At 67.8% G+C, this 94272-nt stretch carries 79 protein-coding genes, 1 tRNA gene and 5 pseudogenes (1 of these 85 cut by a window edge); 40 read left to right on the plus strand and 45 right to left on the minus strand.

Annotation, left to right across the window (positions count from 1 at the left end; genetic code table 11):
• From kstD to GOAMI_RS07090, 3 genes are all read left to right on the plus strand, one after another.
• A protein-coding gene (gene kstD / locus GOAMI_RS07080) for a 3-oxosteroid 1-dehydrogenase (protein WP_006435756.1) crosses the window boundary here: on the plus strand, window positions 1-749 show its final stretch. Its footprint begins 982 nt before the window's first position; the window shows 749 of its 1731 coding nt (coding positions 983-1731); its start codon lies beyond the left edge, outside the window; it ends in the stop codon at window positions 747-749.
• 2 nt (window positions 750-751) lie between these two features.
• Window positions 752-1612: an enoyl-CoA hydratase ChsH3 gene (gene chsH3 / locus GOAMI_RS07085; protein WP_006435757.1), complete on the plus strand. Its 861-nt coding sequence runs from the start codon at window positions 752-754 to the stop codon at window positions 1610-1612.
• Between the two features lie 92 nt (window positions 1613-1704).
• Window positions 1705-2136, plus strand: a complete 432-nt coding sequence (locus tag GOAMI_RS07090) for a DUF6918 family protein (RefSeq protein WP_006435758.1) — start codon at window positions 1705-1707, stop codon at window positions 2134-2136.
• Between the two features lie 25 nt (window positions 2137-2161).
• Here GOAMI_RS07090 and GOAMI_RS07095 read toward each other — a convergent pair whose 3' ends face one another.
• Window positions 2162-2359: a hypothetical protein gene (locus GOAMI_RS07095; RefSeq protein ID WP_006435759.1), complete on the minus strand. Its 198-nt coding sequence runs from the start codon at window positions 2357-2359 to the stop codon at window positions 2162-2164.
• 192 nt (window positions 2360-2551) lie between these two features.
• On the opposite strand from GOAMI_RS07095, the gene GOAMI_RS07100 reads away from it, so the two are divergent.
• The 3 genes from GOAMI_RS07100 (at window position 2552) to GOAMI_RS07110 (ending at window position 7135) form a co-directional block, all read left to right on the plus strand.
• A complete protein-coding gene (locus GOAMI_RS07100; protein ID WP_006435760.1) occupies window positions 2552-4222 on the plus strand; it encodes an MFS transporter in 1671 nt (556 codons plus the stop codon).
• A gap of 18 nt (window positions 4223-4240) precedes the next feature.
• The gene (locus GOAMI_RS07105; protein WP_006435761.1) at window positions 4241-5506 is read left to right on the plus strand and encodes an ArsB/NhaD family transporter; all 1266 of its coding nucleotides are present in this window, start codon (window positions 4241-4243) and stop codon (window positions 5504-5506) included.
• Between the two features lie 396 nt (window positions 5507-5902).
• Window positions 5903-7135 carry a DUF6880 family protein gene (locus GOAMI_RS07110; protein ID WP_006435762.1) on the plus strand — a complete coding sequence of 411 codons (1233 nt, stop codon included), beginning with the start codon at window positions 5903-5905 and terminating at the stop codon, window positions 7133-7135.
• Between the two features lie 19 nt (window positions 7136-7154).
• On the opposite strand, the gene GOAMI_RS07115 is transcribed toward GOAMI_RS07110, so the two are convergent.
• The 7 genes from GOAMI_RS07115 to GOAMI_RS07145 form a co-directional block, all read right to left on the minus strand.
• A complete protein-coding gene (locus GOAMI_RS07115; protein ID WP_006435763.1) occupies window positions 7155-8786 on the minus strand; it encodes an acyl-CoA synthetase in 1632 nt (543 codons plus the stop codon).
• Window positions 8787-8839: 53 nt separating this feature from the next.
• Entirely contained in the window at window positions 8840-10012 is a 1173-nt protein-coding gene (locus tag GOAMI_RS07120) for a lipid-transfer protein (RefSeq protein WP_006435764.1), read from the minus strand.
• Window positions 10012-10470 carry a MaoC family dehydratase gene (locus tag GOAMI_RS07125; protein ID WP_006435765.1) on the minus strand — a complete coding sequence of 153 codons (459 nt, stop codon included), beginning with the start codon at window positions 10468-10470 and terminating at the stop codon, window positions 10012-10014. The genes GOAMI_RS07120 and GOAMI_RS07125 overlap by 1 nt, the downstream gene beginning before the upstream one ends.
• Window positions 10467-11489 carry a bifunctional MaoC family dehydratase N-terminal/OB-fold nucleic acid binding domain-containing protein gene (locus GOAMI_RS07130; RefSeq protein ID WP_006435766.1) on the minus strand — a complete coding sequence of 341 codons (1023 nt, stop codon included), beginning with the start codon at window positions 11487-11489 and terminating at the stop codon, window positions 10467-10469. Before GOAMI_RS07130 ends, GOAMI_RS07125 begins: the two co-directional genes overlap by 4 nt.
• A complete protein-coding gene (locus tag GOAMI_RS07135) occupies window positions 11486-12649 on the minus strand; it encodes an acyl-CoA dehydrogenase family protein (RefSeq protein WP_006435767.1) in 1164 nt (387 codons plus the stop codon). The genes GOAMI_RS07130 and GOAMI_RS07135 overlap by 4 nt, the downstream gene beginning before the upstream one ends.
• A gap of 4 nt (window positions 12650-12653) precedes the next feature.
• On the minus strand, window positions 12654-13784 hold the full coding sequence (locus tag GOAMI_RS07140; RefSeq protein ID WP_006435768.1) for an acyl-CoA dehydrogenase family protein: 1131 nt from the start codon (window positions 13782-13784) through the stop codon (window positions 12654-12656).
• A gap of 119 nt (window positions 13785-13903) precedes the next feature.
• Window positions 13904-16090: an acyl-CoA dehydrogenase family protein gene (locus GOAMI_RS07145; RefSeq protein ID WP_006435769.1), complete on the minus strand. Its 2187-nt coding sequence runs from the start codon at window positions 16088-16090 to the stop codon at window positions 13904-13906.
• Between the two features lie 136 nt (window positions 16091-16226).
• Between GOAMI_RS07145 and kstR the strand changes: the two genes are divergently transcribed.
• Window positions 16227-16877: a cholesterol catabolism transcriptional regulator KstR gene (gene kstR / locus GOAMI_RS07150; RefSeq protein WP_006435770.1), complete on the plus strand. Its 651-nt coding sequence runs from the start codon at window positions 16227-16229 to the stop codon at window positions 16875-16877.
• 21 nt (window positions 16878-16898) lie between these two features.
• Here kstR and GOAMI_RS07155 read toward each other — a convergent pair whose 3' ends face one another.
• The 5 genes from GOAMI_RS07155 to GOAMI_RS07175 form a co-directional block, all read right to left on the minus strand.
• Window positions 16899-17360, minus strand: coding sequence for a MaoC/PaaZ C-terminal domain-containing protein (locus GOAMI_RS07155; RefSeq protein WP_006435771.1), 462 nt, complete (start codon window positions 17358-17360; stop codon window positions 16899-16901).
• Window positions 17357-18367, minus strand: a complete 1011-nt coding sequence (locus tag GOAMI_RS07160; protein WP_006435772.1) for an alpha/beta hydrolase — start codon at window positions 18365-18367, stop codon at window positions 17357-17359. Before GOAMI_RS07160 ends, GOAMI_RS07155 begins: the two co-directional genes overlap by 4 nt.
• Before the next feature lie 99 nt (window positions 18368-18466).
• Window positions 18467-19237 carry an SDR family NAD(P)-dependent oxidoreductase gene (locus GOAMI_RS07165; protein WP_006435773.1) on the minus strand — a complete coding sequence of 257 codons (771 nt, stop codon included), beginning with the start codon at window positions 19235-19237 and terminating at the stop codon, window positions 18467-18469.
• Window positions 19238-19298: 61 nt separating this feature from the next.
• Complete coding sequence (locus GOAMI_RS07170) at window positions 19299-20060, minus strand: crotonase/enoyl-CoA hydratase family protein (protein ID WP_006435774.1); 762 nt, start codon at window positions 20058-20060, stop codon at window positions 19299-19301.
• A 258-nt stretch (window positions 20061-20318) separates the two neighbouring features.
• Entirely contained in the window at window positions 20319-21383 is a 1065-nt protein-coding gene (locus tag GOAMI_RS07175; RefSeq protein WP_006435775.1) for an enoyl-CoA hydratase/isomerase family protein, read from the minus strand.
• 47 nt (window positions 21384-21430) lie between these two features.
• Here GOAMI_RS07175 and GOAMI_RS07180 point away from each other — a divergent pair, with 47 nt between their 5' ends.
• Window positions 21431-22672, plus strand: a complete 1242-nt coding sequence (locus tag GOAMI_RS07180) for a CoA transferase (RefSeq protein ID WP_006435776.1) — start codon at window positions 21431-21433, stop codon at window positions 22670-22672.
• Window positions 22669-24084 carry an amidohydrolase family protein gene (locus GOAMI_RS07185; protein ID WP_006435777.1) on the plus strand — a complete coding sequence of 472 codons (1416 nt, stop codon included), beginning with the start codon at window positions 22669-22671 and terminating at the stop codon, window positions 24082-24084. Before GOAMI_RS07180 ends, GOAMI_RS07185 begins: the two co-directional genes overlap by 4 nt.
• Window positions 24085-24092: 8 nt before the next feature.
• Here the strand turns inward: GOAMI_RS07185 and GOAMI_RS07190 are convergent, their stop codons facing one another.
• Window positions 24093-24785 (minus strand): SDR family NAD(P)-dependent oxidoreductase, encoded by a 693-nt coding sequence (locus tag GOAMI_RS07190; protein WP_006435778.1) that lies wholly within the window; start codon window positions 24783-24785, stop codon window positions 24093-24095.
• Between the two features lie 105 nt (window positions 24786-24890).
• Here GOAMI_RS07190 and GOAMI_RS07195 point away from each other — a divergent pair, with 105 nt between their 5' ends.
• Together GOAMI_RS07195 and GOAMI_RS07200 are read left to right on the plus strand one after the other, a co-directional pair.
• Window positions 24891-25787, plus strand: coding sequence for an alpha/beta fold hydrolase (locus tag GOAMI_RS07195; RefSeq protein WP_006435779.1), 897 nt, complete (start codon window positions 24891-24893; stop codon window positions 25785-25787).
• A 25-nt stretch (window positions 25788-25812) separates the two neighbouring features.
• Entirely contained in the window at window positions 25813-27045 is a 1233-nt protein-coding gene (locus GOAMI_RS07200; protein ID WP_006435780.1) for an MFS transporter, read from the plus strand.
• Window positions 27046-27053: 8 nt separating this feature from the next.
• Here GOAMI_RS07200 and GOAMI_RS07205 read toward each other — a convergent pair whose 3' ends face one another.
• Window positions 27054-27305, minus strand: a complete 252-nt coding sequence (locus tag GOAMI_RS07205) for a hypothetical protein (RefSeq protein ID WP_006435781.1) — start codon at window positions 27303-27305, stop codon at window positions 27054-27056.
• Between the two features lie 220 nt (window positions 27306-27525).
• Between GOAMI_RS07205 and GOAMI_RS07210 the strand changes: the two genes are divergently transcribed.
• Complete coding sequence (locus tag GOAMI_RS07210) at window positions 27526-29064, plus strand: LVIVD repeat-containing protein (RefSeq protein ID WP_006435782.1); 1539 nt, start codon at window positions 27526-27528, stop codon at window positions 29062-29064.
• On the plus strand, window positions 29061-29753 hold the full coding sequence (locus tag GOAMI_RS07215; RefSeq protein ID WP_006435783.1) for a DUF305 domain-containing protein: 693 nt from the start codon (window positions 29061-29063) through the stop codon (window positions 29751-29753). Before GOAMI_RS07210 ends, GOAMI_RS07215 begins: the two co-directional genes overlap by 4 nt.
• A gap of 14 nt (window positions 29754-29767) precedes the next feature.
• Here GOAMI_RS07215 and GOAMI_RS07220 read toward each other — a convergent pair whose 3' ends face one another.
• The 4 genes and pseudogenes from GOAMI_RS07220 to GOAMI_RS07235 all read right to left on the minus strand — a co-directional run bounded on the left by GOAMI_RS07220 (window position 29768) and on the right by GOAMI_RS07235 (window position 35145).
• The gene (locus GOAMI_RS07220; protein WP_006435784.1) at window positions 29768-30265 is read right to left on the minus strand and encodes an HNH endonuclease; all 498 of its coding nucleotides are present in this window, start codon (window positions 30263-30265) and stop codon (window positions 29768-29770) included.
• 316 nt (window positions 30266-30581) lie between these two features.
• Window positions 30582-31448 (minus strand): annotated as a pseudogene (locus tag GOAMI_RS07225) (enoyl-CoA hydratase-related protein).
• Window positions 31449-31554: 106 nt separating this feature from the next.
• On the minus strand, window positions 31555-34101 hold the full coding sequence (locus GOAMI_RS07230) for an ATP-dependent Clp protease ATP-binding subunit (protein ID WP_006435788.1): 2547 nt from the start codon (window positions 34099-34101) through the stop codon (window positions 31555-31557).
• 285 nt (window positions 34102-34386) lie between these two features.
• A complete protein-coding gene (locus tag GOAMI_RS07235) occupies window positions 34387-35145 on the minus strand; it encodes a VOC family protein (protein ID WP_006435790.1) in 759 nt (252 codons plus the stop codon).
• A gap of 179 nt (window positions 35146-35324) precedes the next feature.
• Here GOAMI_RS07235 and betT point away from each other — a divergent pair.
• The 3 pseudogenes from betT to GOAMI_RS07250 all read left to right on the plus strand — a co-directional run bounded on the left by betT (window position 35325) and on the right by GOAMI_RS07250 (window position 40534).
• A pseudogene (betT, locus tag GOAMI_RS07240) lies at window positions 35325-37450 on the plus strand (choline BCCT transporter BetT).
• Window positions 37447-38961: pseudogene (locus GOAMI_RS07245) on the plus strand (aldehyde dehydrogenase family protein). Before betT ends, GOAMI_RS07245 begins: the two co-directional pseudogenes overlap by 4 nt.
• Window positions 38958-40534 (plus strand): annotated as a pseudogene (locus tag GOAMI_RS07250) (GMC family oxidoreductase). Before GOAMI_RS07245 ends, GOAMI_RS07250 begins: the two co-directional pseudogenes overlap by 4 nt.
• Here the strand turns inward: GOAMI_RS07250 and GOAMI_RS07255 are convergent.
• The gene (locus tag GOAMI_RS07255; protein WP_006435798.1) at window positions 40531-41133 is read right to left on the minus strand and encodes a TetR/AcrR family transcriptional regulator; all 603 of its coding nucleotides are present in this window, start codon (window positions 41131-41133) and stop codon (window positions 40531-40533) included. The pseudogene GOAMI_RS07250 and the gene GOAMI_RS07255 overlap by 4 nt on opposite strands.
• Before the next feature lie 69 nt (window positions 41134-41202).
• On the opposite strand from GOAMI_RS07255, the gene GOAMI_RS07260 reads away from it, so the two are divergent.
• From GOAMI_RS07260 to GOAMI_RS07275, 4 genes are all read left to right on the plus strand, one after another.
• On the plus strand, window positions 41203-42090 hold the full coding sequence (locus GOAMI_RS07260) for an alpha/beta fold hydrolase (protein ID WP_006435799.1): 888 nt from the start codon (window positions 41203-41205) through the stop codon (window positions 42088-42090).
• 40 nt (window positions 42091-42130) lie between these two features.
• Window positions 42131-42664 carry an RNA polymerase sigma factor gene (locus GOAMI_RS07265; RefSeq protein ID WP_006435800.1) on the plus strand — a complete coding sequence of 178 codons (534 nt, stop codon included), beginning with the start codon at window positions 42131-42133 and terminating at the stop codon, window positions 42662-42664.
• The gene (locus GOAMI_RS07270; RefSeq protein ID WP_006435801.1) at window positions 42661-43986 is read left to right on the plus strand and encodes a VOC family protein; all 1326 of its coding nucleotides are present in this window, start codon (window positions 42661-42663) and stop codon (window positions 43984-43986) included. Before GOAMI_RS07265 ends, GOAMI_RS07270 begins: the two co-directional genes overlap by 4 nt.
• Before the next feature lie 229 nt (window positions 43987-44215).
• Window positions 44216-45781, plus strand: a complete 1566-nt coding sequence (locus GOAMI_RS07275; protein ID WP_006435802.1) for an HNH endonuclease signature motif containing protein — start codon at window positions 44216-44218, stop codon at window positions 45779-45781.
• Window positions 45782-45790: 9 nt separating this feature from the next.
• Here the strand turns inward: GOAMI_RS07275 and GOAMI_RS07280 are convergent, their stop codons facing one another.
• Window positions 45791-46267, minus strand: a complete 477-nt coding sequence (locus GOAMI_RS07280) for an anthrone oxygenase family protein (RefSeq protein ID WP_040004642.1) — start codon at window positions 46265-46267, stop codon at window positions 45791-45793.
• A 52-nt stretch (window positions 46268-46319) separates the two neighbouring features.
• Between GOAMI_RS07280 and GOAMI_RS07285 the strand changes: the two genes are divergently transcribed.
• On the plus strand, window positions 46320-47630 hold the full coding sequence (locus GOAMI_RS07285; RefSeq protein ID WP_006435804.1) for an outer membrane protein assembly factor BamB family protein: 1311 nt from the start codon (window positions 46320-46322) through the stop codon (window positions 47628-47630).
• Window positions 47631-47813: 183 nt separating this feature from the next.
• The gene (locus tag GOAMI_RS07290; RefSeq protein ID WP_006435805.1) at window positions 47814-48581 is read left to right on the plus strand and encodes a lytic transglycosylase domain-containing protein; all 768 of its coding nucleotides are present in this window, start codon (window positions 47814-47816) and stop codon (window positions 48579-48581) included.
• A 27-nt stretch (window positions 48582-48608) separates the two neighbouring features.
• Here the strand turns inward: GOAMI_RS07290 and GOAMI_RS07295 are convergent, their stop codons facing one another.
• The 4 genes from GOAMI_RS07295 to GOAMI_RS07310 form a co-directional block, all read right to left on the minus strand.
• The gene (locus GOAMI_RS07295; protein ID WP_006435806.1) at window positions 48609-49895 is read right to left on the minus strand and encodes a M18 family aminopeptidase; all 1287 of its coding nucleotides are present in this window, start codon (window positions 49893-49895) and stop codon (window positions 48609-48611) included.
• Window positions 49892-50572, minus strand: a complete 681-nt coding sequence (purQ, locus tag GOAMI_RS07300) for a phosphoribosylformylglycinamidine synthase subunit PurQ (RefSeq protein WP_006435807.1) — start codon at window positions 50570-50572, stop codon at window positions 49892-49894. Before purQ ends, GOAMI_RS07295 begins: the two co-directional genes overlap by 4 nt.
• A 5-nt stretch (window positions 50573-50577) precedes the next feature.
• Entirely contained in the window at window positions 50578-50817 is a 240-nt protein-coding gene (gene purS, locus GOAMI_RS07305) for a phosphoribosylformylglycinamidine synthase subunit PurS (RefSeq protein WP_006435808.1), read from the minus strand.
• 67 nt (window positions 50818-50884) lie between these two features.
• Entirely contained in the window at window positions 50885-51367 is a 483-nt protein-coding gene (locus GOAMI_RS07310; protein ID WP_006435809.1) for a glutathione peroxidase, read from the minus strand.
• Window positions 51368-51500: 133 nt separating this feature from the next.
• On the opposite strand from GOAMI_RS07310, the gene GOAMI_RS07315 reads away from it, so the two are divergent.
• Window positions 51501-52025: a MarR family winged helix-turn-helix transcriptional regulator gene (locus GOAMI_RS07315; RefSeq protein WP_006435810.1), complete on the plus strand. Its 525-nt coding sequence runs from the start codon at window positions 51501-51503 to the stop codon at window positions 52023-52025.
• A gap of 141 nt (window positions 52026-52166) precedes the next feature.
• On the plus strand, window positions 52167-53714 hold the full coding sequence (locus tag GOAMI_RS07320; RefSeq protein WP_006435811.1) for a DHA2 family efflux MFS transporter permease subunit: 1548 nt from the start codon (window positions 52167-52169) through the stop codon (window positions 53712-53714).
• Window positions 53715-53891: 177 nt separating this feature from the next.
• On the opposite strand, the gene GOAMI_RS07325 is transcribed toward GOAMI_RS07320, so the two are convergent.
• Both GOAMI_RS07325 and GOAMI_RS07330 read right to left on the minus strand, forming a co-directional pair.
• The gene (locus GOAMI_RS07325; protein WP_006435812.1) at window positions 53892-56039 is read right to left on the minus strand and encodes a S9 family peptidase; all 2148 of its coding nucleotides are present in this window, start codon (window positions 56037-56039) and stop codon (window positions 53892-53894) included.
• A complete protein-coding gene (locus tag GOAMI_RS07330; RefSeq protein ID WP_006435813.1) occupies window positions 56036-56935 on the minus strand; it encodes a phosphoribosylaminoimidazolesuccinocarboxamide synthase in 900 nt (299 codons plus the stop codon). Before GOAMI_RS07330 ends, GOAMI_RS07325 begins: the two co-directional genes overlap by 4 nt.
• Window positions 56936-56996: 61 nt before the next feature.
• On the opposite strand from GOAMI_RS07330, the gene GOAMI_RS07335 reads away from it, so the two are divergent.
• Together GOAMI_RS07335 and GOAMI_RS07340 are read left to right on the plus strand one after the other, a co-directional pair.
• Window positions 56997-57275, plus strand: coding sequence for an Rdx family protein (locus GOAMI_RS07335; RefSeq protein ID WP_006435814.1), 279 nt, complete (start codon window positions 56997-56999; stop codon window positions 57273-57275).
• Between the two features lie 331 nt (window positions 57276-57606).
• Window positions 57607-58515, plus strand: a complete 909-nt coding sequence (locus GOAMI_RS07340; RefSeq protein ID WP_006435815.1) for a hypothetical protein — start codon at window positions 57607-57609, stop codon at window positions 58513-58515.
• 30 nt (window positions 58516-58545) lie between these two features.
• On the opposite strand, the gene purB is transcribed toward GOAMI_RS07340, so the two are convergent.
• From purB to GOAMI_RS07355, 3 genes are read right to left on the minus strand one after another with little or no spacing between them, the layout of a single operon-like run.
• Window positions 58546-59973 carry an adenylosuccinate lyase gene (gene purB, locus GOAMI_RS07345; protein WP_006435816.1) on the minus strand — a complete coding sequence of 476 codons (1428 nt, stop codon included), beginning with the start codon at window positions 59971-59973 and terminating at the stop codon, window positions 58546-58548.
• A 54-nt stretch (window positions 59974-60027) separates the two neighbouring features.
• Window positions 60028-60429 (minus strand): hypothetical protein, encoded by a 402-nt coding sequence (locus tag GOAMI_RS07350; RefSeq protein ID WP_040004643.1) that lies wholly within the window; start codon window positions 60427-60429, stop codon window positions 60028-60030.
• Between the two features lie 41 nt (window positions 60430-60470).
• Window positions 60471-61064: a TetR/AcrR family transcriptional regulator gene (locus tag GOAMI_RS07355; RefSeq protein WP_174324713.1), complete on the minus strand. Its 594-nt coding sequence runs from the start codon at window positions 61062-61064 to the stop codon at window positions 60471-60473.
• Between the two features lie 184 nt (window positions 61065-61248).
• On the opposite strand from GOAMI_RS07355, the gene GOAMI_RS07360 reads away from it, so the two are divergent.
• The 4 genes from GOAMI_RS07360 (at window position 61249) to GOAMI_RS07375 (ending at window position 63813) form a co-directional block, all read left to right on the plus strand.
• Window positions 61249-62007, plus strand: a complete 759-nt coding sequence (locus GOAMI_RS07360) for a DUF6882 domain-containing protein (protein WP_006435819.1) — start codon at window positions 61249-61251, stop codon at window positions 62005-62007.
• A gap of 68 nt (window positions 62008-62075) precedes the next feature.
• The gene (locus GOAMI_RS07365) at window positions 62076-62345 is read left to right on the plus strand and encodes a metal-sensitive transcriptional regulator (protein ID WP_006435820.1); all 270 of its coding nucleotides are present in this window, start codon (window positions 62076-62078) and stop codon (window positions 62343-62345) included.
• 30 nt (window positions 62346-62375) lie between these two features.
• Complete coding sequence (locus tag GOAMI_RS07370) at window positions 62376-62771, plus strand: DUF302 domain-containing protein (protein ID WP_006435821.1); 396 nt, start codon at window positions 62376-62378, stop codon at window positions 62769-62771.
• A gap of 94 nt (window positions 62772-62865) precedes the next feature.
• Entirely contained in the window at window positions 62866-63813 is a 948-nt protein-coding gene (locus GOAMI_RS07375) for an alpha/beta hydrolase (protein ID WP_006435822.1), read from the plus strand.
• Window positions 63814-63889: 76 nt separating this feature from the next.
• On the opposite strand, the gene purD is transcribed toward GOAMI_RS07375, so the two are convergent.
• From purD to GOAMI_RS07395, 4 genes are all read right to left on the minus strand, one after another.
• Window positions 63890-65143: a phosphoribosylamine--glycine ligase gene (purD, locus tag GOAMI_RS07380; protein ID WP_174324711.1), complete on the minus strand. Its 1254-nt coding sequence runs from the start codon at window positions 65141-65143 to the stop codon at window positions 63890-63892.
• Window positions 65144-65209: 66 nt separating this feature from the next.
• Entirely contained in the window at window positions 65210-66409 is a 1200-nt protein-coding gene (locus GOAMI_RS07385; RefSeq protein ID WP_006435824.1) for a low temperature requirement protein A, read from the minus strand.
• 137 nt (window positions 66410-66546) lie between these two features.
• Entirely contained in the window at window positions 66547-68511 is a 1965-nt protein-coding gene (locus tag GOAMI_RS07390) for an ArnT family glycosyltransferase (RefSeq protein WP_006435825.1), read from the minus strand.
• Complete coding sequence (locus GOAMI_RS07395; RefSeq protein ID WP_040004644.1) at window positions 68508-69761, minus strand: bifunctional glycosyltransferase family 2/GtrA family protein; 1254 nt, start codon at window positions 69759-69761, stop codon at window positions 68508-68510. Before GOAMI_RS07395 ends, GOAMI_RS07390 begins: the two co-directional genes overlap by 4 nt.
• 105 nt (window positions 69762-69866) lie before the next feature.
• Between GOAMI_RS07395 and GOAMI_RS07400 the strand changes: the two genes are divergently transcribed.
• Window positions 69867-71978, plus strand: a complete 2112-nt coding sequence (locus GOAMI_RS07400; RefSeq protein WP_006435827.1) for a RecQ family ATP-dependent DNA helicase — start codon at window positions 69867-69869, stop codon at window positions 71976-71978.
• Between the two features lie 24 nt (window positions 71979-72002).
• On the opposite strand, the gene GOAMI_RS07405 is transcribed toward GOAMI_RS07400, so the two are convergent.
• Together GOAMI_RS07405 and GOAMI_RS07410 are read right to left on the minus strand one after the other, a co-directional pair.
• Entirely contained in the window at window positions 72003-73373 is a 1371-nt protein-coding gene (locus tag GOAMI_RS07405; RefSeq protein WP_006435828.1) for a wax ester/triacylglycerol synthase domain-containing protein, read from the minus strand.
• 122 nt (window positions 73374-73495) lie between these two features.
• On the minus strand, window positions 73496-73921 hold the full coding sequence (locus GOAMI_RS07410; protein WP_006435829.1) for an HIT family protein: 426 nt from the start codon (window positions 73919-73921) through the stop codon (window positions 73496-73498).
• Between the two features lie 194 nt (window positions 73922-74115).
• Between GOAMI_RS07410 and GOAMI_RS07415 the strand changes: the two genes are divergently transcribed.
• Together GOAMI_RS07415 and GOAMI_RS07420 are read left to right on the plus strand one after the other, a co-directional pair.
• A complete protein-coding gene (locus GOAMI_RS07415) occupies window positions 74116-75114 on the plus strand; it encodes a DNA adenine methylase (protein WP_006435830.1) in 999 nt (332 codons plus the stop codon).
• A gap of 10 nt (window positions 75115-75124) precedes the next feature.
• Window positions 75125-75964: a hypothetical protein gene (locus GOAMI_RS07420; RefSeq protein WP_006435831.1), complete on the plus strand. Its 840-nt coding sequence runs from the start codon at window positions 75125-75127 to the stop codon at window positions 75962-75964.
• A 48-nt stretch (window positions 75965-76012) separates the two neighbouring features.
• Here GOAMI_RS07420 and GOAMI_RS07425 read toward each other — a convergent pair whose 3' ends face one another.
• The 4 genes and pseudogenes from GOAMI_RS07425 to GOAMI_RS07440 all read right to left on the minus strand — a co-directional run bounded on the left by GOAMI_RS07425 (window position 76013) and on the right by GOAMI_RS07440 (window position 80240).
• A complete protein-coding gene (locus GOAMI_RS07425; RefSeq protein ID WP_006435832.1) occupies window positions 76013-77470 on the minus strand; it encodes a sensor histidine kinase in 1458 nt (485 codons plus the stop codon).
• Window positions 77470-78192 (minus strand): response regulator transcription factor, encoded by a 723-nt coding sequence (locus GOAMI_RS07430; RefSeq protein WP_006435833.1) that lies wholly within the window; start codon window positions 78190-78192, stop codon window positions 77470-77472. The genes GOAMI_RS07425 and GOAMI_RS07430 overlap by 1 nt, the downstream gene beginning before the upstream one ends.
• A 90-nt stretch (window positions 78193-78282) precedes the next feature.
• Window positions 78283-78969, minus strand: coding sequence for a DUF899 domain-containing protein (locus tag GOAMI_RS07435; protein ID WP_024500187.1), 687 nt, complete (start codon window positions 78967-78969; stop codon window positions 78283-78285).
• Window positions 78970-79032: 63 nt separating this feature from the next.
• Window positions 79033-80240: pseudogene (locus GOAMI_RS07440) on the minus strand (winged helix DNA-binding domain-containing protein).
• A 488-nt stretch (window positions 80241-80728) separates the two neighbouring features.
• On the opposite strand from GOAMI_RS07440, the gene GOAMI_RS07445 reads away from it, so the two are divergent.
• Window positions 80729-84481, plus strand: coding sequence for a WD40 repeat domain-containing protein (locus GOAMI_RS07445; RefSeq protein WP_006435839.1), 3753 nt, complete (start codon window positions 80729-80731; stop codon window positions 84479-84481).
• A gap of 5 nt (window positions 84482-84486) precedes the next feature.
• On the opposite strand, the gene GOAMI_RS07450 is transcribed toward GOAMI_RS07445, so the two are convergent.
• A complete protein-coding gene (locus GOAMI_RS07450; RefSeq protein WP_006435841.1) occupies window positions 84487-86112 on the minus strand; it encodes a carboxylesterase/lipase family protein in 1626 nt (541 codons plus the stop codon).
• Window positions 86113-86184: 72 nt separating this feature from the next.
• Here GOAMI_RS07450 and GOAMI_RS07455 point away from each other — a divergent pair, with 72 nt between their 5' ends.
• Window positions 86185-86538 carry a hypothetical protein gene (locus GOAMI_RS07455; RefSeq protein ID WP_006435843.1) on the plus strand — a complete coding sequence of 118 codons (354 nt, stop codon included), beginning with the start codon at window positions 86185-86187 and terminating at the stop codon, window positions 86536-86538.
• A 36-nt stretch (window positions 86539-86574) separates the two neighbouring features.
• On the opposite strand, the gene GOAMI_RS07460 is transcribed toward GOAMI_RS07455, so the two are convergent.
• A tRNA-Thr gene (locus GOAMI_RS07460) sits at window positions 86575-86649 on the minus strand.
• Between the two features lie 51 nt (window positions 86650-86700).
• Window positions 86701-87087: a RidA family protein gene (locus tag GOAMI_RS07465; protein ID WP_006435844.1), complete on the minus strand. Its 387-nt coding sequence runs from the start codon at window positions 87085-87087 to the stop codon at window positions 86701-86703.
• Window positions 87088-87254: 167 nt separating this feature from the next.
• Here GOAMI_RS07465 and GOAMI_RS07470 point away from each other — a divergent pair, with 167 nt between their 5' ends.
• The 4 genes from GOAMI_RS07470 to otsB all read left to right on the plus strand — a co-directional run bounded on the left by GOAMI_RS07470 (window position 87255) and on the right by otsB (window position 91387).
• Entirely contained in the window at window positions 87255-88736 is a 1482-nt protein-coding gene (locus GOAMI_RS07470) for a threonine/serine exporter family protein (protein WP_006435845.1), read from the plus strand.
• Window positions 88737-88849: 113 nt separating this feature from the next.
• Window positions 88850-89011, plus strand: coding sequence for a hypothetical protein (locus tag GOAMI_RS23185; protein ID WP_005200235.1), 162 nt, complete (start codon window positions 88850-88852; stop codon window positions 89009-89011).
• Between the two features lie 4 nt (window positions 89012-89015).
• Window positions 89016-90605: an alpha,alpha-trehalose-phosphate synthase (UDP-forming) gene (locus GOAMI_RS07475; protein ID WP_006435847.1), complete on the plus strand. Its 1590-nt coding sequence runs from the start codon at window positions 89016-89018 to the stop codon at window positions 90603-90605.
• Window positions 90602-91387 (plus strand): trehalose-phosphatase, encoded by a 786-nt coding sequence (gene otsB, locus GOAMI_RS07480; protein ID WP_006435848.1) that lies wholly within the window; start codon window positions 90602-90604, stop codon window positions 91385-91387. Before GOAMI_RS07475 ends, otsB begins: the two co-directional genes overlap by 4 nt.
• A gap of 6 nt (window positions 91388-91393) precedes the next feature.
• On the opposite strand, the gene GOAMI_RS07485 is transcribed toward otsB, so the two are convergent.
• Window positions 91394-92203 (minus strand): transglutaminase-like domain-containing protein, encoded by an 810-nt coding sequence (locus tag GOAMI_RS07485; protein ID WP_040004645.1) that lies wholly within the window; start codon window positions 92201-92203, stop codon window positions 91394-91396.
• Between the two features lie 70 nt (window positions 92204-92273).
• The gene (locus GOAMI_RS07490) at window positions 92274-93401 is read right to left on the minus strand and encodes an ROK family transcriptional regulator (RefSeq protein WP_006435850.1); all 1128 of its coding nucleotides are present in this window, start codon (window positions 93399-93401) and stop codon (window positions 92274-92276) included.
• A gap of 75 nt (window positions 93402-93476) precedes the next feature.
• Here GOAMI_RS07490 and GOAMI_RS07495 point away from each other — a divergent pair, with 75 nt between their 5' ends.
• Window positions 93477-94253, plus strand: a complete 777-nt coding sequence (locus GOAMI_RS07495; protein ID WP_006435851.1) for an SDR family NAD(P)-dependent oxidoreductase — start codon at window positions 93477-93479, stop codon at window positions 94251-94253.
• Window positions 94254-94272: the final 19 nt, after the last annotated feature.

Genomic DNA, 94272 nt, shown 5'->3' on the forward strand with positions numbered 1-94272 from the left:
CGACGATCCCGCTGCCGCGCGGACCGTGGTTCGCACTGTCGGAACGGTCGGTGCCCGGCACCTTCATCGTCAACACCCGCGGCAAGCGCTACATGAACGAGTCGCTTCCGTATGTCGAAGCGGTGCACCAGATGTACGGCGGAGAGTTCGGCCACGGCGAGGGCCCGGGCGAGAACGTGCCGTCGTGGCTGATCTTCGACCAGCGCTGCCGTAACCGCTACCTCTTCGCGGGAATCAATGCGCGCCAGCCGCTTCCGAAGAAGTGGTACGAGTCGGGCGTCGTCGTGAAGGCGGACAGCATCTCGGCCCTCGCGGAGAAGATCGGCGTCCCCGCCGAGTCTCTCGTCGAAACCACCGAACGCTTCAACGGATTCGCGCGATCCGGAGTCGACGAGGACTTCGGCCGTGGCGCAAGCGGTTACGACCACTACTACGGCGACATCACCAACAAACCCAACCCAAGCCTCGGCGAGGTCAGCAAGGGCCCGTTCTATGCGGTCAAGATGGTGCCCGGCGACCTCGGCACCAAGGGCGGGATCAACGCCGACGCCTCGGGTCGCGCACTCCGCGCCGACGGTTCGGTCATCGACGGCCTGTACGCCGCCGGCAACACGAGCGCACCCGTCATGGGCCACACCTACGCCGGTCCCGGTGCCACCATCGGCCCGGCGATCGTCTTCGGCTACCTCGCCGCCAGTGACATCGCGGCCAAGGCGGCCGCCGCCCCCGCACAGCAGACAGGAGCCTGAACATGCCGATCGATCCCGCCGTCGCCGTCGGGGCGGAGCTGCCCGAGGTCTCGTTCGAGTGGTCGGCCTCGGATGTCGTGCTCTATCACCTCGCGGTGGGCGCCGCGACCGACCCGATGAACACCGAGTCGCTGGCGTACGTCCATGATTCGGCGCCCAAGGTGTTGCCGACGTTCGCGACCGTCGCGGCGGGTTTCCACACCACCGAGCCGCCGAAGGTGTCCTTCCCCGGCGTCGACATCGACCTCGCGAAGGTCGTCCACGGGAGCCAGAAGGTCACCGCACATCGCCCGCTGCCGCCGGCCGGGAAGGCGACCACCCGGACGCGGATCGTCGAGGTCCAGGACAAGGGTTCGGCCGCCGTCATCGTCCAGGAGTCGGTGACCACCGACGACGCCGGCCAGACGCTGTGGACCGCGCGGTCGTCGATCTTCGCCAAGGGCGAGGGCGGCTTCGGCGGTGAGCGCGGCCGGTCGGAGAAGGTCGAGTACCCCGACCGCGAACCCGACCACCGCCTGCGCATCCCGACGCTGCCCAACCAGGCGCTGATCTATCGCCTGTGCGGAGACCGCAATCCGCTGCACTCCGACCCCGAGTTCGCCTCGCGTGCCGGTTTTCCGCGCCCGATCCTGCACGGCCTGTGCACCTACGGCACGGTCGCGCGGGCCATCGCCGACGAGCTGCTCGACGGGGACGCCGCGGCCGTCGCGGAGTTCTCGGCGTCGTTCGCCGGCGTGGTCTTCCCCGGCGAAACCCTCGAGGTCGAGGTCTGGGACGACGGCGCCCGTCTCCTGGCCACCGCAAGCGTCGTCGAGCGGGAGGGCGCGAAGGCCCTCGCCAATGTGGTGTGTGCGCGTAACTGAGTCACCGGGCGGTCACCGGTCTTCAGTACGCTCTACACGCGGACCGGGAGTCGGTCCGCGTGTACCACGTCGCATATCCACGAGGAGACCGCATGAGCGATTCGCTGACGCCCCTACTTGCCGACAACCGCAGCGCACTGGTGACCGACCTGGTCGGTGTCATCGATGCCGAGGTGGCCGACCAGTCGGGACTGAGCGGCGCCGCTGTGAAGACCGCCTACGCGGCGGTGCAGAAGGTGAAGCCCGGCGTGGTGCGCAGCGCCACGGATCAGCTGGCCGAGGACTTCCTGACGGCACTCGCGCCGTTCTGGGATACGAAGCCGGCCGGTGTCGCCTTCGGCGATCATCTCTCGGCCCACGGCGACCCTGCCGCCGAGGCACTGCTGGCGGTCACCGACGGCCAGGCCGATTCGGCCCGGCCTGCACTGGCGAAGGCCTACAACTCACTGCGCGGGAAGGCCAAGAATCATGTGGTCGCGGCACTGCCGCGGGTAGGCGCTGCCATCGAGAAGCACGCCGGGTAGTCACCCCGTCACGCGTCGTCGGCGGTCACACCGCCGACGACGCGATGACGACGAGCGTCACGATGACGCCGATGAGCGCCGCCAGCATTGACAGCACACGCCAGACGTGGAGGCGCGCAGGCGAGACATCGGTGGTGTTCGTGGAAGCGATCGGGGTCGCGCCGGTACTGGGTACTGCAGCGGCGGACGCGACGGAGTTCGACGCGATGTGGGGTGAGGCCATGACCTGTCACCACTTTCGATTGTCCGGGGCCAACATCGACCTTTACAGCCTCAGGTACTGCAGTGATAAATGTGTCACAAGTTACCCACGTTGCGGTGGTTCACCCCACGCGTGTCGCGATAACGAAACCGCAACACGGAAATCGGCAACCCTGCAATCCTACGAGCCAGACACTGAAATCGGGGGCGGAACATGAGATTGCCGAACTACATCCGGATGGACGCACGCTCGGCATGGCTCGTGGCCGTCTCCTGCCTGTCGGTGAGCATGGTCGTCGCCGCCATGGCGGCGCTCAACACCGCCCTCCCCGACATCGCCATCGACACCGGTGCCGATTCGGCCGAGATGACCTGGATCATCGACGGTTACACACTCGCCCTCGCCGCGTTGCTGTTGCCGGCCGGAGCGATCGGTGACCGTTTCGGTCGTCGCGAGGTCCTCATCGTCGGGCTGGTGTTCTTCGGGTTGGCATCACTGGCCGCAATCTGGGTCGACGGGCCGACCCAACTGATCATCACGCGCTGCCTCGCCGGTGCGGCCGCCGCCCTGATCATGCCGACGACCTTGTCGCTCATCACCTCCGGGATGCCCGACGGCCAGCGGGCCGTCGGGATCAGCATCTGGTCGGCCGTCGCCGGCGGCGGTGCGATCGCCGGCTTCCTCGTGACCGGTGTGCTCCTCGAGTTCTTCTCCTGGCATTCGATCTTCATCACCTTCGCCGCCTCGTCCGCGGTGGCCGTTCTCCTCTGCTTCACCATCGGATCGTCGAAGGACAGCGATCCCGGACGCTTCGACATCCCCGGCAGCCTGTGCTCGGTCCTGGCGATCGCCGGCGTCGTGTTCGGCCTCCTGGAGGCCCCACACCGCGGGTGGGCCGATCCTCTCGTCCTCATCTGCCTGGTCGGCGGCATCCTCCTCGCCGCACTCTTCGTGTTCGTCGAACTGCGTTCGGCCTCACCGCTCTTCGACGTGCGCCTGCTCGGCAACCGGGCATTCGGATCGGGCTCGCTGTCGGTGGCCGTGCAGTTCCTGGCCTCGTTCGGCATGTTCTACCTGGTCCTGCAGTTACTGCAGTTGGTGTTCGGTTACTCGCCGTTGCAGTCGGCGGTCGCGCTGATGCCGTTCGTCGCCGGCGTCGGTGTGTTCTCACTGCTGTCGAACTGGGTGGCGGTGCGACTGGATTCGCTCAAGTTCGTGATCGCGGCCGGCGCACTGCTGTCGGGTGCCGGCCTGATTGCGCTGGGTCTGATCCCGGTAGACAACTATTGGACGCTGGCCGCGATCCTGGCGGTGATCGCGATCGGGATCGGCCTCGCCACGGCGCCCGCCACCACCGCCATCATGTCCAACACCCCGCTGGACAATCAGGGCGTCGGGTCCGCGATCAACGACACCGCCCGCGAGATCGGAGCGGCCATCGGCATCGCGATCGCCGGGTCCATGGTCGCCGCCGGATACGAGTCGCGGATCGGCCCCACGGCCGATCTCGCCCGCGAGCAGCTGACCGCGGCCGGACAACAGCAGATCGCCGCGGGTGACCCCACGGGTGGGCAGGCCACCATCGCCCAAGCCGAACAGGCCGGCACTCTCATCGAGCGATCTCTCGCCGAGGCCACCATCGTCGTCGACAAGCTCTCCGCACAGTCCGCGGAACTCGCGCAGAAGATCGCCGACGGCAGCAAGGCCGCTTTCGACGCACCGATGGAGCAGGCTTCACTGATCCTCGGCGGCATCATGCTCGTGAGTTCCGCAGTTCTGTTCTGGCTGACGCCACGCCGCGTCGTCGAAGGCCCCGTCATCATCGAGCGCACCGGCGACCGCGGTCCCGATCCGGACGTCGACGACACGTTCGCCCGCGACTGATCGCGTAACCTGTCTGCGGTGCTCACCGTGGACAGCATCGCCGGCTGCCTCACCGGCATCGCTGCCCTCGTGGTGGTGATCATCGCAACCCTTGGCGCGCAGCGTGTCCCGGCGGTCGTGGTGGCCGCTCCGGTGGCGGCACTGCTCATCCTGCTCGGCCTGACGGACCTCAGCGCCGCGGCCGCCGAGGTCACCACCATGGCCCCGACCATCGGCTTCCTCGCCGCGATGCTGGTCGTCGCGGATGTCTGCGCCCGGGAAGGCGTCTTCACCTGGGTCGGGACGGTCCTCGCCGGATGGAGCCGATCCTCACCGCGTCGTCTGCTGCGCATCGTGTTCGTCGCCGCGGCGGTGACCACGGCCATCCTCAGCCTCGATACGACGATCGTGTTGCTGACGCCGGTCGCCGTCGCGACCGCCAGGCACATCGGTGCACGGGTCACGCCGATCGCGTTCTCCAGCGCTCATCTGGCCAACACCGCGTCGACCCTGCTACCGGTCTCCAACCTGACGAACCTGCTGGCGTTCTCGGCCACCGGTCTCGGCTTCCTCGGTTTCACCGGCGTGATGCTGGCCCCGTGGGTCGCGGCGATCGTCGTCGAATACCTGATCTTCCGGTGGTACTTCGCTGATGAGCTGCGAGCGTCCGCACCGGTGGAGACGGACGCCGAGCCCCAGCCGGACGCTCACCGACCGACACTGTTGCTGGTCGCGCTGGCCCTGCTGCTCGTAGCCTTCGTCATCGCCGAGCCGTTCGGTGTACCGCTCGCCGCGGTCGCCGGGGTGGGCGCCGTGTTGTTCACGCTGCCCGCGCTGTTCCGCTCCCCGGTCGCCACGCTGCGCAACACGATCACCGCGGTGAACATCCCGTTCCTGGGGTTCGTCGCCACGCTCGGCGTCGTCATCCTCCCGGTACGCGACGGCCCGCTCGGCGACTGGATCGGCGGACTCATCCCGTCGTCGTCGACGCTGCTCGGCATCCTGCTGGTCGCCGTACTCGCCGCTGTCCTCTCGAACCTGGTCAACAACCTCCCGGCGACGCTGCTGCTGATCCCGCTGGTGGCACACGATCCCGGCCTGGTCCTGGCGATGCTCCTCGGCGTGAACATCGGCCCGAACCTGGCCTACTTCGGATCACTGGCCAACCTGCTGTGGCGAGAGATCATGCATCGTGACGTCGCCGCCCCGACCTCACGGGAGTACCTGCGGCTCGGAGCGATCACCGTCCCGGCGACGCTGGGTGTCGCGGTGGTCGCGCTCTGGGGATCCCTCCAACTCACCTGAACCCCCACAAACCCACCCATTTTCGGCAGAACCACCCCCCGAGCAGGGGGTGGATTTGCCGAAAAAGGGTGGGTTTGCGAGTCCGACCAAGCGGGGTGATCGTGTCGCACCGCCGGCCGCGCATGGGTTGTGGGAGTTGCGGTTTGCCTCCACCGAGGCGGCCGAGGGCTGGGAAACCTGTGTCGCGCCACCGCGCCCAACACTCTGTCTGATCCACAGCGTGTGCCTGGCCTCGTCGACGAGAAACCAGATTCGGCCTGCCGCCGGCACCGCCCACCCCAAACCGACCGACCGACCGACCGCTGAAAGCGAAGTGAGTCGATGACAGCATCGCTCCTGGGCCCCGGGGGAAGACGACGGCTTCGACCCCGTCCGGCCGCGGTGCCACAATGGGGCATGTCCGAGCTCGCCGACAACGTCCTCCCGCTCATCCGCACGCGGGCTGATCTCCACCGACGCGGCTCGACCGCGCACGGCAAGCAGATGTCCGTCGCTGTCGACCGACTGGCGGCGGCCGCCGCCTCCGGCACCGACCCGCAGGACGTGCTGTCGGTGACGCAGAAGGCGATCGCGTCGGCAACGACGCTGATCATGCGCGCCGACGATTCGAGCGGCTACATGGGAGACGCCATCCGGGGGCTGCTGGCGCTGCATCCGCAGGTCGCCGTCGACGCGAAGCCCACGCCGTCGAAACTGGTCAAATGGATGATCGACTTCCAGTTCCACAACGAATGCGACTTCTTCACCATCGACCCGGTCGCCTACGCGCCGGCATTGGGCAAGCGCGGGATCGCCGCCTACCGGGCCGAGCTCGAGGAAATTCGCGAGGCGCTCGGGCCGCCGGTGATCGATCCCGAGCGACCCTGGGCGGCTGAGTTCGGGCGCTCGAGGTTCGCGCTCGCATATAACGACAGGCGACTGGCCGTACTCGATCGTGACGTCGACAAGATCATCGACACCCACGCGCGCCGCCAACCGAACGCCGCATTCCTGCAGGACACGGCCATCGCGCTGGCCGAGATCGGCGAGATCGACCTCGCCATCGAATACGCGCGCAAAGCAAGCGATCTGGGTTCTGGATTCCAATCCCAGGCTGCCGCGGGGTACCTGTCGGAGCTGATATCCGAACACCGACCCACCGAATTGCTGTCCACCCGACTCGACACCTTCGCCCGCTGGCCCTCCTTCGCAACTGCGACAGACCTGCACGAGGCAGCCGGCGACGAGTGGCCCGACCTCGCCGACGACGTCCTCACCAAACTCGCCGACCGACCGGCCGAGCTGATCCTGTTCCTCCTGCGAACGCTCGGCAACGTGGAATGCGCTTGGCAACAAGCCCATTCATCGGAGCTTGGCGACGAGGAGGTCTGGCTGGAGCTGGTCAACGCGTACGAGACGATCGATCCGGTCGCCGCGCTCGGTCCGCTGCAACGCATCGTCGAGGAACGACTGGCGACCGCCCACCCCCGCAACTACCGCCAGGCCAGCCGGGTACTCACCCGCATGCGGCGCATCGCCGCAGGCACCACAGCTGCGAACACCGTGAGCGAACTGATCGACCGTCTGCGCACGGAGAACCGTCACCGTCCGCGACTGCAGGCCGAGTTCGACCAGGCGGGATTAGAGTGAGCTGACGTGAACAGCGGGCCTAGACGGGCGTGCTCTCCTTCGCCGCCTCCGCCTTGGCCCAGCGGTAGTCGGCCTTGCCGGCCGGCGTGCGCTTGACCTCGTCGACGAAGACCACGGTGCGCGGGACCTTGTAGCGGGCGAGGGTTTCCCGGCAGTGATCCTGGATCGCCTCGAGCGACGGTTCGTCGGCGCCCTCGGCGAGCGCGATCACCGCGGCGACCCGCTGGCCGTACTTCTCGTCGGGAACCGGGACCACGAGCGCGTCGGCGATCGCCGGATGCGCGTGCAGCGTGGCCTCGACCTCTTCGGCGTAGACCTTCTCGCCACCGGTGTTGATGCACTGCGAGCCGCGGCCGAGGAAGACGATCGAGCCGTCGGCCTCGACGGTTCCCATGTCCCCCAGGATCGAGATCCGGGTGCCATCCGGCAGTGTCGGGAAAGTCTTCGCGGTCTTCTCCTCGTCCTTGTAGTAGCCGAGGGGCACGTTGCCGATGCGCGCGATGTACCCGACGTCGCCCGACCCCGGCTCGATCTTGTTGAGCCGCTCGTCGACGACCATCATGCGATCGGTCGGCGGCACCTTCAGGTTGCCGTTGTCGTCCATCAGGATCTCGCCGTCGTTGCCCGACTCCGACGCACCGAAGTTGTCGCGCAGCACCAGATCCGGCTTCACGGCGAGCATGCGGTCGCGCACGTGCTGCGACCAGATGGCGCCACCGGAGGTGATGGAGAACATCGACGACAGGTCCACGTCGTCCTTGCGCTTCTCCAGTTCTTCCACGAGCGGCATGCCCATGGCGTCGCCCACGATGAGGACGATGTTGACCTTCTCCTTCTCGACCTCGGTGACGATGGCCGCCGGGTCGAAGTCGCGCTGGATGACCAGGCGACCGCCGAGGGTGAAGAACGTGAACAGTGAGTACGACGCCGCACCGTGCATGAGCGGGGCCGCCAGCAGGAAGGCGATGGACGGGAAATCCTTGATCGCCGTGCCGATCTCCTCGAGGTCCTTGCGGGGATCACCGTAGGGGTTGCCACCGGAGAGCGGCTTGCGGAAGAAGTCGTCGTGCTGCCACATGACGCCCTTGGGGTAGCCCGTGGTGCCACCGGTGTAGAGCAGGTACAGCTCTTCGCCGTTGCGCGGTTCGAAGTCCCGGTTGTCCGGCGTGGACTCCGCGTCGGCGAAGGACACGATCTCCACCGTGCGGCCGTCGGGCAGGTCCGCGGCGGCCGCGGTCAGTTCTTCGAGAACGTCACCGATCACGAACACCGTTCGGACAGTCGGGGTCTCGGCGAGCAGCGCGGCGACGCTGCGCTGATGTTCGGGGAGTTCGACGACGATCGCACGCGAATCGGAGTTGTCGAAGATGTACTGGAGTTCGGCGTTGGTGTACCGGTAGTTGATGTTGACCGGCACGGCGCGGACCTTCAGCAGACCGAGCAGACAGGTCACGTGCTCGACGCTGTTCTTGAGGAACAGGGCCACATTGTCGAAGGCGCCGATCCCGGCGCCGGCGAACAGGTGTGCCACCTGGTTGGAGAGCCGGTCGAGTTCGGCGTAGCTGATCTGGCGACCCTGGTAGCTGAGCGCGATCCGCTCGGGCACCGAATCGGCGACCGTCTCGAAGACATCGGCGAGGTTGAACTTCATCGTGCGCTCTCCTTGTTGCGGAAGTAGTCGTGATTCGGTGCTCGGATCGGCGCTCATGCGGTCAGCACCAATCCACTTGTGGGGACTCCGGTTCCGGCGGTGACGACGACCTTCTCGGCGCCGTCGACCTGATTGACCGAGGTGCCCCGGAGCTGGCGGACGGCTTCGGCGATGCCGTTCATGCCGTGGATGTAGGCCTCGCCGAGCTGGCCGCCGTGGGTGTTGAGCGGCAGCCGGCCACCCACCTCCAGGGCCCCGGGCTCACGAACGAGGTCCTTGGCCTCACCGCGTCCGCAGAAGCCCAGCTCTTCGAGCTGGAGCAGCGTGTACGGCGTGAAGTGGTCGTAGAGGACGGCCATGTCCATGTCCTCGGGACCGAGGCCGGACTGCGACCAGAGCTGGCGTCCGACGAGACCCATCTCGGGCAACGACGCCAGCTCGTCGCGGTAGTAGCTGGTCATGATGTACTGATCCGCCGCGGAGCCGGCGGCCGCCGCGGAGATCACGGCGGGCCGGTTCGGCAGATCCTTGGCACGCTCGGCCGACACGATCACCAGTGCGACACCGCCATCGGACTCCTGGCAGCAGTCGAGCAGATGCAACGGCTCGGCGATGTACCGCGAGTTCTGATGATCCTCGAGAGTGATCGGCTTCTCGTAGAAGAAGGCGTCGGGATTGACCGCGGCGTGTTTGCGGTCGACGACCGCGATCCGGCCGAAATCCGCACTGGTGGCGCCGTAGTCGTGCATGTATCGCTGGGCGATCATCGCGACGAATGCCGCCGGCGTCGACAACCCGTGCGGATAGCTGAAGGCGTTCTCGGTGCCCGAGGAGTTCTCCTGGTTGGCGACCGCCGAATTCACCTGTCCGAACCGCAGTCCCGACCGTTCGTTGAACGCGCGGTAGGCGACGACGACGTCGGCGACTCCGGTCGCGACCGCCATCGCGGCCTGCTGGACGGTCGCGCATGCGGCGCCGCCGCCGTAATGGATTCGGGAGAAGTAGGTCAGCTCGGGGATTCCGACGGCACGGGCCACCGAGATCTCGCTGTTGGTGTCCATGGTGAACGTGACGAGACCGTCGACGTCGGCCGGGGTGAGACCCGCGTCGGCGATCGCCGCCGACACCGCCTCGGCCGCGAGCCGCAGCTCGCTCCGGCCGGAGTCCTTGGAGAACTCGGTGGCCCCGATGCCGGCGATCGCCGCCTGTCCGGACAGCCCGCCCATCAGTGCCCCTCCCCTTGCGTCGTCGCGTGTTGATTCGCCGCCGAGGAGCCCTCGCCGATGGTGAGGGTCACGGTCGAGATGACGTGCTTGCCGAGCGAATTGGTTCCGGTGACGGCGACCGTCAGTAGGCCGTCGTCCGCGATCTCGGTGACCTCACCGGTGAAGGTGACCGAATCGTAGGCGTACCACGGCACACCCAGTTTCAGTGCGATCGAACGGATTCGGGCGGTGGGACCGGCCCAGTCGGTGACGAACCGTTCAACGAGGCCGGTGTCGGTCAGGATGTTGACGAAGATGTCCTTGGACCCCTTGGCCTGCGCCAGATCGCGATCGTGATGGACGTCCTGGAAGTCGCGGGTGGCGAGGGCCGTGGCGACGACGAAGGTCGGGGTCGCGTCGATGACCGACGGCGGCAACGTGGTTCCTCCGCTCACCACCGGAGTGGCAACACTGGTCACGCTTCTCCCCCTTCACTCGCCGGTTCCCACGCGTACAGCGTCCACGCCGGTGTTCCGGCGTCGTCTCGGGCGGGGAAGTCCAGGAACGTCACCCGTACCGGCATCCCGATCGTGACGTCTTCCGGTGCGACGCCGCGCAGTTCACCCAGCATCCGCACCCCCTCGTCGAGTTCGACGAGAGCGACGACGAACGGCAACTGCCGGCCGGGGACCTTCGGCGCCCGGTGGACGACGTAGCTGTAGACGGTTCCGGTTCCCGACGCGACGACGTAGTCGGTCTCCGGCACCGAACCGTCGGCCTCGCGCGGCTTCCAGGTCGCCGGGACCGGTGGATGGCGCAGAACGCCGTCTCCGTCGCGCTGGATGCGCAGTTCGTGCGCAGTCACGCCCTCCCAGAAGAACGCCGTGTCGCGGGAGACGCTCGGCTTGAGCAGCTTCGCCGGGTCGAGGTCATCGGGAGCCGACGACACCGGCTCAGGCGCAGCGGCCTTCGCCGCCGGGCGGAACTTCAGGATGCGGAACCGCATCTCCGCCACGACTTCGTCCTCGACGGACCACACGTTGCGGGTGGTGAAGAACCAGCCCTCGCCGAGTGCGGTGTTCTTGGGTCCGACGACCTCGACGAGTTCGGCGGACAGCGACACCTCTTCGCCCGGTCGGGTGTAGCGGTGATAGACGGTGTCGCAGTTGGTCGCGACCACCGAGGTGAAACCCGCCTCGTCGAAGAGCTGGGTCGCGCGGCCGAGCGGATCGTCGGCGGTGCGAGCTCCGTTGAGTCCGCGCATCGTCCACACCTGGGCCATGGCCGGCGGTGCGACCACGCCCGGATGTCCGGCGGCGCGTGCCGCGGCATCGTCGACGTAGATGGGGTTCTCATCACCCATCGCCTCGACCCAGTTGTTGATCATCGGCTGGTTGATGGGATCGCGTCCACGTACCGGTGCGCTCGCACCCGAGTCCATGATCTGCTGGGCGGCAACACGGACCGCCTCGTCGCCGGCCGGCTCGGGTGCGCTCATCGCTTGGCTCGCGGGAGTCCGAGTCCGGCGGTGGCGATCATGTCGCGCATGACCTCGTTGACCCCGCCGCCGAAGGTGATGACCACGTGGCGCTTCTGCTGGACGTCGAGCCAGTCGACGAACGCCGCGGTCTCCGGATCGGTGAAATCGCCGTAGCGCCCCACGATCTCGTTGGCCATGCGGCACACCGTCTGGATGCGCTCGGTGGAGAACACCTTGGTCGCGGCGGCGTCGGCCATGGAGATCGCCTCGCCGGTGGAGGCGACCTGCCAGTTGAGCAGCTCGTTGATCCGGCCGTAGGCGTCGATGGTGGCCAGCGCCCGACGCACGTCCGGGTGCTTGGCGATGACGGTGCCGTCGGGTCCCGGTCGCTGGGCCCAGGCACGCAGCCGCGCCGCCAGGCCGTCGATGCGTCCGGCCGGGCCGAGCATCACGCGCTCGTGGTTGAGCTGGGTGGTGATCAGCTTCCAGCCGTCGCCCTCCTCGCCCACGCGCATGGAGACCGGGACCTTCACGTCCTGGTAGTACGTGGCGTTCACGTGGTGGGCGCCGTCGGCGGTGATGATCGGGGTCCAGGAGAAGCCGGGATCCCTGGTGTCCACGATGAGGATCGAGATGCCCTTGTGCTTGGGCGCATCTTTGTCGGTCCGCACCGCGAGCCAGATGTAATCGGCGTCGTGCCCACCCGTGGTGAAGATCTTCTGCCCGTTGACCACATAGTGGTCGCCGTCGAGGACCGCGGTCGTGGTGAGCGACGCCAGGTCGGTGCCGGCCTCGGGTTCGGTGTAGCCGATGGCGAAGTGCACGTCGCCGGCGAGGATCGCGGGCAAGAACTTCCGCTTCTGCTCCTCGGTGCCGTGCACCTGGAGGGTCGGGCCGACCGTCTGCAGCGTGACCGAGGGCAGCGGGACATCGGCGCGGACGGCCTCGTTGGTGAAGATCTGCTGTTCGATCTCACCGAACCCCTTGCCGCCGAACTCCTTCGGCCACCCCACGCCGAGCCAGCCGTCCTCGCCCATGCGCTTGATGACCTTGCGGTAGGCCGGTCCGTGCCGCTCGGTCAGCATGATCTCGGCCTCGTCTGGAGTGACGAGATCGGCGAAATACTCCCGGAGTTCTTCGCGCAGCGCGCGCTGTTCGGGCGTCAGATCGATGAACATGTGCTCACCCCTGTGCTCGGTCGGCCGGGGCAGCGCCCTCGGTGATGTCGGCGAGTTCGTCGAGTCGCACGGCGGCGCCACCCACCAGGCGGGCGAGGTCCTTGGCGATGGAGAAGTACCGGTGCAGCGGATAGGTGATGTCCACGCCGATGCCGCCGTGCAGGTGGGTCATCGTCCGCAGCGTCGGCGGGATCTCCTCGGCCAGCCAGTAGGCGGCGATGCCGAGATCGGTTGCGGCGTCGAGCCCTTCGGACAACCGCCACGCCGCTGCGGTGGTCGACAGCTCCATCGACCGTCCGATGACGTAGACGTCGGCGAGTTGCTGTCCGACGGCCTGGAACAACGCGATCGACTTGCCGAACTGTTCGCGTGTCGAGACGTGGTCGGCGGTGAGCCGGGTCGCGCCGGCGACGAGACCGTCGGCGTAGGCACAGAGCGCCAGACGGTAACGGTCCCGCAGGACCGACAGCTCACGGCTGATGACGTCGGCGTCGTCGACCGGGACGTCGTCGAAGGTGACGGTGTATTCGCCCCACCCACTCGACGCCGGAGTGCGCGTGAGCGTGACACCGTCGGAGGTCGGGGAGACGGCCACGACGCCGGCGTCGGATGTGACGAGCAGGACCGAAGCGCCCTCGGCGTGCAGGACCCCGACCTTGGTGCCGTTCAGTCGCCCACCCCGGACGCTGGTCTGGGGAGTCGGTGTCAGCGGGTCGCCGTGTTCGCCGATCGCGATGGCCGCCCACCGGCCACCCGTCAGCGACTCGCCCCATCGCGACCAGACATCGGCAACGTTCTCGGGGGACCCGGCCTTCGCGAAGACGAGGGCTGCGGTCAGGGTTCCCAGTGCCGGGGTCACCGCAGCGGCGCGCCCCATGCGTCGGAACAGCGGGAGGAGTCCCGCCTCGTCGACCTCGTCACCGTCGCGGTCGGCCGGCAGCGGCAACGCGAGCAGCCCGGCGTCGACGAGCGCCCGCCAGGTCTCGGCGTCGAAGCCCCCGACCTGATCGCCTGTACCCGCCTCGCCGGAACCCCGCTTGCCGAAGGTCGACTCCCAGTCGGGTTGTCGTCGTGCGAACACGTCCTCCGCGACGTCGCGGACCGCAACCGCCGTACCTTCCAGGGCAAAGTCCACCCTGCGTCTCCTCACCATGCGCGAACTACAGAACTAGAACTTGTTCTAGTTGTATCAGAGTCCCCGCACCGGAGGGTAGAGATCGCGTTTTATCTGCGGTTTCAGGCCGATGGGACCGGTCAGCCGCGAGGCATACCGAGAATGCGTTCCGCAGCCGCGGTCTTCAGGATCTGCGTGGTCCCACCGGCGATCGACAGGCAACGATTCTGGAGGACGGCGTCCGACGCCTCGGTGGCCGCCAGGCCCTGTACGCCGAGGAGTCGTAGCGCGAGATCGGGCACCGACTGTCGGTGCTGGACGCCGATGAGCTTGCGGACGCTGGACAGCGCGCCCGGGTCGAGTCCGGCGAGCTGCTGCGTCGCGGCCCGGGCGTCGAGGACCCGGCCGACATGGGCATCGGCGCACTGACCGCCGAGGGCCGCACGTTCGGCGTCGGTCAGCTCACGCCTCATGCCCTGCACCTGCCGCAGCAGTGATTCCATCTCCTTGCCGAGACCCGACCCGCCCATCGCCACGCGTTCGTTCGCGAGGGTGGTGCGCGCCAGCCGCCAGCCGTTGTTCACCTCGCCGACCACACAGTCGTCGGGCACGACGACCTCGTCGAGGAAGACCTCGTTGAAGTTGGCGCGACCGGTCAGCTCGCGGAGCGGCCGGATGTCGATACCCGGCGAGGACATGTCGACGAGGAAGTAGGTGATGCCCTTGTTCTTCGGCGCCTCGGCGTCGGTGCGGGCCAGGCAGATCGCCCACTGCGCGTTGTGCGCCTGCGAGGTCCAGATCTTCTGGCCGGACAGTTTCCAGCCGCCCTCGACGCGCTCCGCCTTCGTGCGCAACGCCGCGAGATCCGAACCCGCCTCCGGCTCGCTGAACAGCTGGCACCAGACGATCTCGCCGGCGAGGGTCGGGGCGACGAAGCGTTCACGCTGCGCGTCGGTGCCGTGGGACAGGATCGTCGGGATCGCCCAGGCGCCGATGACGAGATCGGGCCGGACGACGCCGGCCGAGTCGAGTTCGGTGTCGATGAGCAGCTGCAGCGCGGCGTCGGCGCCGAGACCGTACGGCTTCGGCCAGTGCGGGGTCAGATAGCCGGTCTCGGCGAGAACGCGCCGCTGGTCGTCGGCGTCGGCCTCCGCGATGCGGGCGACGGTGGCGCGGACCTCGTCTCGCTGGTCCTCGACCCGCGAGAGGTCGAGCGCGAATCGTCGGCGCGCCCCCGCGAGACCCCGGTCGGCGAGTGTCGTGGCGGCGTGATGGGCGCCGTCCAGAGCGGCCTGGGCCGCAAGCGCGGACCGGAGGTAGAGATGCGCGTCGTGTTCGAAGGTGAACCCGATGCCGCCGAGCACCTGGATGCAGTCCTTGGCCGTGGCCACCGGGGCTTCCGCCACGACGACGTCGGCCGCGAGCCGGCTGATCTCGAGTTGCTCGCGCGCGGAGTCGGTGTCACCGTCGGACGCGGTGAGCACATCGTCGACCGCACTGGCCACGTCCCAGGCGACCGCCGTGACCTCTTCGCTGCGGCAGAGCATCTCGGCGCAGATGTGTTTGATCGCCTGGAAGGAGCCGATCGGCACACCGAACTGCGTACGGACCTTGGCGTAGTCGACGGCGGTGTCGAGGGCCCAGCGGGTGACCCCGCTCTGATACGCCGCGAGCGTCGCCGACAGCAGTCCCTCGACGAGCGGCGCGTCGGGCAGTTCGACGAGGTCGTCCGCCGTGACTCCGGACAGTTGCACGCGGGCCACCGAGGTGGTGCCGTCGAGCGGTGCCTCCGGCGCGATGTCGGCGTGCCCGACTGCCGGCGGGATGACCCACCAGCGGCCGTTCCGCCCCGGGACGTCGAGCGCCGCCAGGACCGCAACCCCTTCGGCGTAGCCCCCGACGAGTCCGAGGTCGAGCGTGTCGGACAGCGGGACGCCGGCCCGAGCGGTGTGGCTCACGATCGGCGTCACCACGGGGACCGCACCCTCGAGTACGCGGTCGAGCAGTTCCTGCGCCCGCGCATCGGAGCTGGTGGAGAGCGCGATCGCGGCGGTCACCGTCGGCGCGATGGGCCCGGGGACCAGCTCGATGCCACACTGTTCGACCATGGCCGCCACGTCGACGAAGCCCGCTCCGAGCCCACCGGCCGCCTCCGGCACCGCGGCCACGAACACTCCGAACTCCGCGAGCCGGCCGAACAGCTGAGTCCACTGATCGCGCGGTTTGTCGATGTCGGCGCGGACGAGTTCGGTCACCTTCACGGCGCGCGCCCAGGACTCGATGCTGTGGCATACCGCGATTTGCTCGGAAGACGTGGCGATTGTCACGAGTGATCCTCTGTATGTCGAGTTGTGAGGAATAATTAGAACCTGTTCTAATATGCCATGGGTGGAGGTGATCGGGTAGCCACCCGTGTTCCTCGCCTACCCGATCGCCGATCACGTGAAGGATGTTCGAAAGCACATGGCCCGCTCTGCACCAGGCAATGCCGCGGTCGAGACCCCAGCCGGGACCTCGACCCCAGCCGCGTCGCCCGAAGCCGGTTCCACCGCGCAGCGCGAACGTCGTCGCCGCATCCTCGACGCGACCCTCGCCCTCGCCTCCAAGGGCGGCTACGACGCCGTCCAGATGCGCACCGTCGCCGACAAGGCCGACGTCGCGGTCGGCACGCTCTACCGCTACTTCCCGTCCAAGGTCCACCTGCTGGTGACCGCGCTGGCGCGTGAATTCGAGCGCGTCGAGTCGAAGGTCGACCGCTCACAATTGCGGGGCGACACCGCAGTCGACCGTCTGCGCCACGTCCTGGACATGATCACGTTCGCGATGCAGCGCGACCCGCTGCTCACCGAGGCGATGACCCGGGCCTTCATGTTCGCCGACGCGTCGGCGACCGCCGAGGTCGATCAGGTCGCCGGCATCATCGACCGGCTCCTCGCCGGCGCCATCGTCGACGAAGGCGAGCCGACCGAAGAGGATCTCGCGATCGCCCGCGTGCTCTCCGATGTGTGGATGTCGAACCTCGTGCAGTGGCTGACCCGACGCGCGTCGGCCACCGACGTCACCAATCGACTCGAACTGACCGTCCGGCTGCTGCTCAAAGACCGCGCCAACTGAGCTGAGTCCGCCACGGACCTCTCAGGGTGCGGCTTTCGGCCGGGCGTGCACATATGCCTCGACGACGGTCCGCATCACCGGCTTGCCGGCCACGTTGACGAGTTCCGAGGTGGACGTGACGAGCGCCCGGTCGCGGTCGTCGAATTCGACGGCGTCGATGGTCAGCGAACCCGTCAACGTGTCGCCGGGACGCACCGGCCGCAGGAAGACGACATCGGCAAGACGCTTGCCCGCGATGACCTTCCAGCGATACAGGACCGAGGTGACGGCGAGCTTCTGGTAGATCGACATCGTGTGCAGTCCGCTCGCGATGAGCCCGCCGTAGGCGCCGGCCTCGGCCGCGTTCTTGTCCGTGTGGAAGTCCTGTGGGTCCCAGGCCCGCGCGAAGTCGAGCAGTTCTTCTTCGGTCACGTGGTGCGTGCCGAACCGGAAGACCTGTCCGGTCTCGAGGTCGTCGGCCCACAGTCGATCGGGTTCGCTCACTTCAGGTCGTTGGCGATCATCGGCCAGGTGGTCTTGAGGTCGCGCTCCCAGTAACCCCAGGAATGCGTGCCGTCGGGACGGAACAGAACCTTGTGCGGGACCTTCAGCGCGCGCATGCGCTGCGCCATCTGCTTGGTGCACTCGTTGACCGCGGCTTCGATGACGCCACCGACGACCACCTGGCTGGCAAGCGTGAACGGATCCCCGGCGACCAGCGGGGCCTCGAGACGGTCGTACCAGCCGGGAAGTCCGGTGCCACTGGTCATGTAGACCTTGGTTCCGCGCAACTTCGCGGCATTGATGTACGGGTCGTTCTTGTGCCAGCCCGCCGAACCGATAGGGCCCCACATGTTGTCGACGTTGCCCATGCCGCGGTCGGCGACGACCATCCGAATGTACGTCTGCCCCAGCGGATCACTGGTGCGGGCGCAACCGCTGTAGGCGGCGACCGACTTGTAGAGCCTGGGCGCGGCGATGGCGAGGTTCAGCACCGATGTACCGGCCATCGAGATGCCGGCGATCGCGTTCTTCCGCGTGGTGTTGAATTCCTTGTCCACCAACGGGGGAAGTTCTCGGGTCAGGAACGTCGTCCACTTGTTGCGACCGAGGACCGGGTCGTCACGCTGCCAGTCCGTGTAGTACGAGAACGCACCGCCGATGGGCGTCACCACGTTGACCTGCTTGTCGCGGAAGAACTTCACGTACTGCGTCTTCGCCGCCCAGGTCGCCGAGTCCTCACCGCCACCGGCCCCGTTGAGGAGGTAGAGCGTCGGACGCGGCTTGGTCCGGTTGTTGGGGCGCAGAACGTTGACCGGCACCAGTCGGCGCATCGCGGCCGAGTAGACGATCAGCGTCGTCTGCTGGGCCGAATCGTGGATGACGGTGTCGATTCGGGCGCGATTCGGGTCCGGCGCCGGTGCGGCAAGCGCCGCCGGTGCCCATCCGGTCGCCGCTATCGCGACGGCACACGCGACGACACTCAGTCGCCTCTTCCACGAGGAACGCACCAGTAGCCCCTTTTGTTAACAGTGTTCTCAGACGTAACAAAGGTAACCGAGATCGGCGGGACGTCCCAAGCGGAGACGGTCGTCGTTAGGCGTTTGTGATCAGCGCGGCTGGAACCGCTGCGCTCCGTCGAGGCGCACGATCTCCCCGTTGATGTAACCGTTCTCCAGCAGATGCTGCGCCAGCGCCGCGAATTCGTCGGGGAGACCGAGTCGTTTGGGGTAGGGCACACCCGCGGCGAACTTGGTGAGCGCCTCCTCCCCCATCGATTCCATGATCGGCGTGCGCATCGTGCCCGGGGCGATGGTGTTCAGGCGCACCGCAACCGAGCCGAGATCGCGCGCACCCGACAGGGTGAGACCCATGACGCCGGCCTTGGCGGCGGCGTAGGCGGTCTGCCCGATCTGACCCTCGTAACCGGCGATCGAACTGGTCATCACGATCGCACCGCGCTCACCGGACTCCTTGGGCTCGCCGGCCGCGAGCTTCGCCGCGGTGAGACGCAGGACGTTGTAGGTTCCGGTGAGATACAGGTTGAGGGTCTTGACGAACCCCTTCATCTCTGCGGGCGAACCGTCTCGATTGACGATCCGCTGTGCCACACCGAAACCGCCGTGCGCGATGACCGCATAACGCAGGACACCGAGTTCGCTCGCCTGCTCGAGCGCGGCGTCCACCGAGCCGTCGTCGAGCACGTCGGTGCGCGCGTAGACCGCCCGCTCGCCCAGTTCTTCCGCGAGTTCCTTCGCCGGCCGGTCGGCCAGGTCGGCGATCACGACCGACGCACCGGCGGCATGCAGACGCCGCACCGTCGCCGCGCCGAGTCCACCGGCACCGCCCGTGACCAGTACGACTTCACCCTCAAACGACATCTGTTCTCCTCAAATCGATCTCATGTGCAGGTTGACAGGAGCAGTTGACTGCGGACGAGGCTCAGGCGCCGGTCCATTCGGGCTTGCGCTTCTCCGCGAACGCGCGGGCACCCTCGATCGCGTCCTTCGAGGTGAATACCGGCGCCAGCAACTCGCCCTGACGGTCCCACTTCTCGTCGTCGCTCCACGATTCCGACTCGGCGATGATCCGCTTGGTGACGGCGACGGCCAGCGGGCCGTTCTCGGTGATGCGCTCGGCAAGGGCGAGAGCACCGTCGAGCGCACCGCCCTCATCGGTGAGGACATTGACGAAGCCCCAGTCCGCGGCCTGCTCGGCGGTGAAGTTGTCGCCGGTGAGCGCCAGTTCGAGAGCCTTCTGGTAGGGAATCTTCCTGGGCAGGCGCAGAAGTCCGCCGGCGCCCGCGACGAGGCCGCGCTTGACCTCCGGAATGCCGAACTTCGCCGACTTCGACGCGACGACGAGGTCGGTGGCGAGAACGAGTTCGGTTCCGCCTGCGAGGGCGAATCCCTCGACGGCCGCGATGACGGGCTTGGCCGGCGGCTTCTGGGTGAAGCCCAGACCACGTCCCGCGATGGCCACCGACTCGCCCGCCGCGAAGGCCTTGAGATCCATTCCGGCACAGAAGTTCCCACCCGCGCCGGTCAGAATGGCGACCGACAGCTCCGGACTGTCGTCGAGTTCGTCCATCGCATCGGCGAGCGACTGACTCACCTCGTGGTTGATCGCGTTCCGCGCCTGCGGCCGGTTGATCGTGATGACGAGGATGCGCCCCCGGCGCTCCACGAGAACTGCGTCGGACATTGTCGCTGACCCCTCACCGATTCAACGATCGCTGCGAACGCGCTCACGCGGATTCGGGCGGCGTCGGCCGCAGCTCACGAGTGATCGTAATCAGAAAGAGGCCGCCCAATGGGCGAAATGAACGAACTGAGTTAGACAAGTGTCGTCGAGGTGGCCTGCCGCCGGTCGAACGAACTCAGCCGCAAATCCACCCTTTTTCGGCATTTCCACCATCCGCGAAAGGGGTGGAAATGCCGAAAAGTGGTGGGTTTGTGGAGCTCAGGAACCGATCTCGTCGACCAACCCCCACGCCAGAGCCTGCGCGGCATCGATCTCGACGCCGGTCACGAACAGGTGCAGGGCGCGCCAGCGTCCGATGCGCCGGGGAACGCTGACGGTGCCGCCGGCTCCCGGGATGAGGCCCATCGACACCTCGGGCAGACGGATACGGGTGTCCGGCGCGGCGACGACGCGGCCTGCGAAGGCGGGAATCTCGATGCCGGCGCCCACACAGTGACCGTGCAGCCGGACCTCGACGCGGTCGGCGAGGGCGGCCACCAGTCGACCTGCTCCCCCGCGGGTGCGGATCAGGTGGGCCGTCGTCGCGTCGGGCATGTGTCCGAACTCGTCGAGGTCGCCGCCCGCACAGAACGAGCTGCCCGCACCGTCGACGAGGACGTGGCCGATCGAGTCGTCGAGTACTGCGAGACGCAGCGCCTCGACGAGTGCGTCGCGAAGCGCGGTGCCGTAGGCGTTGCGGCGTTCGGGCCGGTTGAGGGTGATACGCAGGGTGTCACCGTCGCGGTCGAGCAGCACCGCGTCGACGGCGGGCGGCGGAAGCGGGCGCCCCTTCGCGCGACGCTCCTGCAGCCAGCGGCCGAACTCGTCGCCGCCCTGCAGTGTCGAGTAACCCAGGGATTCGACATCGATGGCAGGGACGGGATCGAGCGGTTCGGCGGCGCGCACCACCTGCGCGGCGACGAGCGAGGCCTGAGGACATCGTGAGACCGCGTCGGTGAAGTTCCGGATTGCCGCCTCGACGTCGTCGACGCCGATCACCGCGCGATGGTCGGCGCCGTGTGGGCCATACGTGAGATCGAGGCCGTCCAGCAGAGGGAACAGTTCGTCGTCGATCATCCTGGTGGACGTCCCCACCAGGATGACGTCCGATGCCGAGGCACGGTCGGCCGCCCGGACCAGGTCGGCGTCGGTCACGCCGTCCACGGTGTCGAGGTCCACCAGCGCGACCGGCGACACGACGGCGGCACCGTCCCCGAGCAGGTCCCCACCTCCGATGACCGGTGCTGCGGCCAGGTCGGCGATCGAGATACGACGAGTCTGCATGGCGGTGAACCTCCTGAGCTTTACGTGCGGACGGTAGCATTTCGCCCGTGTCCAGCCATGCGTCCCATGATCCGGTGCGCGACTGGGCCGCCAGCGGCATCCCGCATCTCACCGGCCGATCCGACGGTCCGCCTCTCATCCCGCCGGGTCGGGCAGCGACACTCGCGCGTGAACTCGGCGACTGGATTCGGGAGGCGAGCAACGGCGCCGCCGACATCGACGGCGCTACCCTGCTCGCCGAGCGCGCCGCACTGACCGGGCACTCTCGGCACGGCGATCTCACCCCGGGCGGATCAGGGCGCCTCCTGCCCGCCGACGACGGTTGGGTCGCGGTGAGTTCCGCCCGCCCCGACGACCCACTACTGCTGGGTGCGCTGATCGGACGCGAGGTGACCGAGGACAGCGTCTGGCCGGCGGTCGCCGAGTGGACATCCCAGCACACCCGAGCGGATTTCGACACACGCGCCACCCTGTTGGGGATCGCCGGCGGCGGTGTCGCTCACGGCGACGAGATCGCCGGCCAGGCACGTGACGCGTTGCGTCCGAATGGTATTCCGCGTTCGGTCGACGGCCTGCTCGTCGTCGACTTCAGTGCCCTGTGGGCCGGCCCGCTGTGCGCACACCTGCTGGGTCTCGCCGGGGCACGAGTGGTGAAGATCGAGACACCGCAACGTCCGGACGGCGCACGGCGCGGAGACCAGGACTTCTACCGGTTGCTGCATGGAGGGCACGCGTCGGTCGTCCTCGATCCGACGCTCCACGTCGAACGCGGCGCGCTGAAACGAATCGTCGCGGCCGCCGACATCGTGATCGAAGCGTCCCGACCACGGGCTTTGCGCGGATTCGGCCTGCGCGCCGAGGATTTCGTCGCCTCCGGAACCACCTGGATCTCCATCACCGCCGCCGGGCGCGACTCCGACCGCATCGGCTTCGGCGACGACGTCGCCGCGTCGGCGGGGCTGGTCACCGAAGACGACGCGGGCCTGATGTTCGTGGGCGACGCGATCGCCGACCCGCTGTCCGGGCTGACCGCCGCCGCGCTCGCGATGTGTGAACCCGGTCCCGGTCGCGGCGCACTGTGGGACCTGTCGATGCGCGCCACGGTCGCGTCGACCCTCGGCGGACCACCGCCGCCACCCGCGTACCGCGACGGCGATCAGTGGGTCGTCGACACCGATTCCGGCACAGTCCCACTCGATCCGCCCCGGGCACGGGCCGGTTCCGCCGACACCGCACCGTCGGGACGGGACACGAACTCGGTGCTCGCCGGACTGGGGATCATCCGGTGAGCGCGACACTGTTCCGCCGTGTGACCCTCTCCGCGGGAGTCCGCGACGTCGCCGTCGACCACGGTGTGATCACGGCGGTCGGCGTGGATCTCGCAGGCGGCGCGACCAGAGGATTCGAGATCATCGACGGCGACGGCGGAGCGCTCATCCCCGGCCTTCACGACCATCACATCCACCTCCACGCGCTCGCGGCGGCCTCCGCGTCGGTGCAGTGCGGTCCGCCGCTGGTGACGAGCTCCGACGATCTCGCCGCCACCTTGGACCGCGCCCCCGATCTCGACCCCGCTGGCTGGGTCCGAGGCGTCGGATACGTGGAAACCGTTGCCGGGCTGCTGGATTGTGCCACCCTCGATCGGCTCCACTCCCGCCGACCGGTCCGCATCCAGCACCGCAGCGGCGCGGTGTGGTTCCTCAACACCGCCGCGGCCGAGGCCGTCGGGTTGCGGACCGCCGAACATCCCGGTGTCGAACGGGACGACTCCGGCGCACCGACCGGACGCGTGTGGCGCGCCGACGACTGGCTTCGTGAGCGGATGGGCCACTCCCGGCCACCCGACCTGTCGCAGGTCGGTTCCGAACTGGCCCGACTCGGCATCACCGGCGTCACCGACGCCACGCCGGAACTGTCGACGGAGTCCCTCGACGCACTGGTCTCATCGCATGTGAACGGGGCTGTGCCACAACGACTTCATCTACTGGGAGTCCCACTCGATACGACACCCGACCTCCCATCGACGGTGACCGTCGGCCCGTTCAAGATCGTTCTGGCCGATTCCGACCTCCCCGACTTCCCAAGCCTGTGCGAGCGGATCCGCGCCGCGCATTCGCGGGGACGCGGGGTCGCCGCGCACTGCGTGACCCGGGAAGCCCTCCTGCTGCTGCTCGCCGCCTTCGACGAGGTCGGCCGTCGGCCGGACGATCGGATCGAACACGGTGCGATCATCGCCGCCGAGACCGTCGACGAGTTGAGCCACACGCAGATCGCCGTCGTCACCCAACCGGGATTCATCGCGGCACGCGGTGACGACTATCTGGATCGCCTCGACGCCTCGGACGTCCCCGACCTCTACCGGTGCGCATCCCTCCTCGAACGCGGTGTGCCGCTTGCGATGTCGAGTGACGCACCGTACGGCCCCGTCGACCCGTGGGAAGTGATCGCCGCGGCCGCAGACCGTCTCGCCCCGGACGGCCGCACGGTCGGTGCCGACGAGAAGCTCGACCGCGTGACGGCGTTGGATCGTTACCTGACGCCGCTGAGCGCCTTGGGCGCAGCGCCACGAACGGTCCGCACCGGCGAACCGGCCGACCTCGTCCTGCTCGACGACACGCTCGAGTCAGCACTGCGGTCCGGCCGGGAGGCGTTGCACTGCACGATGATCCGCGGACGCATCGTCTACCGGCGTGAGGGATGATCCGGCAGTCAGCCGACGCCGGGCACCGGAACCTGTGCGCCCGTCACCGCGGCGGACGCGTCGGACACCAGGAAGGCGACGGTCTCGGCGATCGTCTGCGGCGACACCCAACCCTTGCGCGAGGAGTCCGGCTGGCTATCCCGGTTACCCGGGGTGTCGATCACCGACGGCAGGATCGCGTTGGCCCGGATGGCGTCGTCCTTGTACTCGGCGGCGAGGGCACTGATGAACGCCCAGACGGCGGCCTTGGAGGTGATGTAACCCGCAGCACCGGAGAACGGCGCGAACGCGGCCTTCGCCGACACTCCCACGATCGATCCGCCACCCGCCTCGATCAGCTTCGGGATCGCCGCCGCGGACAGCAGATACAGCGGCCGCAGATTGAGGCGGAGCAGCCGCTCGAACTCCTCGACCGGCGTCGCGTCCACGCGCTCCCCCATCGCGAACCCGCCGACCAGGTTGACCACCGCGGTCACCGGCGCCGAGGACTCCCCCGCCGCGGTCGCGACGACCTCTGCCACCGACGACTCGTCGAACAGATCGGCACGGAGGGTGACGAGCCGATCGGACTCGGGAAGCCGCGACATCTCCTCTTCGACGACCCACGGCACCACCACTCGCCAACCGTCGTCGAGCAGCTTCGTCGTGACGGCGGAACCGAGTCCGCCCGTGCCGCCCGACACGATCACCGTTTGTGCCATCGCCAGTCCGTCCTTGTCTCTCGCACTTCGTTCGACATCGGCGACACTATCGCAGGTGTCTGAATGTGTGCATTCATCTCACCCTATGCGTGAGAGGCTGTGTCGATGAGCACGAACGTCACCTCCGAGGCCCCGGAGTGGTTCCGCGCGGCCGTCGCGACGAAGCCCGAGCACTCGTCGGTCACCGTCCATGGTGCGCGCATCGCCTACCGCTGTTGGGGTGAACCCGGCTCGCCCGGCCTCCTCCTGGTCCACGGCGGTGCGGCTCACGCCGGCTGGTGGGACCACATCGCGCCGCGGTATGCGGGAGAACGTCGCGTCGTCGCCCTCGATCTGTCGGGCCACGGCGACAGCGACTGGCGCGACTCCTACACCCTGGACAACTGGGCCGACGAGGTCACCGCCGTCGCCGAGGCCGCACAGGCGGGCGACCACGCGGTCCTCGTGGGACACAGCCTCGGCGGCCTCGTCGGCATCCGGACGTCGATCGCCCACCCCGACCTGATCACCGACCTCGTGCTCGTCGACTCGCGCGTCCTCGACGCCGAGATGCTGGACGAGATCCAGCGCGACCAGCCCGAGGGAGGCATCCCTCGACGCAGCAAGCACTATCCCTCGCTCGACGCAGCGCTCGAACGGTTCCGCCTCGTGCCCGACCACGCGAGCCTCGACTACGCCAAGGACCATGTCGCCCGGCAGTCCGTCGTCCGCGACGACGACGGGTGGCGGTGGAAGTTCGACCGCGGGTTCGCCGACGATCTGACGGATCTCCCGCCGCGGCCGCCGAGCGCCTGCCGCCTCAGCGTCGTCCACGGCGAGCACGGTGTCGTGACGGCGGCGATGATCGACATCGTCACCTCCGAGCTCGATGAACCGGCGCGCGTGGTCGAGTTCCCCGGCGCCGGTCATCACATCCCCCTCGAACAACCGCTGGCCCTGATGGACGTCATCGACGACGTTCTCCGCGAGCACTCGGCGCGGGTGGGGCTCGGGCCGGGGTGATGCCCCGCGCCTAGCATGGACGTCGATGACCCCGCGCGACAGCGTCTTCGCCTCTCTGCACGTGCCCAACTACCGGATCTTCTTCGCCGGCATGTCCGTGTCGATGACCGGCTCCTGGATGCAGGCGACCGCCCAGGCCTGGCTGGTGCTGACGTTGAGTGGATCGGCGTCGGTCCTCGGCCTGATCGTCGCGCTGCAGGCTCTGCCGGTTCTCCTGATCGGACCCTATGCCGGTGTCATCGCCGACCGCGTCGACCGTCGGCGATTGCTGACGGTCCTCCAGGCGATGATGGGCCTGCTGGCGGCGGTGCTCGCCGCACTCACGCTCGCCGGGGTGGTGGCGGTGTGGCATGTGGCGATCCTCGCCGTGCTACTCGGCCTCGGACACGCCTTCGAACAGCCCGCGCGGCAGGCATTCATTCATCAGATCGTCGGGCAATCGCTGATCCGCAACGCGGTCACGTTGAACTCGGTGATGGTCAACGCCGCTCGCGCGGTCGGTCCGGCCGTCGCCGGCGTCATCCTCACACTCGTCGGTGCGGGTTGGTGTTTCGCGATCAACGCGGTCAGTTTCCTGGCAGTGGTCGTCTCGCTCATCGCGCTCGACGGCACGAAGATCACCCAGGAGCCCCCTGTCCCCCGCGCGAAAGGACAGCTGCGCGAGGGCATCCGCTACGTCCGCGGCATACCGTCACTGTGGATTCCCCTCGCCACCATGGCCCTGGTCGGCACCCTGGCATACAACTTCCCGGTCACCCTGACGGCTGCCGCCGACTTCGTCTTCGACGGTGGGCCACAGGCTCTCGGTTTCATGACCTCGGCCATGGGGGTCGGCGCGGTCGTCGGAGGGCTCGTCGTCGCGGCACGCGGCACCATCGGACTGCGGCCGCTCACGCTGGCCGCGTTCGGATTCGGCATCACGATCGCCGCGGCGGCGCTGGCACCGGACCTGATCACCGCCATCTGCGCACTGTTCCTGGTGGGCTGGCTCAGCGTGACGTTCATGTCGACCGGCAACGCCACTCTCCAGCTCAACTCCGAACCCCGGATGCGAGGACGGGTCATGGCGCTGTGGTCGGTGGCTTTCATGGGGTCGACGCCGATCGGCGGTCCGCTCGTCGGCGCGATCATCGAGGCCACGAATCCGCGTGTGGGGTTGGGTGTCGGCGCGGCCGCATGCCTGGCCGCCGCATTCCTCGCCTTCGCGGCCGACCGGAGGAGCCGATCGCGGGTGGGGCCCGAACCCGCCATCGACTGAGCCCTGGATCAGACGGCGTCGCTTCCGTCGATGCTGCCGAAGTCGCCGACCTCGACGTTGCCCTGATCGTCGACCGCGGTGTCGAAGATGCCATCGCAGTCGGTGTCGGCGACCGCGATGTCGGTGTAGCCGTCATCGTCGCTGTCGGCCTCGATCAGGTCGATCGCGCCGTCGTCGTTGGTGTCGTAGGCGATCGACTCGGCGTAGCCGTCGTCGTCGGTTTCGACCAGGATTCCGTCTGCGGGGATCTGGGTGCTCATGGTGTTCCTTTCGTGGTGCCCGCCGGTGCGGGCTGTCTGCTGCGTTCGTGTACTTGGAGCGGGAGCGGGCCGGGAATGTTCCGCGGCTGTCCCGGAGTCGTTCGGTCGGCCGACGTGCGTCTTTCGACGAATGTGCCCCGTCGTCTCACCACGCCGGGTTAGCGTGACTCAGGTCACGATCGGAGGGGCGATGACGCCAGGTCGATGGGGTATTCACACAATGCGGCGGCGACTGCACACGGTCACCTGCCTCGTCGTCGGGGCGCTGCTCGTGTCGACGATGCTGGTGTCCGCACCGGCGACCGCCGCGAACCACTGGTTCCCGGACATCTTCGAAAGCTCGGTACCGAAGGCCGATTGCGGTCCGGGCTCACGACCGGAGCCCGGCCTGCAGGGCGACGTCAGCGCCGAGGACCGGTTGTCCGGTCGCAGCATGCGTGGCTACCACTGCAACCTGACGAAACTCGGCAACGTGACCGGCGCCGGCGGCGGCATCGTGTCGGCGTCGTTCGAGCACTGCAGCTACACCGGAAGCCTGTTCCCCGGCAACAACTTCATGCCCCAGCCGGGCGTCCAGGTCATCGATGCCTCCGATCCTCGGAAGCCGCGAGTGGTGGGCTCGCTCACCGACACCGCGATGCGCGGCGGCACCTGGGAGACCCTGAAGGTCAACAAGAAGCGCAAGTTGCTCGCCGCGACCGGCGTTCCGCTTCTGTGGGGTGCCGGCTTCTTCGCGGTCTACGACATCTCCGACTGCACCCGTCCCAAGCTGCTCAATGCCCGCGGCGGCGGCATCGCCTACCCCATCCCGTTCACCTCGCACGAGGGTGGCTGGTCGCCCGACGGCCGGACGTACTGGGCCTCGGGGGTCGCTCCGGGGCACCTGAGTGCGATTGACGTCTCCGACCTGCGCAATCCGCGGGTGATCTGGCAGGGTCTGCACAGCTTCCTGGGGCACGGTTTCGGCATCACGCCCGACGGCAACCGCATGTACCTGTCGAACATGGCGGGTGTCACGGTCCTCGACATCAGCGCCGTACAACGGCGTGCACCCTACCCACAGGTCCCACATGTGGCCGCGTATCTGTGGCCCGACGGCCAGATCAACCAGCACTCGATCCCGGTCACCTATCGGGGTACACCGCACGTCATCACCGCCGATGAGGGCGGTTCGGGCGGCGTGAAGATCTTCGACGTCTCCCGGGTCAACACACCGCGGTACGCCGCCCAACTCAAGCTCGAGATCAACCTGCCCGAGCATCAGGACACCCAGTTCCGGTCGTCCATGGGCGGTTCGTTGTTCGGCAGCAACCCGCACTACTGCGCGGTCGACCGTGCGAAGGATCCGACGGCATTGGCCTGCGCGTGGGAGTCATCGGGCATCCGTGTGTTCGACATCCGCGACCTGTCCGCGATCAAGGAGATCGCCTATTACAACCCGCCGGCGCAGAAGGGCGCCACCGCGCTCAGCCGGCCCAATTCCCCACACGTGCTCGGCTCGCTCATCGGCGTACCGGCCATCGAGTTCTTCAGCCTCGGAATGTCTCTCGCGAACGGGCGAGCCAAGCTGAACGAGATGATCGGGCCGCGGATCGGCATGGTCGTGGGCGGTGACATGGCCACCGACTGGTGCTTCTCGCCACCCGAGTTCCGCGGCAACAAGATCTTCACCACCTGCTCCGACGGCGGTTTCTACGCGCTCGAGTTGAGCAGCCGGGTCTACACCCCGCCGCCGGATCAGGATTCGTTCCTCGGATGACCGAACGGCACACCGACAGGCGCACCGGCAGACAGCGACCCGCGTGGCCGCAGATCGCCGGACTGACCTCGCTGGCGGTACTGCTCGTGGCGATCGGAATCGTCGTGGGTTCGGTGTGGTCACCGGGGTCACGGGACGACGTGACGACGATGAGTGCTGCCGACATCGGCTTCGCACAGGACATGTCGGCGCACCACGATCAGGCACTGCTCATGGCCCGGACTATTCTCGCCGCCCCCGATGTGGACCCGACCATCCGCGGACTGGCCGACCAGCTCGTCGTCGCCCAGTCCGCGGAGAGTGCGACCATGCGCGGCTGGCTGCAGTTCTTCGGGCTGCCGCTGACCTCGGACTCGCCGATGTCATGGATGCCCCACGACGATCTGCGTACACACGGCCATCCGTCGGCGGCGACGCCCGGCACCCCACCCATGCCGGGGATGGCGAGCACCGACGAACTCGGCCGGCTCGCCACACTGCGTGGCGACGAGGCCGAGAAACTGTTCCTGCAGTTGATGATCCGGCACCACCGCGGCGGCCTCGACATGGCTCAGGCTGCGTACAACGACGACCGTTCCGGGCCGGCGACAAAGCAACTCGCCCTGAACATGCTCGGCGATCAGGGCAACGAAATCGGTCAGATGTCGATGCTCCTGAAGGAACGCGGCGCTGAACCCCTGCCCACCTGAACCCCTCTGGGCCGTCAGTCGGTCTTGGGATGCAACGTGAACATCTCCCAGACCTCTTTCTGGTCCACGGCCCACGGGTCGTAGACGAAGGGGGCGTGCCGCAACGCCATTCCGGCTTTCCGCGGGGTGCGATTGGCCTTGAAACCGTTGCAGGACTTGCACGCCGCGACCTGGTTGCCGAATGTGCTGGGCCCGCCCTGGGATACCGGCACGATGTGGTCCACCGTGTCAGCCGGACCGTCGCAGTAGGCGCAGATCCACTGGTCACGACGGAGGATCGTTGCATTGGAGGCGTAGGAATCCATCGTCTTGCCTGCGTACGGGCGATAGGCGTCCCGCTTGATCGCCACCACCTTGTGAATGGGCAGTGACACCGTCGGCGAATGGACCACGCGCATCAAGGGGGTGCCCTCGACGTTGCGCGCGACCTCGGTGGTCAGCAAGACGGCAGCGCGCCGCCAGGTGACGCGCGCGAGGATCTGTAATCCCGCATTCGTGACGAAGATGGTCATGGATACTCCTCGATGCGTGGGCGAGTGAGCGCGCCGACCATCGAGGTTCACGACCTCAGGAACTGGTGACGCTGGATGTGATTGGTCCGGACCGGGTTCGGGCTGGTAGCCCGTACCGGCAGCCGAGGTCGGTCATCCGCCACTCGCGAACGAACACCGCCATACCGATCGACATCTGCGCCACCTCCTCTCAGTTCTCTTCTGGCCTGCTGTCCGCCACGATAACCGCGGTCAGCGCAGCCTGCCACCGTTCAAGCCGTGTGTTCGCCGATGTTCACGTGCTGAACACAGTGTGTTCGCGGCTTCCGGGCCGAACTCAGAAGATGTCGGGGAGGTCCTCCGACACCGTGTTCGGGTACGTCGCCGACCGCTTCTCCAGGAACGACATGACGCCCTCGTAGACGTCGCCGGACTGGCCGCGATAGAAGATCGCCTTCGAATCGGCGTGATGGGCGTCGAGCGGGCTGGGCGCCCCGGCCATCCGCCACAACAGCTGGCGGGTCAGCGCGGCCGAGACGGGGGCACTGCCCGCGGTCATCTCACGCGCCACGGCGATCGCGGTCTCGAGGACCTTGTCCTTCGGCACGACCTGCTAAGATCAGTCCGCGCTCGTGCGCCTCGTCGACCTGCACCATCTTGGCGCCGATCGTCCACTGCAGAGCGGTCGGCAGGCCGACGAGTCGCGGGGAACCAGCTCGACGCCGCCTCGGGGACGAGGCCGCGGGCGGCGAAGACGAAGCCGAACTTGGCATCTTCGGAAGCGATCCGGACGTCGGCGGGCAGGGTCATGGTGACGCCGACACCGGCCGACGGACCGTTGATCGCGGCGACGATCGGCTTCAGCGAGGCGAACATGCGCAGCGTCAGTTTGCCGCCCTCGTCTGCCGGGACCTTCGTCGCCGGCGACCTCCGAGGATGCGTCGAAGGTGGACCCGCCTTCCTCCAGGTCGGCGCCGGCGCAGAACGCCCGACCGGTACCGGTGAGCACCACGGCGCGCACGGAGTCGTCGGCGTCGGTCTCGTCGAATGCCGCTCGGAGCTCCTCACCCATCTGCACCGTGAAGGCGTTGAGACGATCGGGGCGGTTGAGCCGGAAGATCGCGATGTCGCCGTCGCGCTCGACGGTGATGGTGGGTTCGGCCTGGGTGGCCTTCCGGCCGGCCTTTGATGTATCGCTCGTCACACGGGTGATGCTATCGAGAGCCGTCACCGACGATGCGGGCGGCCGATACAAAACGGCGGCGCCACCCTTTCGGGTGACGCCGCCGTCTGTGTCAGATCAGCTGAGGTCAGCTCGCGTCCGAACCGCCGTCGCCTGCCTTGGACAGCTCGACCGGTGCATCCGGAACCGCACGCGGCTTCTCCGAACCGGTGAAGGTGAACTTGGCGTCCTCGCCGTCGCCTTCGCCGTCCCAACCCTCGACGTCGACCAGGACGATCTGTCCGGGCGCGATGTCGCCGAACAGGATCTTCTCCGAGAGCTGGTCCTCGATCTCGCGCTGGATGGTGCGACGCAGCGGACGCGCACCGAGCACCGGATCGAAACCGCGCTTGGCCAGCAGCGACTTCGCGCGGTCGGTGACCTCGAGGGCCATGTCCTTGTTCTTCAGCGCAGCTTCCACGCGCGTCAGCATGAGGTCGACCATCTGGATGATCTCGTCACGCGTGAGCTGGTGGAACACGACGATGTCGTCGATACGGTTGAGGAACTCGGGCCGGAAGTGCTTCTTGAGCTCGTCGTTGACCTTCTGCTTCATCCGCTCGTAGCCGGACTTGGTGTCGTCCTTCGACGAGAAGCCCATGCCCACGGCCTTGGAGATGTCGCTCGTACCGAGGTTCGAGGTGAAGATCAGCACGGTGTTCTTGAAGTCGACCGTACGACCCTGACCGTCGGTGAGACGGCCGTCCTCGAGGACCTGCAGCAGGGTGTTGTAGATCTCCGAGTGGGCCTTCTCGATCTCGTCGAACAGCACCACCGAGAACGGCTTGCGGCGCACCTTCTCGGTGAGCTGGCCGCCCTCTTCGTAACCGACGTAGCCGGGAGGGGCACCGAACAGACGCGACGCGGTGAACCGGTCGTGGAACTCGCCCATGTCGATCTGGATGAGCGCGTCGTCCTCGCCGAACAGGAAGTTGGCCAGTGCCTTGGAGAGCTCGGTCTTACCGACACCGGACGGGCCGGCGAAGATGAACGAGCCCGACGGGCGCTTCGGATCCTTCAGGCCGGCGCGGGTGCGGCGGATCGCCTTCGAGACCGCCTTGACGGCGTCCTCCTGGCCGATGATCCGCTTGTGCAGCTCCTCCTCCATGCGGAGCAGACGCGTGGTCTCCTCCTCGGTGAGCTTGAACACCGGGATACCGGTCCAGTTGCCCAGGACCTCGGCGATCTGCTCGTCGTCGACCTCGGCCACGACGTCCATGTCGCCGCTGCGCCACTGCTTCTCCCGCTCGGCACGCTCGGCGACCAGCTGCTTCTCCTTGTCGCGGAGGCTGGCGGCCTTCTCGAAGTCCTGCGCGTCGATCGCGCTCTCCTTCTCCTTGCGTGCGTCGGCGATGCGGTCGTCGAACTCGCGCAGGTCTGGCGGCGCGGTCATCCGGCGGATGCGCATGCGTGCGCCGGCCTCGTCGATGAGGTCGATCGCCTTGTCCGGCAGGAACCGGTCGTTGATGTAGCGATCGGCCAACGTGGCGGCGGCGACGAGCGCACCGTCGGTGATCGAGACGCGGTGATGCGACTCGTAGCGGTCACGCAGACCCTTGAGGATCTCGATGGTGTGCTCGACCGACGGCTCGCCGACCTGGACCGGCTGGAAGCGACGCTCGAGAGCGGCGTCCTTCTCGATGTACTTGCGGTACTCGTCGAGGGTCGTCGCACCGATGGTCTGCAGCTCGCCGCGGGCCAGCTTCGGCTTGAGGATGCTGGCGGCGTCGATCGCGCCCTCGGCGGCACCTGCGCCGACGAGCGTGTGCAGCTCGTCGATGAACAGGATGATGTCGCCGCGGGTGTTGATCTCCTTGAGCACCTTCTTCAGGCGTTCCTCGAAGTCACCGCGGTAGCGGCTGCCCGCGACCAGCGAACCGAGGTCGAGGGTGTAGAGCTGCTTGTCCTTGAGCGTCTCGGGGACCTGGCCGTTGACGATTGCCTGCGCGAGGCCCTCGACGACGGCGGTCTTGCCGACGCCGGGCTCGCCGATGAGAACAGGGTTGTTCTTGGTGCGGCGGCTCAGGACCTGCATGACCCGCTCGATTTCCTTTTCCCGGCCGATGACCGGGTCGAGTTTGCCCTCGGCGGCGGCAGCGGTCAGGTTGCGACCGAACTGGTCGAGGACCAGCGAGGTGGACGGGGTGCCGGACTCGCTGCTGCGACCGCCGGTGCCCGCCTCCTGCGGTTCCTTGCCCTGGTAGCCGCTCAGGAGCTGGATGACCTGCTGGCGGACCCGGTTGAGGTCGGCGCCGAGCTTGACCAGGACCTGCGCGGCGACACCCTCACCCTCGCGGATGAGGCCGAGCAGGATGTGCTCGGTACCGATGTAGTTGTGGCCGAGCTGCAGGGCCTCGCGCAGCGAGAGCTCCAGCACCTTCTTGGCACGCGGGGTGAACGGGATGTGCCCGGACGGCGCCTGCTGGCCCTGGCCGATGATCTCCTCGACCTGACTGCGGACACCTTCCAGAGAGATCCCGAGCGACTCGAGCGCCTTGGCAGCCACGCCCTCGCCCTCGTGGATGAGGCCGAGGAGGATGTGCTCGGTACCGATGTAATTGTGGTTGAGCATCCGCGCTTCTTCTTGGGCCAGAACCACAACCCGTCGCGCGCGGTCGGTGAACCGTTCGAACATTGTTCTCCCTCACATTGCTAGCGCCCCGGCCGCCGCGAGAACCACCTCGTGTGTCCGGTCGGGACAACGCGGTGCGGGTAGGCGACGACCAGCCTGCTTCTACTCTAGAGGTCGTCTTGGGTGTACCTGCAGTTAACGCCCGTGCAGACTGCACGGATTGACCGCGACGGCGGGGATGTGCACTGTACAACTGCGCAGGCCGGGGCGGTGTTCCCGGTCCGCTACGCCGAGAGCGAACGGGCCGCCGGATCACCCGATATCACCCGATATGAGGAAGAACCGGGCTCAGACCGACAACACCGAGAGAATATTGCCCGACGGGTCGGTGAACCAGGCGATGTCCGGCTCCCCGTCACCACCCCGCACGATGCCCCGCTCGTCGTGCTCGAAACCGTCGTAGCGCAAGATCTCGACCCCCTTGCCGACGAGGTCGTCGACCGTCTGCGCGAGGTCGTCCACGACGATGTTCAGCACGGTGAACGTCGCCGGCCGGTGATGGTCCTTCGGGTACACCATCACCGTCGTCCGACGGCTCACCCGGACACCGGCCACCCCCATCGGATAGCGCAGTACCCGCATTCCGAGGACGTCCCGATAGAAGCGCTCGGCCTCGTCGAGGTCGCGGACCGCGAAAGCGCTGCACGTCGACGCGGGCGGCCCCATCGCGATCTCCTCCGCGTCGGAGAGCCAGACGATCTGGATCCAGTTGCCGTCGGGATCGGTGGCCGTCCCGAGGAAGTTGCCGTCGCGTTCCTCGAGCGGACTGATCCACACGGCGCCGAGCGAGTCCAGGCGCGCAGCGGTCGCGCGCGGGTCGTCGACCTCCACGTTCAGGATCGAGCGGGCGCCGTCGCGGTTGGGGCCGGACACATCGTCGCGTTTGTCGAACATGAGGTAGAAGCCGTCGAGTTCGACGACGTCGTAGCCGGGCCCACCGTCGCCGGTGGACTCGACCTTCGCCTCGAACGCCGTCGCGTACCAGTGCGCGAGTCGTGCGGGGTCGTCGCTGGACAGGAGCATCGAGCCGATCGTTGCGGTTGCCATACCAATCCTGACCGGACGAGGGCGCCGAATTCATCGGTCACGACCGAGTCGGGCAATTCACCCGACCGCCCCGATCAGGAGAGGCTAGCGTCACAGGTCATGAGTGCCGGCGAAGACCTGCAGTCCCGTCCACTCCCGCCTCCCCGGACACCGGGGAACGGTCACGACGTCCGAGTTCGATCAACCTGACCGTCTTCGTCGCGTCGGCCGCCATCGTGCTCGCCTTCGCGATCTGGGCGCTGGCCGCACCGGCTGCGGCGGAGACCGTCATCAACGACGTCCGCGATTTCATCACCCGCTGGTTCGGCTGGTGGTACTTCATCCTCGCCACCGCGATCGTCGGTCTCGTCGTCTTCCTCGGCATCAGCAAGTACGGGCGGTACCGCCTCGGACCGGAGGAGTCCCGTCCCGAGTACAGCTTGTTCACCTGGACGTCGATGCTGTTCGCCGCCGGCATCGGTATCGACCTGATGTTCTTCTCGGTCGCCGAACCGGTCACCCATTTCCTCACCCCGCCGACCGGTGCGCCGGAGACCAACTTCGCGGCACGGGAAGCCGTGACGTGGACGGTCTTCCACTACGGGATCACCGGCTGGGCGATGTACGCCCTGATGGGCGGCGCCCTGGCCTATTTCGCGTTCCGGCACAACCTGCCGCTGACCATCCGCGCGGCCCTGTACCCGATTTCGGCAAGCGGGTCGAGGGCCGATGGGGCGACGCGATCGACGTCGCGGCCGTGCTCGGCACCATCTTCGGCATCGCGACCTCGCTGGGAATCGGCGTCGTACAGCTCAACTTCGGCCTCAACGAGATCTTCGGCATCGAGCAGGGCAAGGCCGCCCAGATCGGGCTCATCGCCCTGTCGGTGGTCATCGCCACCGCCTCGGCGACGTCCGGTGTGGACAAGGGTATTCGGCGATTGTCCGAGATCAACGTGATCCTCGCGATCGTGATGCTCGTCTACATCACGGTCGCCAAGGACGCGGGCTTCCTTCTCAACGGTCTGGTCCAGAACGCGGGCGACTACGTGTCGACGTTCGCCGACCGCACCCTCGACACCTTCGCGTGGGATCAGGTGAATCCCGCACCGGGACAGGACGCTCGGGCCTTCGTCGACGGCTGGACGCTGTTCTTCTGGGCCTGGTGGGTGGCCTGGGCGCCGTTCGTGGGTCTGTTCCTGGCGCGCATCTCCCGCGGACGGACGTTGCGGCAGTTCATCTTCGGCGTCCTCGTGGTCCCGTTCAGCTTCATCCTCATCTGGATCTCGATCTTCGGGAACAGCGCCCTGGCTGTCGCCCGCGGCGATCAGGAGTTCGCCGAGACCACCGCGTCGACCCCGGAGGCCGGCTTCTACTCGCTGCTCGAGCAGTACCCGGGGGCAACGCTGCTGATCGGCGTCACGACCATCACCGGCCTGCTGTTCTATGTGACCAGCGCCGACTCGGGTTCGCTGGTGATGGGCAACTTCACCAGCCGCCTCAGTGACCCGATGGCCGATTGCCAACGCTCCCTTCGTATCTTCTGGTCGGTCGCCATCGGCCTGCTGACCCTGTCGATGCTGTTCGCCGGGGGCGGCGACGGATCGATCCTGACCTTGCAGGCCGCGACCGTCATCATGGGTCTGCCCTTCTCCTTCGTCCTCGGCCTGATCGGGGTGTCGCTGCTGCGTGCGGTACGCAACGAGTCGTACAAACTCGACAGCTTCCGTACGACGCTGCCGAAGGTGATCGCGGTCGGACGCGGGCCGACCGAACACGGCAGCTGGCGCCAACGCCTGGTCGGAACACTCCGGTTCCCCGGTCGGGTCGCCACCCGCAGGTACATCACGGCGACGGTTGTCCCGGCGATGCACGAGGTCGCGGAGCAGTTCGGTCGGGAGGGCGTCACGGCGACGGTCGACGAGTCGGCGGTCAACGAGGGTTTGCCGTCGCCTCGCCTCATCGTCGAACTCGCCGACGTCCCGGCCTTCGAGTACTGCGTGTGGCCGGTGTCCGCACCGACGCCCACGTATGCGGTTCGCAGCCAGCGTTCCGATGACCGGTACTTCCGGTGCGAGGTGTACCTGACCGAGGGTTCGCAGGGATATTCCTTGTCGGGGTACAACCGTGAACAGATCATCGGCGACATTCTCGATCAGTACGAACGACATCTGGGCTATCTCCATCTACGTGACTCGGCCGCCGATCACCACGACCCGGCCGCCCGCCTCCCGGACACCGTCGCCGGCACCGGATCCCCGAACGCCGGTACGGTCGCAGAGGCGGACATACCCGACAGCGATCCGGAAGGAGCGCCTGCTCCATGAGCGAGACCCTCTACATCGACGGCCGTTGGTGCGCCGCGAGATCCGGCAAGACCCGCGAGATACGCTGTCCGGCCGACAATTCCGTGGTGGGCGTGGTGGCCGAGGCGTCCGCGGACGACACCGAGGCGGCGATCGCAGCTGCCCGGCACGCCTTCGACGCCGGGGAGTGGAGCGCCACCCCGGCGGCCGAGCGGGGCGATCTCCTCCTCCGCGTCGCCGATCAGATCGATGCGCGCCGAGACGAATTCGTCCGAGCCGAGACCCTCGACACGGGCAAACGGCCGTATGAGTCGGATATCGACATGACCGACATCGCCAACTGCTTCCGCTATTTCGGAAAGCTGGCCGCGCAGGACGCCGGTCGTGTCGTCGACACCGGGTCGCCCGATGCCGATTCGCGGATCGTCTACGAGCCGGTCGGCGTCTGCGGCCTCATCACGCCGTGGAACTATCCGCTGCTGCAGGCGGCGTGGAAGGTGGCGCCCGCCCTGGCGGCCGGCAACACCTTCGTCCTCAAACCCGCCGAGCTGACGCCGCACACCTCGATCCTCCTGCTGGAAGTGCTTGACGGCCTCGGCCTTCCGGCCGGGGTCGCGAACCTCGTACTCGGTGCCGGAGCGGATGCGGGCGCGCCGCTGTCGTCGCATCCCGACGTCGACCTGGTCTCCTTCACCGGCGGACTGGTGACGGGGCGGGTCATCGCGCGCTAGGCCGCGGCGACGGTGAAGAAGGTGGCCCTCGAACTCGGCGGCAAGAACCCGAACGTCGTGTTCGCGGACGCCTGCGCCACCGACGATCTGCTCGCCGCCGCGGTGGACAACGCACTGAACGCGGCGTTCTTGCACTCGGGTCAGGTGTGTTCCGCGGGTGCACGACTCGTCGTCGAGGAGTCGGCGCACGACCGGTTCGTCGACGAACTGGTCCGGCGCGCCGAGCAGATCCGTCTGGGACTGCCGTACTCCGAGGGCACCGAGACCGGACCGCTGATCTCCGAGGCGCATCGCGACAAGGTGCACGCCTACGTCGAACAGGCCCGAGCCGACGGCGCGGTGATCCGCACCGGCGGCGCCTTCGCGACCGGCGACCAGGGGTCGGGCAACCTCGACGACGGCTGGTTCTACCTGCCCACCGTCATCGACGGCGCCGACCGTTCGATGGCCTGTGTGCACGACGAGGCCTTCGGCCCCACCGTGACCGTCGAGACCTTCACCACCGAGGACGAGGCGGTGAGCCTGGCCAACGACACCGTCTACGGTCTCGCCGGGGCGGTGTGGTCGGCCGACGCCGCCCGTGCCCGCCGCATCGCCGGACGCATACGGGCAGGAACGGTGTGGGTCAACGACTTCGGCCCCTACCTACCCGAGGCCGAGTGGGGCGGCTACGGGCAGTCCGGCTTCGGGCGTGAGCTCGGACCGTCGGGTCTGGCCGAGTACCGCGAGGCCAAGCACGTCTACGAGAACCTCCGGCCGGGTGTGACCGGCTGGTTCGAGAACCGGAAGGGGCAGCAGTGAGCGAGTCGCACGGCACGGAGACCTACGACTACGTGGTCGTCGGTGGCGGTTCGGCGGGCGCCGCGGTGGCGTCCCGGTTGTCCGAGGACCCGTCGGTCACGGTGTGCCTGCTGGAAGCCGACCCGTCCGATGTCGGGGACGACGCGATCCTGCGACTCGACCGTTGGATGGAGCTGCTCGAATCCGGATACGACTGGGACTATCCCATCGAGCCGCAGGAGAACGGCAACGACTTCATGCGGCACGCCCGCGCAAAGGCGCTGGGCGGCTGCAGTTCCCACAACAGCTGCATCGCGTTCTGGGCACCGCGAGAGGACCTCGACTCCTGGGAGCGCGATTTCGGTTGTGCAGGCTGGGGTTCGGAGGAGCTGTATCGACTCTTCCCTCAGATCGAGACCAACGACGCCCCCGGCGACCATCACGGCCGCAGCGGACCCGTCCACATCATGACGGTGCCGCCGAACGACCCGTGCGGTGTCGCCGTGCTCGATGCCTGTGAGGCCGTCGGTATCCCGCGGGCCAAGTTCAACAGCGGGAAGACGGTCGTCAACGGCGCCAACTTCTTTCAGATCAACCGGCGTCCCGACGGAATGAGGGCGTCGTCGTCGGTGAGTTATCTGCACCCCCACCTCGATCGGCCGAACCTCACGATCCGCACCGGATCCTGGGCCAAGCGGATCGTCATCGAGAAGGTCGACGGCGAGCTGCGGGCCGTCGGCGTCGACATCACCGACAACGCCTTCGGACGGACGACGAGGATCGATGCCGGACGCGAGGTGATCGTGTCGGCCGGCGCCATCGACACCCCGAAACTGCTGATGCTCTCGGGGATCGGGCCGGCCGATGATCTCCGTCAGCACGAACTCGACGTCCTCGTCGACTCCCCCGGCGTCGGCGAACACCTCCAGGACCATCCCGAGGGCGTCATCGGATTCGAGACGAAGAAGCCCATGACACAGGAGTCGACCCAGTGGTGGGAGGCCGGCATCTTCACGACCGTCGACGATGATCTGGACCGGCCGGACCTCATGATGCATTACGGCAGCGTGCCCTTCGACATGCACACCCTGCGCCAGGGGTACCCGACCAGTGAGAACACCTTCTGCCTCACCCCGAACGTCACCCATGCGCGATCGCGGGGCACGGTGAAGCTGCGCTCCCGCGATTTCCGCGACAAGCCGCGCGTCGACCCCCGGTACTTCACGACCCCGAGGGCTACGACATGCGGATCATGACCGCAGGCCTGCGCAAGGCACGCGAGATCGCTTCCGCCGCGCCACTGCGGGAATGGGTTGCGCGCGAACTCTATCCGGGACCCGACACCACCAGCGACGACGCGCTGACCGACTACATCCGACGCACCCACAACACCGTCTACCACCCGGTGGGCACGGTACGGATGGGACCGCCGGACGACGAGATGTCGCCGCTCGACCCCGAGCTGCGGGTCAAGGGCGTGGCGGGCCTGCGCGTCGCCGACGCGTCGGTCTTCCCCGAGCACACCACGGTGAACCCGAACCTGACCGTGATGCTCGTCGGGGAACGGTGTGCCGAACTGGTGGCCGGCAGCTAGATCCTGATCGAGTCGACGATGCGGTCGAGGACCGCGGCGACCTCGGCGGTCGCCGCCTCCCGGTCCTGCGCCGCGGCCACGTACAGGGCGGCCTCGTCGAGCGCACCGATCGCGACGTGGGCGAGAGGTCGGGTCGGCTGATCCACGGCCTGACCGGCGGCGATCGCGGCCTGGATCAACCCCTCGACGAGGGCGAAGCCGAACTCTTCACCTCGCGCACGCCATTGCGCCCAGCCGAGGACGGACGGTGCCTCGACGAGGGTGATCCGGTGTACCGAGGGTTCGGTGCAGAGCTCGAGGAAGAGCCGCATGCCCGTCTTGAGCGCGGCGATCGGGTCCTCGGCGGCGAGTGCGCCGGCGGCTTCGGCGATCTGGGCGACCACATCTTGTTCCACCGCGTCGTAGACGGCCGTGAACAGACCCTTCTTGTCGCCGAACTGGTGGTAGAGCGCACCACGGGTCACGCCCGCCGCGTCGACGATCTCCTGGGTGCCCACGTCGGCGAAACCGCGTTCGCCAAAGAGCTTGCGACCTGCGGCGATGAGCGCCGCGCGGGTGGCCGCGGTGCGTTCGGCCTGGGTCCGACGGTTGACTTTCATACAGTCTGCACGTAACTTTCGTACTCTGTGTTCGTAAGTTATCCGAGTCTACGAGAAGCGGACCTCGCCATGGCAAACATGCTGCCGACCGTCGAACTCCCGTCCGGTGCGATCGAGTACGCCACGTACGGACCCACCGACACCGCACTTCCGCCGATCGTCTTCATGCACGGCGCCGTCGTCGACCATCGCCTGTGGGAACCGGTCGCCGAGCTCCTCGCCGAACGCGGCCACCGTTGCTTCGTCCCGTTGATGCCGCTTGGTTCGCACCGGATCCCGTGGGGGCCGGACGCGGATCGTTCGCCGCGCGGGGCGAGCCGGGTGCTCCGCGAGTTCGTCGGACACTTCGACCTGTCGTCGGCGACCCTGGTGGCCAACGACACCGGCGGCGCGGTCACCCAGTTCGCGCTCGACGAGGATCCCCGCTTCGTGAGCCGCGTCGTGTTCACCAACTGCGATGCCTTCGATCTGTTTCCGCCGCAACCGTTTCGGCTGTACTTCGCATTGATGCGACACCGGCTGTTGCTGAAGCCCCTGGTCGATTCGATGCGGCTCAAGACCCTCCGGCATTCCCCGCTCGGCGTCGGCCTGCTGCTCAACGATCCCGATCCCGGCCTCACCGCCTCCGTGTTCGTTCCCCTGCAAGACGACGTCCGCATCCGTGACGACTTCAAAGCGTTCCTGCGCGAGATCAGCCCAGCGGAGCTCGCCACCGTGACCGCACGCATGTCGCGGGTCGACCTGCCCGTCCGTTTCGTGTGGGGTCGTGACGATCGGTGTTTCACCCTGGAACACGGCCGGCGGTTCGCCTCGGTCTTCACCGGAGCCGACGGCGAGGGTGCCCGGTTCGTCGAGATCGCCGACGCCCGCACGTTCGTGTCGCTGGACCAACCGCATGCGGTGGCGGCGGAGATCGCGACGTTCACCGCGGAAGAGTCGGCGAAGAAACTTCGCTGAAGGGCGTCGGATTCCGGGCCCCCCGCACGACGATGAATACGTGAGCAGCGACCACTCCGATTCTTCCGGACCAGAGGGACTGCTGGCGGTGTACGACCAGGCACTGCCGGCGGTGTATGGATTCGTCGTCCGGCGCTGCGCGGATCGTCGAACCGCCGAGGACGTGACGTCGGAGACCTTCCTGGCCGCCATGGACTCCGTTCGCCGGCACCGGGACACCGAACCGACGACACCCTGGCTGATCGGGATCGCGCGGCACAAGCTCGCCGACCACTGGCGGCGGGCTCAACGCACACCGGAACCGGTCGACGACGTCCCCGACCACGGGGACGACCCGTGGGACACCGAACTCGACCGCATGGTCGCCCATCACACGCTGAGGCAACTGACGCCGATCCACCGCGCAGTCCTCACATTGCGCTACGTCGACGACCTACCGGTCGGCGAATGCGCGGAGATCCTCGGTCGCACGGTCGGTGCCACCGAGGCGCTTCTCACCCGCGCGAAGCGCGCCTTCCGCGCGGCCTACCCCGAAACACAACCCCAGAGCAGCGGGAGAGGAGGTCACGCATGAGCACCCGGAACAGCACACGCTTCGGTGAGGCACGGGATCCGCTGCACGTACTGCGCGCAGCCGACACTCCCGGCTTCGACGATCCCGTCGAACCCGACCGCGGTTTCGCCGCCTCGTTGCGCGACCGCCTCGAACGCGGGGCGAACCTACCGCAAGGAGTCGTCATGGCCACCGCAACACAATTCGACGAACCGATCACCACCGATACCGCCATCACTTCCGACGTGGTCGTCGAACGCCCCGGCGCACTCCCCTACCTCACCGTGGCGGAGCCGCAGGCCGCCATCGACTGGTACATCGCGAATCTCGGCGCGCGGCTGCGTGGGCAGCCGATCGTCATGGAGGACGGTGTCATCGGCCACGCCGAGCTCGAGATCGGCGGCGGTGTCATCTATCTCGCCGCCGAGTTCCCGGATCTGGGCCTGCGGGCACCTGCCCCCGGTCACGTGTCGGTGAGTCTGATGGTCGCGGTCGACGACACCGACACCGCCGTCGCGACGGCCGCCCGGGCCGGCGCCTCCGTCACCCGTGAACCCTACGAGGCGTACGGCACGCGGACCGGGGTCATCGTCGACCCGTTCGGTCACCGCTGGATGCTGACCGGACCGTCGAAGACACAGTTGTCCAACCGCATTCATCAGGGCGACATCGGCTACATGTCCCTGAACACCCCGGACGCCGCACGCGCACGCCGCTTCTACGGCGCAGTCCTCGGTTGGGAGTTCGATCCCGAGGGGCGTCGTGTGACCAACGTCGGTCACCGACTGGGCATCTTCGAGACAGACGGCGACCCGACGGTGTTCTGCGCCTACGCCGTCGACGACCTCGAGGCGGCACATGCGCGCATCGTCGCGGCCGGCGGACAGGGCGAATTCGGGTCGAGTCCCGACGGGCATCGGATCGTCGACGCGGTCGACGCCCAGGGCGTGCGATTCGCGGTGTACGCCACCGAACCCGGCGACATGCGGCCCGCCCAACATCCCCGCGACATCGGCGCGATGAGCTACCTGACCGTGCTCACGCCGGACAGCGCGCGCTACCGGGACTTCTACGGATCAGTGCTCGGCTGGACGTTCCACGGCGGTCGCATCGACGACGGCTGGGAGGTCGACGATGTGCGACCCCAGGTCGGGATCGCCGGTGGCGCCGACACTTCCGTGGCGGTCCCGATGTGGGTGATCGACGATGTCGAGGGTGCGGTCGCACGTGTCCGCGCCGCTGGTGGCAGCGTCCTCGAGGAACCCCGCACCGCGCCGTACGGTATCTCCGCGCGGTGCACCGACGACCAGGGAGCGCAGTTCTACCTCGGCCAGTTGTTCTGAGGCTACGGTCCGATGTCGCACGCGACCTCGATCCGGGGACGCAAGCTCGATCGAGTTCGTATCGCCGGGTTGATGTCGCGTGCGACTTCGTTCGGGACGTAACCGACTGCGCACAGCCAATTAGCCACGCACCTGTGGATGACGATCCGAACCTGTCGGCGGGTTGATCTACATTGGTAGGTAACAGATTCAGCCATCCAGGTTGGGCTGTAGACGTTGTGGGGGCAGCGTGTCGGGTGCATGGACCGATCTACCGGACGAGTTCCACGCCGGGGTCGATCCTGCCCACCCCGAACGCTCCGACACCGCAACCCATATGGAACGGTTGCGGTCGATCCGCCACGGCGAAGCCCACCTGGCGTGGAGCCGCTACCAATCGATCGCCACCATCTACGACCAACTCGTCGTCAACAGCGATGGCGGGTTCTTCATCGATCGCTACACCGAGATGGTCACCCGGGTGTGCCGCGAAGATGCCATCACCCGCTACCGAGCTGATCAGTGGGTCGGCGAAGCACTCGCCCTGCGCGACCGGCTACCGAAAGTAGCGACCACCCTGCGTGACGGCATCCTGTCGCGGGAGTTGATCCAGACCGTCATCACCCGTACCGACCTCATCTCCGATGACGCCGTGATCGCCGACCTCGACACCGAGATCGAACACATCCTGCGCAACCGTAAGGGGGCGTGGTCGAAACCCACACTGCGGGACATGGTCGACCGCTTGGTGTTCCGGCACGATCCTGACGCGGTGCGGGAGCGTCGTCGCGAAGCCTTGGACAAGCGGGGCGTGTGGATCGACAACTTCGCCGACGGTACCGGCGAGATCACCGGGGTGATGGCTGCTGAGAACGTCCGCATCGCGGAGAAGGCGGTGAAAGCCCTCGCCGACACCGTCTGCGCGCATGACGGACGCAAACGCAACCAACGCAACTCCGATGCCATGTTCGCCCTGTTGACCGGCACCGTCTTCGAGTGTCAGTGTGGGCGCGAGGATTGCGACGCCGAGGTCCCGGACCCTGCCGAGGTCGTCCGCTCGGTGAGCACCGAGCTCATCATCCACGTCGTCACCGACCCGGCCACCCTTGACGGCGCCCCTGGTATCGGCTGGGTCGACGGCCACGGCGTGATCTCCGACGAGCACGTCCGTGACCTCGCCGACCGGCCCGATGCGACCATCAAGCCGGTCACCCCGGTCCGCACCCCACCGGCCCGTGTTGTCTCCGACGACGCAACCGACGCCCCGTCGACCGAGGTCGTCTTCGTCTATCCGGGTGCGCAGGCGGCCGATCCGTACCGCCCGACCACCGCGTGCGCCGAGTTCGTGCGGGTGCGTGACGGCTACTGCACCGAACCCGGCTGCCCGAGTTCAGCCTTCGACAGCGACCTCGACCACGTCACCGAGTACGACCGCACCAACCCCACCCAGGGCGGGGCGACGTCGAGTGAGAACCTCAACGCCAAATGCCGGTTCGGGCACCTGCACAAGACCTTCGGCGACTGGATCGATGCCCAATACCGCGACGACGACGGCCACCTCGTCACCGAATACCGCACTCCGGAGGGTTTCACCATCCCCGGTGGCGCCGAAACCCTGGAAGACCTCTTCCCCAACCTGCGGCGTATCCGCTACGAACAACCACCCCAGGCACCACCCACACCCCGAGTGATCACCGGCGAGGACGCCCGGTCGCCCACCAACCGGCTTGCGAGCAAACACGCACGCCGGCGGGCCGAACGTGCCCGCAACAAGAAACAACGCCTCGCCGACCAGAAGGAGCCGCCACCTTTCTGACCTGGGTTGTCACCGACCCACGAGCAACCCGACGACGAGCACCACCACGGCGGCGGTCGTCAACACCGACCGGACGATGTTCCACGGGACCCAGACCGACGTGAACTCGGTCCACACGCGGGCAGCCTCGTCGCCACGCGCGTCGGCGGCGGCGTCGAGGCGGTTGTTGGCCGGCACGTTGACGGTCAAGGTGATGACGACACCGAGCAGAGCGAGAAGAGTCGCGCCGAGGACCCACCAGCGCAAGCCGTCATTCCAGGCCGCCCACGTACTCAGAGCGCCGAACACCACACCGCCACCGAAGATGACCGCGAACAGGGGATTCAGAATGGCAGTGTTCATTCGTTGCATCGCCGGGACGGCGACGTCGGCGCCGGCGCGGGTCAGGCCGGGTATGACGGAGTAACCGAAGCCCGCCAGCACACCAACGCTGAGTCCAGTGGAGACGACGGTGAGGGTCACGAGTACGTCCTGCAAAAAGTCCACGAGGACAAGTCCACCGCGTGTGACGACAGAACGCCATGGTTCACTCTTACCCATGTCCTCACGCTCCCGCGCCCGGGCGCTTTCCGCGCGCCTGCCGTTCGGTATCGGGACCGTCGTACTGATCCTCTGCGCAGCGATGCTCGTCACCGTCGGCGTGGTGCTCTCCGGTGGCAAGTACCAGGTGGACGACACCGAGTACGCATATGGGGAACTGCGCGACTACCACCGGGCGCCGTCCATCGCCTGGACCATCGTCGGCCACGAGGATCTGCCCGACTATCGCGACGAGGTCACCATCCAGGTCGTCGACACCTCGGACGAGGGCTGGCTCATCGCCTACCCCTCCGGCCTGGGCCGCTCGTTCACGATGGTGGACCGACGCAACGGTCGTATGCTCTGGGACTCACCCATCAACGCCGGCCAAGGCGACTGCGCCGTCAACGAGGCCGGGCAGGTGGGCTGCGCCGTCCAACTCGGCACGCCGCTCGACGACGGCTTCTATCTCGTCGACGACGCGGGACACCCGACGCAGACCTCCGAGTACCTGGACACCAAGAAGGTCGTCGGACTCGGCAACAACTTCCTGCGCGTCAACCGCGTCGGCCACCAGGTCTCGCTGAACACCCCGGCCGGGAACACCATCTGGGCACGAACCTTCGCCGCGCCGGTCGTCGACATCGAGGTCACCGGCGACATCGTCGTCGTCAAGACCGCGGACGCCAGCCAGTACCTGGTGAACCCGACGAACGGCGACAACCGCATCGCCTGCGACCAGTGCAACATCGCCCTCTATCCGACGGGCGTGACCGTCGAGCACCAGGACCACAACGCCGAGCGGGTCACCAGCTACGCCACCGTCAACGGACGCGTCGACGCGGACCCCGTCAGCGACTCAGAAGGCCTGCAGGTGGAGTCCGGTCCGTCGACGCTTGCGTTGCTGACCGCGTCCAACCGCATCTTCGCCGACCGTGGAGAGTACGAGGTCCGCGACCCGGCCCGACAGGGCGCTCTGTGGCGGATCAGCGACCGGGAACTCTCCAAGTCGGGGGCCATCGCCTGCGGCTCACTGGTCAACTTCGGGCGCCTCGACGGTTCGCGGACGACGTACGCGCTCGCGGACGGCAAGCACATCGGCAGCGGTCCGCCGCCCGGTCCGGAGCAACCCATCCTGGCCAACCCCGCCTGCATCGGGTCGACGGACACCACCATGATCCTCTCGAATCAGGGACAGCTGACCGCCCTGACGCCGGAGAACACCGTGGCCTGGGAACAGGGCGTCGGCTCCCCCGGGCTGATCAAAGTCATCGAGGGTTACATCGTCCTCAGCGAGGGCGCCACGATGTCCGTTCTGCGTCCGAATTGAGGCTCGTGTGGGCCGTCTCACATCCACACGAGTGCGCCCGCGGCTACCTGCGAAGACACACAGTCGTCCAACTGTCCAGACCTAGGTTGGTCACGGACAGATAACGCTTTGCTCACGACCACGTGTACGGTCGGCTCGGTTCCGAAAGCACGAACCATCAGCAGTACACGCGAGGTCACAGTTTTGGGTAAGCATTCCAAGCCACGGAAGAAAACACGCACACCGCTGTGGGCCACAGCCCTCCTCCCCGTCGGGGTCCTGGCGGGCGCGGCAACCGCAGGAGCCGAGCTGTCCCACCCGACAGCCGCCCCGGAGCCCAGCATCCCCGCCAAGGGCGTGACGGCCACCGCGGCTCCGGCGCTCACCCCCGCCGTGAAAGTCCACCCGGTCGCCCCCGTACCGAAGCCGGCACCCGCCCCGGTCATCCGACCGGCGAGCGTCACCTCCGGCGCAGTCCCCGCGACCAACTATGACGCCTACAAGAGGGCCGCGACGACCATCGCCGACACCAGCCCGCGCTGCGGGATCGACTGGAAGGTCATCGCCGGCATCGGCAAGGTCGAGTCCCATCACGCCGACCAGGGCAACGTCAATCCCGACGGCGTGCTGCGCAGCGCCATCTTCGGTCCCGTCCTCAACGGCACGCTCGCCGGCAACGAGGTCATCAGCGACACCGACGGCGGTGAGCTCGACCGCGACGCGGCCTACGACCGTGCGGTCGGCCCCATGCAATTCCTGCCGTCGACCTGGAAGGCCTACGCCGCCGACGGCAACGGGGACGGAAAGTCCGACCCGCAGAACATCTTCGACGCCGCGCTGACCACTGCTCGGTACCTGTGCGACGACAACCTGGACTTGCGCAACCCGGCCTCGCTGACCACCGCGATCCTGCGGTACAACAACTCGATGGAGTACGTGAACAACGTCCTCGGGTTCGCCCGGTCGTACTGATCCGCATCGCCGCCGACGCGGCCGCTGTCAGACCTGCGCCAGGAACGCCTGTAGCGCAGCGGAATACATCGGCACGTCGGCGGCACCCATCAGTTCGCGCGCGGAGTGCATCGCGAGCTGCGGAGCCCCGACGTCGATCGTCGCCAGTCCCGTACGGCTCGCGGTGATCGGTCCGATCGTCGAACCGCAGGGCAGATCCGCCCGATGGACGTAGCGCTGCATCGGCACGCCGGCGTCGTCGCAGGCCATCGCGAAGACGGCTTCCCCCAGAGCATCCGAGGCGTAGCGGAGATTCTGGTTCACCTTGAGCACCGGCCCGCCGCCGATCGAGATCCGATGGCCGGGTTCATGTCGCTCGGGATAGTTCGGGTGCGTCGCGTGGGCCATGTCTCCGGACAGGCACACGCTCGCCGCCATCGCCTGCAGATAGTCGGAGCGAGAACCACCACGCGCCAACACGATCCGCTCGCACACCGAGGCCAGGAAGTCCGATGCGGCACCGCGCTCGGAGCCGCTGCCGACCTCTTCGTGGTCGAACAGCGCCAGCATGCGGGTATTCGCCGACGACGAGCCGTCGAGCAGCGCCCGCAGTCCCGCGTAACAGGTGCCCTGATTGTCCAAACGCGGTGCGCTGAGCAGATTCTCCGCCGTACCGATCAGCGCCGAGGGCGCGATGTCGTGGGTCATCAGTTCCCAGCCCAGCAGTGTGTCGGGGTCGATCCCCGCATATTCGGCAACCCAGCCGAGGACACCGGGGGCGCCGTCGTCGAGGCCCCAGAGTCCGTCGACGTGCCGCTGCGGATCGGGCGAAACGCCTTTCCGGTCCTCCGACAGGTGGATTGCCAGCTGCGGCACCCGCACCACTGCTTCCGTCACGTGGACGAGCGTGTGCGCCACGCGATCTCCCGCCCGATAGGCGAGTCGCCCGGACAGTCCGAGATCACGGTCGAGCCAAGAGTTGAGCCACGCGCCCCCGTAGGGTTCGAGCGCGATCATCGCCGCACCGGCCGATGAACGGTCGGGATGCTGTTTCAGCCGGAGGTTGGGACTGTCGGTGTGTCCGCCGACGATACGAAACGCCGGACCTCCACCCGTTTCCCACGCGATGATGGAGCCACCGCGGATCACATAGGACTTCGACGACGCCGCACTGACCGCGGACGGCCACGCCTGATCCTCGAAAAGCCGTGTGTATCCTGCATTCTCGAGCTCGCGGGCGACCGTGGCGCAGACGTGGAAGGGCGACGGCGAAGCGTCGATGAACCCGCCGAGCCCGGACGCCGAGGCGCTGGTCGGGATCCTCGGTCCGGTCATACCGAGGCGAGCACCGAGTCGATCACCGAGTAGAACAGGCCGAGACCGTCGTCGCTGGGGCCGGTGAGCGGTTCGGTCGCGTGCTCGGGATGCGGCATGAGCCCGACGATCCGCCCGTTGGGGCTGGAGATCCCGGCGATGTCGAGTGCCGACCCGTTCGGATTGCGCTCCGGGTAGGTGAACACGATCAGGCCCTCACCCTCGAGCTCTTCGAGCTTGCGCTCCGACGCCACATAGCGACCTTCGCCGGACTTCAGCGGGATGAGGATCTCCGCGCCCCGCTCGAACCGGGTCGTCCACGCGGTGGTGTTGTTCTCGACGCGCAGCCACTCGTCGCGGCAGATGAAATGCAGGCCCTCGTTGCGGGTGAGCGCGCCCGGCAGCAGGCCGGCCTCGCACAGCACCTGGAATCCGTTGCAGATACCGAGAACCGGCATACCCTTGCCGGCCGCCTCGACGACCGAGCCCATCACCGGCGCGAAACGCGCGATGGCGCCGGCACGGAGGTAGTCGCCGTAGGAGAAGCCGCCGGGCACGATGACCGCGTCGACGCCCTTCAGGTCGGCGTCGCCATGCCACAGCGCAACGGGTTCGGCACCCGCGAGCCGGACCGCGCGCGCGGCGTCGACGTCGTCGAGGGTGCCGGGGAAGGTGATGACACCGATCCGAGCTGTCATGCCGCCTACTCCGCGACCCGAGAGACGTTGAAGTTCTCGATGACCGTGTTGGTCAACAACTCTTCGGCGATCCGCTCCAGGGTCACGTCGTCGACGGTGTCGTCGACCTCGAGTTCGAAGCGCTTGCCCTGACGGACGTCGCCGATCCCGGTGAATCCGAGCCGACCCAGTGCGCCGACGATGGCCTGCCCCTGCGGGTCGAGAATCTCGGCTTTGGGCATCACGTCGACCACCACTCGCGCCATGGCACCGCTCCTCAATGTCTACTGATCAGTTCTCGCCTGGTCAGCTTACCGGGTGCCCCAAATCGGCTCAGAGCACGGATTCGATCGCGGCGACGACGGTGGGGTCGGTCGGCTCGGTACGCGGACGGAAACGGTTGACGACCTCACCATCGGCGTTGACGAGGAACTTCTCGAAGTTCCACTGGATGTCGCCGGCCTCACCGTCGGCGTCGGCGTGCCGGGTCAGCTCGGCGTACAGCGGATGGCGCCCGTCGCCGTTCACGTCGGTCTTCTCGAGCAGCGGGAACGTGACTCCGTAGGTGGTCGAGCAGAAGGTCGCGATCTCTTCGGCGGTGCCGGGCTCCTGGCCCATGAACTGGTTGCACGGGACGCCCACGACGGTCAGCCCCTTGTCGCCGTAGGACTTGGCGAGCTGCTCGAGACCTTCGTACTGCGGGGTGAGGCCGCACTTGCTGGCGACGTTGACGATCAGCAGCGGCCCACCGAAGTCCTTCAGCGAGACGTCGGAGCCGTCGAGAGAGGTGACCGGGATGTCTTTGATGTTGCCCATGGGGAGAGATTAGACGTCCTCGACGGAAGTGCACCACGCAGCGTGAGACGGGGCTCACACCTCCTCGCAACATATGTGCCATTTCACGCCTATTGCGTTTCCGCAATAGTTGCATCGGAGTTAGCATTTTCCGGTGCCTGAGGAAACCTCGTGCGCCTACGGCGCCGCCGACTCGGTCGATTCTGCATCGATCGAGTCCGCTTCGGCGGCCCTCGTCGCCTTCCTCGACCGGCTCCTCGACCTCGGCCGGCCCGAGACAATGGAGAGTCTCGCCGCCACCGACATCACCTTCTCGCAGCTCCGGGTGCTCTGCGCGCTCGGCAGCCATGACGGTCCGATGCCGGTCAACGCCATCGCCGAGCAGGTTCAGCTGTCCCTCGCGGCCGCGGGCCGGACGGTCGACAAGCTGGTCTGCATCGGCTTCGCCGACCGTCGTGAGGACTCGGCGGACCGTCGGATCAAGCGGGTCTCGCTCACCGGCGACGGCGTGCGCTACCTCGAGACACACCTGGCGCTGCAGCACGACACCGTACGACGGTTCGTGGCCGGCCTGCCCGCCGAACTCCGGGACAACCTGTGTTCGGCGCTGCGACCCATCGTCGACGACGCCGTCGACCATTTCTGCCTGACGGCCCCGACCAGGCAGGAGGCGTCGTGACCCCCGCCCGGGGCCGCCCCCGCGGCAATCTCCTCGCCCGTTGACCGCGAACAACTCCCGACACCCGCTCGTCGCCCTCACGTAGTAGATCGAGACCGCCCTTGCGCAGGGCCGTCTCTCGACCGACCGATAGGAACACGCATGACATCATCCACCGGAGGCCACCTCCACGAAGGTCCGCCGGACACCAAGCTGGACCGCAACGTCCTGATGGTCGCCGGTGTGGTCGTGCTCGGCGCGATCATGTCGATTCTCGATGTCACCGTCGTGGCCGTCGCACAGAACACCTTCCAGCAGGAGTTCAACACCGACGCCGCCGGTGCGGCATGGACCGCGACCGGTTACACCCTTGCCCTGGCCGCGGTCATCCCGCTGTCGAGCTGGGCGGCATCGCGTTTCGGCACCAAGAAGGTCTATCTCGTCTCACTGGTGCTGTTCACCCTCGGTTCCGTGCTGTGTGCGCTGGCCCCGAACATCGGTGCGCTGGTCGCGTTCCGCGTGATCCAGGGTCTCGGCGGCGGCATGCTGATGCCCGTCGGCATGATGATGCTGACCAAGGCCGCCGGTCCGGAACGAGTGGGCTCGGTCATGGCAGTCCTCGGCATCCCGATGCTGCTCGGCCCGATCTCGGGTCCCATCCTCGGCGGCGTCCTCATCGAGCAGCTGAGCTGGCACTGGATCTTCCTGATCAACGTCCCCATCGGAATCGGCGCCCTGATCTTCTCCTGGATCGTCCTCCGCGACGACGCGGAGACCACGCGCTCGTCGATCGACGTCGTCGGTCTGCTGCTCCTGTCGCCGGGCCTGGCGCTGTTCCTGTTCGGCATCTCCTCGAGCGCGGAGCACCGGACCTTCGTCAGCGGGCAGGTGCTGATCCCGACGATCATCGGCGCGATCCTGATCGTCGCGTTCATCGCCCACGCGCTGCGCAAGAAGAACCCGCTCCTGGATCTGAAGCTGTTCAAGAACCGCACGCTGAGCATCGCGGTGCTGACCATGGTGCTGTTCATGATCGCGTTCTTCGGTGCGGCGCTGCTGTTCCCGCAGTACTTCATCGGCGTACGCGGCGAATCCACCCTGGCGGCCGGCCTCCTCCTGGCACCGCAGGGCATCGGCGCCATGCTGACCATGCCGATCGCCGGAAAGCTCACCGACAAGATGGGTCCGGGCAAGTTCGTGCTGGGCGGCATCGTGCTCATCCTCATCGGTATGGCAACGTTCACCATGCTCGGCGCGAGCACGTCGTACTGGCTGATCTGCGGTTCGCTGTTCGTCCAGGGTCTCGGCATGGGTATGGCGATGATGCCGATCATGTCGGCGGCGCTCGCCACCCTGAGCAATGCGCAGGTGCCCGACGGTTCGACGCTGATGAATGTCATCCAGCAGGCGGCCACCTCTATCGGCACCGCGGTGATCTCGGTGATCCTCGCCAGCAGTCTCGCGAACAAGCCGGAGGCGGGTCTCGCGATCATGGCGAACACCTCCGACAAGCCGCTGCCGCCGGGAGTCCCGAACCCGCTGCCGGAGTCGTTCTTCGACACCGCGGCCGACGTGTTCTCCAACACCTTCGTCGTGTCGGTCGTGCTGATCGTGCTCACGTTGATCCCGGCGTTCTTCCTGCCCCGCAAGAAGATCGCGTCACCGCTCACCGAAGAGGATCTGGACCGCGGACCGATCATGATGCACTGACCGGTCGACCTCGCGCCTCCGCTGGTTGAGCCGGTCGAAACCACGAAGCCCCACCGACTCTCGGGTCGATGGGGCTTCGTGGGTTACGGCTCCTCGCTACGCTCGTCACCTACTCAACCAGCAGAGGACGGCTCCTCGCTAACGCTCGTCACATACTCAACCAGCGCGGTACGGCGCTCAGCGATCGAGTGCGCCCGACTGCTGCAGGATCCACGCCAGCTCGAAGGCGACTTCCTCCCACTGCTTGTAGCGTCCGCTCACGCCACCGTGACCGGCCGTCATCTCCGTCTTCAGCAGGATCGGATTGTCCGATGTCGAATTCTCTTGGAGTCGCGCAACCCATTTCGCCGCCTCGACGTAGAGCACCCGGGTGTCGTTGAGCGACGTCAGCGCGAGGATCGGTGGATACGGTTTCGCGTCGACGTTCTCGTAGGGCGTGTAGGTCTTCATGTATTCGTAGACCTTCGGGTCGTGCAACGGGTCGCCCCACTCGTCCCATTCGATGACCGTCAGCGGCAGCGACGGGTCGAGGATCGAGTTCAGGGCGTCGACGAACGGCACCGACGCCAGGATCCCGTTGAACAGTTCCGGCGCGAGGTTGGCGACCGCGCCCACCAGGAGACCACCGGCCGAACCACCCTCGGCGACCATCTGCTGCGGCGTCGTCCACCCCGTTTCGACGAGATGCCGTCCCGCCGCGACGAAATCGTTGAAGGTGTTCTTCTTGCTGAGTTCCTTGCCGTTCTCGTACCAGTAGCGTCCCATCTCGCCGCCGCCGCGGATGTGGGCGAGGACGAAGACCATGCCGCGATCGAGCATGGACAGACGGGCCACCGAGAAGTACGGATCGATGCTCGCCTCGTAGGAGCCGTACCCGTACAGCAGCAACGGAGCGGGTTTGGCGGCGTCGGTCTCCTTGCGGCGCACCACCGACAGCGGAATCCGGGTGCCGTCGTCGGCGACCGCCCACTCGCGGGACTGAACGTAATCGGCCGGGTCGTATCCGCCGAGCACCGGCTGCCTTTTGAGCAGTGTGCGTTCACCGGTCGCGACGTCGAGTTCGAACAGCTCCGCGGGTTCGATGAAACTGCCGTAGCCGATGCGCAGCTTCGGCGACCACCACTCGGGGTTTCCACCGAGTCCGGCAGTACTCAGCTCCTGCTCGAATTCGACCTCGTGGAAATCCGATTCGGTGGGGATGCCGTCGATCTGACGAAGATCGGCGATGGCCAGGCGCGGCAACGCCTCTCGCCGGTACGACAGCACCAGGTAGTCGGCGAAGGCGTCGAGGTCCTCGACGCGGCGGGCCGGGTCGTGTGCGATCAGCGGACGCCGGTCCGACGGGTTGTCGACCGGCGCGATGTCGATGGCGAAGTTCTCCGCCTTCTGACCGTCCACGACCTCGTTGTGCACGATCACGAAGTAGTCGTCCCCGTCGATGACGGCATGTTCGACGCTGTACTCGACGCCGTCGACGCGCGGGACGACACTGCGGAATTCGCCGGTGGGGTCGTCGGCGGAGAGAACGTAGCTCTCCGAGGTGATCTTGGAGCCGACCCCGATGACGAGGTACTTGTCGCTGCGGGTGGTGCCCATGCCGACCCAGAACCGCTCGTCTGGTTCGTGGAAGACCTTGACGTCCTCGGTGCCGGCGCCGATGTCGTGGCGCCACACCGTGTCCGGACGCCACGCCGCGTCGACCGTCGAGTAGAAGACGTGGCGGGCGTCGGCCGACCACACCGCGCTGCCCGACGTGTCGGTGACCACGTCGTCGAGGACCTCACCGGTGCGAAGATCCTTGATGCGCAGCGTATATCGCTCGTCACCGACGACGTCGGTGCTGTAGGCCAGCCAGTTACCGTCGTCGCTGACGGTCAGTGCGCCCAGGCTGAAGAAGTCGTGCCCCTCGGCTTCGACATTGCTGTCGAGCAGGATCTCCTCACCGGGTAGTTCCACACCGTCGTCGACCTTCGGCGGGGTCCAGTCGTCGTCCGCGGCGATCGGGCACCGGCACGACGTCGAATACTGCTTGCCCTCATGGGTGCGGGCGAAATACCAGTAGCGTCCGCGCCGGACCGGCACGGACATGTCGGTTTCCTTGGTGCGGCTCTTGATCTCGTCGAAGATCTGCTTGCGCAGATCCGACAGATGGCCGGTGTGCGCCTCGGTGAACGCGTTCTGCGCCTCGAGGTAGGCGGTGACCTCCGGATCGTCCTTGTCGCGCAACCATTCGTAGTCGTCGACGATGGTGTCGCCGTGATGGGTGCGCTCCGCCGGGACCTTCTTGGCGACCGGCGGTGTCGCGGTCTCGCGCTCGTCGATCACGAAACCACCTCCGCGGTCGGCCAGTCGGCGAAGGACTTCTGCGCGATCCATTCGTAGGCTTCGATGTACCGCTGCCGCGTACGTTCGACCACATCTCCGGGTAGGGCCGGTGGCGCCTCGTCGGATGCCTTGTCCCAACCGGATTCGGCACTGGTGAGCCAGTTGCGAACGATCTGCTTGTCGAAACTGGGCTGCACCTTGCCCGCCTCGTAGGTCGCGGCCTCCCAGTACCGGGACGAGTCGGGCGTCAGGACCTCGTCGGCGAGTACGAGTTCGCCATCTGGGCCGCGGCCGAACTCGAACTTGGTGTCCGCGAGGATGATCCCGCGTTCGGCGGCCACCGCCGCGCCGCGTCCGTAGATGTCGAGGGTCGCCGACCGCAGTGCCTCGGCCAGCTCGGCACCCTCCTGCTCGACGACCCGTTCGAAGCTGATGTTCTCGTCGTGCTCGCCCTGCTCGGCCTTGGTGGCCGGGGTGAAGATCGGCTCCGGAAGCTTGCTGGCCTCGGTCAAGCCCGCGGGCAGCTCGACGCCGCACACCGCGCCGGTCGCCTGGTAGTCGAGCAGTCCCGACCCGGTCAGGTAGCCACGCGCGACGCACTCGACCTGGACCATCGGGAGCCGACGCACCACCATCGAGCGGCCGACGACCTCGCCCGGGATGCGCTCGTCGGTGGGACCACCGGCGAGATGATTGGGGACGCCGAGTTCGTCGAACCAGAAGAAGCTCATCGCGGTCAGGATCCGCCCCTTGTCGGGAATCGCGGGGCTCAGGATGTGGTCGTAGGCCGAGATCCGGTCGGAGGCCACCAACAGCAGGGTGTCGTCGTCGATCTCGTAGATCTCCCGGACCTTCCCCGACGCCAGATGCCGGTAGGACTGCAGTTCAGGACGCATGGACTCGACCCTAGAGGGTCACCGGTCGGTCGGGGGCGGCAGCCTCTGACATTCTTGACCGATGAGCGCACCGCACATCACCATCACCTACTGCACCCAGTGCAACTGGCTGCTGCGGGCGTCGTGGATGGCCTCGGAGTTGCTGAACACCTTCGGCACCGAACTCGGCTCGGTGACCCTGATCCCGGAAACCGGGGGCGTGTTCCACATCGACGTCGACGGGCAGCAGATCTGGGAGCGCAAGCGCGACGGCGGTTTCCCCGACGCACCCGAACTCAAGCGACGGGTACGCGACGTCGCACTCCCGGACTGGCGACTCGGACACGGCGACCCGTCCTGACACTCCGCCTCGATTTCTGAATTACGTCTATCAACTATTGATTGACAAATAGTCTAGGCAACAAATACTTTGAACCGTGGCATGGATCACACGTCCGGGGCTGTGGCGCTTCGTCGACGCGGACCACTCCGGCACGTAAGGGTCACCCCTGTCCCCTACGTGCCGGCTTCCATGCCGCCACTGACGTGCGCGGCACGTGAGAAGTTCCGGGAGAGATGAACCTGAAGGAGTGACGCCGGGGTCTGCGTTGACGACGGATCCCGCCGAGGGGATCCAGGGGAAGAAACATTGGCCGGCCAGGTGGATCGCCCTTGGCGGTGGGAGCCTCTTCGTGGTGGTGTCCCTCATCATCACGAAGATCGACAACAACCGGTTGTCCGAGACGAGCATGGACGACCACTTCAACCTCCCGATGAAACCCGTCTTCGAGCCCTATCTCGTCGGCAACAACGTCATCGCGACGATCGTGATGACACTCCTCGGACTGAGCGGCGTCGCGATGGGCGTCGCCTTCTACCGCCGGACCCGCGACATCGTGCCCCTCATGCTGGCGCTCAGCGCCCCGCTGGTGGTGTTCACCGAAGTGTTCCTGGACATCATGGGTGCGGTCTATTTCCCATGGAGCGATTCCGAATTCCTCGGCCACGCCTTCAGCCTGATGGGTCGCCAGATGCCGTGGTGGATCGTCGCGGCATGGTTCGGTTACGCGGCCCTCGGCGCATTCGAGTACGCGACGCTCGCCAAGAAACCGGCGACCAAGCACATCTGGGTCGCGTTCGGCGGCCTCGTCGTCGCGGCGATCGTCTTCGAGGAGATCCTCCTGTCGATGGGGCTCTACCACTACTACGGCAATCATCCGTTGGTCCTGGTCCGAGAGCTGCCCTGGTGGTGGCAGGCATGCAACCCGCTCGGCGTCACCCTCGCAGTCGCCCTGAGTTACCGGCTCCGGTCGTACTTCAAGGGAGTGCGCGCACTACTGCTGCTGCCGATCATGCCGATCACCATGGCCGCCGCCTACGGTTTCGCGGCCCTGCCCGGCTGGATCGCCGTCAACAGCGACTACCCGTGGCTGCCCACCCAGCTCCTCGGCTTCGCCTCGATCGCCCTCGGGTTCGCGCACATCTACCTGATCATGCGGGTGATCCTCAACCGCGACCCGTTCGACCTCGACTACGTCCCGCCGGAGGGCGAGGACGAGTTCCGCGTCGACATCTCCAAGCGGAAGAACCAGCCCGCGTAGTCAGCGGCGTCACCCGGAGGCCGATGCGCGCTACAGGATCGGCGCAGGCGCGTATGCCGCGGCCTCCGGGTACTGGCCGATGATCTTCTCCGCGGCCGCGATGACGTCGGCGACCTGCTGTTCGGCAGCACCGACGAACACCGACTTGTCGGCGAGCAGCTCGTCGAGCTGAGCCCGGTCGAGCGGGATGCGGTCATCGGCGGCGAGGCGGTCGAGCAGATCGGGCTCACGCCCCTCCTCGCGCATCGCCAGGGCCACCGCGACGGCGTTCTCCTTGATCGCCTCGTGGGCGGTCTCGCGACCGACGCCCGCGCGCACCGCGGCCATCAGCACCTTGGTCGTCGCGAGGAACGGCAGGTAACGGTCGAGCTCGTTGGCGATGACCGCGGGGTACGCGCCGAACTCGGCGAGGACGGTCAGGAAGGTCTCCATCAGGCCGTCGATGGCGAAGAAGGCATCCGGCAGCGCGACGCGGCGGACGACCGAGCAGAACACGTCACCCTCGTTCCACTGGGCGCCGGCGAGTTCGGCGGCCATCGAGCCATAGCCGCGCAGGACCACCGCGAGGCCGTTGACGCGCTCGCAGCTACGGGTGTTCATCTTGTGCGGCATCGCCGAGCTGCCGACCTGACCGGGTTGGAAGCCCTCGGTCACCAGCTCGTGGCCGGCCATGAGCCGGATGGTGTGCGCCAGCGACGACGGCGCGGCAGCGATCTGCACCAGCGCCGACACGACATCGTGGTCGAGCGACCGCGGGTAGATCTGGCCGACCGAGGTGAAGGACCGGGCGAAACCGAGGTGATCGGCGACCCGGGACTCGAGATCGGCGAGTTTGGTGGCGTCACCGCCGAGCAGGTCGAGCATGTCCTGCGAGGTGCCCATCGGGCCCTTGATGCCGCGCAACGGGTATCGATCGATCAGCTCACGCAGGCGGGTGAGGGCGATCATCAGTTCGTCTGCGGCCGAGGCGAACCGCTTGCCGAGGGTCGTCGCCTGAGCGGCGACGTTGTGGCTGCGGCCGGCCATGACGACCGACGAATACTGAGCGGCACGTTCGACGATGCGGGCCAGGACCGCGACACCGTGGGAGTGCACGTGTTCGAGAGAACGCAGGATCTGCAGCTGCTCGACGTTCTCGGTGAGGTCGCGGCTGGTCATGCCCTTGTGGATCTGCTCGTGACCCGCGAGGGCGTTGAACTCCTCGATGCGAGCCTTCACGTCGTGGCGCGTGACGCGCTCACGATCGGCGATCGAGGCGAGATCCACCTGGTCGACGACGCGTTCGTAGTCGGCGATGGCGTCGGCCGGGACGTCGATCCCGAGGTCGCGCTGTGCCTTCAGTACCGCGATCCACAGGCGCCGTTCGAGTGCGATCTTGGTGGTGGCCGACCACAGCTCGGCGAGGTCGGTGGAGGCATAGCGGCTGGCCAGGACGTTGGCGATGGCAGGCTTCGACACCCGATCAGTGTAGGTCGGTCGCGGACAGATCCCGAATTCCGCCGTCCCCGGCGCTCAGAACGCGAAACACGTTCCGTTGGACCCGTAGCCCTGACGCACTTTCACCAGCGTGGGCGGCGAGGCCTTGCCGTTCTGTACGGCATAGAGGTACTTGTCACCGATACGACGGGGAACCCAGGTGACCGAGGCGAGGGCACCCGACGGGAGATCGCGGCCGATGAAACGTGCCGGCAGACCGGGTTTGACCTCCCAGAACGACACCCAGCCCGACGAGTTCACGGGAATCGTCACCGGATAGGTGCATCCGGTGCCGTACACCGCGGACGACAGCGGGACACCCGCGTCGACGCGACCGGCGGGCGCGGCGTGTGCGCCGGGGGCGACGAGCATCGCCACCCCGGCGACCAGGGACATGAGCGCGGCGACAAGACCTGCGCGAGCGCTGTGTCTACTCATCGGCTCCCCCGAACATCCGATCCGTTTCCTTCGGCATGCCGTCACGCCCGCGGCGCGAGGACGTCGATCACCTCGAGCAGGACGTCGCGCACCGCGTCGATGGGCCGGACACCGTTGCGCCCGAGTGCCCCCACGATGGCACCGTCCTCGATCCCGATCAGCTGGGCTATGTGGGCTGGATCGGCGACCCGGCCGGATTTGGCGAGCACGTCGAGGTGGCACAGCGACAACGTCCGCCACCGGTCGCTCACCACCTCACGCAACATCGGGTAGCGCGCCGACAGCGCGATCATCTCGTAGCGGGCCGACAGCTGCTGGATCGTCGTGTCCACGCTGACGATGACCTCGGCGAGCGCGGTCGCGGTCGCGGTCCTCCCGCGGCGTCGGCGCGGAAGTGCGTTGCAGCGCTCGGAGACTGCGGACGCATCGTGACTGCAGAGACTGGCCGCGGCCTCGGCCATCAGGTCGTCGAGCGAGGCGAAGTAGTACGTCGTCGACGCCAGCGGCAACTGGGCGCGCTCGGCCACCGCACGATGACGTACGGCGTCGAAGCCGCCTTCGAGCAGCAGCTCACCGGCGGCCTCGATCAAACGGGACCGCCGTCGCGCACCCTTCGGTGTCGCTGCCGACGTCATCATGTGGTTCATGCTGCCAAAGGCGTCCGTACCGCCGTATTGCTTTTGACCAAAGCGGCACGACCACAGGCGAATTCCCGTATAAGACGACGATGCCCGTGCTGAATGCGTCGTTCACGGTCCACGTCAGTCGGTCGTCGGACGAACGGATCGGTCCGCGCCCGACCGCGTCTACCGTGATGCCATGCAGTTCGACGGCCTCCACGCTGTCGCCGATTACGCGGCGCTCTACACCTCGCTGAGACAGGCCGCGTTCGTCGACCTCCTCCGTGAGAGGCTGGGCGCCTTCGACGTACGGTGCGACGAGGACAACCGGGTCGTCGTGTTCGCCTCCGACGACGCCGGTTCCGGATCGGACGGCGAGGTGACGGTCGTCCGGTGCCGGGCGTCGCTGGTCGCCGTGGTCGAACCGTCGGCGATCGTCTGGGGCTGGGCCCACCCGCTCGGCGACGAGACCGGGCTCGCGTCGAGACTGCGCGAGGCCGGTGCGCGACTGGGCATCGACGATTTCACCTCCCCGCGAGTGACGCTGCCACCCGGTCCGTCTCGCGACCTAGCCGACGATCCGGCCGACCGGGTAATCGACGTCATCGCGGCGGCGGCCGTCGGCAGCACGGGAATGAGTCCGTATTGCACGGTTCGTCTCGACGGCGACGATCGCGGCGTATTTCTTCTCGACGACCTCACCCTTCCCGAGCCGACCTTCGCCGACTTCGCCACCGGACTGCCGAGGATCATGGGTTCCCTTGCGGTGAACGATCATCGGGTCGCCATCCACGGCATGGCCGCACGGCGCGGCTGGCACATCAGCTGGCGCACCGGGACAGACGGCGGACGCTCACCGATCTGCGATGTGACCGACGGTCGTTCCGTGGCCCGGGTGAACTTCGACCGGCGCGGCCGGCCGATCGACTACCGCTGCGAACTGGCAGACCGGAACTGATACCCCAAGGGGTATACTTGCCTCTTGTCATAGCAGTTGCACACGTGCAAGAACAGTAGGAGGTCGCAATGGTCGGCGACGAAGAATCGATCGGCGTCGTGCTCAACCGGTTGCGGCGGGCTCACGGCCAGCTTGCCGGCGTGATCTCGATGATCGAACAGGGACGCGAATGCAAGGATGTCGTGACCCAGCTCGCCGCGGTGTCGAGTGCGCTCGATCGGGCCGGTTTCAAGATCGTCGCGACGGGCCTTCGGGAATGCATGACCGGCGAACAATCGCAGGACTCGGAACCGATGACCATCGACCAACTGGAAAAGCTGTTCCTGGCGCTCGCCTGATCGGGCGCGAGGAGTACGAGAGGAGCGATCATGAAACTCGGATACCGGACAACCCTGCAGACCAGCTTCGACGACGCCGTCGCCCGCACCAGAGAAGCGCTGAGCGATGTGGGTTTCGGCGTGCTCACCGAGATCGACGTGAAGGCGACCCTCAAGAAGAAGCTCGACGAGGACATGGAGAACTACCTCATCCTCGGAGCCTGCAATCCACAGTTCGCCCATCGGGCGCTCGGCGTCGAGCGTCAGATCGGCCTGCTGCTGCCCTGCAACGTCGTGGTGCGCGACGACACCGACCACGACGGGACGGTCATCGTCGAGGCGATGAATCCCGACATCATGGTCGCGGTGACCGACGCCCCCGGCCTGCCCGACGTGGCCGCCGGAGCCGCCGAACTGTTACAGAAGGCCATCGCCTCACTCGACTGAACGTCAAGTCAGGGACAGATATCTCACAGCGTCGGCGAGTCGGCCGACTCGACGTTGCATCGTGCCCGGGGTCCACGATTACCCTGTTGATTCGATGACCAGCGTGCGATCCCGTTTCTCCGATGCTGCCGACCGCGACCTGCCGCGTGTGGGCCGTCGAGCCGTACTCGCCGCAGGTGTCGGGGCGACCGCCATCGGGATCGCCGCCTGCTCGGGCAAGGCGCCCTCGACGTCGGTGCAGCCGCGCAACCTCGAAGGCCGGGCCGCCGACGACGAACTCCCCGTCGAGACGTCGCCGCCGCCGGTCACGAGCGGTCCCCCACTGATCACCGGTAGCTTCAGATCCGTCCGCATGGGCGGTCGGGACACCCGTTGGGCGGTCGCGCGGCCCAATGGGGTGACCGGCAAGCTCCCGGTCGTCGTGGTGCTGCACGCGTTGAACACCAACGAGAAGTCCATCTTCGGGCCGAAGCTCGAGATGCAGACCGTCATGCAGCAGTACGTGGACAACGGCAACACCCCGTTCGCGCTGGCCGCCGCCGACGTGGGTCGCAACTACTACCATCGCCGGACCGACGGCACCGATGGTGGGGCGATGATCCTCGACGAGTTCCTGCCGATGCTCGCGAACGACCCGAAGCTCAACCTGTCCACCGACCGCATCGGACTCTTCGGCTGGTCCATGGGCGGCTACGGCGCGCTGCGTCTGGCGTCGATGGTCGGCGCCCCGCGCGTCGCGGCCGTGGCCGTCAGCTCGCCCGCGATGTGGGCCGACCCGCGCAACTTCCCGCCGCGCGCCTTCGACAGCCTCGCCGATTACCAGGCCAACTCGCTGTTCGGTGCACAAGCGAGCTTTGCGAAGATCCCGCTGCTGATCAACATCGGTTCGAGCGATCAGTTCTACACCTACACCCGCCAGTGGGCCGCGGGTCTGCACCCGCCGGCCGCCTTCGGCACCGCTGCCGGCGGTCACACCAACCGGTACTGGCGCAGCGTGCTGCCCGAGCAGATCGAGTTCCTGGGCCGCAATCTCGCGGTGTGAGCGTTTCGCTCACTCGTTCCGTTCCCGCTCACGCAAATCGGGTGAGCGGGAACGGAGAACGTGAGCGGACCAGTGTCTAGATGCTGATGCGACCTTCGAGAGCGTTGCGCCCGATGTCGGTGCGGAAGTGCGAGCCCGGCAGCTTGATCTTCTCGATGCGGGCGTAGGCCTGGGCGCGGGCCTCGGCGAGGTCGGCACCGGTACCGACGACCGCGAGCACGCGGCCACCGGCGGAGACGATCGCGCCGTCGGCGTTGCGAGCGGTGCCCGCGTGCAGCACACCCTCGGCGTCGGCGCCGGTGATGATGTCACCGGTACGCGGCTTGCCGGGGTAGTTCTCGGCGGCGACGACCACCGTGACCGCGGCGCCGTCGCGCCATTCCAGCGGCGGGAGGTCGGCGAGCGTCCCGGTGGCGGTCGCGTTGAGTGCCGCACCGAGCGGCGACTTCAGCAGTGCGAGGACCGCCTGGGTCTCGGGATCACCGAAGCGACAGTTGAATTCGACGACCGCGGGACCGTCCTTCCCGATCGCGAGACCGGCGTACAGGAGGCCCGAGAACGGGATACCGCGCTTGACCATCTCGGCCGCAACGGGTTTGACGACCTCGTCGACGATGCGCTCGGTCATCTCGGCGGGCAGCCACGGCAGCGGAGTGTAGGCGCCCATGCCGCCGGTGTTGGGTCCGGCGTCGTTGTCGCCGACACGCTTGTGGTCCTGCGCGGGCAGCAGCGGGACCACGGTCTCACCGTCGACGAGGCAGAACAGCGAGACCTCGGGTCCGTCGAGGAAGCTCTCCAGCAGAACGGGGTGTCCGCTCTCCAGGCATTCGGCGGCGTGGTCGCGGGCGACGTCCCGGTCGGGCGTGACGACGACACCCTTGCCGGCGGCCAGACCGTCGTCCTTGACGACCCAGGTGGGCCCGAAGCGGTCGAGCGCGGCGTCGAGATGGGCCGGGTTGTCGACGATCTCCGCATGCGCGGTCTTGACGCCGGCGGCAGCCATCACGTCCTTGGCGAAGGCCTTGGAACCCTCGATCTGCGCGGCCCGGGCGCTCGGACCGAAGGTCGCGATGCCGGCCTCGCGCAGCGCGTCGGCGACGCCGAGGACGAGTGGCACCTCCGGTCCGATGACCACGAGGTCGGCGTCCAGCTTCTGCGCCAGGGCCACGACCGCTTCACCCGAGACCACGTCGACGGCGTGGTTGGTGGCGATCGCCGAGGTGCCGGCATTGCCGGGAGCGACATGCAGGTCGGTGACCGACGGATCGTTCTTGAGGCCGATGAGAAGGGCATGTTCGCGGCCGCCCGAGCCGATCACGAGTACTCGCACGACCATGACTCTAAACCGTCGGCGTATGCCGCCGCGAAAACGGGCGAGCGGGCCGGCAGTGGGATATCAGCGCAGCGTCGACAGAGCCCGGGCGCGTCTGTCGGCACCGATCGTCTCGTCGACGACGACCATGGCCACCGGCGCGAGCGTGGCGACCGCGATCGCGATGATCACCGACATCCCCGCCGCGCACAGGATCATCGCCGCCGCCAGGACTCCGACGACCGCAACCGATTGAATCATCGTGGCCGCGTTGGCTCCCAGCAGGTGAGCGGCCAGCACGACGACGCCCAGACAGTAGACCGCCAGGGGCGCGACGACCGCGGCGACGACCACCTCGTCGCCGACCACCGCGTGATGTTTGAGATACAGCGCGGACAGGTGGAGACCCACGCCCACCCCGACGGCCGACATGAGCAGGACGATGTGTCCGTATCCCCAGGGAAAAGCCTTGTCGCGCCGGATGTGCAACACGGTGCCGCTCGGCACCGCGCTGTAGATCCACCACATCGCGAAGGTGGCGGTCATCGTCGTGAAACCGAGAACCGCTGTGTCCAGCGTCCAGCCGAACTGCGCCACCTGCGCGCCCAGCAGCGTGACCACTCCGACCACGCCCTCGCCGAGGGTGACGATCGTCAACAGCATGTACCGCTCGGCGATGTGATGAGCATGCCACGGCGTTCCGTCGGTGCGGTTCTCGGCGATCACCGGCCCGGTCATCTCGATCAGGACACCGATGAGCATGCCGGCGACCGTCCACGGCAGCGACAGCTCGGAGAGGAGGACGAGTACCCACCAGAGCTGCGCGATCACCGTGGCGGCCGCATAGATGAGACACGCCCGACGATGCCGTTCGCTCTGTGCGGCCGCACGTAGCCACTGGATGACCATGCCGACGCGCATGACGATATAGCCGAGGACCAGCACCCGGTTGTCGATGTCCCCGCCGTGCGCGACGGAATCGAACACGGCCGGCATACCCACCGCGATGATCGCGACCCCCACCATCTGGATGAGGGTCACGAGCCGGAACACCCAGTCGTCGGTGTCGAAGGCCGAGGCGAACCACGCGAAGTTGATCCAGGCCCAGATCGCCGAGAACGTGCAGAGAAAGAAGCCGATGAACGCCGCGGCATAGTGCGCCTCGGCGAACTGGTGTCCCGCGAGGGTCGTCGCGACGGAGAAGCCGACCACGAAGACCAGGTCGTAGAACAACTCGAGGCCGGTCGCGACCCGCCCGTCCTGGTGCGGGTCGCGACCGGTCATCCGAGTCAGTCGAGATCGTGAGCGAGTGTGCGCGCCCGTCGGCGCCGTCGTATCCCCCGTTGTCACACCGGAGACTCTAGGCGCCCCACGTCGCCGCACGAGGGGAACACCGTCAGCGTTCCCCTCGTGGGCGATGCTCAGCTCGTCGGCTGGGTCAGGTCGTACATCGTGGTGCCGTCGACGGTGACGGGAGTGAAGTTGTCCTGAACCCACGTGCTGATCTGCGACGACGGCTGTGATGAGCCGCCGGCCATCCCGGGAGCGCCGGCGCCCGGCCCACCGCCACCGATGAAGTAGTGGATCTCCCTGGCGGCGACCAGCTTCTGGAACTCGGCGAGAGTCGGCGACGGATCGCTGCCGTTGAACCCGCCGATCGGCATCACCGAGTGGCCGGTCTCGAGCTGGTAGCCCGAGGCGGACTGCGAGCCGACCGCGGCGGCGACCCACGTGTAGTCGTCGGCGTCGGCGATGAGCTTGTCGACGACGGCCTGCGTCGGTGTGGAACCGCGCAGGAGCCCACCCGGCCCGTCGCCGCCGCGACCGCCGGGCATGCCCGGGCCACCGCGACCACCCGGACCGAACCCGCCCGCGACCGCCGGACCGGCGGTGATGATCGACCCGCTCTTCTCGGCCGTGACCGTGTCGACGGTGTATGCGACCGGCCCGGCCAGGCCCGCGATGACCGCGCCGCTCAACGCTGCCGCGGCGACAACCCGTATCCGGGCGAACACCATGGCCACCGCGGCCAGGAGGCCGACGATGAGGACCGCGTAGCGCAGCCACGGAACGAAGTCGGGCGTCCGGTCGAGCAGTACGAAGCCCCAGATCGCGGTGATCGCCACCGAGGCACCCAGTGCGAGGCGCACCCACAGGCGGTCCCGATGCGACCAGCAGACGGCACCGCCTGCCGCGACGACCGCGGCCACCGCCGGCGCCAGAGCCGCCGTGTAGTACTGGTGGAAGATGCCGGCCATGAAACTGAAGACACCCATCGTGACCAGCAGCCACAGACCCCAGACCGACAGATACGCGCGGCGCGGATCGGTGCGTCGGGCCTTGCCGATGAGCACGAGGGCCACGATCGCGAGCACGAGACCGGCCGGGATCAGCCACGCGATCTGACCGCCCTGCGCGGGTTCGAACATCCGCAGCCAGCCGGTCTCACCCCATGCGCCGCCGCGGCCCCCACCGGGCCCGCCCATGCCCTCCAGTGCACCCATGCCGTGACCACGACCGGGAACCACGGCCCCGGTCTCGTCACCGTTGAGCCTGCCGAGACCGTTGTAACCCAGTGTCAGTTCGAGGATCGAGTTGTTCTGTGACCCACCGATGTACGGCCGCGACGACGCGGGCCAGAGCTCGACGGCGAGAATCCACCAGCCGGCACTGACGATCATCGCACCGAGGGCGGCGAACAACTGACCCAGGCGACGGGGCCAGCCACCGGGACCGAAGGCGAGATAGGTGACCGACAGCGCGGGCACGATGAGGGTCACCTGCAACTGCTTGGTGAGGAATCCGAATCCGACCAACACGCCCGTGAGGATCAGCCACCGCCAACGACCGTCGTCGACCGCCTTCATCAGCGACCAGACGGCCGCGATCATCAGCAGGATGAGCAGCGCCTCGGGATTGTCGAAGCGGAACATCAGCGCCGCGACGGGTGTCGTCGCCAGTACCCCGCCCGCAAGGATTCCGGCCCGGTGACCGAAGTACTTCCGTGTGATCAGGTACAACAGGGCGACCGATGCCACGCCCATCAGGGCCTCGGGCACCAGGATTGACCATGAGTTGACGCCGAAGAGACGCGCACTCAGACCCGGAATCCACAGCGAGGCAGGAGGTTTGTCGACGGTGATCGAGTTCGCCATGTCCGACGACCCGAAGAACCACGCCTTCCACGACTCCGACCCGGCCTGGATGGCCGCCGAGTAGAAGGAGTTCGCCCAACCGTTGATCGAGAGATTCCAGAGGTAGAGGACCCCGGTTCCGATCAGCAGTGCGGCCAGCGAGAGGCGTTCCCGCAGAACGGTCCTCGCCGGGGGCGACGCCGGTTCGGGCGCAGGGGACGTCACACGTGCGTCGATGGTCGATGTCGTCATGCTGCAGCCTCCGATGTCTTGCGGAACACCCAGCGGAGACCGACGAACCGGGTGAGCGTGGCCACCAGGTTCGCGATCACCAGGATGATCAGTTCGATGTGTTTGGTCGCGTCCGGCGCGACGGTGTGCAGCAACAACAACGAGCCTGCGGTGACCAGCCAGCCGAACACGAACACCCCGAGCCCGAAGAGCTGGTGTCGCAGGGCATTGTCACGGCCGCGCACCCCGAAGCTGAACCTGCGGTTGGCGGCGGTGTTGAGAACGGCGGTGATCGCCAGGGCGACCAGGTTCGACACCTGTGCACCCAGGAAGGAATGCAGCGCCAGGAACAGCACCGCGAAGGCGACGGTCGACGCCACGCCCACCACGCAGAACCGCGCGAGCTGGCCGACCAACCCCTTGGGCACGCCGTCGATCTGGGGTCCGGCCGCACGGTCGCGACCGATGGAGGCGCGGAGCTGGGCGATCGGCAACCGACCCATCGCCAGCGCGAGACCGACTCGCGCACAGCCCTTCAGGTCGGCGAGTGCGGTGGGCATGATGTCGACGGTGCTGCCCGGGTCGTCGATCCAGTCGACCGGGATCTCCGCGATCCGCAGCCCGATCTGTTCGGCGAGCACGAGCAGCTCGGTGTCGAAGAACCAACCGGTGTCGGCGACGAATGGCAGCAACTCGCGGGCGATGTCGGCGCGCATGGCCTTGAACCCGCACTGCGCGTCGGAGAACCGGGCGCCCATCGCCGTCCGGAGGATGAGGTTGTACGACCGGGAGATGAACTCCCGCTTGGGTCCGCGGACGACACGCGACGACCGGCTGAGCCGGGTGCCGATCGCGATGTCGGAGTGCTTCGACACCAGCGGCGCGATGAGCGGCATCAGCGCGTTGAGGTCGGTGGAGAGGTCGACATCGCAGTAGGCGACGATCTCGGCGTCGCTGCGCTGCCACACCGCGTTCAGCGCACGGCCACGGCCCTTCTCGTCGAGGTGGACGACGCGGACGCCGTCGAGTTCGTCGACGAGACCGACGGCGATCGCGAGGGTGTCGTCGGTGCTGGCGTTGTCGGCGACGGCGATGCGGGCCGGATACGGCACGTGCCGACGCAGATGGTCGGCGAGCCGGCGCACCGACGACGCGAGGTCGGTCTGTTCGTTGTAGACGGGGACGACGATGTCGAGGACCGGGGTCGACACCGAACTGTCGGCGAGGGTGTACACCGGCGCCGTTGCGCCCGGCGGTGCTTGCGAAATCATGGGGACAACGATCTGCCCCCACCCTCGAACCAGTCTGGAACCCGGCTGGCAGGTTGCTGTGAACCGACGATCCCTGCTGTCGGGTGTCGCCACTACATTGGGGTCATGGTTGCCACCCTCTCCCCGGACCAGCTGACCGCCGCCAACCGCGTGATCACCAGCCTGGCCGGTGAGGGCGCCCGGCTGCGCGAGGACCAGCTGCGAGCGGTGTCCGCGCTGGCCGGCGGTGAGCCCGGCACTCACGGCGCGCGGGTCCTGGTGGTCCAGGCGACCGGGTGGGGCAAATCGGCCGTCTACTGGTCGGCCACCGCGATCATCCGTGCCGGCGGCGGCGGACCGACGCTCATCGTCTCCCCGCTGCTGTCGCTCATGCGCGACCAGGTGACCGCGGCGGCTCGCGGCGGTCTGTCCGCGGCGACGCTGAACTCGTCGAATGTCGACGAGTGGTCGGCGATCGAGGCACAGCTGCGGGCGGGCGAGCTCGACGTCCTGCTCGTCTCCCCGGAACGCCTCGCGAATCCCGGCTTCGGACGTCGTGTGCTCGACGCCCTGGCCGGCAACCTCGGTCTGTTGGTGATCGACGAGGCGCACGCGGTCTCGGACTGGGGTCACGACTTCCGGCCGGACTACCGCCGCGTCGCCGACGTGCTGCGCTCGGTCAACCCGACGACGCCGGTCCTGGCGACCACCGCCACCGCCAACGCCCGCGTCACCGAGGACGTCGCCGCGCAGCTCGACTCCGGTTCCGACGCGCCGACGCTCGTCCTCCGCGGACCGCTGGCCCGTAAGTCGTTGCACCTCAACGTTCTCGACGGGCTCTCGCCCGTGCAGCGGTACGGCTGGGTGGCGCAGGCCCTCCCCCATCTCCCGGGTTCGGGCATCGTCTACGTCCTCACCGTCGCCGATGCCGACCGGCTCGTCGAGGCCATCCGTGCGGTGCACGGCAACTCCGTCGAAGTCGCCGCGTACACCGGTCAGCTCGACGCCGACCGCCGGCACGAACTCGAAGATGCATTGCTGCACAACAAGGTCAAGGCACTGGTGGCGACCTCTGCCCTGGGGATGGGCTACGACAAACCCGACCTCGGCTTCGTCGTGCACGTCGGTTCACCGCCGTCGCCGGTCTCGTACTACCAGCAGGTCGGCCGCGCCGGGCGCGCCCTCGACGATGCCGTGGTGATGCTCCTGGCGTCGCAGACCGACGACCGGATCTGGGAACACTTCGCCACCGCCACGATCCCCGATCCCGACAAGATGCGTGACCTCCTGGCCGCACTGGAGGCCGCCGACGAGCCGCAGTCGGTCATCCAACTCGAGGCGGCCACACGCTTCCGCCGCACGCGAATCGAGTTGATGCTCAAGCAACTCGCGGTCGACGGCGTCACCGACCGCACCCCCGACGGTTGGGTCGCCACCGGCAAACCCTGGACCTACGACGCCGCCCACTACGACGGCGTGCTCGCCGTCCGCCGCCGCGAGGCCGACATCATGCGCGACTACATCGCGGGGCGCACATGCCTGATGCGCCTGCTGACCGAATCGCTCGACGACCCGCAGGCCGCCGACTGCGGCCGCTGTTCGGTGTGCCGAGGCGCGCTGAGTGAGGGACTACCCGACACCGTGGACACCGAGGTCGTCCGCACCGTCACGTCGACGCTGCGCCGCAAGGCCTCGACCCTCGACCCGAGGAAGATGTGGCCGGGAGGCGAATTCGGCCGTCGCGGAAGGATTCCCGCCGACCTCCTCGCCCAGCCAGGCCGCGTCCTGGCCCACGCCGATGCGCCCGAGTGGGTGGAGGTGCTGGCCGCCGCCCGCAGCGGCGACGAACGCGCACTCGGCGAACTCGGCGACGCAGCGGTCGCGACGCTGTCGGCGTGGGTGCGCGAGACGGGGGTCCGCGCCGATGTCATCGTGTCACTGCGCCTGACCGGCACGAACCTGGCCGAGACGCTGGCCGAACACCTGCGCGCGGTCGGGAAACGCGGCGGCGGGACCTTCCCCGTCCGTCTGGGCGATCCGCCGGCCGATGCGACCGGCGCGGTCGAAGCCGCGTATTGGCGCGATCACCTCGGTGATCCGCCCGAGGTCGCCGGCCAGAACGTGATGCTCGTCGTGGATGCCAACAGCTCCGGTTGGCCGATCACCCTGGCCGCCGCAGCGCTCCGCGAGGCCGGCGCAAACGCGGTGCTGCCGTTGCTGATCCACCGGACGGTGTGAGTCGCGGGTCCGACGCTCCCCTGGTTACCGGCCCAACGCGAGCACCTCGTCGAATCCGTCCGCGAGGCATGCGTGGAAGATGTCGACGTCCTCGATTGCACCGGTGTCCACGTCGATGCCCAGTTCGCAGGTGTCGACGTAGGTGAGGAGGGTGACGTTGACCGCTGCCCCGATGGTGGGGCCGAACGCGTACTGAGCTCGCAGCCGAGCGCCACCGAGGTAGACCGGCACCGGGATACCGGGAACGTCGCTGCACAGAAAGTCGACGTGACGCAGGACCGACCCGATGTACCAGCGCGGCATCAGGTTCATCGCACCGGCGATGAGCTGGGTGTACGGCAGCGAGCGCTCATTGCGGACACGTGCGGTCCGGCGGTGGATCTGCGCGATCCGCCGTGCCGGATCGACTTCTGCGCCAGGCACATCGAATCTCATCAAGGTGATCCGGTTGCCACCGGGGGCGTCCTCCTCGGTCCGCAGACTCACCGGCATGCACAGGTGGAGGTCGCCGACCTCGGCGCCGTGCTTCTCGTGGTACAGACGGAGCCCGCCGAGGACGCCGGCGACGAACGCGTCGTTGAGTGAACCACCGCCACGATGCCCGGCGTCGCGTAGTTGCCGCAGCGGAACCTCGTGGACGGCGAGATGCCGGACCAATGACCGGTCGGTCATCAGCGGCGATCCCGTCTCGTTGACCGGGCGAACCGTGCGGTACACCGATGCAGCGGTCTCGACCGCCGCGCCGGCCGTCGCGACGGGATGGCGAATGGCGTTGTAGGCCAACGACGGTGCGGATCTGACCAGGTCGGTGACGGTGTTCGACGCGCGTTCGGCGTCGAATCGCAGGGTATCCACGTAGTCCCGCCACCACGTTTCCTCGTTCGACGACGAGGCCGGGGCGTGGGGTGCGGCAGTCGGCTGTTCCGGTTCCTCGGTCAGGTCGAACAGCCGCAGCGCGATCTCGATCGCACCGACACCATCGGTGAGAGCGTGATGGAACTTGCAGACGACCGCGGCGCCGCCGTCGGCCAGCCCGTCGACCAGCGTCGCCTTCCACAACGGGCGGGCACGGTCGAAGTCCTCCATGGCCGCGATCCGCGCCATCTCCAGCACGGTGTCAAAGGTGCCCGGTGCAGGCGCGCTGACCCGGCGCGTGTGGAAGTCGAGATCGAAATCGGCGTACGGGACCCATCGGGGCGGCGCCGACAGCGGCGAGTACACGACGCGTTCCCGGAACATCGGGAGGTCGGCGGTGATGGTCTCGAACCGACTGCGCATCGCTTCCCAGTCGGGCGTGCGGTCCAACAGGAGGACCGTCACCACCGTCGATCGCAGGCGCGGGTCGGCCTCCATCGACCAGGTGAAAGCGTCGCTGTTGCGCATGTACTCGGTCATGACTGCCTCCGGCAACGACCGTACTCAGCCCCCGCCGCCTCCGTACCGTTTCGGCGCAGCAGAGGACTTTGTGCCTTGCTCCCTGAGTAGCCCCGGAGCGTGCGGAGGGGCGTATCGAAGGGTCAGTCGGCGACGTACTCGCCGTAGCCCAGCGAGCGCAGGCTCGCGCGGATCTTCTCGGCTGCGGCGTCGAGGTCCTCGGGGCTGGCGTTCTTGTTCGCGTTGGCGAGGTCGAAGGTCTCCAGCGACAGTCCCTGGAAGACGTGGATGTGCACGTGGGGCACCTCGAGACCGGCGATGAGCAGACCGATTCGCGGCGCGTCGAAGGCGTTCTTGACGGCCTGGCCGACCTTCTGGGCGACCCCGCTGAGATGGGCGAACAGCGAGCCGTCGATCTGTTCCCAGTGGTCGACCTCGTTGCGGGGCACCACCAGGACGTGGCCGGGGGTGACGGGTTCGATGGTCAGGAATGCGACGGCTTCGCCGTCCTTCCAGACGAAACGACCAGGGATGTCGCCGTTGATGATCATGCTGAAGACCGATGCCATGGCCCGAGTCTAGATGTTGTGGGGTCCGGCGACGGGGCGCAGCCGTGTTGTCCACGGGCCTGTCGGGGGTCCATGACATTCTTTTCGGTGTGAGTGGGCCAGAATCCTCCCGACCGGGACGCCGCGTTCGATCCAGCGCAGTCGGGTCCAGTGACGTCCTCGCCCGCGCACAACGGTTCCCGCGGCTGCGGTACATGGGGTCGAAGTACCGGCTGCTCCCCCACCTAGAACGCACCTTCGCCGAGATCGGCGGGTCGACGGCCGTCGACGCCTTCTCCGGCTCGGGCGTCGTGTCCTACCTGTTGAAGGCGCAGGGCTTCGAGGTCCTCAGCAACGATTTCCTGCATTTCCCGCACATCATCACGCGTGCCTCGGTGGCGAACTCGAGTGTCCGCCTCGAACCGGAACTCGTGGAGCAGATCTGCGGGACGGCCGCCGACGACCGCGACTACATCTCCCGCACCTTCGACGGTCTGTACTTCACCGCCGAGGACCGCGAGTTCCTGGACTCGGCGTGGTCGCACATCGACGCGCTGCGCGGCTACCGTCGCGACCTCGCCGTGTCCGCGCTGGTCCTCTCCGCCGCACGCAAACAACCCCGCGGGGTCTTCACGTTCACCGACTCCACCCGGTACGCGGACGGACGCCGCGATCTCACGATGTCGCTGCGCGACCACTTCCGGCTACGTGCCTCCGCCGACTACAACGCCACCGTGTTCAGCAACGGCTGCAGCAGTCGAAGTGTCCAGGGCGACATCTTCGACCTCGACCTGCCGTGGTCGGCGCCACCGGACCTCGTCTACCTCGACCCTCCGTATGCGCCGCCCGCCGACGACAACGACTACATCAAGCGTTATCACTTCCTCGAAGGACTCTCCGCGTACTGGCGCGGGATGACCATCATGGAGAACACCAAGACCAAGAAGCTGCCAAAGCGCTTCACACCGTTCGCCTACAAGCGAACCATCGAGGATGCCCTGCTGCGCACGTTCGAACACTTCGAGGACGCGGGCGCGATCGTGCTCTCCTATTCGTCGAATGCGTTGCCGGGCAAGGACCGGATCGTCGATCTGCTGGGCAAGGTCAAGCCGTCGGTCGAGGTGATCGCGATCGATCACAAGTACAGCTTCGGCACGCACGCCGCGGCGACTCGTCGAGACGTCAGCGAGTTCCTGTTCATCGGACGGGACTGACGCCGAGCACATGAGCACTGCAGTTGACTTCGACGACTATCTGAAATCGTTGGGCCGGTTGACCTCTCACGTCGACCCCACCGCCGCCACGCCGGAGGCCGAGCGGATCGTCGAGGCCACCGGACGCCTCGGCGGACTCCTCGACACCGACATCACCGGACTCGCCGCCTGGGTGCGCGACAACCCCAACGACGTCCCGGTGCTCGGGCTGGCGGTCGGGCTGTCGCAGGAGAAGCTCAAGAATGCGCTGCGCGATCGTTTCGACACCAGCGGCTGGCACGGACTGGCGCGCACCCAGCCCGTCGAACTGGTGACCTGGCTCGACGCGGAGTTCGATCTGGTGCGGATGTTGCGGACCCAGATGGAACGCACCTACACCTTCGCCGACATCCTCGTGGCCCGCGCGGGAACCCGCGCGACCGCGACCCGCGCCGGGGCATCGGGCCGGCGGATCGAGGACGAGATCGAGGACATCGCCCGCGACCTCGGTCTGGATTACACGACGCGCTCCCGGTTCGCCGGACGCAACGGACGCACCGCACCGGCCGACCTGATCGTCGGCGATCCGAACTCTGCCGACATCGTCGTGGCCGCAAAGGGTTTCGACTCCACCGGATCGAAGCTCACCGACGCCGTGCGCGAGATCGAGGAGATGGCCGAGGTGCGCCTGCCGACGCAGCTGGTCCTCGCGGTGATCGACGGAATCGGCTGGAAGTCACGACAGTCCGACCTCCGACGCATCCATCAGCTGTGGGCGACCCGCCAGATCGACGGCATGTACACCCTCGTCACGCTCGACCGCTTCCGCGCCGATGTCGCCGAGTTCGCCCGGTTGCGGCGCCTCATCTGACCCTTCGATACGCCCCTCCGCAAGCTCCGGGGCTACTCAGGGAGCAGATCATTCTGCGAGGAGCGGCAGGCGGACCCAGAAGGTCGCACCCTCACCGGGCGTGGATTCGACGCCGACCCGACCCCCGTGCGCCTCCACGAGGGCGGCGACGATGGACAGGCCCAGGCCGCTTCCGCCGCCCGAACCCCGATAGCGTGACTGGTCACCACGGTAGAACCGCTCGAAGACGTGGTCAGCGTCTTCCGGGGCCAGTCCCGGTCCGGTGTCGGCGACCGTCAGCACCACCTCCGATCCGCCGCCGGGAGCTGCCTCGACCGCCAGCCCGACCGTGATCGACGCGTCGTCCGGGGTGTGGTTGACCGCGTTGCCGATGAGGTTGCGCAGCACCTGCAGAAGCTTCGGCGCGTCGCCGGATACGACGGGCGGCTGGTCGCCGGTCGTCACCTCGAGCCGGATGTTCCGATCCGGGGCGGCCACCCGTGCGGACTGCACGGCGTCAGCGGCCAGGCTCAACAGGTCGACCGGTGCCGTGGCGAGGGGACGCTGCGCGTCGAGACGAGCCAGCATCAGCAGGTCCTCGACGAGCAGGTTCATCCGGCCCGCCTCGTCGTCGATGCGCCGCATGGCATCCGTGACATCGGGAACACCGCCCTGCGAATAGAGTTCGGCGAATCCCTTGATGGAGGTCAGCGGCGTGCGCAGCTCGTGGCTGGCGTCGGCGATGAAGCGTCGCATCTCCTCTTCGGAGGCACGGGCCTGCCGCTCGGACGCCGCAGTGGTGACGAAGGCCTGCTGGATCTGGCCGAGCATCGTGTTCAGCGAATCCGACAGACTGCCGACCTCGGTGTTGGGTGCGGCCAGCGGAACTCGGCGCGTGAGGTCGCCCTCGGCGATCGCCTGAGCTGTCTCCTCGACCCTGCGCAGGGGACGAAGACTGGTCCGCACCAACAGATAACTGAGCACGCCGATGAGCACCACGACCACGGCGCCGATGGCGGACTGCAGCCAGATCAGCCGGCTCACGGTGGCATCGATGTCCGACATCGGCGTGGCCACGATCGACGTACCGAACCGGTTGCTGCGCTTGATCACCCGCCACTGGGGACCGTGCGGATCCACCGATCCGACGGTCACCGGACCGGCGTTGTCGCCGGTGAGCCGGTCGAGATCCGGGGCGTGGTCGAACTGGTTGTAGACGCTGACCGCCGAGATACCGTCCGGCCCGCGGAGAATCGACTCCACGTAGTACGGCGACGGCGGACGACGAGGCCCCGGCGGGCCGGAGCGCGGTTCGTCGGCCGGAGATCGCGGCTCGGCCCAGGTGCGGGTGGCGTTGACCAGTCCTTCGTCGGCGCGGGAGATGAGGTCCTGGCGCATCGACGAGGTGACCGCCACCCCGGAGGCCAACAGCCCGACGACCACCAGGGCGAGCGTGAGTGCGACCAGAGAGAACCGCAGTGGCACACCGCGCTTGCGCGGCTGCGGCGTCGGAACCGGCGCGGACATCAGCCGCGCGGCTCGCGCATCACATAGCCGACACCGCGCAGGGTGTGGATGAGACGCTTCTCGCCGTTGTCGAGTTTGCGACGCAGGTAGGAGACATAGGACTCGACGACGTTCACCTCACCGCCGAAGTCGTAGTTCCAGACATGATCGAGGATGCGCGGTTTGGACAGCACCGTCCCCGCGTTGACCATGAAGTACCGCAGCAGAGTGAACTCGGTCGGCGAGAGCTGGACCGGTTTGCCCGCCTTGAAGACCTCGTGGGTCTCGTCGTCGAGCTCGATGTCGGCGAAGGTGATCCGCGACGAGGCCTGCTGCTCCTCGCCGAATCCGCTGCGACGCAGGAGCACCTGCAATCGGGCGACGACCTCCTCGAGGCTGAACGGCTTGGTGACGTAGTCGTCGCCGCCGATCGTCAGCCCGTTGACCTTGTCCTCGACCGAGTCCCGAGCCGACAGGAACAAGGCGGGGGCCTCTATCCCGTCCGCGCGGAGACGACGCAACAGACCGAAACCGTCCATGCCCGGCATCATGACGTCGAGGATCAGGATGTCGGGTTTCCTGCTGCGACATCGGTCGATCGCCGCCGGTCCGTCGGCGGCGGTCTCGACGTCGTATCCCTGGAACTTCAGCGACACCGACAGCAGCTGACGGATGTTCTCCTCGTCGTCGACGACGAGGACCTTCGCGCCGCGCGCTGCGTCGTTCTCGGCCGGTCTGGTCACACGTCTACTGTTCCAAAGTCGCCTGGGGCCTCACTGGCCGGACACTGGGAGGTTCCTGTGAGCCCTGACCTGCGGCTTCATCGGCGCCCCTCAGACTGTGGGGTCGCCGTAAGCAGCAGCGATGGCCTCGGAGTCGCGCCACCGGGAGTAGGTGGGAACCTGGGGCCACCCGGCGGGCGAGTCCTGCCACTCCTCCTGGCGCCCCCACGGCAGCACGTCGAGAAGGCCGAACGTGAACCCGAGCTGTTCGGTCCCACGACCCGCGGTGTGCCAGGTGCGGTACACCGTGTCGCCGTCTCGTAGGAAGACGTTGATCGCGAAACCCTCACCCGGAGCGGCGTCGACGTCGGCGGAGAAGGTCGTCCCTGCCGAGGAGTACCAGTCCATGCGGTTGCCGACGCGCTTCTTGTAGGCCAGTACTTCTTCGATCGGACCGTGGGTGATGATCACGAACCGGGCGTCGTAGTCGGCGAGGAAGTCGAGTCGGCTGAACTGCGTCGTGTACCCGGTGCATCCGGGGCACTGGTAGGTCGCGCCGGGATTCCACATGTGGTTGTAGACGATCAGCCGCGACCTCCCGTCGAAGACGTCGACGAGACGGATCGGCCCGTCGGGTCCGGTCAGGGTGTAGTCCGGCATCTCGACCATCGGCAGGCGACGGCGCTGCGCGGCGATCGCGTCCAGTTCGCGGGTGGCCGCCTTCTCCCTGGCGCGCAGTTCCGCCAGCGCGGCGGTCCAGGTGTCGTGGTCGGCCACGGGTGGAAGTTGATCGCTCATCGCGGTGCCCTTTCGATCGATGCGGATGGTCCCGCAGAGGCAGACCACGGCGCGGAGCTCAACTCATCGCTGCCGCATGTACGGCGCGGCGTACCCGATCTTCATGGGTGCCTCGCCGAGCCACGCCGCCAGCTCCGCGGCCCGCGCGTCGAGTTTCCTCCGGGCCTCGGCCGGCAGGGGTTCGAGCGGGTGGATCGCGATCGAGTTGTCATCCCGGCGATACCAGCCGCCGACGATCCGCCGGCCCACCACGCGGTCTGGCCGCCGTTGCCCACCGAGTCGAAGACCGCGGGTCCGTGATCGCCGAGGTAGAAATCGCGCTCCTTGAAGCCCATCGTCGTGGGATCGAGTTCGGGCAGCAGCACCGCCTGCGGTTCGCAGTCCTCGGCGTCCCCGTCCCCGTCCTCGTTGTCGCTGTCGCCGGGAAGGTCGTCGGGCAACACATGGCCGACGCCGCCGCCATCCAGGTCGACCTCTACCGTGCCGAGGTCGGCGAGCGCGACACGCACCGCGGTCTTGGTGGAACCCAGCCACCACACGATGTCGGTCTCGGTGCCCGGGCCGTACGTGCGCAGCCAGCGTTCGATGAGCGCTTTGTGCCCGTCGTGCACACTCGGCACGTCCGGGGTCTCGCCGAGCCACACCTTCATCGACGTCCACGCAGGGCGGGACAGATGCCAGTCGAGGCGGTTGGGTCCACGGACGATGTCGCCCGAGGCGTCGAGCATGTTGAGCACCCGCGGCCCGAAATGACTCTTACCGGCCCACGACTTGCCCTCGCCGAAGATGATCGACCCGTCCAGGGCGGGCAGTCGGCCGCGGAGTTCGGTGGACGTCAGGGACTCGCCGCCCGCGAGCTCGGCGAGGACCGCATCCCGCGCGGTCTCGATCCAGCCCTCCGGGTCGACCTCGGGAGTGCGCCGGAGATCGCGGAGCATGTTGGTGCGCTCGGAGGCAGAGATGCGGGGACCGAGCGCACCGATCGACTCGGCCAGAAGATCTCGGGGGAAGGCGAAGAGTGTTCGGCGCATCGCGAGATGTCTGACGAGGGTCCGGTCCCCGTACAGCGCGGTGTCGATGTCGGTGCGGGCGAGACCGTCGACCCGCGCCCAGGCGGACAGGTACACCGTCGACGGCGTGGTCGAGTGGAGGCCGACCATCGTCCTCGCGGCGTCGACGGCGGACGGTGCTCGCGACGCGGCGTCGAGATGCATGCGACGCATCAGACGGGAACGGCGCTGGGCGTCGGTGATGCGGGGTCGCACTGGCATGCCGCGATCCTAGTGATCTGCCGAGCCGAGGAAGCAGAGGAAAAGGGGGAGCCGGGAAGAGGGGAAGCGGGTGCCGGAGACCGGCCGACCCCCATCGACCCGGTACCCCGGCACCCGCCCGGTTGCGTGGGCCGGACGACACACAGCCCCCGACGGGCAGTGCCTGAGAACACCTCCGTGTGTCCTGCGACCGACGCATCCTTACGCTCCCGACCCCCGGTCGGGAACGCCCACCAAGGAGACCCCACCGCGCGAACCGAGTACAGCCGCCGTTCGGAATCGGGCGCGAACATCCAGGTCAGGACGCGAACGGACTATCCGGACCGGACACAGGCGAATCCGGATCCGGACGTGTTCAGGTCAGATGACCTGGTCGCTCGTGGCCCGACGTGTCCGTCGCCACGGCCTCCAACGCTGGCGCCCCCGTCCCACCTGTCGCAGAATGGGTCGGTCGATCAATCGTGCAGTCGGAGCGTGGAGTCGGGTGAGTGGATTTCGGTGAAGCGCTCGCGCGCCTGTTCGTGCAAGCGGGTCGCCCCACCCTTCGGGCATCGGCGGCCCGGGCCAAGGTCTCCGCGCAGCGGATCAGCGACTGGCGCAACGGCCGGCATCTGCCCCGCGACTTCGCGACCGTCGAACCACTCCTGGTCTGGCTGACGTCCCGGGCGGTGGCCGCGGGTGTCGCCGATGCCCTCACGATTCCCCAGTGGCGAGAACTGTGGCACCGCCACCTGAATCAGGAGGCGCACGAAACCCCCGCGCCGCCGGCCCGCCACGCCCGACCCTATGCCGGACTGGCCACTCTCACCGCCGCCGACAGCGAGCTGTACTTCGGCCGCGACGACCTCGTCGGCGTCCTCGTCGACACGATCATCACCGCCGGGTCCGGGCCCTCGATGCTGTCGCCCTCTTCCCGGCTCGTCGTCGTCACGGGGGTGTCGGGTTCGGGCAAGTCGTCGCTGCTGCGTGCCGGACTGGCCCGCGACCCGCGGATCTCGACACCACGTCTCGCGGAGGTCACCCCGGACGGGCTCACCATCGCGCCGCCTGTCGACGGTGAGACCGACGCGGTCATCGTCATCGACCAGTTCGAGAACGTCTTCTCCCTTGCCGACGAGCTGCGATCGGCCACGATGCGCGAGGTCGAGGAACTCGCGGCCGACACCGTCGTGGTGGTGGGGGTCCGCGCGGACTTCTTCAGCCAGTGTGTGGAACACCCGTTCCTCGCCGACGCCTGGCAGAACCGCTGCGTGATCGTCTCGGAGATGACGCGCACCCAGCTCCGCGAGGTCATCACCGCCCCGGTCCGGCTGGCCGGTGGACGTATCGAGGCGGGCCTGGCCGATGTGATGATCACCGACCTGTACGAGGCGTCGACGGTCGGCGACCGCGCCGGGAGGCTGCCTCTGCTGGCCCACGTCCTCCAGGCGACCTGGGCACGACGGTCCGGCAACCGCATGACCCTCTCCGGCTATCGCGCGACCGGTGGCATCGCCCGCGCGGTCGCCGACACTGCGGAAGCCGCGTGGGAGGCCATCGCCCCCGAACACCGCGACCTCGCCCGCGCGGTCCTGTTGTCCCTCGTACATGTGGGTCCGGCCGGGATCGCGCTGCGGGTGCCGCTGTCGACCTCGACCGTCAGCAGCCGCTTCCCACCCGAGGTCTCGACCGTCATCGACGAGTTCGCGCAGGCCCGGCTGCTGACCGTGTCCGCCGAGTCGGTGATGCTGGTGCACGACGTGGTGCTGACCGCGTGGCCGCGCCTGGCCGCGTGGATCGCCGACGACTCCGACACCCACGTGTGGTGGCAGCAGCTCGACGCCGACACCCAGTCGTGGGTGGACAACGGCCGGAGCCGCTCGTTCCTCTACACCGGTTCGCGACTCGACGACGCGAAGCGCCACCGCGAAGCCCTGCGCAGCAACTACGTCCACCTGCTGAGCAGGGACAACGACGAGTTCCTCGACTCCGCGGTCGCGGCGCAGCGTCGGCGCCGACTGTTGCAGGTGGGCGCGGTCTCGGTGATCGCGGTCCTTGCGATCGCGGCGTCGATCACCGCGGTCATCGGTTTCCGACAGGCACACGACCTGCGACAGCAGCGAAACGCCGCGGAACGCGCGGCCCTGCTGTCCCACATCGACAGCATGGAGCACTCGAATCCGTCGTTGGCGGCGCGGCTCCTCCTCGTCGCGCATCAGCTCTACCCCGACGATCCGACGGTGGCCGGGCGCCTGCGCGGCGCGGCCACCAGCCCGCTCGCCACACAGATCACCGGTCACACCGGTCCCGTGTACGACCTGGCGTTCGACCGGTCGGGCCGCTACCTCGCCTCGGCGAGCGGCGACCGCACGGTCCGGGTGTGGGAGAGCACCGACAGCACTCCTCGCTACCGCGCAGTGGCCACCCTGCGCGGGTTCGGCAACTACGTCACCTCCACCGGCTTCCACCCGACCCGACCGCTCCTGGCCACCTCCAGCGGTGACGGTTCGGTCCGGGTCTGGGACCTCTCCGATCCCGCCCGGCCGGTGCTGCGGGTGACGGTGCCGCTGCGCCGCGGCACCGTCTACATGGCCCGCTTCTCCGCCGACGGGCGCACACTCGCCGCCTCGTCCGACGACGGTTCCATCACGGTGTTCGCGGTGTCGCCGACCGGGACACTGCGCGAGACCGCGGTGATCCGGGGTCACGGTGCCGCCGCGCGAACGCTGTCCTTCAGCCCCGACGGACGGCTGCTCGCCAGCGGCGGGGACGACCGCGTCGTGCGTCTGTGGACCACCGGCGAGCAGCCCGCGCCCGTCGGCGAACCCATCACCGGGTTCCCCAGCATCACGCACGCCGTCGCCTTCAGCCCGGACAGTCGCTCACTGGCCGTCACCGGCGACAGCCCGAACGCCCAACTCTGGGACGTGACACAGCCGATGTCCCCCCGGCCGCTCAGCACGGCACTCCCGACCGCCACCGCCGGCTCCTGGTCGGTCACTTTCGATCCGACGGGTTCGCAGATCGCCTCGGCACGCGCCGACGGCATGGTCCGGGTGTGGAACACGACGAATCGCAGTTCGCCCACGGCCCAGTGGGCGCTGCAGACCGCCTCCGAGCAGGGTTCCGTGCGCACCTTCTCGGCCGCCTTCGACCCGACCGGTGACCGCCTCGTGTCCGGACGGTCCGACGGCACGATCGACGTCTGGTCGTTGCCCGACCGTTCGGTCCCCGACCGGGGCGGCACGATCAGCGGGGTGGCCACCGACCCGGCGCAGCGCATCCTCGCGACCGTCGGCTCGGACACCACCCTCAACGTCTGGACCCTGGACGGCCCGGAGATGTCCCTGCGTTCCCGCACTCCCGTCCAGCGGCGGGTCAACGACCACCCGCGCGTCTCGGTGAACGAACGCGGAACCCTCGCGGCGACGGCCAACAACAACGGCGGTCTCGTCGAACTGTGGGACATCGGCAACCCGGACGCACCCCGTGCCGCAGCCAGATTGCCGGTCGCGACGCGCTACTCGTTCCCGGTCGGGTTCGCGCCCACCGGCAACGTCCTCGCGACCGGCGACACCGACACCACGATCGCCCTGTGGGACACCAGCGACCCCACCTCGCCGACCCGCATCGGTGCTCCCCTCCGCGGTCCGGCCGACCTCATCCGCAGCGTCGCCTTCAGCCCCGACGGCACCCGCCTCGCGGTGACCTCCGACGACAAGCGCGTGTACATCTACGACCTGACCACTCGGGACACCAAACCGGTGACAGTGATCGCCGACGACGCACCCGTCACGCAAGCGGCCTTCGACGACGACGGCGCGGTCCTGGTCGTGGCCGCCCGCGATCTGTCCACCTGGCGGCTGCCGGCAACGGACACCGACGGCGAGGCCGAACTGATCGACCGGCATGAGGACATGTACGCCAACACGCTGTCCATGTCGCCCAACCGGATCGCGGTGGGCACCTCCACGCACGAGCTGATCAGCTTCGCGCTCGCCGACGACGGCACGCTGAGCGATCGGCAGTCGGTGGGGTCGCTGCTCAACTCCACCGACACCACCACGACCTGGCAGGTCCCGGTCCGGCTCCCGGCGGACGACGAGATCATCGCCGGCGGCGACACCACCGGCAACGTCTACGTGCACACGCTGGCGGTGCCCGACGCCCGCGAATGGGTATGCGACAGCACGACTCCCATGACCGAGGCGCAGCGGGAGACCTATCTGCCCCACGCCGACATCCGGGGCGACTGCGACTGAGATGGTCAGCGGAAGCCGAGCACTTCCTCGCCCCACGCCTCCCACAGGTCGCCGTCGAGATTCTGGACCACCCGGTCCTCGGCGTCGATGCGCAACACCGGTCGACGACCGGTGTCGTAGGTCGGCCAGCCGTCACCGAGCGGGCCGGCGTCGGGTGCGCGACCGTGCGCGAACGACGTCCACCGGCGCATGAGTCTCTCCGACACGGCTTCTCCTTGTCTGCGTCCGCCGAGCAGGAACGTGATGTCCCGCGGACCCGAACCGAGATTCCCCCATACGTAGGGCACCTCGGTGGCATGGGCGGCGCCGAGACCCAACAACCGGAACATCCTGGTGGTCCAGTCATATCGGTAGACGTAGACGGGCGCCCGATGTGCATGGACATCCGCGAGCCACAGCGTGGGCATGCGGAACGCGACGTCGCGCGCCACCCCGAGACCGGTGACCTTGGGGCGCAGACCCGAGTACGCCGAAAGCACTTGTGCGCGTTCGGGCAACACCACCTCGGGGTATTCCTCGCGCATGCCGGCGAACATCCGCTCGATCTCCTCGGTCGTGATCGGCATGAGCGGCGACTTCATGTATTTGAAGAGGTTCGCCTCGTCGCGGTTGGTCCCGATGATCAGCGGGACGGGCAGCGCCCGACCGTCACGGTAGACGTCGAGGGGATATTCGGGCAGCAGGTCGCCGTCGACCACCGGGGCGAAGGCGATGGTGCCGGGCGATTCGGTGGGAACCTTGGCGAACAGTTCCGTGGTCAGCGTCGAACACCTTGCGCCGTCGAGGGATTCGAGACGTTCCACCACCCCCGCCGTGTCGCCCGGGTCCTCGACACCGACGGTCTCGAGCAGCATCTGCGCGACGCGGGCGGCCCGGTCGGCGCCGTACATCGACGTCACCGGCGAACTCTGTGCGATCGCGCGGCCGAACAGCCCCTCCGCCGCGGGCATCGTCAACAGCGCGGTGACGAGCCCGGCGCCCGCCGACTCACCGAACAGGGTCACCTTGTCCGGATCGCCGCCGAAGGCAGAGATGTGGTCGCGCACCCAGGCCAGCGCCGTGAGGACGTCGCTGAGGCCGACGTTCGACTCGAAGCGGGGATCGATCGACGACAGGTCGGCGAACCCGAGCACGCCGAGCCGGTAGTTCAGGGTCACGATCACCACGTCGCCGGTGGCGGCGAGCGCCGCGCCGTCGTAGTACGGCTGGCTGCCGGAACCCAGCACGTACGCTCCGCCGTGCAGCCAGACCATGACCGGCAGTGCGACGGCGTCGTGCGCATGCTCCGACGCCCCCGGTGGTGTCCACACGTTGAGGAACAGACAGTCCTCGTCCATCACGACGTCCGGTCCGAGCCGGACGGCCGGGTTGAGTTCCTGCGGGCACACGGCGCCGAACATCTGGGCGTCGATGACGGTGTCGGCGTCGCCGTCGGGGATCAGCGGCCGGGCACGACGCCATCGCAGGTCGTCCAGAGGCGGCCGCGCATATCGGATACCGCGCCAGACATCGGCGCGGTCGGTGGCGACCCCGCGGTAGGTACCCAGCGCGGTACGAGCAAGCGGATCCGCGGCCGGGGACGCCGACGTCGTCTCGGCTACGGCGGAGATACCGGGTTCGTCGTGCTCCATCTGTACATCGTGCCCTGCAAGAGGAACCACGGGTGGCCGGAACGCGCACCTCGGCTGGGTAAAGTGCAGACCATGGATGTACTACGCAACGTCGTAATTCTGCTGCACATCGTCGGCTTCGCGGTGACCTTCGGAACCTGGGTCTCGCAGGCGGTCACCCGCGAGTTCCGGTTCACCCGCGTCATGGACTACGGCGTGCTGCTGTCGTTCATCACCGGACTCGCGCTCGCCGCGCCGTGGCCCGCCGGGATCGACCTGAACTACCCGAAGATCGGCATCAAGCTGGTCATCCTCGTCGCCCTCGGTGCGATCCTCGGCATCGGCAGCGCGCGACAGAAGCGCACCGGTGAACCGGTGCCGCGTGCACTGTTCTGGACCGTGGGCGCGTTGTCGCTGCTCGCAGCCGGTCTCGCCGTCATCTGGTGACACGAGAGGTGGCGGGCGTTCGAGCCCGCCACCTCGTGGAGCCCCCTGTCAGGATTGAACTGACGACCGCTCGCTTACAAGGCGAGTGCTCTACCACTGAGCTAAGGAGGCGTGCGTGCGCGAGTATATCCACCGCGCCCGCGCCCGACCCAGCGGACCCGGTCAGGCCGGGATCGCGGCGACCGCCTCGATCTCCACCAACTGGTCGTCGTAGGCCAGTACCGAGACACCCAGCAGGCTGCCGGCCGGCTTGTGGTCACCGAAGGCCGCGGTCACCGCATCCCACGCGACCACCAGGTCGGCTTGTAGGTGTTCGGCGACGAAGACGGTGACCTTGGCCACGTCGGCCAGCGACGCACCCGCCTCGGCGAGTGCCGTCTCCAGGTTCGCCATGCACCTCCGGGCCTGTTCGCTGACGTTGCCCGGGGCGACGGTGGCGCCGTCCTCGTCGATGGGTGCGGCACCCGCGGTGAAGACGAGACTGCCGGGGGCCACTGTCGCACTTCGGGTGTGACCGTCACGGGCACCGTTGATCTGCACTGAGGACATGCCACGATCCTAGAGTGCCGCGGCGGGCTCGCGGCCCTGCGTGAGTTCCGCCGTGTCCCGGTGGTTCGCAGACGAGATCGATTCGGTGTCAAGATCGAAGCGGCAGTCGGCGACGATCGACGACTCCCCACCGACCGCGAACGTTCGACCGATCCAAGGAGACATGCGTGCGCGAACAGCTCGGCCGCGCGCTTCGTCGACTCACCGGTACCCGGCAGGCGACGATCGACACGATCGAACCCGGCAGCATCATGGTGTCGCCGCGCAAACCTATCGAACCGTTCGACGTCGCGGCGATCACCGAGGTGCTCGACCTCGCCACCAAGATCGGCGCCGTCCTGCTCGACTCGGGCACCGGCGCGATCGACACCCAGACCCAGATCAAGTTCGTCGCAGGCGTTTACGGCCTCGATGACGTCGACGTCGACGTCACCTACAACACGATCGTCGTCAGCGCCCGGCGAGGCGCCACCCTCCCGCCGATCACCACGATGGAGCAGGTCTACTACCGCTCGATGGACTTCACCCGGCTCGCCCAGGTGGACCGGCTCGTCCGGCGCATCCGCGACTCCGGCATCACCCCGTCGACCGCGCACCGGATGGTCGACGAGATCATCACCGCTCCACATCCGTACCCGCACTGGGTCGCGACGGTCGCGTGGGGCGCGATGGCTTCGGGGATCTCCGTCCTGCTCGGCGGCCAGTATCTGGTCGCCGCCCTGGCGTTCCTCACCACGGTCGCGATAGTGGTGGTCAACCGGAACCTCAACCGGATCGGTACGCCCGTCTTCTTTCAGCAGCTCGTCGGCGGATTCATCGCCGTGGTCCCGGCGGCCCTCGTCTTCGGCGCGGCCGACCGGCTCGGTGTGGAGATAGCACCGTCACAGGTCATCGCCGCTGGCATCGTCGTCCTGCTCTCGGGACTGTCGCTCGTCGGTTCGGTGCAGGACGCCATCACCGGCGCCCCGATCACCGGCGTCGCCCGGTTCTTCGAACTCCTCCTCATGACCGGCGGCATCATCGCCGGTGTCGGTGTGGCCATCCGGCTGCTCGAGGCGGGCGGCATCTTCCTGCCGACGATCACCACGACCACGAGCTTCGAAGCGGTGGAACTGCCGATCCGGGTGGCTGCGGGCGCCTTCGCGGCCTGCGCCTACGCACTGGCCAGCTATGCCGAGACACGCGCGCTCGGGGTCGCCTTCCTCGGCGGCCTCATCGGTACCGCGGTCGCGGCGTCGGCGACCTTCACCTCGATCGGCGAGGTGATCGCCAACGGTCTCGCCGCTGCATTCGTCGGACTCGTCGGCGGCCTGATGGCCCGCCGCGCACTGACGCCGCCGCTGGTCGTCGCGGTCGCCGGCATCACCCCGCTCCTGCCGGGTCTGGCGGTCTACCGCGGCCTGTACGGCATCCTCGGCGAACAGACGCTCAGCGGTTTCACCTGGATCGCGAGCGCCCTCGCCATCGGATGCGCCCTCGCCGCGGGCGTCACCCTCGGTGAGTTCGTCGCCCGGTCGCTGCGCCGGCCACAGCTGCCCCCGCGGCCCGACTGGAGCCTGCGGCGTCGCCTCCTCGCCCAGCGCGAGGCCCGCGAGGGCCGGGCGATCCGCCAGAACCGACGGTGGCCCCCACCACCGCGGCGGTTCTGAGCACCCTCATCCCCCGGGTAGAATGGCGAATCGGGCGCGCCGCCCATCGGCCGCTCCAGCCCGTACGGCCCCAGGCCACACCGCGACACCGCACGCACTACGAGGGGACTCACATGCCCGCGAAGACCACCGACATCGCCGACGAAGAACTGGAACCGGTAGCCGACGAGACCGCCAATTCGGCGCGTCGCGTCGTGGCCGCCTACGCCACCGACGCCGACGAATGCCGGATGCTGCTCGCCATGCTGGGGATCGCGCCGGGCGAGAACGCCTGATCAGGTGACGCCGCGACCGGCTGGAACCGGGCACGACGCCGCCCGAGACCGCGAGTACGGGGAGGGGCCCAACCGGGTTGCTCCGCACGACGGCGCAGAGTTCGTCGTCGTCGCCAACCGTCTGCCCGTCGACAAGGAGGTCCTGCCCGACGGCACGGTCAACTGGAAGCGGAGTCCCGGCGGCCTGGTGACCGCTCTCGAACCGATTCTGCGAGCCAACACCGGTGCGTGGGTCGGATGGTCGGGTATCCCCGATTCCGACGACAATCCCCCGGACATCGAGGGCATCGACATCCACGCGGTGCCGCTGTCCACCCGGGAGATCGCCGAGTACTACGAGGGCTTCTCCAACGGCGCACTGTGGCCGCTCTACCACGACGTCATCGTCAAACCCGAGTACCACCGCGAGTGGTGGAACACCTATGTCGAGGTCAACCGGCGGTTCGCCGAGGCCGCGTCGAAGGCGGCCGGCGAGGGTGCGGTCGTGTGGGTGCAGGACTATCAGCTGCAGCTCGTCCCGAAGATGCTGCGCATGCTGCGGCCCGACGTGAAGATCGGCTTCTTCCTACACATCCCGTTCCCGCCGGTGGAACTGTTCATGCAGATGCCGTGGCGCACCGAGATCGTCGAGGGCCTCCTGGGCGCCGACCTGATCGGTTTCCACCTGCCCGGTGGAGCTCAGAACTTCCTCTTCCTCGCGCGCCGGCTGGCCGGCCAGGCCACCAGCAAGGGCACCGTCGGTGTCCGGTCGCGCTTCGGCGTCGTCCAGGCCGGCTTCCGCACCGTGCGCGTGGGTGCGTTCCCGATCTCGATCGACTCCGGCGAACTCGCCGCACTGGCGAAGACCAAGAAGATCCGTGATCGGGCCGCCGAGATCCGCAAGGAACTGGGCAACCCCAGAACGATCATGCTCGGCGTCGACCGACTCGACTACACCAAGGGCATCGACGTCCGCCTCAAGGCGATCTCGGAGTTGCTGGACGAGGAACGGCTCGACCCGTCCGAAACGGTGATGATCCAGCTCGCCACCCCCAGTCGGGAACGCGTCGAGAGCTACAAGCGGATGCGCGCGGGAATCGAGCAACTGGTCGGCAACATCAACGGCAACCACAGCAGCACGGTGAGCCGGCCGGTCGTCCAGTATCTCCACCGACCGGTGCCGCGCGATGAGCTCATCGCCTTCTTCGTGGCCGCCGATGTAATGCTGGTGACACCCCTGCGCGACGGCATGAACCTCGTGGCCAAGGAGTACGTGGCCTGCCGCAGTGACCTCGGCGGCGCCCTGGTGCTCAGCGAGTTCACCGGTGCCGCAGCCGAATTGCGGTCGGCGTACCAGGCCAACCCGTATGACCTCGACGGAGTGAAGGACGCCATCGAGGCAGCGGTGAACCAGAGCGAACACGAGGGACGACGCCGCATGCGGGCGCTGCGCCGACAGGTACTCGCCCACGACGTCGACAAATGGGCCCGCAGCTTCCTGGGTACTCTCGGCGAGAACTCGGAGACCGAACTGGAACCGAACCGCGGTGTACACCTGGTGGACTCGGACGCCGAGGCCGCCGAGGCGTCGGACGGGGTCGTCGACAACGTATGAGCGACACCGGGATTCCCGCGGCGCTACGCGAGGCCCTCGAGGAGGCGGCGCGCGCACGGCGGCTGCTCGTCGCTTCCGACTACGACGGATGCGTGGCGCCGATCGTGTCGCGTCCGGAGGACGCGGTACCCGATCCCGCGTCGGTCATCGCCCTGGAGGCGGCCGCTGCGCTCGCCGACACCGAGGTCGCGGTCATCTCCGGTCGTGAGCTCGCCGTCCTCGCAGCGCTGTCCGGCCTGTCGGCACCGGTGACGCTGGTCGGGAGTCACGGCAGCGAGTTCGACACCGGTTTCGCGGTCGAGGTGACCGACGAGGCACGCGCACTGCTCGTCCGGCTCATCGACGAATTGCGCGGCATCGCAGCACGATTCCCCGGCTCGACGGTCGAGACCAAACCCGCGAGCACCGTGCTGCACGTCCGCAACGCGGACCCGGATGACGCCGTGACTGCACTCGAATGCGCACGATCCGGCCCCGGCGCCTGGGACGGCGTACATCCCACCGAGGGCAAGAGCGTGCTCGAACTCGCGGTCATCGAAACCAGCAAGGGACATGCACTCGACACCCTGCGGGAGCGTCTCGACTGCGACGTCGTCATCTACCTGGGCGACGACGTGACCGATGAGAAGGCGTTCGCGCACCTGCGTCCCGACGCCGGTGACATCGGTGTCAAGGTCGGCGACGGGGATACGGCCGCCGGATTCCGGATCGGGGACACCGACGACGTCGCCGCCGTTCTCGATCACGTGGCCACCGCGCGGCGAGGCGTTCTCGGCGCCTGATCCGGTTCAGCCGATGGTGATGCGGGCCGTCGCGTCGTCGTAGGGCAGGTCACCGCGGACCGTTGCGGTCACCGCATAGGAGTTGAGGGTGATCGTGCCGCGGTGGTTGTCGAGGAAGGCGGTGTCCGCGGCGTCGCGTCCGGTGGCGATGCGGACGAACGACTGCCGGGGGGCCAGCCGCGTGGCGTCGACGACCACCCATCGACCGTCGATGATCGCCTCCGCGACAGCGTGGAAATCCATCGGGGAGCATCCCGGGGCGTACACGGCGACGAGCCGGGCCGGGATGTTCAGCGCTCTGAGGAGTGCGACGACGAGGTGTGCGTAGTCCCGGCACACCCCGGCCCCGGCGAGCAGGGTGTCGACGGCACCGTCGATGGGGTCGCTCGTCCCGGGAATGTAGCTGAGCCGTTTCTGGACGAAGGTCACCACCTGATCCAGGAGTTCCCCCTCGGGCAGCGACAGGTCGAACTGCCCGGCGACGAACCCGAAGAACTTGTCGCACTCCGCATACCGACTGGGCCGCAGGTACCGCGACCGGTCGGTGCTCTCCACCGGGAGCGGGTCCGCGGGAGTGAGGATCTCGGCGGTGTAGTCGATCGTCAGCAGTCCGCGGTCGAGCTGCATCCGGTGGATCCGCGACCCGTGGTCGGCGACGAGCTCCTCCGCGGCGACGGCCTCGCCGTCCAGCTCGATCTTGAGTTCCTCCTGCAACTGCAGGCCGGGCAGCTTCGCGACCGTGATCTGCATCTCGAGTTCGGTCGGGTCGTCGATGCGCACCTCGAGCCGGGCGGACACATCGCGGGGCAGGGTCATGTCCCCCACCGTAGGTGATCACCCCCGGCTCGGCACACGTGGCGGTCGGTGTCCGCGAACCGACGGCGGTTCAGAGTGTGGCGACGGCGGCGATCGGATCGGCGTAGATGACACTCAGCGCCACCACGACCGCGGCGCTCTCCTGAACGTGCACACCGAATCTCGACGGCGCGATCTCCAGCGACCACTCGATGGTCGATGCCTCGTCGAAGGCCGCCTGTACCGGCGCGAGGCCCCGCGGGTGCGCCGAGAACGCGTCACCGGCGACGACGATCGTGTCCGGGTTGATCACGTCACGGATCAACGCGACCGCCTCCCCGAGGACCCGCGCGCGTTCGTCGACGATGCGGGACGAATCCGGATCGATGCCGAGGCGCTGCGCGGCGGCCAGCGCCGCGTCGTCACCGATGACGTTCTGCAGCCGGACGCGGGTGAGTCCGGGAGCCAGCACCGGCGCGGACACGGGTAGGTGCGCAATGGTCCCGGCGCCTCGTTCAGGGATGTGTACGCGGCCTTCGAGAGTCATTGCCATACCTGCGGTCTCGCGGGCGTAGAAGAACAGGCCGGTCCCGGACCCGTCCCGCGGTCCGGCCAGCAACAGTTCCGCGGCGGCCATCGCCTCCACGTGTTCACACACCGACACCGGGGTGTCGAGGCGGGCCGCAAGGGTTGCGCCCACCGGGAGCTGATGCCACCGGAGAACACGGTGATCCACCACACCCGTCTCGACGTCGACCGCGCCGCCGACGGCCACCCCGCCCCACAGCAGACGTCGTCCGCTGAACCGGCCGGCGAGCTCGGCGAGCTGCGCGCACAGTTGCCCGATCGCCTCCTGCTGGTCACCGGACGGGGTGAGTACGACATGACTGTGCAGCGTGCGCCCACCGAGATCGGCGATGACCAGCACGGTGCGCCGGGCACCGATGTGCATCCCCGCGACGCACAGCGAGTCCCGGTCGATGGTGAGCGGATTCTTCGGGCGGCCAATGGTTTTCGGACCCGCAAGATCGGGTCGCTCGGCGATCAGGCCGTGTGCCGCCAGCGCATGGACCTGGCGGTTGATCGTCGCCGCGGACAGGCCCGTCGTCGCGGCGAGCTGATCCCGGGTCACCGGCCCGCTGACCCGGATCGCATGCAAGACCGCGGCCGCCGGAGTGGACGTCAGTTGCAGCGCCGCCGGGATCACTCCCCCACGCATGGGACGAATGTAGCAGTGCGCGAGCGCACACCGACGCGTCGGCGGGGATGTCGCAGTGCGTCGTAAGGTGGGCGCATGAGCCCTGACACCAGCACCGACGCCACCGCACAGACCTCTGATGAGCGACCGATCGCCGTCGTCACCGGCGCGAGTTCGGGGATCGGCGCCGCCACCGCTCGTCAACTCGCGAAGCAGGGCTACCACGTGGTGCTCGGCGCGCGGCGCGTCGACCGCGTCGAGGCACTCGCCGCCGAGATCGGCGGCACCGGCAAGCAGCTCGACGTCACCGACGAGGATTCGGTGGCGGCCTTCGTCGAGGACCTCGACCGCGTGCACGTACTCGTGAACAACGCCGGTGGCGCCAAGGGCCTCGACCCGGTTTCCACCGCGAACCTCGACGACTGGCGCTGGATGTGGGAGACCAACGTCCTGGGCAGCCTGCGGATCACCAAGGCCCTCATCCCCGCGCTCATCGCGTCCGGGGACGGACTGATCGTCGCCATCACCTCCGTCGCCGCGCTGGAGGCCTACGACAACGGTGCCGGCTACACCTCGGCCAAACACGCTCAGGCGATCACCCACCGCACCCTGCGCGGCGAACTCCTCGGCAAGCCGGTGCGTCTCACCGAGATCGCCCCGGGCATGGTCGAGACCGACTTCTCGCTCGTGCGATTCGCCGGCGATCAGCAACGCGCCGACGCCGTCTACGAGGGCCTCACCCCGCTGACCGCCGAGGACGTCGCCGAGGTCATCGGCTTCGTGGCTTCCCGCCCGCCGCACGTGAACCTCGACCAGATCGTGCTCAAGCCGCGTGACCAGGCGTCGGCGCGGCGCAACATCAAGACGGGCTAGCGTTCGCTCCGGGGGCTAG

Source organism: Gordonia amicalis NBRC 100051 = JCM 11271, assembly GCF_000332995.1.
Lineage (GTDB): Bacteria > Actinomycetota > Actinomycetes > Mycobacteriales > Mycobacteriaceae > Gordonia > Gordonia amicalis.

Excerpts from the sequence above, each read along its gene's own strand:
- GOAMI_RS07360 (WP_006435819.1), top strand. The coding sequence starts at position 61,249 with ATGCAGTTCGACGGCCTCCACGCTGTCGCCGATTACGCGGCGCTCTAC.
- GOAMI_RS07395 (WP_040004644.1), bottom strand. The coding sequence starts at position 69,761 with ATGATTTCGCAAGCACCGCCGGGCGCAACGGCGCCGGTGTACACCCTC.
- GOAMI_RS07095 (WP_006435759.1), bottom strand. The coding sequence starts at position 2,359 with ATGGCCTCACCCCACATCGCGTCGAACTCCGTCGCGTCCGCCGCTGCA.
- GOAMI_RS07210 (WP_006435782.1), top strand. The coding sequence starts at position 27,526 with ATGCGGCGGCGACTGCACACGGTCACCTGCCTCGTCGTCGGGGCGCTG.
- GOAMI_RS07350 (WP_040004643.1), bottom strand. The coding sequence starts at position 60,429 with ATGAGTAGACACAGCGCTCGCGCAGGTCTTGTCGCCGCGCTCATGTCC.
- GOAMI_RS07465 (WP_006435844.1), bottom strand. The coding sequence starts at position 87,087 with ATGTCCTCAGTGCAGATCAACGGTGCCCGTGACGGTCACACCCGAAGT.
- chsH3 (WP_006435757.1), top strand. The coding sequence starts at position 752 with ATGCCGATCGATCCCGCCGTCGCCGTCGGGGCGGAGCTGCCCGAGGTC.
- GOAMI_RS07270 (WP_006435801.1), top strand. The coding sequence starts at position 42,661 with ATGAGCACCCGGAACAGCACACGCTTCGGTGAGGCACGGGATCCGCTG.
- GOAMI_RS07165 (WP_006435773.1), bottom strand. The coding sequence starts at position 19,237 with ATGTCGTTTGAGGGTGAAGTCGTACTGGTCACGGGCGGTGCCGGTGGA.
- GOAMI_RS07400 (WP_006435827.1), top strand. The coding sequence starts at position 69,867 with ATGGTTGCCACCCTCTCCCCGGACCAGCTGACCGCCGCCAACCGCGTG.
- GOAMI_RS07310 (WP_006435809.1), bottom strand. The coding sequence starts at position 51,367 with ATGGGCAACATCAAAGACATCCCGGTCACCTCTCTCGACGGCTCCGAC.
- GOAMI_RS07320 (WP_006435811.1), top strand. The coding sequence starts at position 52,167 with ATGACATCATCCACCGGAGGCCACCTCCACGAAGGTCCGCCGGACACC.
- GOAMI_RS07190 (WP_006435778.1), bottom strand. The coding sequence starts at position 24,785 with ATGGCACAAACGGTGATCGTGTCGGGCGGCACGGGCGGACTCGGTTCC.
- GOAMI_RS07335 (WP_006435814.1), top strand. The coding sequence starts at position 56,997 with ATGAGCGCACCGCACATCACCATCACCTACTGCACCCAGTGCAACTGG.
- GOAMI_RS07410 (WP_006435829.1), bottom strand. The coding sequence starts at position 73,921 with ATGGCATCGGTCTTCAGCATGATCATCAACGGCGACATCCCTGGTCGT.
- GOAMI_RS07100 (WP_006435760.1), top strand. The coding sequence starts at position 2,552 with ATGAGATTGCCGAACTACATCCGGATGGACGCACGCTCGGCATGGCTC.
- GOAMI_RS07455 (WP_006435843.1), top strand. The coding sequence starts at position 86,185 with ATGGATGTACTACGCAACGTCGTAATTCTGCTGCACATCGTCGGCTTC.
- GOAMI_RS07485 (WP_040004645.1), bottom strand. The coding sequence starts at position 92,203 with ATGACCCTGCCCCGCGATGTGTCCGCCCGGCTCGAGGTGCGCATCGAC.
- GOAMI_RS07490 (WP_006435850.1), bottom strand. The coding sequence starts at position 93,401 with ATGCGTGGGGGAGTGATCCCGGCGGCGCTGCAACTGACGTCCACTCCG.
- GOAMI_RS07415 (WP_006435830.1), top strand. The coding sequence starts at position 74,116 with ATGGGGTCGAAGTACCGGCTGCTCCCCCACCTAGAACGCACCTTCGCC.
- GOAMI_RS07255 (WP_006435798.1), bottom strand. The coding sequence starts at position 41,133 with ATGAAAGTCAACCGTCGGACCCAGGCCGAACGCACCGCGGCCACCCGC.
- GOAMI_RS07495 (WP_006435851.1), top strand. The coding sequence starts at position 93,477 with ATGAGCCCTGACACCAGCACCGACGCCACCGCACAGACCTCTGATGAG.
- GOAMI_RS07355 (WP_174324713.1), bottom strand. The coding sequence starts at position 61,064 with ATGACGTCGGCAGCGACACCGAAGGGTGCGCGACGGCGGTCCCGTTTG.
- otsB (WP_006435848.1), top strand. The coding sequence starts at position 90,602 with ATGAGCGACACCGGGATTCCCGCGGCGCTACGCGAGGCCCTCGAGGAG.
- GOAMI_RS07235 (WP_006435790.1), bottom strand. The coding sequence starts at position 35,145 with ATGGCAACCGCAACGATCGGCTCGATGCTCCTGTCCAGCGACGACCCC.
- GOAMI_RS07390 (WP_006435825.1), bottom strand. The coding sequence starts at position 68,511 with ATGACGACATCGACCATCGACGCACGTGTGACGTCCCCTGCGCCCGAA.
- GOAMI_RS07230 (WP_006435788.1), bottom strand. The coding sequence starts at position 34,101 with ATGTTCGAACGGTTCACCGACCGCGCGCGACGGGTTGTGGTTCTGGCC.
- GOAMI_RS07260 (WP_006435799.1), top strand. The coding sequence starts at position 41,203 with ATGGCAAACATGCTGCCGACCGTCGAACTCCCGTCCGGTGCGATCGAG.
- GOAMI_RS07385 (WP_006435824.1), bottom strand. The coding sequence starts at position 66,409 with ATGACCGGTCGCGACCCGCACCAGGACGGGCGGGTCGCGACCGGCCTC.
- GOAMI_RS07205 (WP_006435781.1), bottom strand. The coding sequence starts at position 27,305 with ATGAGCACCCAGATCCCCGCAGACGGAATCCTGGTCGAAACCGACGAC.
- GOAMI_RS07215 (WP_006435783.1), top strand. The coding sequence starts at position 29,061 with ATGACCGAACGGCACACCGACAGGCGCACCGGCAGACAGCGACCCGCG.
- GOAMI_RS07200 (WP_006435780.1), top strand. The coding sequence starts at position 25,813 with ATGACCCCGCGCGACAGCGTCTTCGCCTCTCTGCACGTGCCCAACTAC.
- GOAMI_RS23185 (WP_005200235.1), top strand. The coding sequence starts at position 88,850 with ATGCCCGCGAAGACCACCGACATCGCCGACGAAGAACTGGAACCGGTA.
- GOAMI_RS07135 (WP_006435767.1), bottom strand. The coding sequence starts at position 12,649 with ATGTTCATCGATCTGACGCCCGAACAGCGCGCGCTGCGCGAAGAACTC.
- GOAMI_RS07120 (WP_006435764.1), bottom strand. The coding sequence starts at position 10,012 with ATGGGCGGGCTGTCCGGACAGGCGGCGATCGCCGGCATCGGGGCCACC.
- GOAMI_RS07420 (WP_006435831.1), top strand. The coding sequence starts at position 75,125 with ATGAGCACTGCAGTTGACTTCGACGACTATCTGAAATCGTTGGGCCGG.
- GOAMI_RS07425 (WP_006435832.1), bottom strand. The coding sequence starts at position 77,470 with ATGTCCGCGCCGGTTCCGACGCCGCAGCCGCGCAAGCGCGGTGTGCCA.
- GOAMI_RS07370 (WP_006435821.1), top strand. The coding sequence starts at position 62,376 with ATGAAACTCGGATACCGGACAACCCTGCAGACCAGCTTCGACGACGCC.
- GOAMI_RS07435 (WP_024500187.1), bottom strand. The coding sequence starts at position 78,969 with ATGAGCGATCAACTTCCACCCGTGGCCGACCACGACACCTGGACCGCC.
- kstR (WP_006435770.1), top strand. The coding sequence starts at position 16,227 with ATGGCCCGCTCTGCACCAGGCAATGCCGCGGTCGAGACCCCAGCCGGG.
- GOAMI_RS07110 (WP_006435762.1), top strand. The coding sequence starts at position 5,903 with ATGTCCGAGCTCGCCGACAACGTCCTCCCGCTCATCCGCACGCGGGCT.
- GOAMI_RS07330 (WP_006435813.1), bottom strand. The coding sequence starts at position 56,935 with ATGCGTCCTGAACTGCAGTCCTACCGGCATCTGGCGTCGGGGAAGGTC.
- GOAMI_RS07365 (WP_006435820.1), top strand. The coding sequence starts at position 62,076 with ATGGTCGGCGACGAAGAATCGATCGGCGTCGTGCTCAACCGGTTGCGG.
- GOAMI_RS07450 (WP_006435841.1), bottom strand. The coding sequence starts at position 86,112 with ATGGAGCACGACGAACCCGGTATCTCCGCCGTAGCCGAGACGACGTCG.
- GOAMI_RS07130 (WP_006435766.1), bottom strand. The coding sequence starts at position 11,489 with ATGAGCGCACCCGAGCCGGCCGGCGACGAGGCGGTCCGTGTTGCCGCC.
- GOAMI_RS07405 (WP_006435828.1), bottom strand. The coding sequence starts at position 73,373 with ATGACCGAGTACATGCGCAACAGCGACGCTTTCACCTGGTCGATGGAG.
- purQ (WP_006435807.1), bottom strand. The coding sequence starts at position 50,572 with ATGACAGCTCGGATCGGTGTCATCACCTTCCCCGGCACCCTCGACGAC.
- GOAMI_RS07115 (WP_006435763.1), bottom strand. The coding sequence starts at position 8,786 with ATGAAGTTCAACCTCGCCGATGTCTTCGAGACGGTCGCCGATTCGGTG.
- GOAMI_RS07295 (WP_006435806.1), bottom strand. The coding sequence starts at position 49,895 with ATGACCGGACCGAGGATCCCGACCAGCGCCTCGGCGTCCGGGCTCGGC.
- GOAMI_RS07175 (WP_006435775.1), bottom strand. The coding sequence starts at position 21,383 with ATGCAGACTCGTCGTATCTCGATCGCCGACCTGGCCGCAGCACCGGTC.
- GOAMI_RS07170 (WP_006435774.1), bottom strand. The coding sequence starts at position 20,060 with ATGTCCGACGCAGTTCTCGTGGAGCGCCGGGGGCGCATCCTCGTCATC.
- purS (WP_006435808.1), bottom strand. The coding sequence starts at position 50,817 with ATGGCGCGAGTGGTGGTCGACGTGATGCCCAAAGCCGAGATTCTCGAC.
- GOAMI_RS07285 (WP_006435804.1), top strand. The coding sequence starts at position 46,320 with ATGTCCTCACGCTCCCGCGCCCGGGCGCTTTCCGCGCGCCTGCCGTTC.
- GOAMI_RS07090 (WP_006435758.1), top strand. The coding sequence starts at position 1,705 with ATGAGCGATTCGCTGACGCCCCTACTTGCCGACAACCGCAGCGCACTG.
- GOAMI_RS07375 (WP_006435822.1), top strand. The coding sequence starts at position 62,866 with ATGACCAGCGTGCGATCCCGTTTCTCCGATGCTGCCGACCGCGACCTG.
- GOAMI_RS07195 (WP_006435779.1), top strand. The coding sequence starts at position 24,891 with ATGAGCACGAACGTCACCTCCGAGGCCCCGGAGTGGTTCCGCGCGGCC.
- GOAMI_RS07220 (WP_006435784.1), bottom strand. The coding sequence starts at position 30,265 with ATGACCATCTTCGTCACGAATGCGGGATTACAGATCCTCGCGCGCGTC.